Source organism: Chitinophaga sp. SYP-B3965 (genome assembly GCF_009647655.1).
Classification (GTDB): domain Bacteria; phylum Bacteroidota; class Bacteroidia; order Chitinophagales; family Chitinophagaceae; genus Chitinophaga.
In genome coordinates, this window is record NZ_WJFD01000007.1 from 230687 (window position 1) to 315359 (window position 84673).

Below are 84673 nucleotides of genomic sequence, written 5' to 3' on the forward strand. Positions count from 1 at the left end.
TATCGGTTTCCACTTTCAGCACCACATCGCCTGTTTTAAATCCATTCTTCGCGGCTTCACTTTTTTCAGGAACTTTTACAAAGTAAGCACCCTGCTCGTCCGGTAAACCTGTGGCAGAACGTTCGCCTAATCCTTCAATATTTTTCACGGTGGCGCCTCTCCAGGTAAAGGTGGCATTGGCGCCGGCTTTTTGAGAATACAGTTCTTTGGGTAATGGTACAGGTGCTGCTTTGGCTTGTAGTTTTTTAATACGTACACCAAATTCATTCATCGGAAAATTCTTAAATCCTACGGCTAATGCTTTGCTGCCGGGCTTTACACGGTAATCTCCTTTTGCAAAATCCATGAACTGCGGATTGCCTGCCAGGGAATGCGCATCTGTTCCATCAGCCTGTGCAGCAGCTAATGCAGCCGCATCCGGGAAGAAATTATGATCTACTTCTTTGCCCCATACTTCTACACGAATAGGTTTGTAAGCAGTGGTCACAATATTATGGGTGAATATATCGCCGCTATTCTTAAACCATACATGCGGATGAAAAGAATTATTGATCATGATATTATTCTCTACGATCCGGAAGAAACCTTCCCGCAGTTTAAGCCCGCCATTCAGGCAAACATTATTATAGATGCGGTAGTTGGAAGAGCCATCATCCAGATCAATATCCCAGCCATGATCACAACGGAAACGGTTATGGCGGATCACGGTTTGTGTGATGGCATCCAGTGTTACCAGATCTATGTTGGCAGTGGTGGCACTGTCCATTACGCGGCGGTTCGGATGCCAGAAGCGATCCCTGCCCCATGAGTTGAATGCGCCATGGTCGCCGGTTTCGAGAACGGTGTTGTACACGTCATTATGTTCAATGATGTGGCCTCCCCAGGTACCTTCGTTGATATTGATACCAGCACGGGGTACATCATGGATGGTATTCCAGGCTACCTTGATATTCATGGACATGGAAATGTGTACACCGGCAGATTGTTTTTCTACTTCGCCTGTGTATTGGATTAGATTATCCTTTGCATCACATTGTTTGGGATAGTTATCATTCAGCGGGCCTTTTTCAAAATCCATTTTAGTGAAGGGAACAAAAGTGTTGTATTCAAAAGCAGGAGAACGAACGGCTTCAGCACTTCCTACAAATGCAATGCCACTGGCGCCTGCTTTGTAGATATGGCAACTGTCTATATTTACATGGCGGTTGTAGTTGTTCACGAAGATGGCATTACCACCTACTTCATTGAATACACAATTGCTCACATAACAGAACTCTGCACCTTCTATCAATAAGGCGCCTCCACGATAAATTGCCCAGTCGCTGCGCAGGAGGGGTTCTTTTGTTTCCATGAAGGTCCTAGCGTTGCCGGCAAATTGCAGGTTGTTCAGGATCACTTGTTTTACCGGTGTTTTGGCGGTTCCTTTAATGGAGATGAGTTCTTTCAGTACGGCATAACTCACCGTAGCGGGTAAAACACCGGCTTGTGGTTTATAATATAAGTAATGTTCTTTTGCATCAAAGTACCATTCATGAGGAGCATCCAGTTCTTCCAGCACATTTTCTACAAAACGGTTCGTCGGATGTAATCCCATCTGCCGGTTGTTCTGCCAGCCGCCTTCTAAAATGGCTTCGCCTTTATCATCCACGCCTGTTATCTTATAATGATAACCTCCCCATTCTGCACGGTGTAAAGCATGCACGGTAGCGCCAACCGGTTGTTTCCAGGTTTTGATCCTTTCCGGAGAAATAGCATCTGCGGCAACACCATGATAAAAGCGGGCACTGGAATCGTAATTGGGATAACGGGCCAGGATCTGCTGTTTGCCATTGATGAATAAACGATCCATGGAGGTAACGGAGGCGGGTACTGGACTCCGGTAAATTCCCTGCTGCCAGGTTTGCCATGTTGTTTTTAAAGGTTGTGCGCCACTGAGGATGGCGGTTTCACCAGGATAGCCCATAATGAAAAGCACGTTTTGCATGGAGCCATTGTCTTCCGGCGTTAGTACCAGTGTGCTATCCAGGTAATAAGTGCCGCCACGCAGGATCACCTGTATACTGGCATCTTTATTTTTTAAACGGGCTGCCCGCCACAGTTGCTGTGCGCGGTGTAAACTGGCCACCGGCTTTTCTTTGGTGCCGGCATTTTCATTAGCTCCGGAGGTGGACACATAGATACGCTGTGTTTGACCTAATGCCGGTAGTGCTATCATACAAAGGTAGAGTGGAATCCATTTCAGCATAGATACTAAGTTAAATCCTTATTTATCAATAGGATGGTACTAAATGAACTATTCCTTCCAGAAAAATATCCCGGGAAATATTTGGCGGATTGGAAAATACCTGTACATTTACAGTGTACTAGTTAAGTAGTACACTAAAACATGAAGCGATGATAATATCCCTGCAACATCTTCATTTTCATTACCGAAAGGCACAGCCTGTACTGGAGAATGTTAACCTCTCCCTGGCGCCTGGCCGGATCTATGGTTTACTGGGAAGGAACGGAGCGGGCAAGAGCAGTTTGCTGTATCAGCTCTGTGGTCTTTTATTTCCTACTTCAGGGGAATGTAAGGTAATGGGGTATGAACCTGCCAAAAGGTTACCTGCTTTTTTGCAACAGGTGTACCTGTTACCAGAATCTTTCCATCTGCCGGATATGAACATCACCCAATACCTCCGGCTCTTTGCTCCTTTTTATCCTTCCTTTGATCACGACGCATTTAAAAGGCACCTGGTTGCTTTTGAGATCCCCCGGGAGCAAAGTCTACAGGCTCTCAGCCACGGAGAGCAGAAGAAAGTGCTGATCAGTTTTGCATTGGCTACCCGCGCAAAGGTCCTGTTAATGGATGAGCCCACCAATGGACTGGACATTCCTTCTAAACGCCAGTTTCGAAAAGTGATTGCCGGCTGCCTGGAACCGGATCAGTGTATGATCATCAGCACACACCAGGTAAAAGATCTGGATAGCCTCATAGATGAAGTACTGATCCTGGAAGGGCATGGCATCCTGTTGCAGGAGTCTGTTTCCCGTATCACCGAAAAGCTCTCCTTCCGCCAGGTAATGAGTTTGGAAGAATCAGAAGCGCCGATCTATAGTGAAGGTGCGTTAAAAGGTTATGTGGTAGTAGCTGTGAACCGGCAGGCAGAACATTCCCGGCTGGATATGGAAATGTTCTTCAATGCGGTGATGGTGGAAAAAGAAAAGATCCTCTCCCTGTTCCAACAATAAAAATATTCCTATATGCAATTTTCTTTTGCCCGTTTCTCGTACTTATTCAAATTGCAGCTGGCAGCAAACCGTAAGCTGTATCTGCTGTCTATGGCTGCTATGGCAGGTGTCATGCTCTGTTTTATGTTCCTGAGCGTTTTTACTTCTAAAAATGGTTTTCAATTTGAGAACCAAATAGATTTTGTAACAGTTGCCCTGATCCTATCCGGTGCTTTTTTTGCCTCTCTTATCTTTACGCAGTATGGGGATAAAGACAAGCGGATTCAGTCTATCCTTTTGCCGGTTTCCAATGCGGAACGGCTGGCAGTTGCGGTGCTCTTCGTCTTCTTTCTTTTCCCGATTGTTTTCCTGTTGCTGTACTTTATTTGTATTGCAATAGTTAATACAGTAGATGTACAAGTATTAGGCAACAGGAATGATATCTATATGCTGGGCGGAATAGAGGGTCAGTATTTACTCATGACATTTGGTTTGGTGCAGTCTGTGGCTTTACTGGGTGCTATCTGGTTCAGGCGGTTCACATTTGTGAAGACGATAGTACTGGTTTGTTTAACAGCCATATTTATTGCCGGTGCGAATGACGTGATCAATAAAGTGGTAGTGAAGGACGCCAGTGCAAAAGTGGCGGGTTACCATGCTAAAGTGAATAAACTACCTTTTCCTGTCCGGTATGAAATAGTTGGCTCATCGCCTTACCGCAGCATGCGTTTCTCCGGGAAGAGCGAGTATGGGTATTATATAGATGGGAGCTCTTACTGGCTTTCATTACCGGATCACCAGATGCTGTTTTTTCTCATCTTCCTTGGACTGATCCCGCTATTCTTTTTCTACGTGACACTTGCTAAGCTCCGGGAGCAGCAACTCTAAAACAGATCGATCATGGAATTCAATAATACTCAGGCCATCTACCTGCAAATTGCAGATTACGTTTGTGATCAGGTGCAGTTGCAACATTGGCCACCGGAAGGAAAAGTACCCTCTGTAAGGGAGCTGGCCGTGAACCTGGAAGTAAATCCCAATACCATTATGCGGTCCTACGAATACTTGCAGCAGCAGGGGATCATCTATACCCGCCGCGGATTAGGATATTATGTAAGTGAGGATGCGCTCCGCAAAGTAATTGCATTACGTAAAGAACAATTCTTACAGGAAGAATTACCACAGTTCTTCCGGAAGATGTTCCTGCTGGGGGTTGAGTTAGATGAGTTAAAGGCACGCTTTGAGAAATTCAAAACCCGCCAGGCGAAAGCTTAAACATTTATTTAAAAAGAACTTCGCATGAAAACAAGTAATAAACTCCTTATCGTTCTGTTCTTCTTTGTCGTTATTACACTCGTGCTCTTTAACGTGCTGCTCAACGTACAATTAAAGGCAGGTAACCTTTCCAGTGAATATCAGAAAACAACCCGTTCAACGGTTACTATGAAGCCATTTCAGCATGTTGTATATGATGGCCGGCAGTATCTGCACCAATCCCGCAGCAGCCAAAGTTGGGTAAGCCGGACCATTCATCTGAGCGTAGGTGATAGAAATAAACATGAGCTGGAGATACCTTCAAATTTTGAACCGATCTTAAGGTACCATTATCAGGGAGATACTTTATTTATCGGCTTTAGCAGCGAAGATGGTGCGTTTGGCCGTGCTGATTATATACCGGATGGGAGCATACCGCTGCGTCTTTTTGCCCCCGCGTTATCTTCTGTTGCTTCCGTTGGTGGCATCATGAATGTTGACCGGATCCGTCAGCAAGAGCCATTGGCCTTACATCTGGCCAATTCAGCTAATTTCATGCTGTTAGGGTTGGATATACCGGTACTGCAACTGCATGCAGATTCAAATGCGCAGGTGATGGTGGTTGATAACAGTCATGTTGATACGCTGGCGCTTACGATGGGTAAAAGTACTGGCATCACTTTCGTTACGCCTAATAATATTAAAAACATACTTCCCGTGCAATTGGATAGTACCGCGAGGATCAGGGTGGATGGGAAAGCGGCGGATATGAAAACGTACTTACAAAAAACGCAATAATTCTAGTCTCTCTATGAATGTATTACCGTTCCGATATTCATCGGAACGGTTTTTTTATTGTCAGAATTGGGTAGCGAGGTAAGCCATGGTGCCTGCTCCTATTTCCAATGCATTTTCATCAATATCAAATATCGGCGTATGCACTCCGGCTGAAATGCCACGTGCTTTATTACCTGTGCCTAATCTGAAGAAGCAGGCGGGGATCACTTGTGAGTAGAAGGAAAAATCTTCTGCCCCCATCCGCAGTTCTGTGTCCACCACATTTTCCTGGCCCATGTATTGTTCTGCCAAAGTACGCGCAGTCGCCGTAACAGCTTCGTTGTTATAAAGTGTTGGATAACCTACCAGGATATCAATATCTATTTCTGCTCCCATCGCATGTACCAGTTCTGTAGCATGTTTGCGGATCAGGTCATGGGCTTTGAAACGCCAGGTTTCATCCATGGCACGGAAGGTGCCCATCAGTTTTACCTCGCTGGGGATCACATTAGTGGTGAATCCGCCATTGAAAGCGCAGATGGATAATACAGAAGGGGAGAAAGGATCATTGTTCCTGCTGATGATCTGCTGCAGGCTCACAATGAGATTGGAGGCAATGAGAATAGTATCTGCCGTGAGATGTGGTGCGGCAGCATGACCGCCTTTTCCTTTCACAGTAATATAAATCTCATCTGCACTGGCCATGTATTTTCCTGCGCGGAATCCGAGTTTGCCGGTTTCCATAGCGGGTAATACATGCAAACCCAGGATGGCCTGTGGTTTGGGATTTTCCAGGGCGCCGTCTTTGATCATCAGGCTGGCTCCTCCGGGGTGTTTTTCTTCTCCCGGCTGGAATAATATTTTCACGGTACCTTCAAATTCATCTTTCACCTGTTGCAGGATGCGGGCTGCGCCGAGTACAACTGTTGTATGTACATCATGGCCACAGGCATGCATTACGCCGGGGTTCTTAGATTTATAAGGTACATCGTTGGCTTCTTCAATGGGCAATGCATCTATATCTCCTCTTAAGGCAATGATCTTTTTGGAAGGGTTCTTTCCTTCTATGAGGGCCACTACACCTGTTCCTGCTACACCTGCTCTATAGGAGATGCCGTATTCATCCAGTTTTGCCTGGATAAATTTAGATGTTTCGTATTCCTGGAAAGACAGTTCAGGATGGGAGTGGAGGTGATGCCTGCAAGCTATCAGGTCAGGCGCATATTGCCTGGCCAGGGATTGGATCCGGTTCTTCATTCTATTTCTTTTTCCGGTGACACGTTGATGATAGCCGGTACTACAAATACGCCGCCGGTAAACTGGGTGGATAGTTTATCCCTTAGTTCGGTGGCTTCTTCGCGGGTTTTGAAATCGCCTATGCGCACTTTGAAATATGGGGCCTGGAAATCCAGGTAGGTGCGGTATTCCGGGTATAACTGCATCACTTTGGCTTTGGCGTCACTGGCTTCATTCCTTCTGTTGCTGGAATGGATCTGTACGCGGAAGCCTGGTTGGTTGCGGATAGCCAGGGTGTTGATATAGATCTGTTTTTTGATCAGCACGTCTATGCGGCTGTCTTTTGATACTTTAACGCTTCCTTCTGCATTGGCGCTATCCTGTGCTCGTACAGTGGTAACTGCAGCGAGCATCAAAAGAAATAAACAGCCTGTTCTATAGAGCATATGTAAATCGTTTGTTTTTTCTGAGTTGTACACGCTGCCCTTCGGGCAGGCGTGGGGGATTTTTTATTTGAATGATGCCTATCTCCCGTTGGCATTTATTTCATCTGCACTGTGCCTGTCTGTTGGCGTTCGCTTCTTTCATTTGCACGCTGCCCTGCGGGCAGGCGTGGGTGTTTTTTTATTTGAATGATGCCTATCTCCGTTGGCATTTATTTCATCTGCACTGTGCCTGTCTGTTGACGTTCGTTTGTTTCATTTGCACGCTGCCCTGCGGGCAGGCGTGGGTATTTTTTATTTGAACGGTGCTTGTTTGCCGGCGTTTGCTTTTTTCATCTGCACGATGCCTATTAGCCCGCATTCGCCTGTTTCATAATCTCTACACTCGCACTTGCTCCAATCCGGGTGGCGCCGGCGGCTATTAGTTCCTGGGCAAAGGCAAAGGTACGAATCCCTCCGGAAGCCTTTATTTGAATATTAGCAGGTAAATGTTTACGCATTAATGCCACGGCTTCTACACTGGCTCCTTTTTCCGCATACCCGGTGGACGTTTTTACGAAGTCCACCCCGTGTTTTGCATATAATTCGCAACATCTTATGATCTCTTCCTCCAATAATATGCCACTTTCAATAATCACCTTTATTACCCGCTGTTTATTCCGGATCAGGGGCATTACGGTGGCTATTTCTTTTTCCACGTAACCCCAGTCCCCATTGCGGATAGCCAGGATATTGGCTACCATGTCCAGCTCGTCTGCTTCATCAATAATAGATAGAACACTTTCTGCTACTTTCGCTTCTATGGCAGAATAACCAAAGGGGAAACCTACTACGGTGGCCACTTTGGTGGTGGTATTACCTACAAATGTTTTAGCGAGTTTGACGAAGGGAGGAGGAATGCAAACAGCTGCAAAATCATACTCTACAGCTTCCATGCAGAGATGTTTGATATCCTCCAGAGTGGTGGTGGGCTTCAGTATTGTATGGTCTATGTAGCGGTTTAATTTCATAGCGGGTTTTTCTTAAAACATAACGGAGTTACACAGATGACCTGGGTAACTCCGTATGCAATTATTGAAATATCGTGCAATTATTGCATGGTAAAATTTAAGCGTCTTTACCGTGGCAGGCTTTGAACTTTTTACCACTGCCGCATGGACAAGGATCGTTACGGCCTACTTTTGGTCCAACACGTACTGGTTCAGGACGGTGTTGTTCTTCTACCGGCGCATATTCCTGTTCACGTTGCTGTGGTGCTCCGCCATTTTCAAACTCCTGATGTGAAGCACGCATACGGCTCATATCGGTTTTTTGCTCATGGCCTTCTGTGATCTCATCTTCTCCCTGGCTGCCGGGGATACCAGCTTTGCAAAGGAACGCCACGATCTCTTTACTGTTTTCCGCACTCATTTGCTTGAACAACTGGAAGGCTTCAAACTTGTAGATCAGCAATGGATCCTTTTGTTCGTAAACGGCACTTTGTACAGATTGTTTCAGATCATCCATGGCGCGCAGGTGTTCTTTCCAGGCATCATCTATCAATGCGAGGGTGATACTGCGTTCCAGGGCTGCAACAGTTTCGCGGCCTTGTGTTTCCACTACTTTTTTCAGTGGCGCCAGCACGTTAATGCCTTTCTTGCCATCTGTAAATGGAATGGAGATATTTTCAATGTGCTGACCTTGTTCCTCGTAGATCTTTTTGATCACGGGGAGGGTGCCATGCATCACTTCTGTTGTTCTGCGGGTATAATTGTGGGTAGCTTCTCCGTAAAGTTTTTCTGCTATTTCCTGTACGTTTCCTTTGTTCAGTTCATCCTGTGTGATGGCAGTATCTACTGCAAAGTTCAGGATCACATCGAGCTTAAAGGTTTCGTAGTCGCCGGTTTCACGGTGTGTGGTTACCAAACCTTCTGCCACTTCGTAGAAAGCGTTATCGATATCGATGGACAGTCTTTCACCTAAGAGGGCGTGGTTACGTTTGGAATAGATAACGGAACGTTGTTTGTTCATCACGTCATCATACTCCAGGAGGCGTTTACGGATACCGAAGTTATTTTCCTCTACTTTCTTCTGAGCTCTTTCAATGGAACGGGTGATCATGCTGTGCTGGATCACTTCTCCTTCTTTATATCCCATCCTGTCCATCAGTGAAGCAATGCGGTCTGAACCGAACATGCGCATCAGGTCATCTTCCAGTGATACAAAGAACTGAGAGGTACCGGGATCTCCCTGACGTCCTGCACGACCACGCAACTGGCGATCCACACGACGGCTTTCGTGACGTTCTGTACCAATGATGGCCAAACCGCCGGCTTCTTTTACACCAGGCCCGAGTTTAATGTCCGTACCACGACCAGCCATGTTGGTGGCGATGGTTACAGCAGCAGGCAAACCAGCTTCTGCAACGATCTGTGCTTCACGGGCATGTTGTTTGGCGTTCAATACATTGTGAGGGATCTTTTCGAAAGCGAGCATTTTGCCGAGTAACTCAGATACTTCCACGGAGGTAGTACCCACCAGTACAGGGCGTCCTGCTTTTTGCAAACCTTTGATCTCTTCTATTACTGCTTTGTATTTATCTCTTTTGGTTTTGTACACCAGGTCTTCCGCATCTTTACGTGTGATGGGGAGGTTGGTAGGGATGGTGATCACATCCAGTTTGTAGATCTCCCAGAACTCACCGGCTTCTGTGGTTGCTGTACCGGTCATACCGGCCAGCTTGTGATACATCCGGAAGTAGTTTTGCAGGGTGATGGTGGCAAAGGTTTGTGTAGCGGCTTCTACCTTTACATTTTCCTTTGCTTCAATCGCCTGGTGTAAACCATCTGAGTAACGGCGGCCATCCAGGATACGACCTGTCTGCTCATCTACGATCTTCACTTTTCCGTCCATTACCACATACTCTACGTCTTTATCAAATAAAGTGTAGGCTTTCAGTAATTGTTGTACGGAGTGGATACGTTCAGATTTAATGGCGAAGTCCTGCAACAGCTGGTCTTTCCTTTGCAGTCTTTCTTCTGCGGTGAGGTCCAGTTTTTCCAGTTCTGCTATTTCAGAACCCACATCGGGCATGAGGAAGAAGTTTGGATCTTCTCCGGCGCCGGTGATGAGGGCAATACCTTTTTCTGTGAGGTCTACGCTGTTGTTCTTTTCTTCGATGTGGAAGTAAAGACCTTCGTCAACTTTCGGCATTTCCCTTTGCTGATCCGCGATGTAATAGTTCTCTGCTTTTTGTTGCAGCACTTTCACGCCGGGTTCGCTCAAATATTTAATAGTAGCGCTGTTCTTTGGAAGACCACGCCATGCACGCATCAGGGCAAGACCACCAGTTTTGGGATCATCTTTACCTTCTGCTATTAATTTCTTTGCTTCTAAGAGGTAAGCATTCACCACTTTCCTTTGCTCTTCCACCAAACGCTGGATGCGTGGTTTCAGTGCGTGGAATTCCTGTTCGTCACCACGGGGGATAGGACCGGAAATGATGAGCGGGGTCCGTGCATCATCGATCAATACGCTATCCACCTCATCCACCATAGCATAATGGTGTTTGCGTTGCACCATTTCTTCAGGGCTGTGCACCATGTTATCACGGAGGTAGTCAAAACCGAATTCGTTATTGGTACCATAGGTGATATCTGCCTGATAGGCTAAACGGCGTTCTGCAGAGTGAGGCTGGTGTTTATCGATACAATCAACAGTAATACCGAGGAATTCAAAGAGGGGGCCATTCCATTCAGAGTCACGACGGGCGAGGTAATCATTCACGGTTACGATGTGAACACCTTCACCAGCCAGTGCATTCAGGTAAGCGGGGAGGGTAGAAACAAGGGTTTTACCTTCACCTGTGGCCATTTCAGCAATTTTGCCGGAATGGAGCACACCACCACCTATCAGCTGTACATCATAGTGTACCATGTTCCAGGTCACTTCTGTACCACCGGCGATCCAGGAATTCTTCCAGGTCACTTTGTCACCTTCAATGGTCACATAATCCTTTTTAACCGCTAACTGGCGGTCCAGGTCTGTGGCTTTGGCAGTGATGGTACCATTTTCCTTGAGGCGGCGGGCGGCGTCTTTTACAACGGCAAAAGCTTCGGGGAGGATCTCTTTCAGGACCTCTTCGATCTTTTTGTCGCGTTCTTTGATCAGTTTATCTATTTCACCATAGGTGATATCTTTCGTATTTACGTCCTCATCATTTTCAGCGGAAGCTTTCTTGGCTGCAATCTCTTTGTCCGTTTCAGCCAGATGAGCTTTAATACGGGCGCGGAAATCCTGCGTTTTGGCACGCAGTTCATCAATGGTAAGGTGAGAAAGTCTTTCGTACTCATCGCTGATCTGCTTCACTACGGGTAGGATCAGTTTGATGTCTCTATCAGACTTGTTTCCACCAAAAAGCTTTGTTAAAAAACCTAGCATGTTAAAATTTTCGATTTCTTATAATAAAATGTAACCCCTGTGCAGGCAGAATATAGACAAATATTACGCCCAGACAGCTGATTGTGCCAAGGTGGCAGTAACAGTTGTCCCCTTTTCCAGAGGCTCGTAAAATTAGGAATTTTTGGGGGAAAACCTCGAAAAATGAGGTAGGGATGCGGTTTAATAGCAGTTCACCCAAAAAAATAACAAAGGAGGTACCATGCTAAATTGATGGAATGTTTAGCTAACGGGCTGTTTCCATCATAAAAAGATTTAAATATGTAAATACTTTTTATAAATTTAAACGTTTTAATTGAGCCATTGAATTTTCACAAATCACGTCTATGAAGCAAATACAGCCTAAAAAGCTTTTTTACACCAGTTGTCTTTCATTAATTGTTACAGCCATGACCTTTGCTATCCGTGCAGAGATCATGCCTGCGTGGGGCAAGGATTTTGTTTTATCGAACGAGCAAATCGGGCTGATTGCTGGTACCGCTTTCTGGGGATTCACCCTGGCGCAGATCATTGGCGGGCCCTTGATCGACGTACTGGGCATGAAAAAGATCCTGTACATCGCTTTCTTTGGACATATTGCCGGTGTGATCTTAACCATTACTTCCGTTACTTTCTGGCCTTTATTCCTGGGTACCTTATTAATAGGTATTGCAAATGGTAGTGTGGAAGCGGCTTGTAACCCATTGGTGGCCACTATTTATTCTACACAGAAAACAAAAATGCTGAACCGGTTCCACATGTGGTTCCCCGGTGGTATTGTGATCGGCGGGCTGATCGGTTTTGCCATGATGGAGCAATTACATCTTCCATGGCAGTGGCTGATGGGGGTGCTGATCGTACCTACTGTTATTTATGGTGCTTTATTCTTTACCATGGAGTTCCCGAAAACAGAAAGAGCTGCTTCCGGCGTATCTTATGGAGATATGCTGAAAGCCTGTATAGGCCCTTTATTTATTTTCATGGTGCTTTGCATGATGCTCACGGCTGCCTCAGAATTAGGTACCGGCCAGTGGATCAATGCATTATTAGGCCAGGTGGGTGTTCCGGCTATCCTGTTGCTGGTATTTATTAATGGTATCATGGCACTGGGCCGTCTTTTTGCGGGTCCGGTTGTACATAGATTAAATCCTGCAGGCATGCTGGTACTTTCTGCCATTTTTGCAACGGTTGGTTTATTCTGGCTGAGCCATGCCAGCGGGTATGTAACTTTTGCTGCAGCATTTGTATTTGCTATCGGGGTTTGTTATTTCTGGCCTACCATGCTGGGTTTTGTATCTGAATACATTCCTAAAACGGGTGCCATCGGATTAAATATTATGGGCGGTGCCGGTATGTTGTCTGTTGCTATTATCTTGCCTTTTATGGGCGGATGGTATGACAATAACAAAGCCAAAGCCCTGCAGGCGGGAGCAGATGCGGCAGCCGCCGAATTACAGGCTGGCCGTGATACCCTTACTACGGTAATGATCATGCCTGTTATCCTGATCGTGGCTTTCGGTGCTTTATATTTCAGCTTCCGTAACAAAGCCAAAGTAGAACTGACACAAACACAACCAGCGTAAAACTATTTATAAAAGCATATTGTATATATAATGAACAGGAAACTTAGAATGGGCATGATCGGAGGCGGAAAAGACGCCTTCATCGGAGCCATCCACCGCCTCGCGGCTAATATGGACGGATTGATTGAACTGAAAGCAGGTGCTTTGAGCATTAACCCGGAGATAGCACAGGATTCAGGACGTTCCCTCTTCCTTGACGAAGACCGCATCTACACAGATTTTAAAACGATGTTAGAGAAAGAAGCTGCCATGCCTGCTGATAAAAGGCTGGATTTCATCACCATCGTGACTCCCAACTTTGCACACTTTGAACCAGCCATGATGGCATTGGACAAAGGTTTTCACGTAGTGGTGGAGAAACCCATCACCTTTACGCTGGATGAAGCAAAACAACTGAAAGCCAAAGTGGAAGCAACCGGCCAAACGCTGTTGCTCACACATACTTATACTGGTTACCCTATGGTAAAACAGGCAAAAGCCATGGTAAAAAATGGTGCGCTGGGTAAGATCCGTAAAGTATGGGTGGAATATCCCCAGGGCTGGCTGAGCAAACTCAGTGAGCGGGAAGGTAATGCACAGGCGGCCTGGCGTACAGATCCCAAACGTTCCGGTAAAAGCGGATGTTTCGGAGATATTGGTACCCATGCAGCTAATCTGGCAGAATACATTTCCGGCCAAAAAATCGATAAATTGTGTGCCGATCTCAATATCATGGTGGAAGGCCGCATGCTGGATGACGATGGAGCCGTATTACTTCGTTTTGATGGAGGAGCAGCTGGTGTGCTAATGGCTTCGCAAGTAGCAGCTGGTGAAGAGAATGCATTGAAGATCCGTGTGTATGGAGAAAAGGGTGGTCTGGAATGGGCGCAGCATGAACCGAATACCTTGCTGGTGAAATGGCTGGATAAACCTACAGAGATCTATCGCGCAGGAGCTGGTAATCCTCATCTGGACAGCTTTGCCACACATAATTGCCGTACGCCGGGTGGACATCCGGAAGGATACCTGGAAGCATTCGGTAACCTCTATCGCAACTTTGCTTTAACGTTGCAGGCTAAGATAGATGGTGTGCCGCCAACAATGGGAGCATTGGATTTCCCGGGTGTGGATGATGGTATCCGTGGGATGGCATTTATTGATATGGTGGTGAAATCATCTGCGAGTGCGGAGAAATGGACGAAGTTCGAAATTTAGTGGTGTAGGAGAGGTCAGGTCAATTTTGTGGGCGGGAGTTGTGAAGAGATGAATTGAGTAAGATCATATTCCCATCCGGCGAGGATCAGTTTTGTATCCCGGATAAAAAGTGAACTTGAATTTTTTAAATCAGATAAGGAAGAGATTATGAGAACGATCAAAGGGCCAGGGATCTTCCTGGCGCAGTTCCTGGATGATAAAGCGCCCTTCAATACATTGGAGAGCATCTGTAAATGGTCTGCCGGCCTTGGTTTTAAAGGTGTGCAGATCCCAACATGGGATGCCCGTGTAATTGATCTGCAAAAAGCGGCAGAAAGCAAAACGTATGCAGATGAAATAAAAGGCATCGTACAGGCAGCCGGTATGGAGATCACGGAATTGTCCACACACCTGCAAGGTCAGCTGGTGGCGGTACATCCTGCTTACAATGAGTTGTTCGACGGTTTTGCTCCGGAGGCTTTAAGGGGTAATCCCAAAGCGCGTACGGAATGGGCGGTGAATCAATTAAAATATGCTGCAAAAGCCAGTCGTAATTTAGGGCTGGATGCACATGCTACTTTCAGTGGTGCTTTGCTGTGGCATACTGTTTACCCCTGGCCACAACGCCCTGCAGGCTTAGTGGAAACAGGATTTAAGGAACTGGCCAACCGCTGGTTACCTATTCTGAATGAAATGGATGCGAACGGAGTAGACCTCTGTTATGAAGTGCATCCGGGAGAAGATCTCCATGATGGCGCCAGCTATGAACAATTCCTGGCAGCTACCGGCAACCATCAGCGTGCTTGCCTGTTATATGATCCAAGCCATTTTGTACTGCAATGCCTCGACTATCTTTCTTACATAGATATCTACCACGAGAAAATAAAAATGTTCCATGTGAAGGATGCGGAATTTAACCCCACCGGCCGTTCCGGCGTTTACGGAGGTTACCAGGGTTGGATAGACCGCCCGGGCAGATTCCGTTCCCTGGGAGATGGACAGGTAGATTTCAAGGCAGTGTTCAGTAAACTGACACAATACAATTATTCAGGATGGGCTGTGATGGAATGGGAGTGTTGCATGAAACATCCGGAAGATGGTGCCCGTGAAGGAGCGCCATTTATCAAGGATCACATCATCCGCGTAACGGAAAAAGCATTTGATGATTTTGCCGGAAGGGGAGCAGACGAAAACCTGAATAAAAGAGTATTGGGTCTTTAAAAATAAAGTGCGCTAAAACGATTTTCTAAATAACATAAACAAGCAAAAAGATGAAAAAACTTATATGGGCGCCGGCAATGATCTGCGCAGTGATGGTAGCGCTGACTGCATGTGGTGGTGGCGAAGAAAAAAAGGCAGAAGAGAAAAAAGCTGAAACAGAAACACCTGCTCCTGCTGCTGATAATTCCATGGTAGTAAGTGTTGCCGGGAAAGGAAAAGAATTGATTGCTGGTCAGGATTGCGCTACCTGCCATAAAGAAACCGAAAAAGTGATCGGGCCTTCTTTCAAAGAAATAGCTGCAAAATACCCTGCCACGGATGCAAACATTACTACTTTGGCAGACAAAATAATCAAAGGTGGTTCCGGTAACTGGGGCGAAATTCCAATGGCTCCGCACGCCGGCGTTCCTAAAGAAGATGCGGTGGAAATGGTGAAGTACATCCTTTCCGTTAAATAACCAGTTTACAAAAGACATTTTAAAATCCATTTCGTTTATGAAACGTATTATCTCTTCCACATTATTATTAGGTGTGCTGGCGGCTTCAGCAACCACCTTTGCACAAAGCACACCTTCACTGAGCAAAAAAGAAAAGAAAGACGGTTGGGTATTGCTGTTTGACGGCAAAACCACTGAAGGCTGGAAAGGCTTCAAACAAGCTGGCGTTCCTGGTTCCTGGAAAATTGAGGACGGTGCCCTCTTCCTGGATACAGATGCTAAAAAAGCAGGCGCTACGAGTGGTGACCTGATCACTGTTGACGAGTACGAAAATTATGAACTGCAAATCGACTGGAAGATCTCTGAAGGTGGTAACAGCGGTATCATCTTTGGTGTAAAGGATGAAGCTAAATATGGCGCTACTTATTCTACCGGTCCTGAAATGCAGGTACTGGATGATGATAAACATTCCGATGGTAAGATCCACAAACACAATTCAGGTGATCTGTATGACCTGATTGCTGCACCAGCCCGTTACACTAAACCAGTAGGTCAGTGGAATACCGCCAAGATCATCAAAAAAGACGGTAAACTCACCCTGATCCTGAACGGTAAAGTAACTGCTGAAACTACTATGGGTACTGAAGAGTGGAAGAAACTGATCGCTGGCAGCAAGTTCAAAACCTGGGATGGTTTTGGTGCTTTCTCCAAAGGTCACATTGCTTTGCAAGACCATGGTAACAAGGTTTGGTACAAGAACATCAAGCTCCGCCAACTTTAATATATGATCCGGAAAAAATATTTTCTGTTATTCCTGAGCCTGCTCGTTATGAGTGCCAGTTACGCTTTCAAAAAGGCGAAACCACGCTTACTCGTGTTTTCCAAAACAGCAGGTTTCAGACATGATGCCATCCCTGTCGGGAAACTCGCTATGCTCCAAATGGGCGCAGAAAATGGTTTTGACGTGGATACTACGGAAGACGCTTCCGTGTTCACTGCCAAGAATCTGAAAAGATACAAAGCCATCGTTTTTCTGAGCACTACAGGAAACATACTGAACGATGAACAACAGGCTGCGATGGAATCCTATATCAAAAAAGGGGGTGGGTACGTTGGTATTCACGCTGCTACGGATACGGAATACGACTGGCCATGGTACAACCAATTGGTAGGTGCATATTTCCTCAGTCATCCTAATCAGCAAACAGCCACCTTACAGGTAGTGGATCGTACACATCCTGCTACCAAACATCTGGATGCTACCTGGATCCGCAAGGATGAATGGTATAATTTTAAAAGCATTGTACCGGGTTTACATGTGCTGATCAAAATCGATGAGAAGTCCTACACGGGCGGCAAAAACGGTGATGATCATCCGATGAGCTGGTATCGTGAATTTGATGGTGGCCGTATGTTCTATACAGAACTGGGGCATACCAAAGAATCCTATAAAGAAGAAGCATTTCTGAAACATGTGCTGGGAGGAATTGAGTATGTAATCGGGAAGAAGAAATGAAGATCATGAGATAGTATAAAATAGTAGAGACGCAAATATTGCGTCTCTACTGGCTTTTAATAATCCCACGTTTACTTTACAAACGCAATAAATAATGAGACATTTTTTTATCATTTTGATCCTCGCCGTAATGGGCATTGGTGCTGCGAGTTGCAGTAAAACCCGCCCGGGCATCCCTAAGGTGCTGGTGTTCACAAAGACCACCGGTTTCCGCCATGCCTCTATACCTGCAGGAATTAAAGCTATCCAACAATTAGGCAAGGAGAATGGTTTTGAAGTGGATACAACGGAAAACGCGGCGCGTTTTTCTGAAGATTCCTTACAGCAATATGCAGCCGTGATCTTTCTGAATACAACAGGGGATATGCTGGATAGCCGCCAGGAGGCTGATTTTGAAAGGTACATCCAGGCCGGCGGTGGTTTTGTGGGTATCCACGCTGCTGCTGATTCTGAATACGACTGGCCATGGTATGGCAAAATGGTAGGCGCTTATTTTGAAAGCCATCCTCCGGGAACTGCCAAAGCCAAACTGATCATCAAAGACAAGAGCCATGCCGCTACCAAACATTTGCAGGATATCTGGGAACATACGGACGAGTGGTACAATTTTAAAAATGTCAATAAAGAAACCAATGTGCTGATCACGGTGGATGAGAAATCTTACACCGGCGGCAAAATGGGTGAAGATCATCCTATCAGCTGGTATCATAGTTATGATGGCGGCCGTGCTTTCTATACAGAGTTAGGTCATACAGAAGAATCTTATACAGAGTCTGCTTACCTGCAACACATCCTGGGTGGTATTAAATATGCTATTGGTAACAACCAGGTGCTGGATTATGCAAAAGCAACCACACAACGTTTACCTGATGAAGATCGTTTTACCAAACAGGTACTGAACAGCGGTAACTTTTTTGAACCTACAGAAATGGCGGTGTTGCCTAACCTGGATATCCTGGTAATACAACGCCGTGGTGAGATCATGTTCTATAACAATACTACCAAGGCATTATCGCAGGTAGGTTTCCTGAACGTGTATTTCAAAACAGATGTACCCAAAGTAAATGCGGAAGAAGGTTTGCTGGGCATCGCAGCAGATCCTGAATTTGCAAAGAATAATTACATCTATCTTTTTTACTCTCCAACAGATACTTCGGTGAACAGGCTGAGCCGTTTTACTTTTAAGGATAATAAAGTGATCCCTGAAAGTGAAAAAGTGATCCTGCAATTCTATTCTCAACGTCAGATCTGTTGCCATACCGGTGGTTCTATCACCTTTGGCCCTGATGGTTTGCTCTATGTTTCCACAGGAGATAATACTACTCCATTTGATGAACCGGAGCAACCTTTTACCAGTAAAGGTTTTGGTCCGGTGGATGATCGTCCCGGTCACCATCAATATGATGGCCGCAGAAGTTCTTCCAATACAAATGACCTGCGTGGAAAGGTATTGCGTATCCGCGTGAAGGAAGATGGTTCTTATGAAATTCCGGAAGGCAACCTCTTCAAGGCTACGGATAAAACAAAAGCAGAGATCTATGCAATGGGTACACGTAACCCTTACCGTATTTCTGTTGACCGCAAAACAGGTTACCTGTATTGGGGTGAAGTTGGTCCGGATGCAAGCAAGGATGATTCTACCCGTGGCCCGCAAGGTTATGATGAAGTAAATCAGGCAAAGAAAGCCGGTTATTTCGGTTATCCTTTGTTCATTGCAGATAACAAACCTTACCGTGCATTTGATTATGAAACAGGTGTATCAGGGGCTTACAACAATCCTGAAAAACCAATTAATAATTCCCGCAACAATACTGGTTTGCAGGAATTACCGCCAGCGCAAAAAGCATTTATCTGGTATCCTTATGCTAAATCTGCGGAATTTCCGCTGGTTGGTACAGGTGGCCGTAATGCAGAAGCAGGGCCGGTTTACTACTCAGAATTCTATCCAAAGGAAACACGTTTCCCGGATTATTATAATGGCAAACTCTTTATCTACGACTGGATCCGTGGTTGGATCATGGCGGTTACCATGGACAAAGATGGTAACTATGTGAAGATGGAAAGGTTTATGTCCGGCACGAAATTCAATGCACCCATTGATATGGAAATGGGTCCTGATGGCCGTTTGTACATCCTGGAATATGGTAACGGATGGTTCAGTAAAAATGCGGATGCTGCTTTATCCCGCATCGATTTCAATGGTGGCAACCGTGCGCCGAGAACAGGATTATCTGTGAGCAAACTCACCGGTGGATTACCGTTCAAAGTAAAAATTACAGCAGATGATGCAGTGGACCCTGACGGCGACGCTATCTCCTTCCTCTGGAATTTCGGCAACGGCAACAAGAAAGAAACAACAGAACCTTTTGTTGAGCAAACATTCACAACAGCAGGAGAGTATCCTGTATTTGTAGATGTAACAGACAGCAAAGGCGCTACTACCCGCAGTAAAATGATCAGTGTGTACGCCGGTAACGAAACACCGGAAGTGAACATTGATATTACGGGTAACAAGATGTTCTACTTCCCGGGTAAACAAGTTCGTTATACCGTGAATGTAACGGATAAAGAAGATGGCAGTACTGCAGCTGGGAACCTGGATGCAGCGAACCTTTATGTGAAGGCGCTGTATATGGAAGGCAGAGATAAAGCAGGCATGCCACAAGGGCACCAGATCATTTCAGGTGCTATTGCGGGTAAGAACATCATGGAAACTTCTGACTGTAAAACCTGTCACAAACCGAATGAGAAATCCATCGGGCCTAGCTTTATGGATGTAGCTGCTAAATATAAAGATGATCCAAAATCTCCGGAGTACCTGGCTGATAAGATCATCAAAGGTGGCGGTGGTGTTTGGGGTGAAACTGCGATGTCTGCGCATCCTGGTCTTTCCAACACGGAGGCAAAACAGATCGTGGAGTATATTTTCTCGCTGGCAGGCGGTAACAAACAGGAGCCTTCTTTACCGGCAACTGGTTCTGTATCCCCTACAGTGGGTGGTGAGCTGAAAGACCGTGGCATATTGTATCTGATAGCCAGCTATACAGATAAAGGTGGTGCAGGTATCAGGCCTATCACTGGTTCAGCGAATGTAGAACTGCGGAATCCTAAAATTCAGGCAGAGAACTACAAACAAGTGGATGGAGCAGCTACGGTTGAGATCAGCGGTATGAAAGTGCTGGTGCCTACTGCCACTTCCTGGGCTGCTTACAGAGATCTTGATCTGGCTGAGGTGAATGGTATTGAGCTGACCTATTATGTGCAGGAAACCCCGCTTTCTGGTTATGTAGTAGCTGCTCATCTGGATAGCCCTACCGGCGAGAAACTGGGTGAAGTAACCATCGGACCTGGCGGTGCTAAAGAAACAGCTACCACAGCAACGATCACTTTCCCCACCTGGACGGGTAATCAGAAACATGCTTTATACCTGGTGTTCAAAGCTGCAGATCCTGCAGAAAAGGCACCGGTTGGTATTGATTTCTTCCGTTTGATAGCGAAATAAGCGTATGTTTTCTATAAGAAAAGGCTGCCCTGTGAGGGGCAGCCTTTTTTAGTATTTCTAACCATGGGGGAACGAAGTGATATCAAACAGGTATCAAACACGTACCCTATGTCGGGAGATGCCATTTGTTAAGGCGTACTAAACAATAAAGTTTGTTCCGAGATGTATTTTTTGATCCGTTCAACCTGATCTGAAGGAATCTTTACAGGTTGTTCCAGAATAATTTTGCCCCATTTCTCAGCCTGGTTAAAACGCTTGTAACGTTGATAGAAACTGAAAAGTTCCATTTTGCTACCAAAACGATTGGGAACCATATATACGGCCTTCAACATAACAGCTTCAGCCTGCTTGAGATCTCCTGTTTCTTCATATGCTTCTCCCAGTTTCATCAGCCAGTTATTATTCGGGCGCATGGTGCAGGCTTGCAGCAGTATTTTTTTTGCTTCAGGTGCTTCCTGCATCTCTAATAAAAGTGTACCGTAATCCATGAAGAATTCAGGATACTGGCGGAAGCGCGGGTGTAATATTTCGTAAATTTGCAATGCGGCCGCGCGGTTGCCGGTGGATGATAATGTTTTGGCTTCTTTGATCTGCTGGTAATCTTTATAATACCACAAATAATGACCATAGTGGAATAGTAATAACAAGATGGCTGGTATGGCTGCGTAGAACCATCTGATGCCCGCTATGATAACTATGGCCATCACTGCAAGGCATTGGAACAAGGGCTTTTCAAATACATGTGTGAAACAGGCGGCTATCATGATGGCGGCTAACTGTGCAACGGCTATGATGAGTAAGGGAGATCTACGGGTTTTTAGCATCAGCCATATGATCATAACGATCAGCAGGGGGATGCCAATGATGGCTATCCAGCCACCTTCTATCATCCATTGAAAATAATCATTAAAGGCAAAATAGGTATTGTCTGCGGACAGGAATTCTGCTGTAGTATAATTCCCTTTACTGAAATAGGCTGCCTGATAATTGTTGTACACCGTTTGGAATTTCCCCCATCCGATACCTTGTGCATAATGATCGCGGAATATGGATGCGGAGATCTTATAGATCAGCATCCTTCCTTTGCTGGAACCAGTTTTCATACTAATGGCCAGTACGAATGGTAATAATGCAAGTAGACCTGCAATGATGTAGCGCCACTTCCTGAGCATAGGGTATAGTACGATCAGCAATGCAAAAGCGTAGCCAATTGTAAAGGCCCGGTTCATGGTGAAAATGGCATACAGCAGGCATCCTGTGATCAATACGATCACGATCATATTACCACCAGACCTGTTTTCCGTTCTCATAAGTGAAAATACGTTCTTCATTACCTTTTGATAAATCATGGAGAATATAAACAGTGCCGGCAGGAACATCTTTGAAAAGCAGGCGTTGTTCCGTGGCAGTTTGTTTTCCTGCTACGACCCATTTTTCGCCATCCCAGTAGCGGAGTTCGTAAGTATCACCTTCCAGTATAAAATTGGTATCGCTGCGGGGGCAGTAACGGATGCGGGTAATCTTTTTCGGTTTGCCAAGATCCAGTCCGGCCCAGCTGATGCTATCTTTTATGCCGGAGAAATAAGTGGCGGGATCACCATCAGAAACATTTATGAGTCCGGTCCCTGTTTCTTCCTGCGATACATCCGGGAAGCCAATTGTTTTTCCGAACAGTTGTGTTGCCCCCTGAAAGAATTTCAGTTCTGCCACATTTGTTCTGATGCCATGCGGTGCAATGAAACGGACATAACGGAAAAGTTGCTGTTGCGAAATGAGTGCGGTTTCAATTTTTTCGGGTACTTCTGTTACGGTGAACAGATTGACGGAATCGGAGAAATCCTGTTTGTTGGCTCCCTGGAAACGGCCGCCCACCATGGCGCTCATATAATTCAGGGTACCAATGAAACGGGGATATTTTCTCAGGAGTTGCATTTCCTGGTGTGGTGGTGTGTGTTGCAGGTATTGGATGCTGCCACTGTTTTGTAAAATAAAAGGTTTCGTAGCCGGGTAGTATGTTCCCTGGTAATAGTACATGACTATGTAAAGCAGGTTCCTGCCCATTTTGGTAAATGTGGCTTTTTTATTTTTGACAGGGCCATACGATTGTGCAGACCAGCTTTTGGTGTTGAAAGTGCAGATCACGGCGTAATCCCTGGGGATCTCAAAATCTATGGTGAGCGGGATTTCCAGATCACTTACCAGGGTGTATTCTTCTGTTACATCCCGTTGCTTGTTGTTCAGCAGCATTGCTGGTACCTCATGTATAGATGGTGTATCTATGGGATGTTGTGTTGCAAAGGTTTTGCGGAAGACTTTAGAGAATCGGTAGGGATAATTATACACACCGCCGAAACCGGAAGCTGCAGCATCAAAAGCATAACAGGTGCCGTTTTCCTGTAACAGTACGTCCCATTGATGGCCTCTGTTCAGATCTCCCCACATGGGTGTATAATCAATGGCAGCAGGAACACCATTTGCGCGTAAGGCCATCACTTCATATTGGGAAAGATGTGCGCAGGAACCTCTGCGACCTTTTTCCATCTGGCTGATGCTGAAATCAAAAGGATAGAGGCGCATGGTATTGCTTACGCTGGCAAAGGCCCTTACCTGTTTATTGAACTGATCTGTAAAATCACAACTGTTATTGGCTTTGGAAGTATCCTGCAAAGTGCCGAAACGTTTGCGCAAACGTTCGTGGAATATTTCCGGTGTTTCGTGTGAGGCCCTGTAGGGCAAAAGGTATTCGCAGAATTGTTCAAAGCTGAGGTTCTTACACCAGGGGCTTTCTTTCCATACTTTAAAAGACCAGTCGATATGCTGGATGAGATAAGCTGCAGATAAGGTCTGGTGATCCCGGGCTATTTCTGCATCCTGTGCCTGGGGTGTACTTCCTTCCGCTGCTACTAAAGAATCCCAGGCATGTAATAATATAGGAGAAGTAATGGGCACTTTAATATTATTCCGATGGAGGGAATCGAGCACATCAAAGATAGCTTTGAAATGTTCCACCATTTCTCCCTGGTAGGAGTACTGACCATCCATATTACCGATCAGGAATAAGGCGGCTTTATATTTTTCCGGATCATGCTTAAAATGAGTGATCACTTTTTCCAGTTCGCTTCGATTGTTTTCTGCGAGTACTAAAACCTTTTCCACATCAGGTGGGATCTGGTTGCATGCAAAAAGGCCACAGACAAGGATTAGGAGGGCTACAACGTATTTCATAAGTGGAATTGTAATTTCCAATATAGCTAAATTCCATTTAGTTTTTTATAAAACGCTATTAGGATTTATTGATTTCCGGTATTATTTTACAAACGTTTGCATTGTGACCCGGAGATCCCGTTATACCTGTTTTTAATTACCCTTTAGATAAAACAAAATTCCATTTATGAAAATCAGGTTACCCATTATCCCGTCATTATTGGCATGCTGTGCCGTGGCGATTATTTTTCTTGCCTGCCATAAGGAGCAGATCCCTGGCAAAGAAAAGACATCTTCTCAAAGCGCGTTGACCATTAAAGAGGCACGATCGTATTTTTATAAAACGATCCGTCCGTCTATGGAGCGCACAAAAAACAGTTCTACGCATAAACTGGGTAAACTGTATGCCTTCTTTGACAGGGCAGAACTGTTTGATGCAGGTGATTACCAGGTAATAGAAGTTCCTGCAACCTGGGAGCATCCGCAATTGGTGACCATTCGTATGGGTGCGCCGGGTGATACCAATAAAAGAGCGCAGCCGGACAAAACAGAGCTGGGCAATGTGGACCGTCTTGTGATACACAGGCTCAAAGATGGTACCATGCAGCAGAAGATCGTGTCCTATGTTCCGGATAAGGAATATATGGGCCGTCATAAGTATGATGCGAGCCATAACAGGTTATGGTCGCTGGATAAGGATTTTTCCGGTTTCCTTATTCACCGCCAATTGAATGGTGATCCTTACCTGGCTTTCAAAGTGAAGGGAGGGAAAATAGTTGCTAAGCTGGATTATCAGAAAGTACGTAAACCTGACGCTAATGCCAAATGGGTAAATAAATGTGAAATAGTTTCTTTCACAGAGACCTGGATTCAGATGTGTGAAGTTAAGGTTGTAGATAATCCAAGTGCAGGAGGATATGAATATATCGAGACTTGCTTTGGGGCCTGGGAAGTTGTATTCACACAAGAATGTTCGGAAGTGTGGGTGGAGGATACCAGTCCATGTTCACTTAATCCATATAGTGTTGGTTGCCCTGGTATTACTACTCCTCCAGGTACTGATCCCCAGGTGCCGGAAGAAGTACAGGGACCTCATTATCCGGTTATTGCGATAAATCCAGGGGAGTATCCCATCTCAGACCCGTCAGATTATTTTGCTGCTTTTAATACTTCTCAACCAGCAAGAATATCTATTTGTACAAAACAACCTGTACCAGGTGCACGTACAGCCGACCTGGGAGGAGATATTGGACATACCTTTTTTACCATTGAGCAAAATATTGGCGGTCATGTAGTGCGGAGATCTTTTGGCCTTTATCCCACCCTTTCGGTTAATAATCTTATTTCTACCAGACCTGCGAACCTGGGGCAGGAAATAGATAGATTTTATGATGCAGAGCTGGTTATATTTGCTTCCAGTAGTGAGTTTGCAGATATTCTTGATCTGATCACTTCTGCTGCCGGGGGCTCGTTTACTTTAAATGGAGGAAACAGCCATCACCTGGCGATAGTGGTTGCCAGGAGTGTTGGAATCATGATCCCTTTCACTAATGGATCGCTTAGCATGGGTGGTGCTGCCATCAATGGAGGAGATCTTGGAGAAGACCTTAAGCTTTTTGGAGGTTATGGGGTGCCTCTTTATACTACGAATGCACCTGACCTGAATTAATAAAAACTAAAAAGGGCTGGATAAAGTTATTTTATCCAGCCCTTGATAATTATAGTAAGAACTCCTTATCCGATCTTCATCATTTTTTTCCTCATTTTCTTGGCCTTTTTCTGACTGGCATGTACAAAATTCACCAGCAGCACAATGATCAGGATGAACAGGCCGAAAAACTCCCGGGTATCTTCGATCCAGGGGTTGGAGGCCTTCATGGCTCCGGCAATATTCTCTGCATGGTGCTCTGTTGCCCAATCCAGCACCCCGTCTTTCGTGAAAAAGAGATAAATGGCGTAACCCAGGTAAGCCAGGATACCGAAGAGGTACCAGCCTTTGTAATAGCTGCCGGTGGCGGCTAAAGCACAGAAAACGGCCCCGTACAGGTAAATGGGCATCCAGATGTAAGGGTCCGGGTCATTCCACTGCAGCGCGGCGAATAAGATAAAAAGCACACAAAAGACAACGTTAAATATTTTCATGATCTGGTGAGTGAAAATGAGTCAGGTAAATTGATTAAACTTACGTAAAATCCGCAATACATCCATCAGACGGGTCTTGTAAAAGTTTTTTCAGAAAAAATAGCACATAAGTTTGTGGTTGTTAAATTAATGTTATAATTTACAATCACTATCGACAACAAAATCGCATTCGAAAACCTTTGCACAGAGTAACTACACGAACGGTCATCTAATCAGAAGTTATTTTTGTCTTTATAAATTCCACCATATGATAGGGCACATGCGGAAGGCATGTGCCAATTTTAGGAAAATATTGGAAACCGCCCGTTTAAACTTCTCATGCAAAATCGTTTTTCCAAAGGGAATGTTAAAATTTTGACACTTAGGGGTGAGCGACGAACGATTTTTAATCCTTATATTGCATAAAGATTCAGTTTGAAACTAACCCTTGACAAAGATATTGGGCTTGTCCCTAAAGAATATCCTGGTTACTAATCAGGTTTTAGAATGGCGGAAGGAGAGGCACTAGTTGCCTCTCTTTTATTTTAAGCAAGGTCCCAAACCCCGAAAATTATTATTTTAGCCGCATGGGATATGCATATGAGCAGCACAAGGTTTCCTCGGACCTATATCAGACCATTCTCAGCCATGTAACGGAAAAAGGAAAACAGTGGCTGGAAGAGCGTTTCGGAGCCTGGAAAGAGCAGGGGACCCTGCAGCAATTCAATCTTGCCTTTACGGCGGCCCCCCGTTTCCTCGGGCGGGACGAGATCAAAACCATGGAAGGATATACGCTGGACCGCTTATTTCGGGTCTGGTGGTTATTACAACTCCCGATTACAGATAAACAGCAGTACATAAACACCATCGAGAACCTGTTCAATTCTGCAGAGATGAATGAACAGGTAGCCTTATATGGTGCCTTACCGTTGTTTGCATTTCCGGAAGCATGGATACTGCGTACGGCTGAAGGGATCAGATCTAATATAGGCGTGGTTTTAGAAGCTATTATGCTCCATAATCCCTACCCTGCAAAGTACCTGGATGAAGCTGCCTGGAATCAACTGGTGCTCAAAGCCTTTTTTACAGAGAAGCCGGTACATAAGATAGAAGGCCTGGATGAACGGGCAAACCCAACACTGGCCCGCATCCTGTGTGATTATGCACATGAACGGAGAGCTGCGGGAAGAAATGTACATCCCATGTTATGGCGGCTGGTAGGGCCTTTCCTCTCAGAAACAAACTTTGCCGATATTGAAAGGACCTGGTACTCAGAACATCATGCAGAGCGGGAAGCCGCTGCGCTGGCCTGTTCTATGAGTTCATATGCTGCTGCGTTGGCATTACTGGATAAACGTCCCGAGTTAAAATCGGATATTGCAGCTGGAAAGCTGACATGGGAAACGGTTGCCAATCGTGTAAATGGCTAATTGATGCTATATGCAAACGGGCTTTTTTTATTAATTTAACAACAATTGTAATTTGTAAATCATATGTGTTGTAGTGCTGAACTGACGGAAAAAGACATGGTACCCCAATCAATTAATCCTGCCTACCTGGATGCCATTAAAGGCATGCGTTTTTTTGACCCGCATGTGCATATGACTTCCCGCACAACGGATGATTACCAGGCCATGGCGGATGCTGGCGTAGTAGCTTTAATAGAACCCGCTTTCTGGTTGGGCCAGCCCCGTACGGGTGTGGATACTTTCAGGGATTATTACAGCAGCCTCGTTGGCTGGGAGCGTTTCCGCTCTTCTCAATTCGGCATCAAACATTATTGCACGATCGGCTTGAATTCCAAAGAAGCGAATAATGAAAAACTGAGTGAGCAGGTGATGGAGATCTTACCGCTCTTCATTTATAAAGAAGGGGTAGTAGGCATCGGAGAAATAGGGTTTGATGACCAAACGGCGCTGGAAGAAAAATATTACCGCGCACAACTGCAGCTGGCAAAGGATGCAGGACTGCCGGTACAAATTCATACACCACACCGGGATAAAAAACAAGGTACGCAGCGCAGTATGGATATTGCGATTGAAATGGGCCTTGATCCTTACATGGTGATTGTGGACCATAATAATGAAGAAACGGTGAAAGAAGTGCTGGACAGGGGTTTCTGGGCAGCCTTTACCATTTACCCCTTTACAAAAATGGGAAATGAAAGAATGGTGGAGATCGTAAAACAATATGGAACGGAACGTATTATGGTAAATTCTGCGGCAGACTGGGGGATCAGCGATCCGCTGGCAGTACCTAAAACAGCGGCATTGATGCTGGAACGCGGAATTGATAAAGCAGCCATTGAGTTAGTTACTTACCGTAATGCCATCACGGCATTTGCGCAAAGCGGCCAGATCAATGAAGCTGATTTTGAAAACGTAACAGCCGTAGATCAAAGTCTCAAATATAATGGCAGCACCGTTTTACGGGGCGGCCAGCAACCAAGACCCAACAAACAATCTACCATCATAAGGTAGAGCAGCATTGTTTTTTTTGAATAAACCTATCTGAAAAACGTGAACTATATCTTTAGCAAACTGATCGGCTATCTGCGATTAATGAGGCCCGCGAATATAATAACCGCTATAACGGATATACTGGCTGGTATTGCAATCTCAGGATTTCTGGCAGGAGGCCTGGGAGATGTGCAGACGATCTTACAGGTTACCTGTCTTGCCATTGCTACCGTAGGTCTTTATGGTGGCGGCGTAGTTTTTAATGATGTATTTGATGCTCCGCTTGACAGGATTGAACGTCCTGAAAGGCCTATTCCCAGCGGAATTATTTCCCGTACGGAAGGAATTGTGCTGGGTGTTTATTTATTGTTGCTGGGTGTGCTGGCTGCTTTCACAGTAGGCGAGCTGGCAGGATTCCTGGCTATTTCCATTGCAGTGTCTGCACTGGTATATGATAAATGGGGAAAACATCACAACCTGCTGGGACCTGTGAACATGGGACTTTGCAGGGGATTGAACCTTTTGATGGGCATGAGCATTATTCCGCATTCCCTTGAAAAATACGGCTGGCTGGCTTGTTTGCCGGTATTGTACATTGCTGCTATCACCATGATCAGCAGGGATGAAGTGCATGGCGGAAAAAAACGCACCTTACTGTATGCTGCGCTGGGTTACGGGATTGTCTATACGACCATTTTTGTGCTGGCAGGCTTAAATCATAAATTCTTTGAAGTGATCCCCTTCTTGCTGGTATTCATCTGGATGATCATGCGGCCATTGCTGGTTGCCATGAAGGAGCCGGTGGGGCCTAATATTGGAAAAGCCGTGCGGGGAGGCATTATTGGATTGATTGCCATGAATGCCGCATGGGTAGCAGCTTTTGCTCCTTTTCCCTATGCACTGGTGGTATTGGCATTTCTGCCGCTTTCCTTTCTGTTATCTAAGGCTTTTGCGGTTACCTGAACCGTTAACAATAAATCTACAGCGGATATTTCCCCTTTTTTGTACATTTAATGGTTAAAAACATTACCAGGAAAAGGCAGGGAAAGAATAGCTATGTCGTACATTCAGCAGTCATTTAGTGTTCAGTTCGAATACAAGGTCTTCTTTACAGAAAAGATCTTTGATATCGCAAATCCAGCATTTGCGAACTTCCTGGAATCACGTGCAGAGAAAGGCATCCGGAAGAAATTATTATTTATTGTAGACGATGGGGTGACCAAACATCACGATTATCTGCAGGATCAGATCACCGCTTATTTTCAAAATGTAGATGGTTTTGAACTGATCCAGGATATCATCGTAGTGCCGGGAGGAGAAGCTTCCAAGAACGATCTGCAATTATTTTACTGGCTGGTGAATACACTGGACCAGCATAAAATAGACCGCCACTCTTATGTGGTGGGTATTGGCGGAGGGTCTGTACTGGACCTGGTGGGTTATGTTGCAGCGGTAAGCCATCGTGGCGTTAAACATATCCGCATCCCTACTACCGTTCTCTCTCAAAATGATTCCGGTGTTGGCGTAAAGAATGGTATTAATTATCATGGCAAGAAAAACTTCCTCGGAACTTTTGCGCCGCCTGCTGCTGTATTTAATGATGCAGCCTTTCTTCCCACACTGGATGAAAGAGATTGGCGTTCAGGCATGGTGGAAGCCATCAAAGTGGCCCTGATAAAAGATGCAGGTTTTTTTGACTGGATGGAATCTCATGCGGCTTTACTGACGCAGGCAGATCCAACCAGTTTGCAATATCTTATCCGCCGTTGTGCTGAATTGCATATGGCGCATATTGGCGGTGCCGGCGATCCATTTGAAAGTGGTTCTTCCCGCCCATTGGATTTTGGGCACTGGAGCGCACACAAACTGGAACAACTCACTGATTTTGAATTGCGCCATGGAGAAGCGGTTTCTATCGGCATTGCGCTGGACAGTGTGTATTCCTGGTTAACAGGTATGCTGGATCCGGATTCGCTGGACCGGATCATCAATTTACTAAAAGAGCTGCGGCTCCCTTTATACCATCCGTTGCTGGAAATTGAAGATGATCAATCTGCAATTATTGCCGGGCTGGAAGAGTTCAGAGAACATCTCGGCGGCCAATTGACCATCTCGTTACTTCGTGCCATCGGCAAAGGGCAGGAAGTGCATACCATGGACCTTGCAACTTTACGCAAGGCCGTAAATATGCTGCGCGACAAATGGTGATATCCCTTATCTTAGTTTGACGGAAAATATATAAGATCATGCAAACTCCATACGGGCACCTCACGTATTGTACGAACATTCATGCAGGTGAAAACTGGGGAGAACATTTTTCTCAATTAAAAACACATATCCCTGCTGTAAAAGCCAAGGTGAGTCCTGCTGCGCCTTTTGGAATAGGGCTGCGCCTCAGCAACCTGGCCAGTCTTGAATTGTCCAAGGAACCTGCGTTGCTGGAATTTAAAGAATGGCTGAAAGCGGAAGACTGTTACGTATTTACGATGAATGGTTTTCCTTACGGTGGTTTTCACAGTGTGGTGGTAAAAGACCAGGTGCATACACCGGATTGGACAACATCGGAACGGGTAGCTTATACCAACCGGTTGTTCCGCATTTTGGCAGCATTACTTCCTGCAGGTATGGAAGGCGGCATTTCTACTTCTCCTTTATCTTATAAATACTGGCTGCGTTGCCAGGAAGAACACCAGTCTGTGATGGAAAGCGCTACGCTGAACATGCTGCTGGTAGTGGAACAACTCATTAAAACACATCGTGGAGGCGGACCTTTGATGCATCTGGATGTGGAACCGGAACCGGATGGCATGCTGGAGAATTCCAAAGAATATATCGATTGGTATTTCCAGCATTTGTTACCCGCAGGTGTGATCATGTTCAGTGACAGATTTGGCATGACGGAAGAAGAAGCGATCGTGGCTATCAAACAACATGTGCAGTTATGCTATGATGTTTGCCACTTTGCAGTGTCCTACGAAGATCCGCTGGTAGTACTGGAACGGTTACATTATTTTGGACTGAAAACCGGCAAAGTGCAGATCAGTGCAGCTTTGAAGGGACTGTTTCCTAAAGATAACAGGCAACCAGTTGTTGCCGCATTTAAAGAATTTAATGAGTCTACTTATTTGCATCAGGTGATTGCGCGTAAGGCAGACGGTGAAAAAATACATTATCCTGATCTGCCGCAGGCATTGGAGGATGCAGAAAATCCGGATGTAGAAGAGTGGCGCGCACATTTTCACGTGCCTGTTTTTGTGCAGGACTTTGGTGTGTTAACTTCTACGAGAGATGATATCAGTCGCGTTTTAGCAAGGCAGGCAGCCAAACCTTTCAGTTATCACCTGGAAGTGGAAACCTATACCTGGGAAGTGCTGCCAGCTGGATTGAAGCAGGAAATGGGGATTTCTATTGCGCGTGAGATGAAATGGGTACTGCAACAATTGGAATTATCCTAGTTTTGTATGAGAATATTTCTATGAAAAAAACGGTGGTTATTGATGTAGTGGGATTGTCCTCATCCCTGATCGGAGCACATACGCCCTTTCTGAGTGCTTATGCAAAAAAGCATCATCATTCTTCTATTAAACCTATGTTGCCTGCGGTGACCACTGCTGTGCAATCTACTTATGTAACAGGCCAGTGGCCCAGTGAGCATGGAATTGTAGGGAATGGCTGGTACGACAGCACAGATGCAGAAATAAAATTCTGGAAACAATCCAATAAACTGGTACATGGTGAAAAGGTGTGGGAACGTGCAAAACAATTGCATCCCGGCTTTACCTGTTCCAAAATGTTCTGGTGGTACAATATGTATTCCAGTGCAGATTTTTCTGTAACACCACGCCCGCAGTATTTATCAGACGGCCGTAAAATGCCGGACTGTTATTCGCATCCTGCTTCTTTAAGAGATGATCTGCAAAAAGAACTGGGGCAATTTCCGCTCTTCCAGTTCTGGGGGCCGGGAGCTAACATCCGCTCTACGCAATGGATAGCAGATGCTTCCATCCTTACGGATAAATGGCATGATCCTTCCCTTACACTGATCTATTTACCACATCTTGATTATTGCTTACAGAAATACGGACATAACTATACGCAGATAGCACCAGAGCTGGAAGCTATTGATAAGGTATGCCAGCAGCTGGTGGAGTATTATGAAAAGAGGGATTGTGAGATCATCCTCTTATCAGAATATGGCATCACCGATGTAGATCATCCTATTCACCTGAACCGTTTGTTCAGGGAACATGGATTGCTGGCGATACGGGAAGAGCGGGGCCTTGAGTTATTAGATGCAGGAGCTTCCAAAGCTTTTGTGGTAGCGGATCACCAGATAGCACATGTATATGTGAATGATCCTTCCTGTTATAAACAGGTGCGGGAACTGGTGGAAAAAGTACCGGGTGTTGAACTGGTGCTGGACAGGGAAGGGAAACGTAAACACAATCTGCATCATGAGCGGAGTGGGGATCTGGTATTGGTAGCAGATGCCAAAAGCTGGTTCACTTATTACTATTGGCAGGATGATGCGAAGGCGCCTGATTTTGCACGTACAGTAGAAATTCATCGTAAGCCGGGATATGATCCTGTAGAGATGTTCCTGAATCCGGCTGATCCTTTGGTGAAAATGAAAGTGATCGGGAAAGTATTGAAGAAAAAGTTAGGCTTCCGTTACCTGATGAATGTGATCCCATTGGATGCCACCCTGATCAGGGGCTCTCATGGAAGGATTGCAGCAGATACAAAAGATCATCCCGTACTGATCAGTACACAGCCTGTTAAAGAAGGGGTAGTGGCTACTGATGTGCATGATATTATTCTCCGGCATTTGGGACTGTTATAAAATGAGGACATCCCGAAGAGTCGGGATGTCGGTTGAAAAACAGTGAACAATGAAATAGTCGCTGACTATTTCAGAATCTTTATCTTAACACTGCGGTAGTTCACAGCATTGCCATGATCTTGCAGGAGAATATGTCCTTTTGGTGCCATACCAAAGTTGGCGATCTTCTCAAACTTGCTGCGTGCAACAAGTGCTTTGAAAATATTATCACCTCTTACGTAGCTTACTACTTTATGGCCATTCAGCCAGTGCTCTACACGATTGTCGGAATATACTACTACACGGCCGTGATTCCATTCACCGATCTTCCTGAGGGAATTGGGGAATTTATAAGAAGGGATCAGGTCGTATAAAGAGCCTAATGTACGATTACCGGCAGCGCCCAGTTTAGCATCCGGATGTTTCGCATCGTCCAGCACCTGGAATTCAGGGCCAATAGCAGAACCCTGGTTGTTCTCAGATTCTGTCACAAAATACTTCACACCGCTGTTAGCACCTTCTGTGAGTTGGAAATCAAATTCCAGGTCGAAAGCTGCAAACTCTTCATCCGTAACAATGTCTCCACCGTTGGTAGATTCTTTTCCGTCAGCTGGTGCTACACTCAGGATACCATCTTTAATAGCCCATCCTTTTGCAGGGAAAGCTGGTTTGTGTGCGCCTCTCCAACCTTTGGTTGTTGAACCGTCCCACAGTAAGCGAATTCCCTGGCGTTTTTCCTGTTCGGAAAGTGTGTTAGGGACATTATTTACTACATACACATCATCATAAGGAGAATACTGAGAAGCCGGAGGATTTTCCATGATGCGGATGTTTTTCCAGCGGATGGTTTTATTCGCGTCTTCTTCTTTTTTCCCGATGCCATGTACCTGCAGGGCAATAAAACCGGAAGGTAATTCAGCATCTATTACGTGTGCGGCTGGAACACCATTAATAAAGGTGCGGATCTCAGAACCGCGGCATTCGATACGATACTTGTTCCAGGTGTGGGCTTTGTATGCTTTTTGCGCAACGGGGTTCAGATCCAGGGGATATAACCAACCGCGGCGGCCTTCTTCATAAATTCCACCACTCCAGGCACGTGGGGCAGGGTCTACTTCCATCTGGTAGCCAAAAACCCGGCCATTCTGGTAATCGGCTTTACTTTGACTGCGGAACTGGATGCCGGAGTTGAAATCCTTATCCAGTATGTATTCCACCTCAAAGATAAAATCACCGTAATCCTTTTCCGTAGCCAGGAAGGAGTTTGGTTCTGCGATCACGGTAGTACCAACGATCTCTCCGTTCTTAACTGAGTACTTAGCTTTGCCATTCAGCTGCTTCCAGCCTTTCAGGTCTTTGCCATTAAAAAGGTTCTGCCATTTACCGCTCTGTGCAAAAGTGGCTGTCATCCATAGCAATCCGCAACCTAGAAGGATATACTTTTTCATGGAACTTGTGGTTTGTATCAGAAAAGCTGCCGAATGCAATCCGGGCATTTGCAAGTGCTGCTTCTAATTATTTAATTTGACCGATTTGCTCACGGTACCCGAAAACGTGGCTCCAAAGGCACAGGGGCCTGGACGGCAGCCAAGATAGAAAATTCCCAACAATATTTGCAAACGATTGCAAGAATCTTATAATCCTGTTATTGTGTCAAAAAAGTGTCAGTACCGGAGAATGTTCGTCTAAAATTCATTGGTATAAGCCCTTTTTGCATGATTTCCGGCTCCAAGATAAAGAAATCTGATTATTTCTGAATGAAATACTGACCAGAATCAGGAGAAATATATAGGGTGGAATTTCTGATTTATAGCCTCTTTGATTACCTTTGCAGCCGAAAATGGAAGGACGATCGTCTTTCTATATAAACCTTTTAAAGTATATGTCTGGACAGCTTAAAGAAGTTCGTAACCGTATTAAATCCATCCAGTCTACCCAGCAGATCACAAAAGCCATGAAGATGGTAAGTGCTGCAAAGTTGCGCCGGGCGCAGGATGCCATTGTTCAAATGCGTCCTTACGCTGTGAAGCTGCAGGAAATGCTCCAGAATATTGTGAGCAGTTCTGAAGGGGATATTGATCTGGCACTGGCAGCTAACCGCCAGGTAGAAAAGGTGCTGCTTGTGGCTATCACGAGTGACCGGGGATTATGTGGCGCTTACAACTCCAACGTTATTAAGCTGACAAAACAGGCGATCCGTGAGAAATATGCTACCCAATATGCCAAAGGCCAGGTAGAGATCCTGCCGATCGGTAAAAAGGCGTTTGAGCATTTTTCCAAAAACGGGTATAAAGTGAACGACAAGTACTGGCAATTGTTCTCCCATCTCAGTTTTGAGAATGTGAAAGCAGCTGCAGCCGTGGCTATGGAAGGTTTCATCAGCGGAGAGTATGATGCGGTGGACATTGTTTATAGCGAATTCAAGAATGCTGCTACCCAGCGGTTCAAAATAGAGCAGTTCCTGCCCATCGGCAAAGTGGAAGTGATAGAAGGGGCCAGCACACAAAAAGCGGATTATATCTTTGAACCTGAGAAAGATACGCTGATCGCTGAGCTGATGCCGAAGATCCTGAACACCCAATTCTTTAAAGCAGTTCTGGACGGTCATGCTTCTGAACATGGTGCGAGGATGACGGCCATGGATAAAGCCACTGAAAATGCCGGGGAAATACTCCGCAGCCTGAAGATTGATTACAACCGTGCACGCCAGGCGGCCATTACCACAGAATTGACGGAGATCGTAAGTGGTGCGGCAGCTTTGATGGGTTGATCTTATGCACAAATAATCAACAGCATAATATTTATATTTCTGAAAAAATGTCAAAGGTCTTATTTTCGGCCTTTGACATTTTTGTTTTGAGAAGCCGGCCCTGTAAGCCAAAATTAATTAGCCATGGAAATTTCCCAGCTCATCCCACATGTAGAAGCATTGATCTTTGCCGCAGACCGGCCTTTACCGGCGGCGGACATTTTGGAGCTGCTCAATAATGCCCTGGCCTTCCTGGAAGACCGGGCCACACAGGAACAGGTAGATGGGGCTATAGAGGCCATCCAGGAGAAATATAACTCTGAGTTCTATGCATTCTGTGTGCGTGAAAGTGGTGGTGGGTATCAATTCCTGACCAAGAAAGATTATTACCAGACTGTTGCACAGCTGAATGGGGAGAAGTTCCTCAAGCGCTTGTCTACAGCGGCTTTGGAGACATTGGCCATTATTGCTTATAAACAACCGATCTCCAAAGGGGAGATTGAACATATCCGCGGGGTGAGTACAGACTATTCCATCACTAAATTGCTGGAGAAAGAACTGATCGTGATCTCCGGGCGTAGTGAAACGCTGCCGGGGAAACCTTTGCTGTATTCTACTTCCAAGGCGTTCATGGATTACTTTGGGTTGAATTCTCCGAAGGACCTGCCGCAGCTGAAAGAGTTGTTTGAAGAAGATTTTGTGGCGCCTACGCAGTTGACGATTGAAGGGGGCATAGAGGAATTGAGGGTGGATGATGAAGAACTGCTGGATGAAAACGGGCAGTTGATCGTTTTGGAGAATGGGGAGTTGACGGAGACTACGACGGTGATGATGGAGGATGATTTTACAGGGGAGGTTTCTGAGGAGGATGATCTTGATAGGTCTTCGGTGATAGAGGGGGAAGAGGATGTTCCTGAGATTGAAGCGGCTTCGGCTGTTTCGGAAGATGAGGGTGTTGAGGTTGAAGGGAGTGAAGAAGAGAGTGAAGAAGAGAGTGGGGAAGAAGAAATCGAAGTTGAAGATAATGAGGATGCTCCAGTTGTTGAAGCATCTGTTTCGGATAGTGAGACTGAGGAATCTGAGGAGGAAGTTGCTTCTTCTTCTGAAGAAGAAGAAGGTGATGAGTCTGAGGAAGAAGGTGATGTTTCTGAAGAAGAGGGTGAGGAAGAAGAGGCTGATGAGTCTGAAGGGGAAGATGAAGAAGAGGGAGAAGAAGGTGACGAAGATGAAGACGAAGAGAGTGATGAAGATGATGAAGACGAGGACGAGGATGACGAGGAAGAAGATGATGAGGAAGATGAAGACGATGAAGATGGGGAAGAAGATGAGGATGACGATGACGAAGAAGACGAAGGCGATGATGAAGAAAAGGAAGATGATGAAGAAGCAGAGATCGAAGGTGCCGATGACAGATTGAATGACGAAGAAGAAGATGAATCCGACGAAGACGTTGATAAAAAATAAAAACATTTCCATACAACAAACGGTTCCAGGGAGTACAGTCTCTTTGGAACCGTTTATTTTTATGCTTTAATTTGCACCCATGACATTACAGCAACAACTTTCAGAAACCAGCACCTTCCTTCAGCAACAGGGCTTTGGCGCTGCAAAGGCAGGCATTGTTTTAGGCACCGGCCTGGGAGAACTCATTCATAAGATAGACATCCATAAAAGCATTCCTTACAGCCAGATCCCCCATTTTCCGGAGTCTACGGTAGAATCACATAAAGGCCAGCTGATCTTCGGATACATTGGTAAAGTAGCTGTAATTGCCATGCAGGGCCGTTTCCATTATTACGAAGGATACAGCATGCAGCAGATCACTTTCCCGATCCGCATCATGAAAGCCCTCGGCGTGGAAAAATTACTGTTAAGCAATGCTTCAGGAGGCATGAACCCCGCTTACAAAAAAGGTGATCTGGTACTGCTGAATGATCACATCAACCTGCAACCGGAAAACCCATTACGCGGTTTAAACTCTCCTGAATTTGGTCCAAGATTCCCGGATATGAGCAGGCCCTATGATGTGTCGCTGGGAGAAAAATTGCAAGCCGCAGCAGGTAATAAAATGCATACAGGCGTATACGTTGCGGTGACTGGTCCCAACCTGGAAACCCGCGCGGAATATCGTTTTCTAAGGATGATAGGAGGAGATGTGGTAGGCATGAGCACAGTGCCTGAAGTAATTGTAGCCAACCAGATAGGATTGCCCTGTGCAGCCGTTTCCGTTGTAACAGATGAATGTGATCCGGATCATTTAGTACCCGTATCCATTGCTGAGATCATTGCAGTAGCCGGTAAAGCAGATAAAGTGCTGAGCGGGATCTTTGCTGAAGTGATCGCCGGTTTATAGTTAACTGGATTTCCTGATGATCAGTTCTGTTTTCAACACACGGATGATGGTTTTCCAATCCGCCACATCCCGGTTGATCTGATCAATTAATAATTGCGCCGCTGTTTGCCCGATCTCTTTTACAGGTTGGGAAACAGTGGTCAGTGAAGGTTCTATGAGGCCGGATGCAAAGTCATTACTGAAGCCTACTACGGCAATATCTTCCGGTACATGCAGTCCTCTTTTTTTGATCACCTGGATGGCTTCGATGGCGGTAGGATCATTCACGGCAAAAATGGCATCCGGTGGATTATCCATATTCAGCAGGTGGTTCACATAGATCTTTACTTTATCTACATTCAGATCATAGGGGATCACCAGTTCTTCATCAAATTCAATATTATTCTTTCTTAACGCTGCCGTATATCCATTCAATCTTTTCTCACTGATCTTCAGAGAAGAAGGCCCGGCCAGGTGAGCGATGCGTTTGCGACCTCTTTCTATCAGGTGGTTCACTGCACGAAAGGCCCCATCATAATCATCTACGATCACTTTCGGCACATCCATTTCATCACAAACTCTGTTAAAGAATACAATGGGAATGCCCTTGCGCTGGAAGATCTTCAGGTGATCAAAGTTCCTCGTTTCCTTGGTGATGGAAACCAGGATACCATCCACCTGGTTAGCGAGCATCACTTTGGTATTGGCCACTTCCGTTTCATAGGTTTCGTTGGATTGACAGATCACAGTATTGTATCCTGCTTTGCTGGCCACTTCCTGTGCGCCGATGATAGCTTTTGGGAAATAGGAACTATGGAACTCAGGCACGATAATGCCTATCGTATTCGTTTTTTTGGTAATGAGGCTGATGGCCAGCATGTTTCGCTGGTAATCCATTTTTTCTGCAAATTCCAAAACCGCCTGCCGGGTAGCTGCGTTTACACTAGGGTGGCCGGTTAAGGCCCTGGAAACTGTAGATTTTGAGAGGTTCAGCTCCCGCGCAATATCTATGATGGTTACCTGGTGTCTTTTCATCGTTTGCTTTTTTGCTTCAGTAAAGGAACGAAATAATCTTCATCTTGGGAACATTCCCACAAAATGGGAATGTTCCCAATGAAGAAATAGTTGTTTTGATGCGCCATGGATACGTGTTAGTTACAATCTTTGGTTATAACAAATTCGCACGTATGAAAAAGCTGTTGCTCACAATTGGCTTTCCTTTGCCTATTCCATCTATTTTTGTAATCAACCATTACCATGCTCATTCCATCGTTTCCCGAATAAGCCTTCTCTGTCCCTTTACTTCATGATTCATCGAAATCTTTTAAACACGTTGGTTGTATGAATATTACACGTTTGATACTGTTGCTTTGCATTTTTTTCACGGCAATGGGTTCCACGGCCCAAACGCCCACTGCAACAAAACTGATCACAGGTAAAATAACTGACACCGAGGGGCTGCCCCTTGAAGGTGTAACCGTATTGGTAAAAGGTGCTGCCGCCAAAGCGCTCACCAATTCGGAAGGCGTTTATAACATCCGTGTGGAAAATTCCGCCGGCGCCATCCTCATCTTTTCTTACGTGGGTTTTTTAACGAAAGAAGTGAAGATCACAGCTACGGCTACTGTTTACAATACCAAACTGGAGACTTCCGTAAAAGGGCTCAATGATGTAGTGGTGATCGGTTACGGTTCAGTTAAAAGAAAAGATCTTACCGGTTCTGTAGGAGATGTGAAAATGAGCGACCTGGAAAAAGCACCGGTTCCTTCATTTGAACAAGCGCTGGCAGGAAGGGTAGCTGGTGTGCAGGTATCTTCTTTTGACGGTCAGCCGGGCGCTGCATTGAATATCGTGATCCGCGGTAATAACTCCGTAACACAGAGTAACTCTCCGCTGTTTGTGATAGATGGTTTTCCGATAGAGAATCCGGTGAACAATGTGATCAATCCGGAAGAGATTGAATCCATGCAGATCCTGAAAGATGCATCTGCTACCGCCATTTATGGTGCAAGAGGTGCAAACGGTGTGATCCTGATCACCACTAAAAAAGGAAAGGTCGGCGCACCTGTTGTGAAATACCAGACCTGGATGGGCGTATCGCAGAACCTGAAAAAGCAGGAGATGCTGAGCCCGTATGAATTTGTGAAGTTCTCCCTGGAGCAGAACCCTGGTATGTATACACCGGTTTATCTTTCCAACGGCAAGAAACTGGAAGACTACAAAAACGTAAAAGGTGTGGATTGGCAGGACCAGGTTTTCCGGGATGCTTTCATGCAGAATCATAGCCTGTCCGTTAGGGGAGGTACTGAGAAAACAAAATATTCCTTCTCCGGAAACGTCATGGGGCAGGATGGTATCATCATCAACAGTGCTTTCAAACGTTACCAGGGAAGAATATCGCTGGATCAGATTGTGACTGATTTTGTAAGGGCCAGGATAAATGTGAACTATTCTTCCACCAAAACAAATGGTACGATCTCTAATTCTACCAGCACCACTGGCTCTCCTTCAGGACCTACTACCAGTTTGATGTACAGCATATGGGGGTACCGTCCTATTACCGGAGATTCTGCCAAGGATGAAAATTTAATCGACGATCTTTTTGATCCAAGTGTAGACCCGCTGGCAGAATATCGCATCAATCCCATCCTTTCTACCAAAAACGAATACAATCCTGTTTTCAATAATACTTTTTCTACCAATGCTGATATAGAGATCAAACCGGCAAAATATTTCCTGTTAAAGATCTCCGGCGGTATGATCAAAAGTGCTATCAGAAGAGAGGTCTTTAATAACTCTAATACCCGTTTGGGTAATCCAAAGAGCAGCACGCTTGGTGTAAACGGTTCTGTGAGAAATGAAGAAATGGTGAACCTGCTGAATGAAAACACACTTACGTATTCCCGCAGGTTCAATAAAAATCACAACCTGAATGTACTGGGCGGTATCACCATGCAAAAAGTGAACTATTATAACTATGGTTTCTCTGCCAACATGGTGCCCAATGAATCTCTGGGCATGAGTGGACTGGATGAAGGAATTGTGAGCACTGCGCCAACTGAGCGGTCCTCTAATGCACTGATGTCTTTCCTGGGCCGTATTAATTATGATTATAAATCACGTTACCTGTTCACCGTAAGTTTCCGTGCGGATGGTTCTTCTAAATTTGCTCCTGAAAACAGGTGGGCTTACTTCCCCTCTGGTGCATTTGCATGGCGGATCATTGATGAATCATTCATGAAGAATATTCCGGTGCTCTCCGATGCTAAACTGCGCATAGGTTATGGTTTAACAGGTAATAACAGGGTGAGTGATTTCGCCTATTTATCTTCCCAGCAACTCTATCCTTACTCCGGTTATTCATTTGGTGAATCTCCTGTACAGGGTATCATTCCCAACAACCTGGGTAACAAAGACCTGAAATGGGAAACTACAGAACAAACGGATATAGGGTTGGATCTTGGTTTCCTAAACAACCGCATCACCCTCTCCACAGATTATTATAAAAAGAATACCCGCGACCTCTTGTTGCTTGCCACATTGGCTCCCACAACTGGTTACGCCAGGGGCTATCGCAACATCGGAAGGGTTTCCAACGAAGGTGTTGAATTCACCCTGAACACAATGAATATTCAAAACAAGAAATTCAGCTGGTCTACCAACTTCAACATTTCATTCAACCGCAACAAAGTACTGCAACTGAATCAGGACGAACCAAGTTTAGCTACTCCCATCACCTGGGGTAACTTTAACAACGCTTATCCATACATCGCTATTCCCGGTCACCCTATTGCATTGTTCTATGGTTTCCTGTTTGATGGTGTGTACCAGTACAGCGATTTCAACCAGCAAGCCAATGGTACCTATGTGCTGAAAGACAGAGTACCTAATAACGGACAACCAAGAACTACTGTTCAACCCGGTTATATCAAGTTCAAGGATATTAACCAGGACGGACAAGTGGATAATAGTGACCTCACCATCATTGGTAATCCTAATCCGATCCATACAGGCGGTTTCTCCAACAACTTCACTTACGGCGCTTTTGATCTGAACGTTTTCTTCCAGTGGAGTTACGGGAACGATATCTTAAATGCCAACCGTATTGAGTTTGAAGGTGGTGATGTAGTAAGGAGTTACCTCAACATGTTTAAATCTGTAGCAAACCGCTGGACACCGGAGAACCAAACAAACGAACTGTATAAAGTAGGAGGTCAGGGTCCACTGGTATATTCTTCCCGTACGATTGAAGATGGTTCTTACCTGCGTTTGAAAACAGTATCGCTGGGTTATAACATGCCATCTAAAATAGTATCAAGGGCACATATCAAAGCGCTCCGGTTATATGCATCCGCACAGAACCTGGTTACCTGGACGAATTACTCCGGTCCTGATCCGGAAGTATCTGTAAGGCCCAGTGCTTTAACACCAGGTTTTGACTGGTCTGCTTATCCAAACACCAGAACCATTACGTTCGGTCTTGATCTCACTTTTTAACGTTAAATGCTGTTTACAATGAAACGCATCATCATATTATTTGTATTGGCCGGTTCCATGCTCAGCGCTTGTAACAAGTTCCTGGAAACAAAACCGGAAGACTTTGTAACACCGGATAATTATTTCAACACAGAAGCAGACCTGGACAGGGCACTGAATGGTGTGTACAACAGGCTCGTGGATAATTTCGGGAGAATGTATTCCCGTGGTTTATTCAGCTTCCTTTCCATCAGCGATGAATTCTTTTATAAGAACATTACCATCACCAATCTCAAAGTAATGGACTTTGATGCTGGCCAGCTGGATGTAGGAAAACTCTGGGAAGTAGCTTACCAGGGAATTGACAGGGCTAATATCTTACTGGAAAATTTAGATAAACCGGAAATGGATGAAGCCAAAAGGAAGGCCATTAAAGGAGAAGCATTATTCCTCAGAGCCTATTACTATTTTATCCTCGTGGATAATTTCGGTGGTATTCCTTTAAAGCTGACATCTACCAATAACCCGCTCGAAAAATACCTGCCTCGTTCATCTGTAGCAGATGTATATGCGTCTATTGTGAATGACATGAAAGCAGCGGATACGCTGGTGAATGTATCCGGCAGTTACAATTATAATGAAAGAGTAACAAAAACTGCGGTAGAAGCTATCCTGGCGAGAGTATATCTCACCATGGCCGGCGAACCGCTGAAGGATGTAGCTAAATATAATGATGCACTGATCTATGCAGATAAAGTGATCAATTCCGGCAAACATTCTCTCAATCCTGATTACAGCCGCATCTTCATCAATCACTCTGAAAATAAATACGACCTGCAGGAGTGCATCTGGGAAATTGGCATGTTTGGCAACCAGCTGGGCACTACACAATTAGCCGGTGCCGTAGGGGTAGAAAATGGGTTGGAAAACCTGGTGGATGATAATATTGGTTATTCCAATGGTTCTCTGAAAATAACTGCCCGCATGTGGAACCTCTATGCCGCCACGGACCTCAGAAGGGATTGGTCGATAGCGCCCTACAGATATGTATTGACCGGAGGTGTTACCACTAAATCATTCTATACAGCTGCGCAGATCTATGATCGTACGGTTGGTAAATGGCGCAGGGAGTATGAAACACTACTGCCAAAGAACAGAAATTACAATTCTACCAATTTTCCTGTGGTGCGGTATTCAGATGTATTACTGATGAAAGCAGAAGCAGAAACACAAGTGAGCGGAGCCCCCACGGCAGCAGCTTACGAAGCCATCAACAAAGTACGGCGGAGAGGTTACGGTAAACCTGTTAACACACCGGATGCTACGGTAGACCTCACAGCAGGATTAGGCAAAGATGCTTTCCTTTCACAGTTACAAGATGAGCGTGCCAGGGAGTTGGCGTTTGAAGGCATGCGCAAACATGACCTGATCCGTTGGGGCCTTTATCTTTCTAAGATGCAGTCACTGGCCGTGGATATCACAGCTAATGCACCATCAGGTTTTAAATATGGCGCTGCCGCTGCAAAAAATACAACTGCCAGGAACTTAGTATTCCCTATTCCTAATACAGAGATCACCGTTAATCACCTGGTCACTCAAAATCCAAACTGGTAAAACATGCGTAACATTATATATAGTCTGCTCTCAATTGGCCTCTTCGCTTCTTGTGCAAAAGAAAAAGTGGAAGGACAGAACTTTCAGGTATCCACGGCTTCGCTTACTTATAAGGCAGGTGATTCCGTGAAGTTCTCGATCAGTGGCAACCCGGATAACCTGATGTTCTATTCTGGTGAACAGGGGCATAAATATGAACTCAGGAAACGGGATAGTGCAGAGAATGATCTGCAGATAGATTTCAAAAGCCTGGTGCAATTTGGTCTCATCTATCAAAACCTGCAACTGATGGTGTCTAACGACTTTAATGGCAAAGCGGATACGACTTCCGTAAAAGCAGCCACCTGGACGGACATTAGCAGCAAGGCGGTATTCTCTGCAGGAAAGGATAGCGTGCCATCAGGTATTATCAGCCTGAAGCCTTATGTGAATCCACAAAAGCCTTCCTCACTGATCTATATCGCATTCAGGTATACGGATTACAAAAAAACACAGGGACAGAACAGGTGGGTGATCAGAACTTTCGCTGCCAACAACATTGCCCCGGATGGAACGGTAACACCATTGGCTGTAATGTCCACCGGCGGATGGACGCAGGTGAATTTCAAGAACACAGCTTTTGTATGGAGCCTCTCCGCTGCACAATTACTGATGCCCAGCAGCACAGCTACGGCAGATGATAATGAAGACTGGGCTATCAGCAAAGGATTTGATCCTACTTATATTAAACAGGATGTAGGCACAGCGCTTAAGAACATTAGTACCACTTTACCGGAGTTCTCTTATGTGTTTACAAAACCCGGTACTTATAAAGTTGTATTTGAAGGATCTGCTGTACGTTATAATGGCGAACAACGGACAACGAGAGAAGTGACATTAACTATTACACCATGAGCGCAGCGATTGATACGTCTGTAATTGTAGTATTCTCCATATTTATTATGCTGGTCGGTTTCTCGTTTTCGAGAACCGGCCGCAATTTGAAATCTTTCTTTGCTGCAGGAGAAGCCGTGCCCTGGTTTATAGGGGGATTATCTTTATTCATGAGCTTTTTTTCCGCAGGTACTTTTGTGGCCTGGGGATCTATTGCTTATAAGTATGGCTGGGTAGCCATCACGATCCAATGGACCATGTGCATAGGGGGATTAGTGACGGGTTTATACCTGGCGCCTAAATGGAAAGCCACCGGCAATCTCACTGCTGCAGAATTTATCCGGGAACGTCTCGGAGAAGCAGTGCAAAAAAGTTACATCTACATTTTCATGATCGTATCACTGATGATCAAAGGATCTGTATTGTATTCTGTTGCAAGGCTGGTGAGTTCTTCTCTTGGATTTCCTTTAATGCCCAGTACGGTAGTGCTCGGATTGTTCATGATAGCTTATACTGCCGTGGGTGGTCTCTGGGCTGTAATGGTAACGGACATTCTGCAATTTGTGATCCTCACCGCTGCCATCCTCATCATCATTCCACTGGCATTTGACGCAGCAGGTGGTGTGGAACATTTTATTAAGTTCTCCCCGCAGGGTTTCTTTGATGTAGTGAATGGTGAATATACCTGGGGTTTTATCCTTGCCTTCGCTTTATACCACATCTTTTATATTGGTGGCAACTGGACGTTCGTGCAACGTTACACGAGTGTGGATACCCCAAAGTCTGCTTCCAAAGTAGCGTATCTTTTTGCCGGGTTGTATATTATCAGTCCTGTGTTGTGGATGTTGCCGCCAATGTTATACAAAACCATCAACCCTGGTTTGCAGGGCCTGGAAACAGAAAATGCTTACCTGATGATCTGCCAGCACGTATTGCCTGCTGGCCTGATGGGGCTGATCCTCACAGGGATGTATTTCTCTACTTCCGCATCTGCCAATACTGCATTGAATGTTGTATCGGCTGTGTTCACCAATGATATCTACAAAGGTACCATCAATCCTAAAGCTTCTGATAAAAAACTGATGAGCGTAGCACGCATTTCTTCCTGGTTCTTTGGGCTGGGCATGATCATCGTGGCTTTGATCGTTCCTTACATCGGTGGGATCGTTGAATTTACTTTGAGCATTGGTGCTATCACTGGTGGTCCATTGTTGGCTCCGCCTTTATGGGCTTTGTTCTCTAAACGTTTAACCGGAAAGGTGACCTTGTATGTAACAGGGATCAGCCTTACGGCGAACCTGGTATTTAAAATTATTCTTCCTTTCCTCACAGAATATAAACTGAGCCGCGCTAATGAAATGCTGCTGGGTGTTGGCTTACCATTCATCATGCTGGCATTGTATGAGATCTATGCTTATTACAAAGGGCGCACCAGTGAAGAGTATCTGCATTTGAAAACCCTGAAGGCTGAGCGTAAAGCATCGCCTGTACTGGTAACTGTTGAAGAAGCATTTGAAATACAGAAGCAGAATAAGTTTGGATTGAAGGTGATTGCCTTTTCCCTTTGTTTCATTGCAGTATTATTATACGTACTGTGTTTCTTCTCAGCAGGAAGCGCATCACTGGTAGCTGGTATTGCTACTGTTATTCTTTTATCCTCCCTGATCCCTTTACGGGCAGCAGGTAAGGTGAAACTATGAGCAAAATGATAAGAAGTTTGTTCTTCGCGGGTTTGTTGATGGGATTCTCTGCTTCGGCACAGGTATCCCTGAAAAGTGATGCCCTGCAATTACACTGGACTAAAAACACGGACGGTTGGAAGTTAAACCAGTTGTCCGTTAAAAATAAAAAAGCCTGGGTGGCTTTACCTGCTGTAAGTGGTGAATACACTTTGTTATATGCAGCAAACCTCCCGGATTCTACTTTTAATAACAGTTTCCCTGAGCCGCAGTATCATTACATTGTTCCTTTGTGGAAGGCATTGATACAACCAGTGCCTATGAATACAGCGGGGGAGGCGGTGCATTTTTATCCTTCTGATGCTGTAACGGCTGGAAAGGAAGTTCTTTTTAGCAAACATTCAAAGGAAGCTGACATTACTGCTTCCTGGCGAATAGATCCTCAGTTCCCATCTGATATCCGGGTAAAGATCACCCTAACAGCCAAACAAACCGGTTACTTTTCTCTGGCCACACCTACTGTAGCAACTGTTAAAGAAGCAGAGCTGGCATGGGGTGGTATTCCTGGTTATTTCCAGAGTAATGCCATTGAGCATGATTTCGTAAAAGCGAATGTGTACATGCAGGGTATTCCGGATAAACCGGTGATCGTTCGGGAAAGAACAGCGGCTACTTTATCGCCGTTCATTTCTGCTAAGAATAATATCACCATGGCCGTGATCCCTGATCCGGGCACAGGAAGAGATCCCTGGGAGCGCGATGCGAAAACACAATCCACCTGGCAATTGGGGCTTTCTTTAATGAACAGGAAAGCCAGTCTTACACCTACTGCCTATCATCCTGTGCTGGGTGAGAAAGGTTCTCTCTTGCAAAAAGGGGATACGGTTTCTTTCTCCTTCAGGTATACAGTGCAATATGCAGACTGGTATACGGTGTACAAACATGCGGTAAATGATGTGTATCACTTTGCTGATTTCCTCGCATTGAAAAAAACATCGCAGTCGCTGACCAGCCGGATCTTGTCCATGCACAAATACCTGGTAGATGCAAAAACGTCTCTGTGGAAAACAGAAGATTATAAAGGATTGACCATTGGCGCACAGGCTTATTTGGGTGGTGTATACGGTTCTGAGAAAGACGCCATGAAGAATTCTGATTATGGTGCTATGTGGATGCTGGCTAATATCACCAATGATCCTGCATTAAAACAAGACCGGCTACCTTACGCACGGAACTTCAAACTACAACAACAAGATCTCACAACTGGTTTCTTTTATGGCGCTGCTGCCGGTCAATATTATCTCACCAAAAGCAAACGGTGGACAGAAGAGTGGGGGCCTTATGTAGAGCCTGTCGGCCTTACTTATTACATGTTGATGGATGCCGGTAATATATTGTTGTTTCAGCCTAAGGACACTGCACTGAAACATACTTTGCAACTGGCTGCAGATAAGTTACTGGCATGGATGAGTAACAGCGGGCAATGGCAGGTGGCTTATGATCATGTTACACAGGCACCGTTGTTTAAAGAGGTGGAAGACCTTCGTCCTACTTTTTACGGCTTACTCATTGCATATAAAATACTGCATAACAAAAAATACCTGGATGCTGCAAGAAAGGGCGCTGACTGGTATATCAAAAATGCTGTAGAGAAAGGCCACTTCCTTGGTGTATGCGGAGATACCCGTTTTGTACCGGATTTTGCAACCGGTCAGAGTGCGCAGGCATTACTGGAATTATACGATGTAACGAAAGAAGAAAAATACAAACAGGCGGCAATTCAAACAGCGAGGTTGTATACTACTTCTATCTACACACATCCTATTCCTACTACCAAAGAGAAAATAGTGAATGGTGTTAAACGCCAGGATTGGGAGATCAGCCAGGTAGGTTTAAGTTTTGAACATGGCGGTACATTAGGTTCTGCTAATCATCGTGGTCCAATTTTGCTGGCGAGTCATGCCGGGATGTTTGTAAGAATGTTCACGCTCACCCATGATTCTCTTTTCCTCAATATGGCACGCGCTGCTGCATTAGGCAGGGATGCCTTTGTAGATAAAGAAACGAGTGTGGCGTCCTATTATTGGGATGTGATGAATAAAGGTGCTGGTCCTTATCCTCACCATGCATGGTGGCAGATAGGCTGGATCACAGATTACCTGCTGGCAGAAGCAGAAATGCGTTCCGGTGGACAAGTGAAATTCCCCAGGGGTTTTATCACACCAAAAGTAGGCCCGCATCAATCTTATGGTTTTGCACCAGGAAAAGTAAATGGCGTAACGGCGGATTTATTGCTGGAAGAAGGTTTACTCAAAACCACCAGCCCTTACCTGGATTATTACTGCGCCATTAACCGGGAGCAAAAGAAGTTGTTCTTCATTTTGCTGAACAATGACGATGAAGTGTTACAAACAAACATTCAAATAGCCGATTCAACTATCCCTATAAAGATCCCACCCTATGGCATAAAGGTGCTGGAGACAAAACAGAAGTAATGAAACTTTATCTCAAACATACCTGGTTCTTTATCACGGTCTGCTTATTAAGCGGGTCGGCCCTTCATGCCCAGCAGAGTTATTTTATAGAAGCAGAAGATTTCAATTTCAAAGGTGGCTGGATGGCGGAGAAGCCTATTGGTGGTGTGAATATTTCCAACAATAATATCCTCCGTGTATTGGGCGGAAAAGTGAAAGCGGCAGATGCGATGGCGGTGATCGATGTTAAAGCGGCAGGTAATTATACCGTGTGGGTACGTGCAGCAGATTATCCAACTAATAATCCCGGTACCCGTTTATTCCGGGTAGCGGTGAATGAACAGGCCATGGAGGAATCCGGTAAACATGGGAAGGATGGTTACTACTGGGAAAAAGCAGGTTTCGCTAAAATGGAAACCGGCGAAAACGTGATCCGGCTGCAGGATTCCCGCGGGAACTTTGGCAGATGTGATGCCGTGTTGCTCACAACAGAAACCTTTAATCCAAATGAGCGGCCGTTAGCCGGTCTGCAAAAATATAAAACGGTACAGGTAGCTGTTAAGTCTAATCCGGTAAACATTCCTGTTCCTGTTACCCCTGCAAAGATAAAGAACGATGCACCTGTACTGGCAGCGATCAGCAATAAATACCTGCGGTTACAATTCCTTCAGGCAGAGCAGCGAATAGCTTCCCGCACAGATATACAACGCAATGGTAAATGGACGAGCATCAATGCGGATAATGAAGAGAACAGGATCTTACTGATCAGTTCAGACGCACCGCAAATTGGTTTCGGTAATTTCTTCCCTTCCTGGAATGGTTCCATCGGCTTCAGCAGTTTTACCAGTAAAGGAAAATCATACACCATCCTGGAACCGGATAACCTGAAGAATCCTTTCCTGGCAGGAAAGCTGACGGCTTTCATTCCTGCAGCTGTAAAAAAGATCAACGATCATACGCTGGAAGTTAGTTATCGTGCAGAGGATGGTCAAACGATACAGGGGATTTGGGAACTGGCCACACATCATCTTACGCTCACCCTGCAATACACACCAAAACAAACCGCTTACTATAGTCTGGCAGTGGCTGCGTTTCAGGGCGTAACGAAAGAGAAAGTTGCTCAGATACAATTACCTCCTATGTTCCAGTATCAGCGTATTCCGGAACAACCGGTGATGCTGCCTTCCGCTCTTATGCCGCAACCATTGGCCATGATGGAAATAAAGAGTGAACAGGGTATGCTGACTACTTTCATTACCCGCGCAGCTACTGATTATCCATTGGATTGGGCAGTATCCAACAGGTCTAAGATCGGATTCAGCATTAAGAACGAAAGGAATGAAGTGCAGCCCGTTGCATTGTCTCCCGTGTTAGGATTGGATGATTCTAAGATCACAGCAGCGCAACCATTGAAACGTACTTTTATCATGGGTGCTGTAACAGCTAACTGGAATGATGCATTGGAGTATATCTCAGACAGTATTTTTAAAGTTAAAGATTATCGCAGTCAGCATAATACTTCCCTCACGAATACCGCTTTCAACATCATCGATCTTATCAAAGATGATAATGCCGGTGGTTGGGATGTTAACCTGAAAGGATTTTATGATATTGAAGCAGAGCCGAAAGGAGCACCTACGGTTGTGCAATCGGCTCCACTGGCGGTGATCTCTGCGGCTATATTGGGAAGGGATGAAGATATGTATATCAAACGGGCATTGCCTGCCATTGAATATACTTTGTCCCGCAGCGGATTCAGATCCAGCAAAAAATCAGTTTTAAGTCCTTATAATTCTCAGTTCACCACGGCCTATTACGAAGGGCTGAACCAGTTACTGAATGAAGCGAATCCCTGGTTGAAGAAAGTAGCGTTACCAGATAATAAGATCAGGGCTACGTTAGGTTACTCCGTAGTAGTACCAGGATTTTCCCAGGACCTCGCTGCTTATCGTTTAACGAAAGACAATAAGTGGTTGCAATCTGCTAAAGAAAAAGCAGCGATATTTCTTAGGGATGAAGTGTATGGTACTAAAACAGCACCTCTCACCAAACAACCTTTTTACAACACTTCCTTTTATGCCAACTGGTGGGACCTCACAGATCTTTACGATATCACACACGATACTACTTATTTAAATGCTGCCGCTACAGCTGCTTTCCAAACCCTGATCGGTGTGCGCGCTTATCCTGCAGTGGAAGATCAGTTACAAACTATCCACGCCGGCAATACATATGAAGGCAATACTACTTTATGGTGGAAAGGAGGGGAGAAGTACCGCCTTGGTTTCCCTCGTCAGCCAAATGATGTACAGGAGAAAAAAGTACCGCAGGCATTGGTATCACCTGTAGGGCTTGGGTTTGAACAGCCGTATACTTTTTTCAATCCTGGAACGCCTGTGCGCCATGTATTCATGAGCAGCTGGGCGCCCCATCTTCTACGCTTATTCGATCTCGATAAAAGGAAAATATTTGAAACCTACGCCCGTAACGCCGTCATAGGAAGGTTTACCAACTATCCCGGTTATTACGCCACAGGATTTACGGACGTTCCCATGTTGCCGGATTTCCCTTATAAAGGGCCGGATGTAAGTTCCATCTACTATCATCACATTCCACCACACCTGGCTTTCACATTGGATTTCCTGATCACGGAAGCTATGCAGCGTTCAAATGGCAAAGTGTTGTTCCCTTACGGTAAACAAGATGGTTTTGTATGGTTCAATAACCGGATCTTCGGCGGCGGCAAAGGAACTATCCTGGATGATAAGAACGTGAGCCTGTGGATGAAAAAAGGACTGGTGCAAATTGATAAGCCCGAAGTGAATTACATCACCGGTATTTCTGAGGACCGCTTCTGGATCATTCTGCTGAATGAAGCACATCAGGAGTTATCCTGCAAAATAGACCTGGGTAAAGAAGCCCCGGTAAAAGATCATACCAGTGCCACCTTTTACGCACAGCCAGATGCTGCGCCTGCTACGGCAAAAATGGAAGGAAGGGAAATGAATATAAAACTGCCTGCGACCGGTTTTGCTGCCCTTTCTTTCCCGCTGGCAGCAAAACAACCTGCACAAAAGATCACCCCGGTGAAAGATGGCATGCAGGTGATTGACTTGGGTGCCACACTGGGTAAATTTTATGCTTTCAGGATCAGGTCTCCCTTTGGATGGGATTCCATTTATGGTTTCCTGGAAAACAATCCCGGGCCAGGTACAGTAGTAACCGTATTGATCAACAACCTGGAAGAAATTAAGAACACCGCGCCATACGAATGGAGCCATCATCCACTTACGCCAAAAGAAAAAGCGGAAGTAAAGGTGCATGTAAAAACACCTGATGGTTCAGTGCGGGAAGGCGTGCTCAATTTATAAACGGAAGCCACAACAGTTGTTGGGAACATTCCCGCAATTTGGGAATGTTCCCACCTGATTTAAGCAACGGTATCGGAAGCGCAAAGCAGGCAGGGTCTTAAATTTGAAACACTTTATGAAGAACGGTACATATTTAACAAGCCTTTTTTGTGGCCTTATTGCAATGAGTACACAAGCTCAGGTACGTATATCTGCGGACCAGCAGTATATGGATATCAAAGGATATAAATTCTCCCCTTCTTTCACTGTATTATACAATGCTGCTGATCCTGCTATGGCATTAAAACCAGCCGGTATTAAGAAAGTAGAGTACAATGTGCTCACCTGGAAAGTAACGGATAGTACCAAAGCTGATTTCATACAAAAGAAGATCAATGCATCTGTAGCCGGAGATGGTTTTGACGACAGGATCTTACGTGGTAAAAGTGAATGGAGAACGGCTAACATTTTTCATGCCGGCGAATCTACTGCCATAAAAGCAACACGCCTGGAACAAAAAGGCGATACCGTTTTCTTCCGGTTCCCCGCTAATGCAAACTTTGAACTGAAAGCTTACCTGCTCACCAACATTAACCCCTTCCCTGTTTTACGCTATACCTTTGCGCCATTGAAAGCCGGTTATTACAGTATAGGCTATACCGGTGCTCCTTCCATTCTGCCCGAAAAAGCAACTGCCATCTGGCAACCGCTTATCTGGCAGGAAAAAAGGATCCCTGATGCGGCATATCTTACTCCGGCTTTCATGGCCACTTTACCAACTACCATGGTCTTCGATGGCACTAATACCATCGGTGTACTGGTATCACCGGAACACATTCCTTTTCAGCCTTTGCCCATGTTGCCTAACAGCCAGTTCGGGATCTCCCTGCTGAATGAAGCAAAAGCATTGCAACCCAGTGTGTATGCACCTATCCCAGGTGGTTATTTATCCAACATGAAAAAGGGAGATAGCTTCTCTTTTTCTATGCAACTGGTGGTAACACCACAGGACATTAATCATACTTATCAGCAAATAGCACAACAGATCTTTGGCTTTAAAGATTACCGCAGGAATGATATCGCTTCTTTGAACACTGCGCTGGATAATATGGTGGATTACGCCATGACAGATTACGCATGGTTCATAGACAGTCTGAAAGGATGTGCTTATTCCACAGATGTGCCGGGGGCAGTGAAGAATGTTTCCAGTTTGAATCCGCTGGAACTGGCACTGGTGAGAGATGATAAAGCGATGTTTGAAAAACGTGCTTATCCATTGATGGAGTTTATGCTGAGCAGGGAGAAATTCCTTTTCAGTTTAGACAGTACACAAAAGATCCAAAGCCCTTCCCGCAAATTAAAAGGACCTGTAGCACCTTTGTCTGAGTTAACAGCCCTCTACAATGTATTCGGCAGGGAGAATGATTTCTACCTGCAAATGATGCAGAAAGAATTTAAGAACGATCGCGTACGCAACCTGGATGTAAAAGAAAAAGGAGATAACTGGATCAATGCCATGCATCTCTATAAAGCCACCGGCGATAAAGCTTATCTGCAAACGGCCGTCACCAAAGCGAATCAATACCTGAAGCAAAGAGCTTACCAGCAGCAAACGTCTTTTAATGATCCTTTCTCCGGCAGCTTTTTCTTCTGGCCTACTTTTACAGACAGGTGGATAGAATTATCCCAATTATACGAACTCACCAACGATACCGCATACCTGAAGGCTGCCGTAGAAGGCGCCAGGAACTATACGATGTTCACATGGATGGTGCCTGCCATACCAGACAGCATGATCACGGTAAACAAGGGTGGCAAAGCACCGATGTACTGGTACCTCAAATCAAAAGGCCACCAGCAGATGTATTATCCGGAGGAACAAGCGCCGGCATGGCGTCTTTCAGAAACAGGATTAACACCTGAATCTTCTGGTACTTCCACCGGGCACCGGGCTATATTCATGGCCAACTATGCTCCCTGGATGTTGCGTCTTGGTTATTATGCAAAAGATACTTTTCTGATCAACGTAGCCAAAGCTGCGGTGATAGGCCGGTACAGGAACTTCCCGGGATATCACATCAACACGGAAAGAACAACGGCTTATGAGAAAGTGGATTTCCCCCTGCATAAACATAAGGAGCAGAGTGTGAATTCTTTCCACTACAATCATATCCTCCCCATGGCTTCCATGTTGCTGGATTATTTGGTAACAGATGTATTCGTACGCAGCAAAGGAAAGATCAGTTTCCCCGCAGAATACATAGAAGGATATGCCTACCTGCAAAGCAAGATGTATGGCATGCGGAAAGGAACATTTAATGATGAGAAGGATGTGCAGTTGTGGATGCCTTCCCGTTTGCTAACCATTGATAATACCGAACTGAATTATATCTCCGGCAGAACAGCAGATAAGTTATTACTGGCCTTCACGAATCAATCCAATAAACCGGTCACCGCCAATGTGACCATCAACAAGGAACTGGTGAATGTTAAAAAGAATACTTTCTCCATTACTGTTCCTGCAAATGGTATTAATACTATCGTTATTCCGAATACACCAGTGCCCAATACCTTCCAGCAAAAGATCTTAGCGGTTACGAACGACAAAAGCAAAGACTACGCTAAGCTGGAAAAGGGCCATGCACACGCTATGTTATTTAAACTGGGTAGCTACAGCAAAAGGCTGTACATCTACCTGGAAGATGATGATACAAAATGGAGCAAGGTGACACTACATTATAACAATACAACGGTAGAGGATGTGGCTTACCCATTTGAATTTACCGTTCCTGTGCAGGGAGCTGTAACGTTCTCCTTATCACTGTATGATAAAGAAGGACGGGTACAGGAAAGTGAAAAAGCAACATTAGGCAATAAATAAGTAAACCCTTTTCAATTAAATAGAATGATACAGTCTGAAGCAACCGATAAGCGGTCCTTCCCCGGTAAAAGAATAGATGTTGACCTGGTGATCACGGGTGGCGGGCTCTCCGGAGTATGTGGTGCCATTACTGCTGCAAGGCAGGGATTAAAAGTTGTGCTTGTGCAGGACCGGCCTGTACTGGGAGGAAACTCGAGCAGTGAAGTAAGGTTATGGATACTGGGCGCTACCTCGCATATGGGGAATAATAACCGCTGGGCAAGAGAAGGAGGCATTGTGGATGAACTGCTGGTAGAAAACACCTGGCGTAATCCGGAAGGTAACCCTGTGATCTTTGACAGCTTACTACTGGATAAAGTGACGAGCGAACCGAACATTATCCTGTTGCTTAACACCACTGTGTATGCAGTGGATAAAAAAGATGCGAACACCATTAGTTCCTTAAAAGCATTCTGCAGTCAGAATCAAACGGAATACACTTTGTCAGCACCGCTATTCTGCGATGCTTCCGGTGATGGTGTAGTAGGATTTTTATCTGGTGCCGCTTTCCGCATGGGCGCTGAAACGATGGAAGAATTCGGAGAGAAGTTTGCCCCCACCAAAGAATATGGCGAACTGTTAGGGCATAGTTTATATTTCTACAGCAAAGACACAGGCAAGCCAGTAACGTATGTTCCTCCTGCATTTGCATTGACAGATATTACGAAAGTGCCTAAATTCAAATCCTTCAATGCGAAAGATTTTGGTTGCAAGTTATGGTGGATAGAATATGGCGGTAGGCTGGATACAGTACATGATACAGAAAATATTAAATGGGAACTATGGAAGGTAGTATATGGTGTGTGGAACCATATTAAGAACTCCGGCAACTTCCCTGAAGCAGAAACACTCACACTGGAATGGGTAGGCATGATCCCGGGTAAAAGGGAAAGCCGCCGTTTTGAAGGAGATTACATGATGCGCCAGCAGGACATAATTGAACAACGCACACATGAAGATGCCGTAGCTTTTGGCGGATGGTCTATTGACCTGCATCCTGCAGATGGTGTGTTCAGTGAGAAACCCGGTTGCAACCAATGGCATAGTAAAGGTATTTACCAGATCCCTTACCGTTGTCTCTACAGTAAAAATATTACGAACCTGTTCCTGGGTGGCCGTGTGATCAGTTCCTCGCATGTGGCCTTTGGTTCTACACGAGTAATGGCCACGGCTGCTTATGTAACACAAGCGGTGGCAGTTGCGGCAGCTATTTGCAAAGAGCAGAACATCCTTCCGGCGGAAGTAAATCAACATATGGCTGCCCTGCAGCAACGCCTGTTAAAAACAGGTCAGTATGTTCCGGGATTACAGCTCGCAGATAAGGAAGACCTTGTACAATCAGCAAGTATCGAGGCTTCCAGCGAGCTGGTATTCACTAAATTTCCGGGTACACCTATTCGTAAATCACTGGCTATTTCTTCTGCACAAATGCTGCCTTTGCAAAAAGGAAAGATCGCGCCTTTCACTTTTCATGCAGATGCTGATGTAGCTACTGAGTTAACGGTGGAATTGCGTGTGAGCAGCAAGGTGGGGAATCATACACCGGATATAACAGTGGCTACGCAAACGCTGGCAGTGCAGCCGGGAAGGAATTGCATGCAGCTAAGCTTTGATGCCGTTATGGAAGATAACGCCTACGCGTTCATCACGTTCCTTAAAAATCCTTTGGTAGAATTACACTTCTCTGAGAAGAGAGTTTCCGGCATTCTTTCTGTATTTAATACGGTGAATAAAGCAGTTTCCAATTACGGGAAACAAACGCCGCCGGAAGATATCGGTATGGATGAGTTTGAGTTCTGGTGCCCGCAACGGAGACCAGAGGGGCATAATATCGATCTTCAGTATCCGGCCGGACTGGATGTGTTCAAAGCGGCTAATATCCGTAATGGGGTGGATAGGCCTACAACACAGCCCAATGCCTGGGTGGCAGACTGGAATGATCCGCAGCCTCAGTTGAGTATCAGCTGGAAAGAAGCTAAGACCATCAGTGAAATAGATCTCTTCTTTGATACGGATTATGATCACCCGATGGAATCTGTATTGATGTCTCATCCGGAATCAGTGATGCCTTTCTGTGTGCGGAAGTATAAGATCAAAGATGAAGCGGGCAATGTGTTAGCAGAGCATACAAATAATTATCAAACTTATAATCGTGTACAGCTAAAGCAACCTGTTACCACCCGAAAGCTGGTGCTTGAAGTAGAACATCCTTCAGGGGATATACCTGCGGCTGTTTTTGCAGTAAGATGTTATTAAAGTAAAAAAGGTCCTGATACACATCAGGACCTTTTTTATTTATGCGTTGTTGTATTATTTCAGGATGGTGCCATCATCATTGATGTACACACTATTCACAGTAAGAACAGAACCTGCTTCGTTAGTATTAGCTTTCGCCGGGAAGGCTATTCTAAATTCTTTGGCGAGAGGATCAGGGAAACCGGGGTACGTAGCTTTGCAGTAAGTCACCCAATCTTTATATCCGTTGCTTTGGAACCACAGTACGCCATCTATATAAACATGTACCACATTGGCTGCGTCTATAGACATGCTGATCGTTCTTTCCGCTCCGTTAGCAATAGCCAGCTCGGGTTTCCTTCCTCTTACAACAGTAAACAATGGCGGAGGTGCAGGCAATACAGCACCTACGGCGCTGAATTTTGAAGAGGTAGAGCTATTAGGAACGAATGTTTCAAACCCTACCGTGAAGTTATCCGTTGTAGCAGGGTTTACCGTTGGCTGGAACTGCAACCTTAACTCCCGCATGTAGGGGATGGTGGGGTTCGTAGCCGGTTGTACAAAATACACGCTCATGGTCATGGATTGGCTGGCTCTGAAAAAGGTTTTCCAGCCAAATTTTGCTTTTACGGAGAAGGGGATCTTCAATGGCGCCAGGTTCAGCGTACGGCGTATATTAGGACCACTGGTTCCATTGGCAAGCAATTCCACATGCGCTTTATCGATATCATTATCCGGCTCCTCTTTTACGTCGGCATTACTTTGTGCCCATCCGTTTCCGTCAAAGGTGAATGAACTCTGGAAGTCATCAAAAAAGTAACGCGTTACTTTCATAGTGGTACTGCGGCTAGAAGATGCTTTATCATCTTTTGCAGTAGCCGTTACCGTATATTCCCCAGTTTTAGCGGGTGCTACCCATAGGTTCTCATAAAGGTCCTGTGTTCTTGATCCATCGAAAGTACCGCCGGTGGTTGTCCATGAATATTTCAGGTCTCTCAGGTTGCCTGTTGTCCCTGCCCATACAGGAACTTTTTCCCCATAATAGAATTCTTCCCCTGCCTTGCTTAAGGTTTCGATCTCTACCTTTTCCTTTTTACAGGAGAAGGCGAGGAAGGAAAACGCAAGAACTGCACTATATATCTTTCTCATAACAATAGAATTAGTTATTTATTATTCGCAATTATTTGTCTTGTCGGCTCAACGGCAAATCTGTTCATTACGTGGATCACGCCATTTGTAGCCAGTAAGTTTGGTGTGCGGGGTTTCACTTCTAAAAAGGTAGAAGGAGCGCCTATATAGTTATTGATGAACAGGAAGCCATCGCGTGTGCCCTGCAGGTAAATGTGGATCTTGGCAGAGTCATTTGTTGCACTGATAGCAAAAGTATTCACCCACCTTGGCGTGGAGTTGAGGTTGGCATATTCCTGCCGGCCTTTCATTACGTGATACCTTAAAAGCTCTGCTATGTCCTCCCTTTTATATTGAGACCAGTCAGTTCCTGCCAATGTTTTATTATAATCCGGACTGGTTGGATCAGTTACCAGGAACCTTTTCTGCATAAAGTAACTGTTTGCGTCTTCCAGATTGATAAGCGCGGTGTTGTGCAGGAGCAGGAAAGTATTTCCTGTGCTGGTATACATCGCTTTTACATCTTTATAGTTAGCGTCCTGATCAACGTAGTCAATGGCAGCCAGCATGCCGGAGAATAATTCCGGTTTGGATTTCATGAAGTCGTAAACAGTCATGTCTACCTTGTTGTCATAATAGGACTTATTATAATCAAACCCGTCCTGGAGTTTATTGCAGGCTGCAAACGTGAGGCTGCAAAGCGCTGCTATTGGTAATATATATTGCTTGATACTTTTCATAAAAATCATTTAATTGAGTTCACCATTACCTTTTCTTCTATTCGTCATACGGAGGATTCTGATCACCTACCAGTTTAGAATTAGCGTTAAATGCATCTGAATTGATAGGGTAGAGTATCCTGCCCATACCATTTGGCACCAGTGCTGTGTTATCAAATGGTGTGGCGCCTGCGCGACCGGAAAGGATCGGGTTCATGATTGAACGGAGATAAGCATATCCATTGTTAGTGAAGTCATACATCTTATCTATACGGCAAAGGTCAAACCACCTCTTGCCTTCACCCAGGAACTCGTATTGTCTTTCCTGCAGAATGGTGCGTTCAACACCTTTAAGAACATCGCCGGTATAATCAGTCAGCAGGGCTTTTGTGGTATAACCGCAACGTTCACGTACTTTATTTACAATGTCAAGCGCTCCCTGGAAATTATTCTTATGGCACAGTGCTTCTGCTCTAAGAAGCATAATATCTGCAAAGCGGTAGATAGGGATCCTGGCATTGCAATCGTTGTTTCCTTCAACAGCAAAAGGACCACCTGTTACACCTTTCCATGTATAGAATTTACCGAATTGGGCTACAGCGTTGCTGTAAAGGGTAACGTCTTTATAAGTAACGGTGTCAAAACACAAATTGAAACGTGCATCCACAGAGTTGCCACCAACATCTACCCTTCCTCTTAACTCCTGGAAGATCTTAGGCGTGATCATGTACTGGTGTGTGTTGGAGCTGGAACCAAGCTTCTGGCAAACACCTACACCCGCAGCTCTTGCAACTGCACCCCAGTCAAGGCTAAAGATAGCTTCTGATGAAATGCCGGGAAATATAAACATACTCTTCCAGGCCTGGGGAGTAGTAACCCAGGTACATTTACTTTCTGTGATGCATTTATCGGAAGCGGCAATAGCTCCGTCATAATCCTGGAACCACATGCTCACATCTGTCAGCAGTGCATAAACACTGGCTTTTTGCATAAAAACCAAACCTTTCGGGTCAATGGGGTTAGCAGTACCCGCTACTGCACTGCCTATTGTTTCCAATGATTTAGCAATGTCGTCCGTGATCTGTTTTTTAACAGCAGCAATGTCTGATCTTGGAAATTGTGTTTGCTGTGATAAAGACTCAATGGGTTCTGTAATAATAGGCACTCTGCCCCATACGCGCAGGGCGTAGAAATACATGAGTGCACGTACAGAATAACATTGGCCCAGTATATCATTATAAAGCGGCGCGCCCTGATCAAGATTTTTCTCGATCATGCCGGGAAGGTATTTGATACCGTAATTGCAGAGAGATATAGTGGTATAAATATCCGTCCAGCGGGTAACGCCGTTTACGTCTGCATCGTTGGCAGATAATATGTTATTGAGCATTTTGGTTTGTGCGTTACCTGTACCTGCTGTTTTAACATTATCTGAACGTACTTCACCCCAATCGAACCAGTTTGTTTTTAATGTATTAGCCAACTGGTTATAAATTCCCGCCTGCCAGGTTTTGGCATCATTCTGATCTTTCCAGAAAGTTCCCGGCGTTACAGATGAGATGGGCTCTTTATCCAGGTATTTATTGCATTTCGTATTTGCAAGGAGCATGAACAACCCTGCAAAGATTATCACTATTACTTTAACTCTTTTCATGATCGTTTGATTATAATGTAACATTAATACCGATACCTACTTCACGTTTGCGCGGGAATTTTCCCGGATCTTCTCCCGGTTTTAATACACTCCTCTGACTTACTTCAGGATCAAATCCGGAGTAGTCGGTCCATGTTAATAAGCCATTTCCGTAAACAAACACACTCGTTTGTTGAATGTGTGCTCTTCTGAGCAGGTAATCCGGTACGCTATAGGTGAGACGTGCAGTTTGTAATCTTACAAAAGAACCATCTTCCAGGAACTGGCTGTTACCTCTCCGGAAGTTATCAGCAGTTTTATCACCTCCTAAATAAGAGTCTGTGATCTGGCCTGGATATTTCCACATGTTGCGTATAAAGTGAGGCTCCGGAGTAGTGTTACTGTTAGAGAAAGAAGCAAGGTTCCTTTTGTTCTCATTATAAATGCTATTCCCGAAGTTTCCATAAACACTAAAAGACAGTGAGAAACGCTTGTAGCTGAATGTATTATTCCAGCCAAGGCTCCAGCGTGGTTGGCCGAAACCGATGATCTTACGATCTTCGTTACCGATGTTTCCATTCAGTTCTCCCTTTGAATCCGGAAGGTTCTCCCAGATAACATCGCCGCCTTTGGAAACAACGCCGTTGGTGGTTAATTGCTTTACATCACCTGCATATGTTTTCCCGTCTGGTGTTTGATAACCTGTGAGGATAGGCTGCATGTTCTTTTGAATGATCACGTTGCCGTATGAATCTTTTTGGAATTGAGGGATCAGACGGGTCCTGTAGTCCTCAGTCCAGGCATTGGATTGATCATATTGATAGATACCCTGGTATTCGTATCCATAAAAGTTACCGGCTTCTCTGCCTTCACCAACATACCAGATACCGTCTACATAATCACCGCCTGGAAGACGGGTGATCTTATTCCTGATCTGTGAGTAGTTCAAAGATGTGGTCCAATTGAAGTGCTTTGTACTAACAGGTGTCATAACAATGGATAATTCAATCCCTTTGTTCTGGATAGAGCCTGTATTGGTACGGGCTTTACCTGGATAACCTGCTTCCAGTGGAAGAGGAGCATCATATAACAGGTCTGAGGTGTTCTTTACATAATAATCTGCTACAAAAACTATACGGCCATTCAGGAAAGTAAGGTCTATCCCGATATCTGACTGTGCAGTTTCTTCCCATTTCAAAAGGCTGTTCCCTAAACGGTCATTTGTACGTACACCACTCACGTTGTTGTAGTAATAAGAACCGAATACAAATTGCTGAACGGCATCAAAGTTGCCGATAGCCTGGTTCCCGGTAAGGCCCCAGCTGGCGCGGATCTTACCATCTGTTAAAATGCTATTCTTCTGCAAGCCCAGCCATGGTTCGTCACTAAACCTCCAGCCAACAGAAACAGAAGGGAAGTTACCCCATCTCGTATCCGATCCAAACCTTGAAGAACCATCTCTTCTTACAGTAGCATTGAATAAGTATTTGCCTTTGTAATCATATGCCAACCTGCCATAGAAACCCGCTAAGGAGTTGATGGTACCATTCGAGTAAATATCAGTTAAAGTAAGGGACCCTGCTGCATTCAATGTTTCAACAGATTCCGTTACATATAATCTGCCCGCAAGGTTTACTTCCTCCTGGTTATTCTTCTCAAAGTTGAACCCGGCCATGGCAGTAATGCTATGCTCTTTAATTTTCTGCTGGTAGCTGGCGTAAACATTTCCCTGTGTTCTGATGGGAAGGGCTGTATTGTCACTTCCGGAACTAACCTGTGGTGTATTTGTATCCAGTAATTTAGAGTTGAAAGTGCTTCTCCTGGTTAGTTCTACATCGGCAGATACATCTGCATGGAGTTTAAGCGGTTTAGCCAGCTGGAAGTCGAAAGACTGGTACAATACGCCTTTATAAACCTTTGAGATATCCTTTCGCAGGTAAGCTTCTGCAATAGGGTTGCGGCGTCCGCCATTATTATATATGAAACTGCCATCAGGTAAATAGAGCGCCATGCCCGGAGGGCGTTGCAGGGCTTGCCTGATCACGTTCCCTTCATTGATATTATTCCTGTCCTGGTAGCTGAAGTTGATGCGTGTAGACATCGTTACATACTTACTGGGCCTGTAGTCCAGGTTGTTACGGAGCGTGAACCTTTTCGCGTAGCTGTTCAATATGATCCCTTTTTCATCCAGGTATTGCAAGCTGCTGTAGAAGCTCAATGCTTTGGTACCTCCGCTGATGCCAATGTCTACCTGATTTCTGATTCCGGTTTGGGTGATCAGGTCCTGGTAATCATTGTCCGCATTTTTAGCAAAAGAGGTAGAATCGTCTGGTTTAGGGTCCAGGCCAATATTGCCTCTGCGTTCAAACATTTGCCTTTCCAGGCGGTTGGCCTGTGGTATTCTGTTCGAGAGTTTATTATAAGTCCTCAGAAATCCTACATCGATCTTTGGTTTACCATCATCACCGCGTTTGGTAGTAATAATGATAACACCGTTTGCGGAACGGGAACCGTAGATGGCAGCAGAAGCAGCATCTTTCAGGATCTCTATAGACTGGATGTCTTTAGGATTGATCGCGTTGATATTGTCCATGGTTACACCATCCACAATGTAAAGCGGCCTCACGCCACCATCGGAGAGGGTGGATAAACCACGTATGGTGATGTCCTGATCTTCTCCCGGAGCACCGGAGTTACTCATTACACGAACGCCAGGTGCAGCGCCCTGGATGGCATCAAAGATGGATACAGGTTGTTTTTCCTCAATGGTTTTTGCACCAATGGAACTGATGGCACCGGTAATATCGCGTTTCTTTTGAGTACCATATCCTACCACCACAACATCGTTCAGGGTAGATATATTTTCTAAAAGTGTTACGTCGATGGTTGTACGTGGTCCAACTGTTTCTTCTTTGGTGGTAAAACCGGTAAAGGAAAAAACGAGTACATCCGTTTTTTCTGCCTGGATGGAAAAGCGCCCCAGTTCGCTGGTGGCTACTCCTTTTTTGGTGCCTTTGACCATTACAGTCACCCCGGGAAGGGAATTTCCTGTTTGATCTTTTACCGTTCCTTCCACTTTAGCAGCTTGTGCAAACGTTACCACAACATTGCACAGTTGAAAAAGAAGGAAGAGGGAGAAAGGTAAAAGCCATTTCCTGGCGTAGGAAACGCAGGCCAATACGCTTGTTTTTTGTTTCATAATGGGAATCATTTAAAAATTTGATATGCATCCGCCTCCGGATGGACATAAGTATTGATTGATGCCGGGTGTTGATTGATTTCCGCATATCCACTACGGGATACGTATAGAGACCTTGAAAGTTTTTGATTGCTATTCCGGAGAAGTACTAACAGTTGTTTTTTGGTTGATGTATAAAATTGTTTGATGCAGGTAGTAGTTCATTCATGACGTGTTGTTTTAAAAAAGTAAAAGAATTAGCCCGCTGACACTTATCGCTGCCAGCAAAATACATTTGCATTACATAACCTTGACCTAATGATGCAAACGATTGCATTAATGTGTAAAAAAAAGGAACTCAGAACGTGCCCTATGTAGGGTCAACGACATTGGAAAAAAGTAAATGTTTGGCTAGTTTGAATCGCAATTGACCAAGTTTAATTCAAGTAAAAGTTTAGTTTCATAACATGCTATAGGACTTAAAACAGCTTGTAGTTCGCATCTTATTTCATGATTGTGGAAACATGCCTATTCAATTATAAATTTCATGTTTTTAGGTAAGATTTACTAGTTTCATTTTCCCTAATCCTTATACTTTTTTGCTTAAATAAAGCACTTTTGCCCTATGGGAGGGCCTTTGCGTATAATAAACACACTAAATAAAAATAGCCCGTTGTACTTTTCGAAAAGTACAACGGGCTATTTCCTGGTATTGAATGTTACTTGGTTTCTTTGATCTTAATATTCTTCCAGCGTACTTTAATGCCGCCGCCGGAGTGGATCTGTAAAGCTACCTGGCCATCTTTGGCACCGATCTTTTCGTCATCCAGGGTGATCATTTCCACACCATTCAGGTAAGTAGTTACATTGTTTCCTTTCACCACTACTTTCATGGTATTCCATTCACCCATTTTCAGGTTCTTATCTTTTTCTGCTGTGGGTTTGATCAACCAGCCACGGCCGTAAGATTCATAGATACCGCCGGTATTTGAACCGGGAGGTGCTACTTCAGCCTGCCATCCTGCAATTTTGGTACCTTCCAGGGAAGAGTGGAAGAACACACCGCTGTTACCATTGGCTTCCTGTTTAAAGTCAACCGTCAGTTCAAAATCCTTAAATGTTTTGTCTGTAGCAAGATAGCCGTATTCCTTATCGGGACCGCTTTCGCAGATCAGCTCACCTTTTTCTACATACCATTTTTCCGTTCCGTGGATCTTCCAGCCATCCAGGTTCTTACCATTGAACAGTTTTACCTGCTTTTGCGCAAAGGCGGTGCTGATGGATAACAGGCCCAGCACGGCGAGCGTCATGAATCTTCTTTTCATACAACTGTAGCGTTTTTTAATGTTTTGTAAGATAATGATTAAAAAAAAACGCCGCAAGCAATTGCGGCGTTTTAAATATTAGTGTACGAAATAATTATCTCGCAACGTTCACGGCTCTGCGTTCACGGATCACCGTTACTTTGATCTGGCCGGGATATTGCATTTCGTTTTGGATCTTATTGGCAATTTCGAAACTGAGGCGGTCTGCATCACCATCGGTTACTTTTTCACTTTCCACGATCACGCGCAGTTCACGACCGGCCTGGATAGCGTAAGCTTTTTCCACACCATCATAGGCCATGGCCAGGTTTTCGAGGTCTTTGATACGTTGCAGGTAGCTTTGCATGATCTCACGGCGGGCACCGGGACGGGCTCCGCTGATAGCATCACAAGCCTGAACGATAGGGGAGATCACATAGGCCATTTCCATTTCATCGTGGTGAGCGCCGATGGCGTTTACGATGGCAGGATGTTCACCATATTTCTCTGCGAGTTTGGCACCCAATAATGCGTGGCTCAATTCAGTTTCTTCATCAGGTACTTTACCAATATCGTGCAAGAGACCTGCGCGTTTTGCCAGCTTGGGGTTCAGACCCAGTTCAGCTGCCATCACGGCGCAAAGGTTAGCAGTTTCTTTGGAGTGCATCAGCAGGTTCTGACCATAAGAAGAGCGGAAGCGCATTTTACCTACCATGCGTACCAGTTCTTTATGCAGACCGTGGATACCGAGTTCAATCACAGTACGTTCACCGATCTCCATTACTTGTTCTTCCAGCTGGCGTTTGGTTTTTTCCACCACTTCCTCAATACGGGCAGGGTGGATACGGCCATCCTGTACAAGGCGTTGAAGGCTCAGACGGGCAATTTCACGACGTAAGGGGTCGAAAGAAGACAATACGATGGCTTCGGGGGTATCGTCTACGATCAGATCCACACCAGTAGCGGCTTCAATGGCACGAATGTTACGACCTTCCCTTCCAATGATCTGGCCTTTGATCTCATCACTTTCCAGGTTGAATACCGTAATGGCATTCTCGATGGTTTGCTCTGCAGCAGTACGCTGGATGGATTGTATGATGATCTTCTTGGCTTCTTTGTTGGCTTTTGTTTTAGCGTCCTCGATGATCTCCTGGATGTGGCTCAGGGCCTGGGAGCGTGCTTCTTCCTTGAGGCTTTCCACCAATTGGTGTTTGGCTTCTTCAGCAGTGAGGGCAGCTACTTTTTCCAGGCGGCGGATGTGCTCTTCCTGGTGTTTTTCTAATTCAGAACGTTTTACGTTCACCAATTCTATCTGCCGGCCTAAATTCTCCTTAATTACTTCATTTTCAGCAACTTGCTTAGTTATTTGTTCGTTCTTAAGGTTGAGGCTTTGTTCTTTTTGTTTAATGCGGTTTTCAGATTCCGCGATCTTCTGGGTCCGTTGCATAGACTCTTTCTCATGCTCCGCCTTCATGGTCAGGTATTTCTCCTTGGCTTCCAGTAATTTATCTTTTTTAAGGTTTTCGGCGGTGAGTTGTCCTTCTGAAACGATCCTCCTGGCCTGTTCCTCTGCTTCCTGGATTTTCTTCTGGGTATTTTTAGCAAAAATCACTTTACCAAGAACTATACCTATAACCAGAGCGGCGGCGCCCACTATTATAGCGATTGTCTCCATATTTCAATTAGATTTAAAAGTATTTATAATAAACGTCCCTGGCCCATTTCAGCGAATTGGGCAGAGCCGACCCGCGAAAATAACAAAAAAAAGGCAGGAAAGCACCAGAGACCTTGTGATAATGAATTATTTAGGAATTAAAGATACACTGTGACGGGCTATTTCAGGTGTTCATCCAATAGATTGTCAAGGTGTTGCAGTTTTTCCAGGAGAAAAGGGGCTACTTCCGCCTGGGCTTTTCCCCCACTGGTGGCAGGATGGGTGGCATACATAATGAGGGCCATGGCAATATAGTCCTGGATATCCTTTCCGGCGTAGGCGGCTTTGAACTCGATGATCTTGTCATTCACCTCTTTCATCACCCTTCTTACGGCTTCTTCTTCCTCCGTGCGGATCTTGATGCGGTAAGTGCGGTCTGCTACAACTATATTAACGGGTATGAGTGTTTCCATTGTAAAAAAAGGTGTTGGTGTACTTTACAAATGTAATAAAATAGGTGTGGAAAGATTGATAGCGCGATTATCATATTGCCAGAGGGGCCTTCAAAGATGTGTATATATTTGGGCACTTTAAAACCATTACTTACTAAACCATTATTTGTGACGCGATCGGAAAATAACCGCAGGGGAAAGAAGGTTGTACCTATTTCAGCTGCCACGGACCTGTTTGATAATTATGAGCAAATTGCGAATCTGCATGCAGTTTTGTATACCATTAAAGAGGATTTTGTAAAGGCTGGCATTACAAAGGGCCAGCTTTCCCGTTTAAAAAATGTGCTGGGTCTGGATTATTTCACGTTAAGTAACATACTGGCCATTACGGAACGTACGATCCATATGAAAAAGGATGATGAAACGTTCAGCCACATTATCAGCGACCGGATCATGTATGTAGCGGAACTGTATAGTTATGGCTACAAGATCTTTGGCAGCCGGGAGTCTTTCAATGTCTGGATGCGGCAGGAGAATAAATATTTCCATGGCAGGAGTCCTATCGAACTGCTGGAGACCCAGGTGGGTGGCAAGGAAGTGGAGAATGAAATTTACCGTTTTGAGGTGGGCACGTTTTAGAAAATACTATATTCAAGTATGCTTTTATATAGACTCAGTACAGAAGAAATGGCCAACGACCTCAGCGGTGTAACTGGTATTAAGGTGGACAACTTTTGGACCAACAAAGGTAATCCATGTATATATGCGCATGGTTCCCGTGCAAATTGCATGATGGAAAACCGTATTTACGAATTGCTGGATGAAATTAATCCGGATATGCTGATGGTAGAGTATGAGGTACCTGATGGAAGTTTACAGGTATTTGATGAAGAGCAGTTACCGGAAGAATGGATGAATGACCGGAATCCCAGTGTTGCCCGGGATTATGGTACACTCCGCCTGCAAGCTGCTGAAACACTTGTGATGGCATTTCCTTCCCGGGTTATGGCAGACGGTGAGTTGGTATATATTATCAATCCCAGTCACCCTCTCATGAAAGAGGTGAGGATCACCCGTGTTTTCAAACCCATGCGTTAGCTGTTCAGCAACGCAATGCAGCGGTCAATTTCCTTAATATAATCATTGATCTTTCCCCGTACTTCTTTGCGGAAGGCGTCCTCGTCTTCAGACATGTTGGCGCCCTGCGTAGCGGTGGCTATCCTGGTGAGCTTTAATTTCTCATCCAGGGAGGTGATGTTTTCCTGTTGCTGGCGCAGTTCATTTTGCTGATGGACAAGCTGCTCACGCAGCACGACATTGTCTGCCTGCGATTGCTGGAGTTTTTTCAACAGCTGTTGCAGCTTGTCTTCAATCCTTTGTATGTACTGTTCCAGTTCCATTATTTGCGGATCTCTGCCTGTAATTGCGTTTCGAAAGCTTTTATCAATTTATTCATCAGCGCATCCGTTTCCTGGTCTGTCAGGGTTTTCTGTTTGTCCTGGAACGTGAAGCTTACTGCATATGATTTTTTGCCTGCCCCGAGTTTTTCACTTTCAAAAACGTCGAACAGGTTGATATGTTGCAATAGTGTTGTTTTCACGGAACGGGCGGCTGTTTCCACCGTTGCGAAACTCACTTGTTTATCTAATATCAAAGCCAGGTCTCTGCGAACAACCGGGAATTTGGTGATCTCTTCAAAGAAAGTATCCTTTGTTTGCAGCTGTTCCAGGATGGAGCTCCAGTAAAAGTCTGCATACAAAACTTCCTGTTTGATGTCGAACTCCTTCAGTTTTTGTGGCGTTACACTTCCAAATACTGCCACTACCTTACCGTTTACCGTGATGGTGAATGGTTTTGATAAGCCGTGTACGTCTGGGCCTACTTCCATTTGCGGGTTTTGCAAACCTAATACCTGCAACATGTTCTGCACATATCCTTTCAGGTAGTAGAAATCTACGGGTTGGGCTTTGTGCATCCAGGTTTCCGGTAATTTCTGACCGGTGAGGTAAAGGCTGAGGTGTTCTGTTTCCGGGTAATCGCCTACGGCTTCTTTGCGGTAGGTTTTACCGAATTCGAAGAACAACAGATCGTCGTTCCTTCTGTTCAGATTGTAGGCAATCCGCTCCAGGCCTGTTTCCAGCATGGATGGGCGCATCGTGTCCAGGTCCGCACTCAGGCTATTGATCATCTTCACCAGGCTGTCCTGATCAAGGTGTTTATAATATTGACTATTAGTAATGGAGTTGGTGAAGATCTCTGAGAATCCGTTACCGGCCAGGTATTCCGCCATCTTTTCCTTCACACGTTCTTTGTCTGGCTGACTCTGGCGGGAAGGTACCATGTTAATGAATTCGGGGATGGGAATATTATCCAGCCCGTCTATCCGCATCACTTCTTCCACGATATCTGCGGGAATGGTGATATCCGGTTTATGCAGGGGAACGGATACACGCAGCTGCGTGGCCGTTTCTGATTGGATGGTGAAACCAAGGCTGCACAGGATGTTCTTCACTTTTTCCGGTGCGTACTGGTGACCACTGAGTTTGTTAATGTATTGATAGGTAACGTCTACGCTGGCTTGTTCAGCAGGTACCGGATAAACGTCTGCCACTTCAGAAGCCGGGGCACCGTGTGCCAGTTCGCCGATGAGAGCTACTGCACGTTCCAGGGCAAATGGAGCAAGACCAATATCCACTCCTTTTTCGAAACGAACGGCTGCGTCTGTACGAAGACCATGACGTACGGATGTTTTACGGATACCGGTAGCGCTGAAATGTGCGCTTTCCAGGAAAATGCTGCTGGTAGTATCTTTTACGCCGGAACTGATGCCGCCGAAAACACCAGCTATACAAAGCGGGTTGTTTTCTCCGTCGCAGATCATCAGATCGCCTTCATCCAGTTTGCGTTCTTTTCCGTCTAAACTGAGGAAAGGGGTGCCGGTAGGGAGGTTCTGGATCACTACTTTGCCGCCTTTTATCTCTGCTGCATCAAATGCATGGAGGGGTTGGCCGGTTTCGTGAAGTACGTAATTGGTGATATCTACTATATTATTGATCGGGCGAACGCCGATGGCTTGCAATCTATGTTGTATCCAGGAAGGGGAAGGACCCACTTTTACCCCTGTGATACTTTGGCCGCAATAACGGGGGCAGGCCTCCGTGTTTTTCACTTCAACGCCTATCTGCAAAGCGTTGGCAGCTTTGCTGGCAGCGCTGATACCAGGGCGGCGAACATGGTAGATCTGTGTATTTTCCTGGTTATTAAGGAAAGCACAGATATCTCTCGCTACCCCGATATGGCTCATGGCGTCCATATGGTTAGGGGTAAGACCTATCTCGAAAACCCAGTCCTGGGCCGGATTGAACAATTCGCGGGCAGTTAAACCCGGTTGCAGCGCGGCATCCAGCACGAGGATACCATCATGGCCAGTGCCAAGGCCAATTTCATCTTCGGCGCAGATCATTCCGAAGCTTTCTGCTCCTCTGATCTTAGCCTTTTTCATGGTCATGGGTTCACCGGAAGCGGGGTAGATAGTAGAACCGATGGGGGCTACGATCACTTTTTGCCCTACGGCCACATTGGGTGCTCCGCAGACAATGCTGAGGGGCTCTCCGTTACCGATATTCACTTTGGTGAGACGTAATTTGTCTGCATCAGGATGTTTTTCCACACTCAGCACTTCCCCTACGATGAGGCCCTCAAGGCTTCCCTTCACACTTTCAAACCGCTCAAGGCTCTCTACTTCAAGGCCTACGGCTGTCAGGATCACTGAAAGTTCTTCCGGAGTGGGTTTTACCGGCAAATAATCACATAACCAGTTATACGAAATTGTCATTTTTTATCCTTGTGGGCACCTGCGGTGCCGTTTTAATTTTGTGAAAATCAATTATTTCCGTCACATTTGCACCCCCATTGCGGAGAGAATTGTGCCGCGTAAAGTTAACAACTTCTGCTGTACGATAAGGGGGAAATTTACCCAAATAAATACAGAAAATCTTTTTGCACAAGATGTGTGAATAAACCGACCTTTGCTATGGATTTTCTGCTATTTTGGTGGATAACCGCGTACGAAATAGTGGATAACCACCGTTTTGATGTAGTATAACGTGTGCATTGCGCACGGATAAATTTAGTTCCGGAAGAAAAGGGTTTTAATGAAATCTTCGGTTACCTTAGTTTTTCCGGCTTGAAAAAATTTACAATTTGTTAAAGAGGGTGAATGTTGATCAGATGCAAAATAGTTGTAAATGTATAAAGGCATAGGGTCATCCAGTAACCATGATTTATTTCTTAACCTTATTAACGCACTAAATATAAATGGATCTCAATCTTAAGAAGGACCGTAATACGCGTCGCAAGCCGGGTATTGATATTTCCACGATGGTGTATGGCAAAATCCCGCCACAGGCCAAAGAATTAGAGGAAGCTGTATTGGGCGCGCTCATGTTAGAGAAGGGGGCCTTTGATACAGTGATCGAGATCCTCAAACCAGAATGTTTTTACGTAGATGCCCACCAGAAGATCTTTGCCTGTATGCAAAGATTAGCGGCCAAGTCTGTTCCGGTGGATATCCTCACGGTAGTGGAAGAGTTGAAATCTTCTGCAGACCTCGAGGCAGTTGGAGGCCCTTTCTTTGTTACCCGGCTCACCAACATGGTGGTATCTTCCGCCAATATTGAAGCGCATGCGCGTATCGTATTGCAGAAATTCATTCAGCGGGAGCTGATCCGCATCTCCGGAGAGATCATCAGTGAATCCTATGAGGATACAGCTGATGTGTTCGACCTGCTGGACCAGGCAGAATCCAAACTATTTGAAATCACTAATAATCACCTCCGTAAGAACTACGACTCCATCGACCGTGTGTTGGTGAATACGCTCAAACGTATTGAGGACTTGCGGAATAAAGGAGATGATATCACCGGGGTACCGTCTGGTTTCCCCACACTGGACAAGATCACGTATGGCTGGCAGCCTTCGGATCTGATCATCATCGCGGCCCGTCCCTCTGTGGGTAAAACGGCGTTCGCGCTGAACCTTGCCAGGAATGCGGCTTTGCATCCCAAATTCCCGAAAGGGGCGGTTGTATTTTCGCTGGAGATGTCCAGCGGACAGCTGGTACAGAGGATCCTGGCCGCAGAGTCTGAAATAAAACTCGAAAAGATCACCAGGGGTAAACTGGAAGAGCATGAGATGCGGAAACTGATGACCCATGGTATTGAAAGACTGGCCAAGGCGCCCATCTTTATAGATGATACACCCGGTCTGAACATCTTTGAATTACGCGCGAAATGTAGGAGGCTGGTACATAACCATGGAGTTGGGATCATCATCATCGACTACCTTCAATTGATGAGTGGTGGCGGAGATGGCAAGAACTCCAACCGGGAGCAGGAGATCAGTAAGATCTCGCGTGACCTGAAAGGATTGGCGAAAGAGTTGATGGTGCCGGTTATTGCACTTTCCCAGTTGAGCCGGGATGTGGAGAAACGGAAGGATGGTAATAAAATGCCGCAGTTGAGTGACCTTCGGGAATCTGGTGCGATCGAGCAGGATGCGGATATGGTAATGTTCCTTTACCGTCCTGAATATTATGAGATCACCACCAATGAAATGGGTGAATCCAATAAAGGGGAAACACACGTAAGGATCGCGAAACACCGGAATGGTCAGCTGGATACCGTGAAGCTCAGGGCTGTACTGGAATACCAACGTTTTGAAGATGATGGTCCGGTGGATGGCCCGCCAAGCACAGGTGGTAATTCCTTTGCAGGAATGAATAAGAACCGCGGCGGTGGCGGAGAACATGACGAAGCGAAGATCTTCATCCAGAAAGGATCGAAGATGAATGATATGAATTTTGATGATGACGCATTCGGAGATGCACCGTTCTAACGGAGCGTTTTAAATAACTGAAAGCCGCCATCATAACAGATGACGGCTTTTTTTATGAATAGAAAAATGAAGAAACTATATACAAAGTACAAACCCCATTACAAAGATAATTTCCACCTTGCTTACCCGGTTGTTATCTCCCAATTAGGCCACACGTTAGTAGGGCTGAGTGACAGTATCATCATCGGCCATACAGGTAAAGTGCCCCTGGCCGCTGTGGCATTGGGAACAGGGCTGTTCACCATTTTCATGGTAACAGGGATTGGCATTTCTTATGGCCTTACACCTTTAATAGCACAGGAAAATGGACGTGGCAATCGCTCTATCTGCGGGCGTTTGCTGGCACATAGCTTTGTGATCAATATGATCACGGGCATCGTATTATTTGGTTTGATCCTGCTCACCGCGCATAACCTCTTCCGGATGGATCAGGCTGCAGACGTGGCTGCGCAGGCAAAAGTGTTCTTACAATACCTCGCGTATTCCTTCATCCCGCTGATGGTGTTCCTCACTTTCAAACAATTCGCAGAAGGGCTGGGTTTTACGCGGCAGGCCATGAACATCAGTATCCTGGGGAATGTATTGAACATCGTACTGGGCATTACTTTGGTATATGGTTTTGATATGGGGATTGCGGGAGTGGGTATCGCCACTTTCACAGACCGTTTGCTGATGGGCATTACCATGGCCTGGTATGTATTAAGCTCTCCGCGATTTAAAGAATACCTGCAAACATTTAACCTGCGGGAGATTAAAACTAACACTTTGAAAAAGATAGCCGGCATGGGGATACCAGTGGCGTTGCAATATGTTTTTGAAGTGAGTGCTTTCAGTGGAGCCGCTATCATGGTGGGCTGGATCGGTTCTGCGGAACTGGCGGCACATCAGATCGCACTGAGCCTGGCCGCCATGACTTATATGATGGCGAGCGGGATTTCGGCCGCAGCGGGTATCCGCAGCGGGAATAATTTAGGTAAAGGGAATTTCATGGACCTGCGCAGATCTGCTATTGCCAGTTATCATATGGTATTGGTGCTGATGGGTTGTGCAGCCGTATTTTTCATGGTGTTCAAACAGTTGCTGCCTTCCTTTTATATACAGGACGATGCTGTGATACATATTGCTTCCGGGTTACTGGTGATCGCTGCTTTCTTTCAGTTATTTGATGGAACGCAAGTTGTTGGGCTGGGGGTGCTAAGAGGATTGGGAGATGTGAAAGCGCCTACTATTATTACCATGCTGGCTTATTGGGGATTAGGGATACCGGTAGGGTACATCTTAGGGATCAAATTGAATTATGGCGTGTATGGCGTATGGTGGGGATTGCTGCTGGGTTTGCTGGTGGCTTCCGTTTTGCTCTTCTTCCGTTTTCAATCCATCACCCGCAAATTGGAACAACAACAACCCGAAAAGATATAATTTTACAGGATGGAGTTACCGGTTTTTTACGCCAAAGATCTATTATCCAGCCAGGGTTTTTATACCATGGATGAACCTACGTCTAAATACTGCATCCAGGTGTTGCGCAATGAAAAGGGAGATAACGTGTTGCTGGCAGATGGTAAGGGCACCCGTTATGAAGCGGTGATCACAGATGATCATCGGAAAAAATGCGTGGTGCAAATAAACTCGCATGTAACCATGCCCTCACCAGTTCCAACACTACGTATAGCCATCGCTTTTACCAAGAATACCTCCCGCATGGAATGGTTTCTCGAGAAAGCAGTGGAGATTGGGATCAGCGAGATCATTCCTTTGATCACCCAACGTACAGAAAAAGAACGTTTGAAAACAGAACGGCTTGAGAATATATTAGTGTCCGCTATGCTGCAATCCAAACAATGGTATTTGCCGGCGTTAGCAGAACCGCAGCCGTTTGAAAAAGCTTTAACCGGGGAACAAAAGTTAATAGCCCATTGCCTGCCAGATGAAAAGAAACACCTACTGGATGTGATGCTCCCGGGAAAGGATACACTGTTATTCATTGGCCCGGAAGGAGATTTCACCCCGGAGGAAATAACGTTAGCGCTGGAAAAGGGATGTTTGCCTGTATCGTTAGGAGATACCCGTTTGAGAACAGAAACAGCAGGCGTGGTGGGTTGTACGCTAATGGCGGCGGTAAACAGATAATTTCGTATATTCAAGAAGAAACTCCCTCTCTCCGATATTATTTTAACCTGCCTTCACATAGGGTCATCAAAGCTCTCTCAAAGCTCTTTCAAAGCTTCCTCATTGCTCCGGGGTAAATGGTTAATATAGTATAAGAAAGAGGCGGTCCTACCAGAACCGCCTCCATTAGTATAATGACTATTTTTCTCCATCTTTCAGTTGCGGTTCCCGCAATTCCACCGGTGCCTGCGTTTTCTTCCGCATCTTCATATTCAACAACTCCACTGCAAAAGAGAAGGCCATAGCAAAGTATACATAGTTCTTCAGGTGAAGATCATGTACCGCCTCAGGGTTCCAGCCTTCCATGAGTAAGATACCACCTACCATGATGAGGAAGGACAGGGCCAGCATTTTCAGGGTAGGGTGTTTATGGATAAAGGCGCTGATCCTGGGTGCAAAAGAGAACATGATGAACATGGCAATCACTACCGCCACGATCATGATCTCAATATGTTTAGCCAGCCCTACGGCCGTGATGATACTGTCGAATGAAAACACCATGTCTATAATGATGATCTGCCCTACTACGTTAGCAAGAGAGGCAGCACCTTTCCCGTTGGCTTTAGGGCCTGATTCATCTTCCCCTTCCAGTTTATGATGGATCTCCAGCGTGGTTTTAACTAACAGGAATAAACCACCGGCCAGCATGATGAGGTCCCGCAGGCTGATGCCTTTGTCTCCAATATGAAACAATGGATTCACGGCCCTTACGATATAACCGATAAATACAAGGAGTACCACGCGAACGGCTATCCCAGTGAACATCCAGATGCGCCTGGCCTGGTTCCTTTTGTGTTCAGGCAAGCGGTTCATCACGATGGAAACAAAAATAACATTGTCTATCCCCAGTACTATTTCCATTAAGGTTAACGTGAAGAGGCTGATAAGAGAATCAACGGTTAATAATTCCTGCATATATATGTTTATGATTGTTGAGTTAAACCCTGGCAGATCTTTTTCACAATAGTGGGTCCCTCATAAATGAAGCCAGTATATACTTGTACCAAAGATGCCCCGGCATCCAGTTTTTCCTGGGCATCTGCTGCGGTGAAAATACCACCCACCGCAATGATAGGGATTTTTCCGCCGGAATGTTGATGAATATACCGGATCACTTCCGTAGCTCTTTCTTTTACAGGTAATCCGCTGAGGCCGCCGGCACCGATCTTTTGTAAGGTGGCATCATCAGTTTGCAGGTCTTCACGACGGATAGTGGTATTGGCCGCTACAATGCCTGCCAGTCCGGTTTCCTGCACTATTTCAATGATATCGTCCAGCTGTTCCTGTGTAAGGTCAGGCGCAATTTTGAGGAGGATGGGTTTGGGTTTGCTCTTTTGTGCGTTGAGCGTTTGCAGGTGATGCAGCAATTGCTTGAGGGGTTCTTTCTCCTGCAAAGCCCTCAGGCCCGGCGTATTGGGGGAGCTTACATTCACCACGAAATAATCCACCACGTCAAAGAGGGCATGAAAACATTTCTCGTAATCACTTACCGCCTCTTCGTTGGGCGTTAGTTTGTTCTTGCCGATGTTGCCACCAATAATAATGTTGGCGCGTTTCTTTAATAAACGTTTGGCGGCAGAGCGGGCGCCTTCATTATTAAAGCCCATGCGGTTGATCAGGGCTTTGTCTTCCGGCAACCGGAACAGCCGTGGCTGATCGTTACCAGCCTGCGGGAGGGGGGTAACAGTGCCAATTTCAACAAATCCAAAGCCCAGGTGTGCCAGTTCATCAATGAACCGGGCATCTTTATCAAACCCGGCGGCGAGGCCAACAGGGTTTTTAAAGGTCAATCCCCAGAGGGTTCGCTCCAGTCCATTGTTTTTTGGCTGGCAGAATGCGTCCAGCACATTTTTGCCAAAGGGCAGCGCATTGATCACCTTAAGTCCCCTCATTACTCCGTAGTGAATACTTTCCGGGGGAAAACTGAAAAGTATTTTTTTAATAAAGCCGTACATGTGGGGCAAAGATATAAAATCGGGGAGAATCGCTATTTGGTTAATCAGCGGTAGCCACATATTTTTGCCCACGTTATAATATGTTGGAGCTCCATACTTTCGAAAGGATTTTTAAAGAGCACCATACTCATTGCCTGGCATTCGCCACCCATTATATTGGTGATCCCTATGAGGCAGAAGAGGTAGTGCAGCTTGTATTTTCCCAGCTTTGGGAAAAGCGGGCAAGCATTGCCATACTGGGTTCCGAGCGGTCTTATCTCTTTTCCGCTATCCGGAATACGGCTATCAGCCAGTGGCGGAAACAAAATGTACGGTCAGAAAAAGAAACTTCTTTTGGCAAAATGCAGGATGTGGAGGTGCATTTGTCCCTTCAGGCGCGGGAATTGGAGAACAAACTGGAAGCGGCACTGGAAAAGTTGCCGGAGCGTTGCCGGGAGGTTTTTGTACTGAGCCGCAAGCAGCAGCTGAAATATGCGGAGATAGCCAGTGTGATGAATATTTCTGTTAAAACCGTTGAAAATCAAATGGGTAAGGCCCTGAAGATCCTCCACCAGGAGTTAAAGGAGTACCTGAATCTTTTTTTATAATAGGGGTAGGATGTTATTGCAGGCGTCCTCTTCCCGAAACTGATAACATTACAACTGTTCATGGGCATTTTGCAACCTGATGAGGCTATATATTCCTTGCTATGCAAGTATCTGCTGAATGAAGCGGATACTGTAGAGCGCCAATGGGTGGAAACCTGGCGGAAGGAAGACCCTGCGAATGAAGAGATCCTTTCTTCTATTCGCAGGATGCTGGATGCATTGCGCCCTGTGGGAGATATTCCCGGTTTGGATACGGAATCCAGCTGGTTAAGGCTGAGGACCACCATCGGGGAAATCGGGGAAGATACACCACGGGTGCGCAAAATGCATTGGGGGCTAAAAGTGGCAGCGGCGGTATTTGTGGCAGCAGCAGGATTGTTCTTTATATTACAGCCAGGCCCCAAAGAACAGGTACTGGCCGGCGCACAAAAGACAACGTTAAAAGATGGCAGCCTGGTAAATATGGAGGCCAATGCAGAAATGCATCTCTTAAAAGGATTCGGCAAAGTGGAACGCCGGGTACGGTTTTCCGGGAAAGGACATTTTGATATCGCCCAAAATGCAGAACATCCTTTTATAATAATAGCAGGGCATACAGAAATAAAAGTACTGGGCACCCGTTTTATGATCGACTTTAAACCGCAGGACAGCTCCCTGGTGGTTTTGGTGAGTAGTGGCAGGATCATGGTAACGGACCGGGATAAAAAGGATAGTGTGATATTGACCCCCGGCATGCTGTTGCGCCGTGAGCAGCAACAGGCCTCATTTGAAGTGGCAGAAAATGTGCAGGACCTAACCCGGAGGCAACTGGTGTTTAGTAACGTACCTTTACAAAAGGTGATCCAGACCATTGAGATGGTGTATGGCGTGAAAGTGGAAGTAGGGGATACTGCCTTATTGGAAAAAGCGGTGACGGCAAACTTTGAAAATGAGCCTATAGATAATGTACTGGCAACCATTGCTTTCATCACTAATACAACGGTCGAGAAAACCGGGCAGGGCTATTCCATCAAATAAAACCTAACTAAAAAATCTACTATAATATGTCATTGGCCAGGAAACTCCTGCTGGGATTGCTATTTGTTTGGATCCCCATGCAGGTTTTGGCGTCGTGGAACTGGCGCACAAAAATTTCTTTACGGCTCAATAACCAACCCCTATCTACCGCTTGTCTGATCATTGAAAAGGAATATGGTATTCACTTTTCGTATAGCCGGGATGTTGTTAAAATGAACCGGCTTGTATCACTGGACGCAAAGGAGATGCCGCTGCGCCGTGTGTTAGACCTCCTCTTTACAGAAAACGGTATTCAATATAAACGCATCGGAGATCAGCTGGTGCTTACCGTGAAACAATCCAATACCCGCACCATCAGTGGTTTTGTGGAAGATGCCCGTACCGGAGAAAAACTGATCGGTGCTACGGTGTATTTCCCCAAATTACAGGTAGGCACTACTACCAATCAATTCGGGTATTACAGTTTGACTACGGCAAAAGATACCACGAGTCTGATGGTCACTTATGTGAGTTATTCTCCCGTGAGGATTCCGTTAAAAGATGATGATAATAAACAGATGAACATCCGCTTGTCTCCCATTAATACTTTACAGGAAGTAGAAATAACAGATAATAATCTTCCCCGCCTGCAGGAGCAAACGCAGATGAGTAAAGTTGGACTGGCTGTTTCCCAGGTAAAAGCGATGCCGCGTATGTTGGGAGAAACAGATGTATTGCGTACTATCCAGGCTATGCCGGGTGTGAGTGGAGGCATGGAAGGCACCAGTGGTCTTCATGTGCGTGGGGGCAGTCCTGATCAGAACCTGATCTTATTAGATGGTACGCCGGTATATAATTCCACGCATCTGTTCGGTTTATTTTCTGTTTTCAATCCGGATATCATTAAGAATGTAGACCTCTACAAAGGAGCATTCCCTGCACGTTATGGCGGCAGGTTATCTTCTGTGGTGGATATTTCCATGAAGGACGGGGATATGCATGGTTATCACGGAGAAGTATCGCTGGGTTTGATTGCTTCCCGTGTGGTGATAGAAGGCCCCATCTGGAAAGGCAAAACTTCTTTTATTGTAACAGGCCGCAGAACGTATGCAGATCTGCTGGCGCAGGATGCAGCGGTGAATGCATTGAAGCTGGGCGATCAGGGAGAGTTCTGGGCTTATTTCTTTGATGCCAATGCAAAGATCAATCATATCTTTTCTCCGAAGGACAGGCTTTTTCTCAGTGCCTACGGCGGGAGGGATAATATGCGGATGTTGCGTGACAAGGATTTTGATTCATTGAATGGAACGCCTAAACGATATCATGAAAAAATGAACTTCACATTGGGATGGGGCAATCAGGCTTACGCCCTTCGCTGGAACCATATTTATAATCCCAAGTTATTTTCCAACGTTACCTTAAATTATTCCCAGTTCCATTTTGGAACGGAATACAAATACAAATATGAAGCACGGGATGCACTCAACGAATCAGACAGCATGTATGGGCATTACTTTTCCAAAGTACAGAACACCGGCGCCAAGATAGATTTTGAATACCGGCCCAATCCCATACACACCTTTCGTTTTGGAGCACAGGCCACTTTCCATATTTTTCAACCCGGTATTACCCGGTTCACGAATATCTCCGATTCATTGCAATTAACGGATACAACGTATAATAATATTACCAACAAAGGTGTGGAGCTTTCCCTCTATTGGGAAGATGATTTTAAAATAGGCGATTCCATGTACCTTAACCTGGGTACACATGCTTCTTCTTTTCTCGTTTCCGGCAGGTCTTACTTTTCTGTACAACCCAGGCTGGGCTTCCGTTACCTGCTGCCACGCAAATGGGCATTCAAAATATCCTACACCAGCATGGCGCAGTATATTCACCTGCTTACAAATAACGCTACCTACCTGCCAACAGATCTTTGGGTGGCCGCTACTAAAAAAGTACCGCCCATGTTTTCCAACCAGGTAGCGATCGGTTTAGCGAAAACATCTAACGACAACCAGTTTGAAGCATCGGTGGAATTATATGGAAAAACCATGCAGAACGTGATAGAATACGTGGAGCCTTCAGACAATTTTCAATCTGCTACCAATAACTGGGAAGATAATGTGATCACGGGCCGAGGATGGAGTTATGGTGCTGAATTCCTGCTGCAAAAAAAGAAAGGTAGTTTAAAAGGATGGATCGGTTATACGCTGGCATGGTCTCAACGCGCTTTTCCGAATGTGAATAATGGGAGTGTGTTCCCTTATAAATATGACCGCAGGCATGACATAGAAGTAGTGCTCACGCAACAGCTGGGAAAACGATGGGAGCTTTCTGCACAATGGGAGTTTGCCACCGGTGCGCCGCTGAACTTACCTTCCGGTAGTTATGAGCAGATCACAGATCCTTCTCCGCATTTGCCTCCTTCCACTACAGATCCCCGCCAGGTAGATTATATCGGAGATCGTAATATGCTGCGCATGCAAAACACACACCGGCTGGATATTGGCGCTACGCATACCAAACAACGGAAACATGTTCGCTACATATTGAACATCAGTTTTTACAACGTATACAATCAGAAGAATCCCTTCTTCTATTATTATAAAAGGAATGAGGAAACACAAAAGCGGGAGTTAACGATGTTAAGCATATTGCCGATTTTACCCAGTATTTCTTACGGTATAAAATTTTGATATGAAAAGATGGATCCTGTTATTAGTGATCGGTGTGATGGCTTGTGAGAAAAAAGTAGAAATAGAAGTTCCCTATGCAGGGGACAAGATAGTCGTGAATTCATTCATTCAGCCGGATAGTGCTATTTACCTCCGGGTTACACGCTCACAGCCGCCAGGAGCCAGTACTTTCCCTGAAATTCCCGATGCGGCGATCACGTTCACTGCAGGTAATATGAACATACCTTTGCAATGGCAGGTGATCAACGGCAAAGGATATTTTGTATCCACCATGCCTGCGCCTCAACATGTATCGTACAACATCAAAGTAATAGCCCCGGGATTAGATACGGTTACGGCAAGTGATACCTTACCGCGGCAACCATTGCTCAGTCAGCCTTTTGCACAGGCCGGCGGCAACCGTGTGAAGTTTGTACTGAAGGATATGAAAGGATGGGATGCTTATCAGTTCCGTATATACAAAGGCGTTATGAATGCGGCCAACCAGGTAGTGCTCAGTGAACGTTTGCAATATCGTTTTGATCCTTCTTACAATAATAATTTTACAGACCTGATCACGGAGAACTACCAGGAAGTGAATTTCATTACAGATGAACGTTTTGATGGTAACGAGATCTCGGTGGTGATGCAAACGAGGAATGTGAATGTAAAAGGAGAATATATCATTTTGGAAGTAACGGGCCTTACATTCGATGCGTTCAAATATTACAAAACGCTTGAGCTGCAGGCCATTAATGATGGCAATCCGCTGGTAGATCTGAATCGGGTACACAGCAATATAAACAAGGGGTATGGTATCCTGGCAGGGGTAAATGCGGCCCGTTTGCAACTGGAGATCAAATAAGGAGCAAATTCCTTAAATTTGAAAAGGAGCAAAACCGATAACCATGCAGGACGCATATATAGTGGCAGGGTTCAGAACCGCCGTAACGAAAGCTAAGAAAGGAGGATTCCGATTCTACAGGCCGGACGACCTGGCAGTAGATGTGATCACAGGCTTGCTGGCCACCATCCCGCAACTGGATCCAAAACGGGTGGACGACCTCATTGTGGGAAACGCTGTGCCGGAAGCGGAACAGGGTTTGCAGATAGGCAGGATGATCTCCGTACGTGCATTAGGAATAGAAGTGCCGGGCATGACGGTAAACCGCTATTGTGCATCAGGACTGGAAACCATTGCTATTGCCACCGCTAAGATCCAAACGGGACAGGCAGAATGTATCATTGCAGGCGGTACAGAAAGTATGAGCCTGGTACCCACCGTAGGCTGGAAAACAGTACCAGCTTATAGTGTAACCAGCACTACACCGGATTATTATCTCAGTATGGGCCTCACCGCAGAAGCAGTGGCAAAGGAATTTAACGTGAGCCGGGAGGACCAGGACCAGTTTTCTTATCAATCCCACCAGCGTGCCATCAACGCTATCCAGAACGGATATTTCAAACAAGGCATCCTGCCCATTAACATAGAAGAGGTGTATGTGAATGAAAAGGGCAAAAAAGCCAGCAAAACCTTCACAGTAGATACAGACGAAGGCCCGCGTGGAGATACATCGCCGGCGGCACTCGCTAAATTAAAACCGGTTTTTGCGGCCGGGGGATCGGTTACAGCTGGTAATTCTTCCCAAACCAGCGATGGCGCTGCGTTTGTAGTAGTGATGAGTGAAAAGATGGTGAAGGAACTGAATCTGCAGCCCATTGGCCGTCTGGTATCCTGTGTTTCCGCAGGTGTGCATCCCCGGATCATGGGGATAGGACCAGTTGCCGCTGTGCCCAAAGCCCTGAAACTGGCCGGTAAAACATTGAACGACATAGACCTGGTGGAACTGAATGAAGCCTTTGCTTCCCAATCCCTGGCCGTTATCCGGGAACTGGGCATGGACCCGGAAAAGGTGAATATCAATGGAGGAGCTATTGCCCTGGGGCATCCTTTAGGTTGCACCGGTGCCAAACTCAGCATCCAGATCATGAATGATATGCAGCGCCTGAAAAAGAAATACGGGATCGTAACTGCTTGTGTTGGAGGTGGTCAGGGGATTGCAGGGGTGATCGAGAACCTGGTTTAGGGTATAAAAATAATGTAGTTATCAGCGTTATATCTTTATTCAGCCGCCGTTGTGTATTCTAAGATAGTTCCAAATTTATATCAGGCAGCTGTCTGTAAATTTTCAGAGTAGGGTGTTTGTCGTTTAATGACGGCAAACATCCTGTCTACGAGTTTATTC

Annotated in this window: 60 protein-coding genes (1 of these 60 only partly in view); 39 read left to right on the plus strand and 21 right to left on the minus strand. The window is 45.4% G+C overall.

Translation table 11 applies throughout. The features are described from left to right. Positions 1-2245: the 5' portion of a PDZ domain-containing protein gene (locus tag GFS24_RS27275; protein WP_153665364.1), read on the minus strand. The gene continues 116 nt to the left of window position 1, outside the view; the window shows 2245 of its 2361 coding nt (coding positions 1-2245); the start codon lies at positions 2243-2245; its stop codon lies beyond the left edge, outside the window. 149 nt (positions 2246-2394) lie between these two features. On the opposite strand from GFS24_RS27275, the gene GFS24_RS27280 reads away from it, so the two are divergent. Genes GFS24_RS27280 through GFS24_RS27295 form a run of 4 tightly spaced genes read left to right on the plus strand, consistent with a single transcriptional unit; the run spans position 2395 to position 5265 of the window. After that, complete coding sequence (locus GFS24_RS27280; RefSeq protein ID WP_153665366.1) at positions 2395-3234, plus strand: ATP-binding cassette domain-containing protein; 840 nt, start codon at positions 2395-2397, stop codon at positions 3232-3234. Positions 3235-3246: 12 nt separating this feature from the next. Continuing rightward, positions 3247-4101 carry a hypothetical protein gene (locus tag GFS24_RS27285; RefSeq protein ID WP_153665368.1) on the plus strand — a complete coding sequence of 285 codons (855 nt, stop codon included), beginning with the start codon at positions 3247-3249 and terminating at the stop codon, positions 4099-4101. 12 nt (positions 4102-4113) lie between these two features. Further along, positions 4114-4488, plus strand: coding sequence for a GntR family transcriptional regulator (locus tag GFS24_RS27290; RefSeq protein ID WP_153665370.1), 375 nt, complete (start codon positions 4114-4116; stop codon positions 4486-4488). A 24-nt stretch (positions 4489-4512) separates the two neighbouring features. Continuing rightward, positions 4513-5265 carry a hypothetical protein gene (locus GFS24_RS27295; protein ID WP_153665372.1) on the plus strand — a complete coding sequence of 251 codons (753 nt, stop codon included), beginning with the start codon at positions 4513-4515 and terminating at the stop codon, positions 5263-5265. A 60-nt stretch (positions 5266-5325) separates the two neighbouring features. Here GFS24_RS27295 and GFS24_RS27300 read toward each other — a convergent pair whose 3' ends face one another. The 4 genes from GFS24_RS27300 to secA all read right to left on the minus strand — a co-directional run bounded on the left by GFS24_RS27300 (position 5326) and on the right by secA (position 11342). Next, positions 5326-6501, minus strand: a complete 1176-nt coding sequence (locus tag GFS24_RS27300; RefSeq protein ID WP_153665374.1) for a M20 family metallopeptidase — start codon at positions 6499-6501, stop codon at positions 5326-5328. Next, on the minus strand, positions 6498-6926 hold the full coding sequence (locus GFS24_RS27305) for an SPOR domain-containing protein (RefSeq protein ID WP_153665376.1): 429 nt from the start codon (positions 6924-6926) through the stop codon (positions 6498-6500). Before GFS24_RS27305 ends, GFS24_RS27300 begins: the two co-directional genes overlap by 4 nt. A 347-nt stretch (positions 6927-7273) precedes the next feature. After that, a complete protein-coding gene (gene deoC / locus GFS24_RS27310; protein WP_153665378.1) occupies positions 7274-7933 on the minus strand; it encodes a deoxyribose-phosphate aldolase in 660 nt (219 codons plus the stop codon). Between the two features lie 97 nt (positions 7934-8030). Continuing rightward, the gene (gene secA, locus GFS24_RS27315; protein ID WP_153665380.1) at positions 8031-11342 is read right to left on the minus strand and encodes a preprotein translocase subunit SecA; all 3312 of its coding nucleotides are present in this window, start codon (positions 11340-11342) and stop codon (positions 8031-8033) included. Positions 11343-11686: 344 nt separating this feature from the next. Here secA and GFS24_RS27320 point away from each other — a divergent pair, with 344 nt between their 5' ends. From GFS24_RS27320 to GFS24_RS27350, 7 genes are all read left to right on the plus strand, one after another. After that, positions 11687-12922 carry a sugar MFS transporter gene (locus tag GFS24_RS27320; protein ID WP_153665382.1) on the plus strand — a complete coding sequence of 412 codons (1236 nt, stop codon included), beginning with the start codon at positions 11687-11689 and terminating at the stop codon, positions 12920-12922. A gap of 30 nt (positions 12923-12952) precedes the next feature. Next, positions 12953-14116 carry a Gfo/Idh/MocA family protein gene (locus GFS24_RS27325; protein WP_153665384.1) on the plus strand — a complete coding sequence of 388 codons (1164 nt, stop codon included), beginning with the start codon at positions 12953-12955 and terminating at the stop codon, positions 14114-14116. 147 nt (positions 14117-14263) lie between these two features. Then, positions 14264-15316, plus strand: a complete 1053-nt coding sequence (locus GFS24_RS27330; protein WP_153665386.1) for a sugar phosphate isomerase/epimerase — start codon at positions 14264-14266, stop codon at positions 15314-15316. Between the two features lie 50 nt (positions 15317-15366). Then, positions 15367-15774, plus strand: a complete 408-nt coding sequence (locus tag GFS24_RS27335; protein WP_153665388.1) for a c-type cytochrome — start codon at positions 15367-15369, stop codon at positions 15772-15774. A 37-nt stretch (positions 15775-15811) separates the two neighbouring features. After that, complete coding sequence (locus tag GFS24_RS27340) at positions 15812-16534, plus strand: DUF1080 domain-containing protein (protein ID WP_153665390.1); 723 nt, start codon at positions 15812-15814, stop codon at positions 16532-16534. 3 nt (positions 16535-16537) lie between these two features. Continuing rightward, positions 16538-17269 (plus strand): ThuA domain-containing protein, encoded by a 732-nt coding sequence (locus GFS24_RS27345; protein WP_153665392.1) that lies wholly within the window; start codon positions 16538-16540, stop codon positions 17267-17269. Between the two features lie 94 nt (positions 17270-17363). Then, a complete protein-coding gene (locus GFS24_RS27350; protein ID WP_153665394.1) occupies positions 17364-20771 on the plus strand; it encodes a ThuA domain-containing protein in 3408 nt (1135 codons plus the stop codon). A gap of 128 nt (positions 20772-20899) precedes the next feature. On the opposite strand, the gene GFS24_RS27355 is transcribed toward GFS24_RS27350, so the two are convergent. After that, entirely contained in the window at positions 20900-22102 is a 1203-nt protein-coding gene (locus GFS24_RS27355; protein ID WP_173003213.1) for an O-antigen ligase family protein, read from the minus strand. After that, complete coding sequence (locus GFS24_RS27360) at positions 22053-23996, minus strand: discoidin domain-containing protein (RefSeq protein ID WP_153665398.1); 1944 nt, start codon at positions 23994-23996, stop codon at positions 22053-22055. The genes GFS24_RS27355 and GFS24_RS27360 overlap by 50 nt, the downstream gene beginning before the upstream one ends. A gap of 166 nt (positions 23997-24162) precedes the next feature. On the opposite strand from GFS24_RS27360, the gene GFS24_RS27365 reads away from it, so the two are divergent. Next, entirely contained in the window at positions 24163-25644 is a 1482-nt protein-coding gene (locus GFS24_RS27365) for a hypothetical protein (RefSeq protein WP_153665400.1), read from the plus strand. Between the two features lie 65 nt (positions 25645-25709). On the opposite strand, the gene GFS24_RS27370 is transcribed toward GFS24_RS27365, so the two are convergent. Further along, positions 25710-26117 (minus strand): transmembrane 220 family protein, encoded by a 408-nt coding sequence (locus GFS24_RS27370; protein WP_153665402.1) that lies wholly within the window; start codon positions 26115-26117, stop codon positions 25710-25712. Positions 26118-26683: 566 nt separating this feature from the next. Between GFS24_RS27370 and GFS24_RS27375 the strand changes: the two genes are divergently transcribed. The 6 genes from GFS24_RS27375 to GFS24_RS27400 all read left to right on the plus strand — a co-directional run bounded on the left by GFS24_RS27375 (position 26684) and on the right by GFS24_RS27400 (position 33398). Continuing rightward, complete coding sequence (locus tag GFS24_RS27375; RefSeq protein ID WP_153665404.1) at positions 26684-27526, plus strand: EboA domain-containing protein; 843 nt, start codon at positions 26684-26686, stop codon at positions 27524-27526. Between the two features lie 63 nt (positions 27527-27589). After that, entirely contained in the window at positions 27590-28576 is a 987-nt protein-coding gene (locus tag GFS24_RS27380; protein WP_153665406.1) for a TatD family hydrolase, read from the plus strand. 39 nt (positions 28577-28615) lie between these two features. Further along, positions 28616-29518, plus strand: a complete 903-nt coding sequence (gene eboC, locus GFS24_RS27385) for a UbiA-like protein EboC (protein ID WP_371731319.1) — start codon at positions 28616-28618, stop codon at positions 29516-29518. A gap of 93 nt (positions 29519-29611) precedes the next feature. Beyond that, positions 29612-30763: a 3-dehydroquinate synthase gene (locus GFS24_RS27390; RefSeq protein WP_153665408.1), complete on the plus strand. Its 1152-nt coding sequence runs from the start codon at positions 29612-29614 to the stop codon at positions 30761-30763. A 38-nt stretch (positions 30764-30801) separates the two neighbouring features. Further along, complete coding sequence (gene eboE / locus GFS24_RS27395; protein WP_153665410.1) at positions 30802-32010, plus strand: metabolite traffic protein EboE; 1209 nt, start codon at positions 30802-30804, stop codon at positions 32008-32010. 20 nt (positions 32011-32030) lie between these two features. Next, the gene (locus GFS24_RS27400; protein WP_153665412.1) at positions 32031-33398 is read left to right on the plus strand and encodes an alkaline phosphatase family protein; all 1368 of its coding nucleotides are present in this window, start codon (positions 32031-32033) and stop codon (positions 33396-33398) included. A gap of 65 nt (positions 33399-33463) precedes the next feature. Here GFS24_RS27400 and GFS24_RS27405 read toward each other — a convergent pair whose 3' ends face one another. Beyond that, entirely contained in the window at positions 33464-34825 is a 1362-nt protein-coding gene (locus GFS24_RS27405) for a DUF1080 domain-containing protein (RefSeq protein ID WP_153665414.1), read from the minus strand. 434 nt (positions 34826-35259) lie between these two features. Between GFS24_RS27405 and atpG the strand changes: the two genes are divergently transcribed. The 3 genes from atpG (at position 35260) to GFS24_RS27420 (ending at position 38479) form a co-directional block, all read left to right on the plus strand. Beyond that, a complete protein-coding gene (gene atpG, locus GFS24_RS27410; RefSeq protein WP_153665416.1) occupies positions 35260-36147 on the plus strand; it encodes an ATP synthase F1 subunit gamma in 888 nt (295 codons plus the stop codon). Positions 36148-36270: 123 nt separating this feature from the next. Beyond that, positions 36271-37590, plus strand: a complete 1320-nt coding sequence (scpB, locus tag GFS24_RS27415; RefSeq protein WP_153665418.1) for an SMC-Scp complex subunit ScpB — start codon at positions 36271-36273, stop codon at positions 37588-37590. A 79-nt stretch (positions 37591-37669) separates the two neighbouring features. Then, entirely contained in the window at positions 37670-38479 is an 810-nt protein-coding gene (locus GFS24_RS27420; RefSeq protein WP_153665420.1) for a purine-nucleoside phosphorylase, read from the plus strand. Here GFS24_RS27420 and GFS24_RS27425 read toward each other — a convergent pair whose 3' ends face one another. Then, positions 38480-39493: a LacI family DNA-binding transcriptional regulator gene (locus GFS24_RS27425; protein ID WP_153665422.1), complete on the minus strand. Its 1014-nt coding sequence runs from the start codon at positions 39491-39493 to the stop codon at positions 38480-38482. 306 nt (positions 39494-39799) lie between these two features. Between GFS24_RS27425 and GFS24_RS27430 the strand changes: the two genes are divergently transcribed. The 8 genes from GFS24_RS27430 (at position 39800) to GFS24_RS27465 (ending at position 58100) form a co-directional block, all read left to right on the plus strand. Continuing rightward, the gene (locus GFS24_RS27430; RefSeq protein ID WP_253906610.1) at positions 39800-42955 is read left to right on the plus strand and encodes a TonB-dependent receptor; all 3156 of its coding nucleotides are present in this window, start codon (positions 39800-39802) and stop codon (positions 42953-42955) included. A gap of 18 nt (positions 42956-42973) precedes the next feature. Further along, complete coding sequence (locus GFS24_RS27435) at positions 42974-44548, plus strand: RagB/SusD family nutrient uptake outer membrane protein (RefSeq protein ID WP_216647566.1); 1575 nt, start codon at positions 42974-42976, stop codon at positions 44546-44548. Between the two features lie 3 nt (positions 44549-44551). Then, a complete protein-coding gene (locus GFS24_RS27440) occupies positions 44552-45442 on the plus strand; it encodes a DUF5017 domain-containing protein (RefSeq protein WP_153665425.1) in 891 nt (296 codons plus the stop codon). Further along, complete coding sequence (locus GFS24_RS27445) at positions 45439-47121, plus strand: sodium:solute symporter family protein (protein WP_153665427.1); 1683 nt, start codon at positions 45439-45441, stop codon at positions 47119-47121. Before GFS24_RS27440 ends, GFS24_RS27445 begins: the two co-directional genes overlap by 4 nt. 5 nt (positions 47122-47126) lie before the next feature. Then, the gene (locus tag GFS24_RS27450) at positions 47127-49595 is read left to right on the plus strand and encodes a glycerophosphoryl diester phosphodiesterase (protein WP_216647567.1); all 2469 of its coding nucleotides are present in this window, start codon (positions 47127-47129) and stop codon (positions 49593-49595) included. Continuing rightward, the gene (locus GFS24_RS27455; protein ID WP_153665431.1) at positions 49595-52945 is read left to right on the plus strand and encodes a hypothetical protein; all 3351 of its coding nucleotides are present in this window, start codon (positions 49595-49597) and stop codon (positions 52943-52945) included. Before GFS24_RS27450 ends, GFS24_RS27455 begins: the two co-directional genes overlap by 1 nt. Before the next feature lie 163 nt (positions 52946-53108). Next, positions 53109-55805: a hypothetical protein gene (locus GFS24_RS27460; RefSeq protein ID WP_153665433.1), complete on the plus strand. Its 2697-nt coding sequence runs from the start codon at positions 53109-53111 to the stop codon at positions 55803-55805. Between the two features lie 24 nt (positions 55806-55829). Beyond that, positions 55830-58100 (plus strand): FAD-dependent oxidoreductase, encoded by a 2271-nt coding sequence (locus GFS24_RS27465; protein ID WP_153665435.1) that lies wholly within the window; start codon positions 55830-55832, stop codon positions 58098-58100. A 54-nt stretch (positions 58101-58154) separates the two neighbouring features. Here GFS24_RS27465 and GFS24_RS27470 read toward each other — a convergent pair whose 3' ends face one another. From GFS24_RS27470 to GFS24_RS27500, 7 genes are all read right to left on the minus strand, one after another. Further along, positions 58155-59228: a PKD domain-containing protein gene (locus GFS24_RS27470; RefSeq protein ID WP_153665437.1), complete on the minus strand. Its 1074-nt coding sequence runs from the start codon at positions 59226-59228 to the stop codon at positions 58155-58157. A 14-nt stretch (positions 59229-59242) separates the two neighbouring features. Next, on the minus strand, positions 59243-59947 hold the full coding sequence (locus GFS24_RS27475) for a fasciclin domain-containing protein (protein ID WP_173003214.1): 705 nt from the start codon (positions 59945-59947) through the stop codon (positions 59243-59245). A 37-nt stretch (positions 59948-59984) separates the two neighbouring features. Then, the gene (locus GFS24_RS27480; protein WP_173003215.1) at positions 59985-61580 is read right to left on the minus strand and encodes a RagB/SusD family nutrient uptake outer membrane protein; all 1596 of its coding nucleotides are present in this window, start codon (positions 61578-61580) and stop codon (positions 59985-59987) included. A 10-nt stretch (positions 61581-61590) separates the two neighbouring features. Then, entirely contained in the window at positions 61591-64758 is a 3168-nt protein-coding gene (locus GFS24_RS27485; RefSeq protein WP_153665443.1) for a TonB-dependent receptor, read from the minus strand. Between the two features lie 698 nt (positions 64759-65456). After that, a complete protein-coding gene (locus tag GFS24_RS27490) occupies positions 65457-66062 on the minus strand; it encodes a DUF1080 domain-containing protein (RefSeq protein WP_153665445.1) in 606 nt (201 codons plus the stop codon). A gap of 94 nt (positions 66063-66156) precedes the next feature. Beyond that, positions 66157-67716: a ribonuclease Y gene (gene rny / locus GFS24_RS27495; protein WP_153665447.1), complete on the minus strand. Its 1560-nt coding sequence runs from the start codon at positions 67714-67716 to the stop codon at positions 66157-66159. Positions 67717-67874: 158 nt separating this feature from the next. Further along, a complete protein-coding gene (locus GFS24_RS27500) occupies positions 67875-68168 on the minus strand; it encodes a cell division protein ZapA (RefSeq protein WP_153665449.1) in 294 nt (97 codons plus the stop codon). A gap of 147 nt (positions 68169-68315) precedes the next feature. On the opposite strand from GFS24_RS27500, the gene GFS24_RS29540 reads away from it, so the two are divergent. Together GFS24_RS29540 and GFS24_RS27510 are read left to right on the plus strand one after the other, a co-directional pair. Next, complete coding sequence (locus tag GFS24_RS29540) at positions 68316-68786, plus strand: antitoxin Xre/MbcA/ParS toxin-binding domain-containing protein (RefSeq protein ID WP_173003216.1); 471 nt, start codon at positions 68316-68318, stop codon at positions 68784-68786. A gap of 18 nt (positions 68787-68804) precedes the next feature. After that, positions 68805-69245, plus strand: a complete 441-nt coding sequence (locus GFS24_RS27510; protein WP_153665453.1) for an RES family NAD+ phosphorylase — start codon at positions 68805-68807, stop codon at positions 69243-69245. Here GFS24_RS27510 and GFS24_RS27515 read toward each other — a convergent pair. Together GFS24_RS27515 and pheT are read right to left on the minus strand one after the other, a co-directional pair. Continuing rightward, positions 69242-69547 carry a hypothetical protein gene (locus tag GFS24_RS27515; RefSeq protein ID WP_153665455.1) on the minus strand — a complete coding sequence of 102 codons (306 nt, stop codon included), beginning with the start codon at positions 69545-69547 and terminating at the stop codon, positions 69242-69244. The genes GFS24_RS27510 and GFS24_RS27515 overlap by 4 nt on opposite strands. After that, on the minus strand, positions 69547-71982 hold the full coding sequence (gene pheT / locus GFS24_RS27520) for a phenylalanine--tRNA ligase subunit beta (protein WP_153665457.1): 2436 nt from the start codon (positions 71980-71982) through the stop codon (positions 69547-69549). The genes GFS24_RS27515 and pheT overlap by 1 nt, the downstream gene beginning before the upstream one ends. A gap of 482 nt (positions 71983-72464) precedes the next feature. On the opposite strand from pheT, the gene dnaB reads away from it, so the two are divergent. The 3 genes from dnaB to GFS24_RS27535 all read left to right on the plus strand — a co-directional run bounded on the left by dnaB (position 72465) and on the right by GFS24_RS27535 (position 76172). Further along, positions 72465-74042, plus strand: a complete 1578-nt coding sequence (dnaB, locus tag GFS24_RS27525; protein WP_153665460.1) for a replicative DNA helicase — start codon at positions 72465-72467, stop codon at positions 74040-74042. Positions 74043-74108: 66 nt separating this feature from the next. Then, a complete protein-coding gene (locus GFS24_RS27530) occupies positions 74109-75461 on the plus strand; it encodes an MATE family efflux transporter (RefSeq protein WP_153665462.1) in 1353 nt (450 codons plus the stop codon). Between the two features lie 9 nt (positions 75462-75470). Beyond that, positions 75471-76172 carry a 16S rRNA (uracil(1498)-N(3))-methyltransferase gene (locus tag GFS24_RS27535; protein WP_153665464.1) on the plus strand — a complete coding sequence of 234 codons (702 nt, stop codon included), beginning with the start codon at positions 75471-75473 and terminating at the stop codon, positions 76170-76172. A gap of 177 nt (positions 76173-76349) precedes the next feature. Here GFS24_RS27535 and GFS24_RS27540 read toward each other — a convergent pair whose 3' ends face one another. Both GFS24_RS27540 and GFS24_RS27545 read right to left on the minus strand, forming a co-directional pair. Then, complete coding sequence (locus GFS24_RS27540; RefSeq protein WP_153665466.1) at positions 76350-77126, minus strand: TerC family protein; 777 nt, start codon at positions 77124-77126, stop codon at positions 76350-76352. 8 nt (positions 77127-77134) lie between these two features. Then, positions 77135-78226, minus strand: a complete 1092-nt coding sequence (locus tag GFS24_RS27545; RefSeq protein ID WP_371731320.1) for a quinone-dependent dihydroorotate dehydrogenase — start codon at positions 78224-78226, stop codon at positions 77135-77137. A gap of 20 nt (positions 78227-78246) precedes the next feature. Here GFS24_RS27545 and GFS24_RS27550 point away from each other — a divergent pair, with 20 nt between their 5' ends. From GFS24_RS27550 to GFS24_RS27570, 5 genes are read left to right on the plus strand one after another with little or no spacing between them, the layout of a single operon-like run. Beyond that, complete coding sequence (locus GFS24_RS27550; RefSeq protein ID WP_153665470.1) at positions 78247-78753, plus strand: RNA polymerase sigma-70 factor; 507 nt, start codon at positions 78247-78249, stop codon at positions 78751-78753. Positions 78754-78813: 60 nt separating this feature from the next. Then, positions 78814-79770 (plus strand): FecR family protein, encoded by a 957-nt coding sequence (locus GFS24_RS27555; protein WP_153665472.1) that lies wholly within the window; start codon positions 78814-78816, stop codon positions 79768-79770. A gap of 26 nt (positions 79771-79796) precedes the next feature. Beyond that, complete coding sequence (locus GFS24_RS27560) at positions 79797-82448, plus strand: TonB-dependent receptor (protein WP_153665474.1); 2652 nt, start codon at positions 79797-79799, stop codon at positions 82446-82448. A gap of 1 nt (position 82449) precedes the next feature. Next, positions 82450-83292 (plus strand): DUF4249 family protein, encoded by an 843-nt coding sequence (locus GFS24_RS27565; protein ID WP_153665476.1) that lies wholly within the window; start codon positions 82450-82452, stop codon positions 83290-83292. 43 nt (positions 83293-83335) lie between these two features. After that, on the plus strand, positions 83336-84514 hold the full coding sequence (locus GFS24_RS27570; protein WP_153665478.1) for an acetyl-CoA C-acyltransferase: 1179 nt from the start codon (positions 83336-83338) through the stop codon (positions 84512-84514). The last annotated feature ends 159 nt before the right edge of the window (positions 84515-84673 follow it).

Excerpts from the sequence above, each read along its gene's own strand:
- GFS24_RS27280 (WP_153665366.1), top strand. The coding sequence starts at position 2,395 with ATGATAATATCCCTGCAACATCTTCATTTTCATTACCGAAAGGCACAG.
- GFS24_RS27285 (WP_153665368.1), top strand. The coding sequence starts at position 3,247 with ATGCAATTTTCTTTTGCCCGTTTCTCGTACTTATTCAAATTGCAGCTG.
- GFS24_RS27290 (WP_153665370.1), top strand. The coding sequence starts at position 4,114 with ATGGAATTCAATAATACTCAGGCCATCTACCTGCAAATTGCAGATTAC.
- GFS24_RS27295 (WP_153665372.1), top strand. The coding sequence starts at position 4,513 with ATGAAAACAAGTAATAAACTCCTTATCGTTCTGTTCTTCTTTGTCGTT.
- GFS24_RS27300 (WP_153665374.1), bottom strand. The coding sequence starts at position 6,501 with ATGAAGAACCGGATCCAATCCCTGGCCAGGCAATATGCGCCTGACCTG.
- GFS24_RS27305 (WP_153665376.1), bottom strand. The coding sequence starts at position 6,926 with ATGCTCTATAGAACAGGCTGTTTATTTCTTTTGATGCTCGCTGCAGTT.
- deoC (WP_153665378.1), bottom strand. The coding sequence starts at position 7,933 with ATGAAATTAAACCGCTACATAGACCATACAATACTGAAGCCCACCACC.
- secA (WP_153665380.1), bottom strand. The coding sequence starts at position 11,342 with ATGCTAGGTTTTTTAACAAAGCTTTTTGGTGGAAACAAGTCTGATAGA.
- GFS24_RS27320 (WP_153665382.1), top strand. The coding sequence starts at position 11,687 with ATGAAGCAAATACAGCCTAAAAAGCTTTTTTACACCAGTTGTCTTTCA.
- GFS24_RS27325 (WP_153665384.1), top strand. The coding sequence starts at position 12,953 with ATGAACAGGAAACTTAGAATGGGCATGATCGGAGGCGGAAAAGACGCC.
- GFS24_RS27330 (WP_153665386.1), top strand. The coding sequence starts at position 14,264 with ATGAGAACGATCAAAGGGCCAGGGATCTTCCTGGCGCAGTTCCTGGAT.
- GFS24_RS27335 (WP_153665388.1), top strand. The coding sequence starts at position 15,367 with ATGAAAAAACTTATATGGGCGCCGGCAATGATCTGCGCAGTGATGGTA.
- GFS24_RS27340 (WP_153665390.1), top strand. The coding sequence starts at position 15,812 with ATGAAACGTATTATCTCTTCCACATTATTATTAGGTGTGCTGGCGGCT.
- GFS24_RS27345 (WP_153665392.1), top strand. The coding sequence starts at position 16,538 with ATGATCCGGAAAAAATATTTTCTGTTATTCCTGAGCCTGCTCGTTATG.
- GFS24_RS27350 (WP_153665394.1), top strand. The coding sequence starts at position 17,364 with ATGAGACATTTTTTTATCATTTTGATCCTCGCCGTAATGGGCATTGGT.
- GFS24_RS27355 (WP_173003213.1), bottom strand. The coding sequence starts at position 22,102 with ATGAAGAACGTATTTTCACTTATGAGAACGGAAAACAGGTCTGGTGGT.
- GFS24_RS27360 (WP_153665398.1), bottom strand. The coding sequence starts at position 23,996 with ATGAAATACGTTGTAGCCCTCCTAATCCTTGTCTGTGGCCTTTTTGCA.
- GFS24_RS27365 (WP_153665400.1), top strand. The coding sequence starts at position 24,163 with ATGAAAATCAGGTTACCCATTATCCCGTCATTATTGGCATGCTGTGCC.
- GFS24_RS27370 (WP_153665402.1), bottom strand. The coding sequence starts at position 26,117 with ATGAAAATATTTAACGTTGTCTTTTGTGTGCTTTTTATCTTATTCGCC.
- GFS24_RS27375 (WP_153665404.1), top strand. The coding sequence starts at position 26,684 with ATGGGATATGCATATGAGCAGCACAAGGTTTCCTCGGACCTATATCAG.
- GFS24_RS27380 (WP_153665406.1), top strand. The coding sequence starts at position 27,590 with ATGTGTTGTAGTGCTGAACTGACGGAAAAAGACATGGTACCCCAATCA.
- GFS24_RS27390 (WP_153665408.1), top strand. The coding sequence starts at position 29,612 with ATGTCGTACATTCAGCAGTCATTTAGTGTTCAGTTCGAATACAAGGTC.
- eboE (WP_153665410.1), top strand. The coding sequence starts at position 30,802 with ATGCAAACTCCATACGGGCACCTCACGTATTGTACGAACATTCATGCA.
- GFS24_RS27400 (WP_153665412.1), top strand. The coding sequence starts at position 32,031 with ATGAAAAAAACGGTGGTTATTGATGTAGTGGGATTGTCCTCATCCCTG.
- GFS24_RS27405 (WP_153665414.1), bottom strand. The coding sequence starts at position 34,825 with ATGAAAAAGTATATCCTTCTAGGTTGCGGATTGCTATGGATGACAGCC.
- atpG (WP_153665416.1), top strand. The coding sequence starts at position 35,260 with ATGTCTGGACAGCTTAAAGAAGTTCGTAACCGTATTAAATCCATCCAG.
- scpB (WP_153665418.1), top strand. The coding sequence starts at position 36,271 with ATGGAAATTTCCCAGCTCATCCCACATGTAGAAGCATTGATCTTTGCC.
- GFS24_RS27420 (WP_153665420.1), top strand. The coding sequence starts at position 37,670 with ATGACATTACAGCAACAACTTTCAGAAACCAGCACCTTCCTTCAGCAA.
- GFS24_RS27425 (WP_153665422.1), bottom strand. The coding sequence starts at position 39,493 with ATGAAAAGACACCAGGTAACCATCATAGATATTGCGCGGGAGCTGAAC.
- GFS24_RS27430 (WP_253906610.1), top strand. The coding sequence starts at position 39,800 with ATGAATATTACACGTTTGATACTGTTGCTTTGCATTTTTTTCACGGCA.
- GFS24_RS27435 (WP_216647566.1), top strand. The coding sequence starts at position 42,974 with ATGAAACGCATCATCATATTATTTGTATTGGCCGGTTCCATGCTCAGC.
- GFS24_RS27440 (WP_153665425.1), top strand. The coding sequence starts at position 44,552 with ATGCGTAACATTATATATAGTCTGCTCTCAATTGGCCTCTTCGCTTCT.
- GFS24_RS27445 (WP_153665427.1), top strand. The coding sequence starts at position 45,439 with ATGAGCGCAGCGATTGATACGTCTGTAATTGTAGTATTCTCCATATTT.
- GFS24_RS27450 (WP_216647567.1), top strand. The coding sequence starts at position 47,127 with ATGATAAGAAGTTTGTTCTTCGCGGGTTTGTTGATGGGATTCTCTGCT.
- GFS24_RS27455 (WP_153665431.1), top strand. The coding sequence starts at position 49,595 with ATGAAACTTTATCTCAAACATACCTGGTTCTTTATCACGGTCTGCTTA.
- GFS24_RS27460 (WP_153665433.1), top strand. The coding sequence starts at position 53,109 with ATGAGTACACAAGCTCAGGTACGTATATCTGCGGACCAGCAGTATATG.
- GFS24_RS27465 (WP_153665435.1), top strand. The coding sequence starts at position 55,830 with ATGATACAGTCTGAAGCAACCGATAAGCGGTCCTTCCCCGGTAAAAGA.
- GFS24_RS27470 (WP_153665437.1), bottom strand. The coding sequence starts at position 59,228 with ATGAGAAAGATATATAGTGCAGTTCTTGCGTTTTCCTTCCTCGCCTTC.
- GFS24_RS27475 (WP_173003214.1), bottom strand. The coding sequence starts at position 59,947 with ATGAAAAGTATCAAGCAATATATATTACCAATAGCAGCGCTTTGCAGC.
- GFS24_RS27480 (WP_173003215.1), bottom strand. The coding sequence starts at position 61,580 with ATGAAAAGAGTTAAAGTAATAGTGATAATCTTTGCAGGGTTGTTCATG.
- GFS24_RS27485 (WP_153665443.1), bottom strand. The coding sequence starts at position 64,758 with ATGAAACAAAAAACAAGCGTATTGGCCTGCGTTTCCTACGCCAGGAAA.
- GFS24_RS27490 (WP_153665445.1), bottom strand. The coding sequence starts at position 66,062 with ATGAAAAGAAGATTCATGACGCTCGCCGTGCTGGGCCTGTTATCCATC.
- rny (WP_153665447.1), bottom strand. The coding sequence starts at position 67,716 with ATGGAGACAATCGCTATAATAGTGGGCGCCGCCGCTCTGGTTATAGGT.
- GFS24_RS27500 (WP_153665449.1), bottom strand. The coding sequence starts at position 68,168 with ATGGAAACACTCATACCCGTTAATATAGTTGTAGCAGACCGCACTTAC.
- GFS24_RS27510 (WP_153665453.1), top strand. The coding sequence starts at position 68,805 with ATGCTTTTATATAGACTCAGTACAGAAGAAATGGCCAACGACCTCAGC.
- GFS24_RS27515 (WP_153665455.1), bottom strand. The coding sequence starts at position 69,547 with ATGGAACTGGAACAGTACATACAAAGGATTGAAGACAAGCTGCAACAG.
- pheT (WP_153665457.1), bottom strand. The coding sequence starts at position 71,982 with ATGACAATTTCGTATAACTGGTTATGTGATTATTTGCCGGTAAAACCC.
- dnaB (WP_153665460.1), top strand. The coding sequence starts at position 72,465 with ATGGATCTCAATCTTAAGAAGGACCGTAATACGCGTCGCAAGCCGGGT.
- GFS24_RS27530 (WP_153665462.1), top strand. The coding sequence starts at position 74,109 with ATGAAGAAACTATATACAAAGTACAAACCCCATTACAAAGATAATTTC.
- GFS24_RS27535 (WP_153665464.1), top strand. The coding sequence starts at position 75,471 with ATGGAGTTACCGGTTTTTTACGCCAAAGATCTATTATCCAGCCAGGGT.
- GFS24_RS27540 (WP_153665466.1), bottom strand. The coding sequence starts at position 77,126 with ATGCAGGAATTATTAACCGTTGATTCTCTTATCAGCCTCTTCACGTTA.
- GFS24_RS27545 (WP_371731320.1), bottom strand. The coding sequence starts at position 78,226 with ATGTGGCTACCGCTGATTAACCAAATAGCGATTCTCCCCGATTTTATA.
- GFS24_RS27550 (WP_153665470.1), top strand. The coding sequence starts at position 78,247 with ATGTTGGAGCTCCATACTTTCGAAAGGATTTTTAAAGAGCACCATACT.
- GFS24_RS27555 (WP_153665472.1), top strand. The coding sequence starts at position 78,814 with ATGGGCATTTTGCAACCTGATGAGGCTATATATTCCTTGCTATGCAAG.
- GFS24_RS27560 (WP_153665474.1), top strand. The coding sequence starts at position 79,797 with ATGTCATTGGCCAGGAAACTCCTGCTGGGATTGCTATTTGTTTGGATC.
- GFS24_RS27565 (WP_153665476.1), top strand. The coding sequence starts at position 82,450 with ATGAAAAGATGGATCCTGTTATTAGTGATCGGTGTGATGGCTTGTGAG.
- GFS24_RS27570 (WP_153665478.1), top strand. The coding sequence starts at position 83,336 with ATGCAGGACGCATATATAGTGGCAGGGTTCAGAACCGCCGTAACGAAA.